This window comes from Natronocella acetinitrilica (assembly GCF_024170285.1).
In the GTDB taxonomy this organism is placed as follows: domain Bacteria; phylum Pseudomonadota; class Gammaproteobacteria; order Nitrococcales; family Aquisalimonadaceae; genus Natronocella; species Natronocella acetinitrilica.
This window is the reverse complement of sequence record NZ_JALJXV010000003.1, coordinates 327,543-434,230: the sequence shown is the minus strand read 5'-3', so window position 1 is coordinate 434,230 and position 106,688 is coordinate 327,543. Positions and strand designations below refer to the sequence as shown.

The 106,688-nt window shown below is 67.5% G+C and carries 117 protein-coding genes, 35 tRNA genes and 1 other RNA gene (2 of these 153 cut by a window edge); 59 read left to right on the top strand and 94 right to left on the bottom strand.

The features are described 5' to 3' along the window. The 3 genes from J2T57_RS08415 to J2T57_RS08405 form a co-directional block, all read right to left on the bottom strand. A protein-coding gene (locus tag J2T57_RS08415) for a fibronectin type III domain-containing protein (protein WP_253476666.1) crosses the window boundary here: on the bottom strand, positions 1-372 show its 5' portion. 4,257 nt of this gene lie to the left of the window's left edge; 372 of the gene's 4,629 nt are visible here — the first part of the coding sequence; the start codon lies at positions 370-372; its stop codon lies beyond the left edge, outside the window. Positions 373-428: 56 nt separating this feature from the next. Next, positions 429-5,321, bottom strand: a complete 4,893-nt coding sequence (locus J2T57_RS08410) for a fibronectin type III domain-containing protein (protein ID WP_253476664.1) — start codon at positions 5,319-5,321, stop codon at positions 429-431. 84 nt (positions 5,322-5,405) lie between these two features. After that, complete coding sequence (locus tag J2T57_RS08405) at positions 5,406-6,161, bottom strand: hypothetical protein (protein WP_253476662.1); 756 nt, start codon at positions 6,159-6,161, stop codon at positions 5,406-5,408. A 131-nt stretch (positions 6,162-6,292) separates the two neighbouring features. On the opposite strand from J2T57_RS08405, the gene J2T57_RS08400 reads away from it, so the two are divergent. From J2T57_RS08400 to J2T57_RS08370, 7 genes are all read left to right on the top strand, one after another. Further along, complete coding sequence (locus J2T57_RS08400) at positions 6,293-6,586, top strand: hypothetical protein (RefSeq protein WP_253476660.1); 294 nt, start codon at positions 6,293-6,295, stop codon at positions 6,584-6,586. 81 nt (positions 6,587-6,667) lie between these two features. Then, positions 6,668-7,945, top strand: a complete 1,278-nt coding sequence (locus J2T57_RS08395; RefSeq protein ID WP_253476658.1) for a hypothetical protein — start codon at positions 6,668-6,670, stop codon at positions 7,943-7,945. A gap of 126 nt (positions 7,946-8,071) precedes the next feature. After that, complete coding sequence (locus J2T57_RS08390) at positions 8,072-8,557, top strand: GspH/FimT family pseudopilin (protein ID WP_253476656.1); 486 nt, start codon at positions 8,072-8,074, stop codon at positions 8,555-8,557. After that, entirely contained in the window at positions 8,550-9,038 is a 489-nt protein-coding gene (gene pilV, locus J2T57_RS08385; RefSeq protein ID WP_253476653.1) for a type IV pilus modification protein PilV, read from the top strand. The genes J2T57_RS08390 and pilV overlap by 8 nt, the downstream gene beginning before the upstream one ends. A 1-nt stretch (position 9,039) precedes the next feature. Continuing rightward, positions 9,040-9,714 carry a prepilin-type N-terminal cleavage/methylation domain-containing protein gene (locus tag J2T57_RS08380; protein WP_253476651.1) on the top strand — a complete coding sequence of 225 codons (675 nt, stop codon included), beginning with the start codon at positions 9,040-9,042 and terminating at the stop codon, positions 9,712-9,714. Between the two features lie 3 nt (positions 9,715-9,717). After that, positions 9,718-11,091 (top strand): pilus assembly PilX family protein, encoded by a 1,374-nt coding sequence (locus tag J2T57_RS08375; protein ID WP_253476649.1) that lies wholly within the window; start codon positions 9,718-9,720, stop codon positions 11,089-11,091. A 55-nt stretch (positions 11,092-11,146) separates the two neighbouring features. Further along, positions 11,147-11,539: a hypothetical protein gene (locus tag J2T57_RS08370; RefSeq protein ID WP_253476647.1), complete on the top strand. Its 393-nt coding sequence runs from the start codon at positions 11,147-11,149 to the stop codon at positions 11,537-11,539. 14 nt (positions 11,540-11,553) lie between these two features. On the opposite strand, the gene J2T57_RS08365 is transcribed toward J2T57_RS08370, so the two are convergent. Beyond that, positions 11,554-12,027, bottom strand: coding sequence for a hypothetical protein (locus J2T57_RS08365; RefSeq protein WP_253476645.1), 474 nt, complete (start codon positions 12,025-12,027; stop codon positions 11,554-11,556). 109 nt (positions 12,028-12,136) lie between these two features. Here J2T57_RS08365 and J2T57_RS08360 point away from each other — a divergent pair, with 109 nt between their 5' ends. From J2T57_RS08360 to J2T57_RS08350, 3 genes are all read left to right on the top strand, one after another. Further along, a complete protein-coding gene (locus J2T57_RS08360; protein WP_253476643.1) occupies positions 12,137-12,400 on the top strand; it encodes a hypothetical protein in 264 nt (87 codons plus the stop codon). Positions 12,401-12,520: 120 nt separating this feature from the next. Continuing rightward, entirely contained in the window at positions 12,521-12,931 is a 411-nt protein-coding gene (locus J2T57_RS08355) for a hypothetical protein (protein ID WP_253476641.1), read from the top strand. A gap of 107 nt (positions 12,932-13,038) precedes the next feature. Beyond that, complete coding sequence (locus tag J2T57_RS08350) at positions 13,039-13,566, top strand: hypothetical protein (protein ID WP_253476639.1); 528 nt, start codon at positions 13,039-13,041, stop codon at positions 13,564-13,566. On the opposite strand, the gene J2T57_RS08345 is transcribed toward J2T57_RS08350, so the two are convergent. Continuing rightward, entirely contained in the window at positions 13,559-14,098 is a 540-nt protein-coding gene (locus J2T57_RS08345) for a PH domain-containing protein (protein ID WP_253476637.1), read from the bottom strand. The genes J2T57_RS08350 and J2T57_RS08345 overlap by 8 nt on opposite strands. Positions 14,099-14,241: 143 nt before the next feature. On the opposite strand from J2T57_RS08345, the gene J2T57_RS08340 reads away from it, so the two are divergent. After that, complete coding sequence (locus tag J2T57_RS08340) at positions 14,242-16,650, top strand: hypothetical protein (protein ID WP_253476635.1); 2,409 nt, start codon at positions 14,242-14,244, stop codon at positions 16,648-16,650. 26 nt (positions 16,651-16,676) lie between these two features. Here J2T57_RS08340 and J2T57_RS08335 read toward each other — a convergent pair whose 3' ends face one another. Further along, positions 16,677-17,630 carry a hypothetical protein gene (locus J2T57_RS08335; protein ID WP_253476634.1) on the bottom strand — a complete coding sequence of 318 codons (954 nt, stop codon included), beginning with the start codon at positions 17,628-17,630 and terminating at the stop codon, positions 16,677-16,679. A gap of 115 nt (positions 17,631-17,745) precedes the next feature. Between J2T57_RS08335 and J2T57_RS08330 the strand changes: the two genes are divergently transcribed. From J2T57_RS08330 to J2T57_RS22185, 10 genes are all read left to right on the top strand, one after another. After that, positions 17,746-18,441, top strand: a complete 696-nt coding sequence (locus J2T57_RS08330) for a hypothetical protein (protein WP_253476632.1) — start codon at positions 17,746-17,748, stop codon at positions 18,439-18,441. An 85-nt stretch (positions 18,442-18,526) separates the two neighbouring features. After that, positions 18,527-21,052: an ATP-binding protein gene (locus J2T57_RS08325; protein WP_253476629.1), complete on the top strand. Its 2,526-nt coding sequence runs from the start codon at positions 18,527-18,529 to the stop codon at positions 21,050-21,052. A gap of 204 nt (positions 21,053-21,256) precedes the next feature. Further along, a complete protein-coding gene (locus J2T57_RS08320) occupies positions 21,257-22,471 on the top strand; it encodes a hypothetical protein (protein ID WP_253476628.1) in 1,215 nt (404 codons plus the stop codon). Between the two features lie 85 nt (positions 22,472-22,556). After that, the gene (locus tag J2T57_RS08315; RefSeq protein WP_253476626.1) at positions 22,557-22,802 is read left to right on the top strand and encodes a hypothetical protein; all 246 of its coding nucleotides are present in this window, start codon (positions 22,557-22,559) and stop codon (positions 22,800-22,802) included. 376 nt (positions 22,803-23,178) lie between these two features. Then, positions 23,179-23,409, top strand: a complete 231-nt coding sequence (locus tag J2T57_RS08310) for a hypothetical protein (protein ID WP_253476624.1) — start codon at positions 23,179-23,181, stop codon at positions 23,407-23,409. Between the two features lie 139 nt (positions 23,410-23,548). Further along, positions 23,549-24,871 carry a DEAD/DEAH box helicase gene (locus tag J2T57_RS08305; RefSeq protein ID WP_253476622.1) on the top strand — a complete coding sequence of 441 codons (1,323 nt, stop codon included), beginning with the start codon at positions 23,549-23,551 and terminating at the stop codon, positions 24,869-24,871. A 109-nt stretch (positions 24,872-24,980) separates the two neighbouring features. Next, a complete protein-coding gene (locus J2T57_RS08300; RefSeq protein WP_253476620.1) occupies positions 24,981-26,171 on the top strand; it encodes a hypothetical protein in 1,191 nt (396 codons plus the stop codon). Positions 26,172-26,294: 123 nt separating this feature from the next. Then, the gene (locus tag J2T57_RS08295; protein ID WP_253476618.1) at positions 26,295-27,371 is read left to right on the top strand and encodes a hypothetical protein; all 1,077 of its coding nucleotides are present in this window, start codon (positions 26,295-26,297) and stop codon (positions 27,369-27,371) included. Between the two features lie 58 nt (positions 27,372-27,429). Continuing rightward, complete coding sequence (locus tag J2T57_RS08290) at positions 27,430-28,143, top strand: hypothetical protein (protein WP_253476616.1); 714 nt, start codon at positions 27,430-27,432, stop codon at positions 28,141-28,143. A gap of 307 nt (positions 28,144-28,450) precedes the next feature. Further along, positions 28,451-28,585, top strand: a complete 135-nt coding sequence (locus J2T57_RS22185) for a hypothetical protein (protein ID WP_301289227.1) — start codon at positions 28,451-28,453, stop codon at positions 28,583-28,585. 114 nt (positions 28,586-28,699) lie between these two features. Here the strand turns inward: J2T57_RS22185 and J2T57_RS08285 are convergent, their stop codons facing one another. Further along, positions 28,700-29,083: a hypothetical protein gene (locus J2T57_RS08285; RefSeq protein WP_253476614.1), complete on the bottom strand. Its 384-nt coding sequence runs from the start codon at positions 29,081-29,083 to the stop codon at positions 28,700-28,702. 145 nt (positions 29,084-29,228) lie between these two features. Between J2T57_RS08285 and J2T57_RS08280 the strand changes: the two genes are divergently transcribed. After that, positions 29,229-29,489, top strand: a complete 261-nt coding sequence (locus tag J2T57_RS08280) for a hypothetical protein (RefSeq protein ID WP_253476612.1) — start codon at positions 29,229-29,231, stop codon at positions 29,487-29,489. Here J2T57_RS08280 and J2T57_RS08275 read toward each other — a convergent pair whose 3' ends face one another. Further along, positions 29,490-30,917, bottom strand: coding sequence for a tetratricopeptide repeat protein (locus J2T57_RS08275; RefSeq protein WP_253476611.1), 1,428 nt, complete (start codon positions 30,915-30,917; stop codon positions 29,490-29,492). It lies immediately after the preceding gene. 203 nt (positions 30,918-31,120) lie between these two features. On the opposite strand from J2T57_RS08275, the gene J2T57_RS08270 reads away from it, so the two are divergent. Together J2T57_RS08270 and J2T57_RS08265 are read left to right on the top strand one after the other, a co-directional pair. Further along, complete coding sequence (locus J2T57_RS08270) at positions 31,121-31,573, top strand: winged helix-turn-helix domain-containing protein (RefSeq protein WP_253476609.1); 453 nt, start codon at positions 31,121-31,123, stop codon at positions 31,571-31,573. Positions 31,574-31,706: 133 nt separating this feature from the next. Beyond that, complete coding sequence (locus J2T57_RS08265; RefSeq protein ID WP_253476607.1) at positions 31,707-32,564, top strand: DNA adenine methylase; 858 nt, start codon at positions 31,707-31,709, stop codon at positions 32,562-32,564. 14 nt (positions 32,565-32,578) lie between these two features. On the opposite strand, the gene J2T57_RS08260 is transcribed toward J2T57_RS08265, so the two are convergent. Beyond that, the gene (locus J2T57_RS08260) at positions 32,579-33,328 is read right to left on the bottom strand and encodes a hypothetical protein (protein ID WP_253476605.1); all 750 of its coding nucleotides are present in this window, start codon (positions 33,326-33,328) and stop codon (positions 32,579-32,581) included. A 106-nt stretch (positions 33,329-33,434) separates the two neighbouring features. Here J2T57_RS08260 and J2T57_RS08255 point away from each other — a divergent pair, with 106 nt between their 5' ends. After that, complete coding sequence (locus tag J2T57_RS08255; RefSeq protein ID WP_253476603.1) at positions 33,435-34,631, top strand: hypothetical protein; 1,197 nt, start codon at positions 33,435-33,437, stop codon at positions 34,629-34,631. Here J2T57_RS08255 and J2T57_RS08250 read toward each other — a convergent pair. The 10 genes from J2T57_RS08250 to J2T57_RS08205 form a co-directional block, all read right to left on the bottom strand. Continuing rightward, positions 34,615-35,481, bottom strand: a complete 867-nt coding sequence (locus tag J2T57_RS08250) for a TonB family protein (RefSeq protein ID WP_253476601.1) — start codon at positions 35,479-35,481, stop codon at positions 34,615-34,617. The genes J2T57_RS08255 and J2T57_RS08250 overlap by 17 nt on opposite strands. 32 nt (positions 35,482-35,513) lie before the next feature. Continuing rightward, a complete protein-coding gene (locus J2T57_RS08245; RefSeq protein ID WP_253476599.1) occupies positions 35,514-36,575 on the bottom strand; it encodes an SEL1-like repeat protein in 1,062 nt (353 codons plus the stop codon). Between the two features lie 179 nt (positions 36,576-36,754). After that, positions 36,755-36,839, bottom strand: a tRNA-Leu gene (locus tag J2T57_RS08240). A 27-nt stretch (positions 36,840-36,866) separates the two neighbouring features. Further along, on the bottom strand, positions 36,867-37,106 hold the full coding sequence (locus J2T57_RS08235; protein WP_253476597.1) for a hypothetical protein: 240 nt from the start codon (positions 37,104-37,106) through the stop codon (positions 36,867-36,869). A 57-nt stretch (positions 37,107-37,163) separates the two neighbouring features. Continuing rightward, the gene (locus J2T57_RS08230) at positions 37,164-37,391 is read right to left on the bottom strand and encodes a DUF1289 domain-containing protein (RefSeq protein WP_253476595.1); all 228 of its coding nucleotides are present in this window, start codon (positions 37,389-37,391) and stop codon (positions 37,164-37,166) included. Then, a complete protein-coding gene (locus J2T57_RS08225) occupies positions 37,381-37,533 on the bottom strand; it encodes a hypothetical protein (protein WP_253476593.1) in 153 nt (50 codons plus the stop codon). The genes J2T57_RS08230 and J2T57_RS08225 overlap by 11 nt, the downstream gene beginning before the upstream one ends. 125 nt (positions 37,534-37,658) lie before the next feature. After that, positions 37,659-38,339 carry a hypothetical protein gene (locus tag J2T57_RS08220; RefSeq protein ID WP_253476591.1) on the bottom strand — a complete coding sequence of 227 codons (681 nt, stop codon included), beginning with the start codon at positions 38,337-38,339 and terminating at the stop codon, positions 37,659-37,661. Between the two features lie 57 nt (positions 38,340-38,396). Continuing rightward, complete coding sequence (locus J2T57_RS08215) at positions 38,397-39,134, bottom strand: DUF1804 family protein (protein WP_253476589.1); 738 nt, start codon at positions 39,132-39,134, stop codon at positions 38,397-38,399. A gap of 146 nt (positions 39,135-39,280) precedes the next feature. Next, positions 39,281-39,682 carry a hypothetical protein gene (locus J2T57_RS08210; protein ID WP_253476588.1) on the bottom strand — a complete coding sequence of 134 codons (402 nt, stop codon included), beginning with the start codon at positions 39,680-39,682 and terminating at the stop codon, positions 39,281-39,283. A 19-nt stretch (positions 39,683-39,701) separates the two neighbouring features. Continuing rightward, entirely contained in the window at positions 39,702-40,403 is a 702-nt protein-coding gene (locus tag J2T57_RS08205; protein ID WP_253476586.1) for a type IIL restriction-modification enzyme MmeI, read from the bottom strand. A gap of 152 nt (positions 40,404-40,555) precedes the next feature. Here J2T57_RS08205 and J2T57_RS08200 point away from each other — a divergent pair, with 152 nt between their 5' ends. Beyond that, a complete protein-coding gene (locus tag J2T57_RS08200; protein WP_253476585.1) occupies positions 40,556-40,765 on the top strand; it encodes a hypothetical protein in 210 nt (69 codons plus the stop codon). Positions 40,766-40,790: 25 nt separating this feature from the next. Here the strand turns inward: J2T57_RS08200 and J2T57_RS08195 are convergent, their stop codons facing one another. The 38 genes from J2T57_RS08195 to J2T57_RS08010 all read right to left on the bottom strand — a co-directional run bounded on the left by J2T57_RS08195 (position 40,791) and on the right by J2T57_RS08010 (position 49,543). Beyond that, the gene (locus J2T57_RS08195; RefSeq protein ID WP_253476583.1) at positions 40,791-41,204 is read right to left on the bottom strand and encodes a hypothetical protein; all 414 of its coding nucleotides are present in this window, start codon (positions 41,202-41,204) and stop codon (positions 40,791-40,793) included. Positions 41,205-41,421: 217 nt separating this feature from the next. Then, positions 41,422-42,123, bottom strand: coding sequence for an RES family NAD+ phosphorylase (locus J2T57_RS08190; protein WP_253476581.1), 702 nt, complete (start codon positions 42,121-42,123; stop codon positions 41,422-41,424). Next, positions 42,124-42,510, bottom strand: coding sequence for an MbcA/ParS/Xre antitoxin family protein (locus J2T57_RS08185; protein ID WP_253476579.1), 387 nt, complete (start codon positions 42,508-42,510; stop codon positions 42,124-42,126). Between the two features lie 301 nt (positions 42,511-42,811). Next, complete coding sequence (locus J2T57_RS08180; protein WP_253476577.1) at positions 42,812-43,390, bottom strand: HNH endonuclease; 579 nt, start codon at positions 43,388-43,390, stop codon at positions 42,812-42,814. Between the two features lie 36 nt (positions 43,391-43,426). Next, entirely contained in the window at positions 43,427-43,645 is a 219-nt protein-coding gene (locus tag J2T57_RS08175) for a hypothetical protein (protein WP_253476576.1), read from the bottom strand. Between the two features lie 36 nt (positions 43,646-43,681). Continuing rightward, positions 43,682-43,757, bottom strand: a tRNA-Lys gene (locus tag J2T57_RS08170). Between the two features lie 6 nt (positions 43,758-43,763). Further along, positions 43,764-43,840 (bottom strand) — tRNA-Ile (locus J2T57_RS08165). Positions 43,841-43,864: 24 nt separating this feature from the next. After that, positions 43,865-43,941 (bottom strand) — tRNA-Arg (locus J2T57_RS08160). A 21-nt stretch (positions 43,942-43,962) separates the two neighbouring features. After that, a tRNA-Arg gene (locus J2T57_RS08155) sits at positions 43,963-44,039 on the bottom strand. A gap of 7 nt (positions 44,040-44,046) precedes the next feature. Next, a tRNA-Leu gene (locus J2T57_RS08150) sits at positions 44,047-44,132 on the bottom strand. An 11-nt stretch (positions 44,133-44,143) separates the two neighbouring features. Further along, positions 44,144-44,917, bottom strand: coding sequence for an ATP-grasp domain-containing protein (locus J2T57_RS08145; RefSeq protein WP_253476574.1), 774 nt, complete (start codon positions 44,915-44,917; stop codon positions 44,144-44,146). Between the two features lie 52 nt (positions 44,918-44,969). Further along, positions 44,970-45,046: transfer RNA gene (locus J2T57_RS08140), tRNA-Arg, on the bottom strand. Positions 45,047-45,053: 7 nt separating this feature from the next. Continuing rightward, positions 45,054-45,147: transfer RNA gene (locus tag J2T57_RS08135), tRNA-Ser, on the bottom strand. Positions 45,148-45,152: 5 nt separating this feature from the next. Then, positions 45,153-45,243 (bottom strand) — tRNA-Ser (locus J2T57_RS08130). 44 nt (positions 45,244-45,287) lie between these two features. Then, a tRNA-Lys gene (locus tag J2T57_RS08125) sits at positions 45,288-45,363 on the bottom strand. Between the two features lie 8 nt (positions 45,364-45,371). After that, a tRNA-Pro gene (locus J2T57_RS08120) sits at positions 45,372-45,448 on the bottom strand. A 171-nt stretch (positions 45,449-45,619) separates the two neighbouring features. Next, positions 45,620-45,695 (bottom strand) — tRNA-Arg (locus J2T57_RS08115). Between the two features lie 6 nt (positions 45,696-45,701). Then, a tRNA-Asn gene (locus tag J2T57_RS08110) sits at positions 45,702-45,777 on the bottom strand. 7 nt (positions 45,778-45,784) lie between these two features. Then, positions 45,785-45,860, bottom strand: a tRNA-Phe gene (locus J2T57_RS08105). Between the two features lie 8 nt (positions 45,861-45,868). Continuing rightward, positions 45,869-45,960: transfer RNA gene (locus tag J2T57_RS08100), tRNA-Ser, on the bottom strand. Between the two features lie 11 nt (positions 45,961-45,971). Then, a tRNA-Leu gene (locus J2T57_RS08095) sits at positions 45,972-46,056 on the bottom strand. A gap of 10 nt (positions 46,057-46,066) precedes the next feature. Beyond that, positions 46,067-46,141, bottom strand: a tRNA-Gln gene (locus tag J2T57_RS08090). 13 nt (positions 46,142-46,154) lie between these two features. Further along, positions 46,155-46,228 (bottom strand) — tRNA-Cys (locus tag J2T57_RS08085). A gap of 44 nt (positions 46,229-46,272) precedes the next feature. Continuing rightward, a complete protein-coding gene (locus J2T57_RS08080) occupies positions 46,273-46,440 on the bottom strand; it encodes a hypothetical protein (RefSeq protein ID WP_253476572.1) in 168 nt (55 codons plus the stop codon). A gap of 20 nt (positions 46,441-46,460) precedes the next feature. Continuing rightward, positions 46,461-46,535 (bottom strand) — tRNA-Ile (locus J2T57_RS08075). Between the two features lie 9 nt (positions 46,536-46,544). Next, positions 46,545-46,618: transfer RNA gene (locus tag J2T57_RS08070), tRNA-Trp, on the bottom strand. Positions 46,619-46,634: 16 nt separating this feature from the next. Then, positions 46,635-46,725 (bottom strand) — tRNA-Ser (locus tag J2T57_RS08065). A 5-nt stretch (positions 46,726-46,730) separates the two neighbouring features. Next, positions 46,731-46,806 (bottom strand) — tRNA-His (locus J2T57_RS08060). Positions 46,807-46,813: 7 nt separating this feature from the next. Continuing rightward, positions 46,814-46,890: transfer RNA gene (locus tag J2T57_RS08055), tRNA-Pro, on the bottom strand. A gap of 4 nt (positions 46,891-46,894) precedes the next feature. Beyond that, positions 46,895-46,971, bottom strand: a tRNA-Asp gene (locus J2T57_RS08050). A gap of 70 nt (positions 46,972-47,041) precedes the next feature. After that, a tRNA-Gly gene (locus J2T57_RS08045) sits at positions 47,042-47,117 on the bottom strand. An 8-nt stretch (positions 47,118-47,125) separates the two neighbouring features. After that, positions 47,126-47,202 (bottom strand) — tRNA-Pro (locus J2T57_RS08040). Between the two features lie 67 nt (positions 47,203-47,269). After that, on the bottom strand, positions 47,270-48,511 hold the full coding sequence (locus J2T57_RS08035; protein ID WP_253476571.1) for an RNA-guided endonuclease InsQ/TnpB family protein: 1,242 nt from the start codon (positions 48,509-48,511) through the stop codon (positions 47,270-47,272). Positions 48,512-48,923: 412 nt separating this feature from the next. Continuing rightward, a tRNA-Thr gene (locus tag J2T57_RS08030) sits at positions 48,924-48,999 on the bottom strand. Between the two features lie 107 nt (positions 49,000-49,106). Beyond that, positions 49,107-49,181: transfer RNA gene (locus J2T57_RS08025), tRNA-Glu, on the bottom strand. Positions 49,182-49,187: 6 nt separating this feature from the next. Further along, positions 49,188-49,263: transfer RNA gene (locus J2T57_RS08020), tRNA-Val, on the bottom strand. A gap of 7 nt (positions 49,264-49,270) precedes the next feature. Then, a tRNA-Gly gene (locus J2T57_RS08015) sits at positions 49,271-49,346 on the bottom strand. Between the two features lie 121 nt (positions 49,347-49,467). Then, a tRNA-Met gene (locus tag J2T57_RS08010) sits at positions 49,468-49,543 on the bottom strand. Between the two features lie 54 nt (positions 49,544-49,597). Between J2T57_RS08010 and J2T57_RS08005 the strand changes: the two genes are divergently transcribed. Then, positions 49,598-49,837, top strand: coding sequence for a hypothetical protein (locus J2T57_RS08005; protein WP_253476569.1), 240 nt, complete (start codon positions 49,598-49,600; stop codon positions 49,835-49,837). 149 nt (positions 49,838-49,986) lie between these two features. On the opposite strand, the gene J2T57_RS08000 is transcribed toward J2T57_RS08005, so the two are convergent. From J2T57_RS08000 to J2T57_RS07975, 6 genes are all read right to left on the bottom strand, one after another. Further along, positions 49,987-50,062: transfer RNA gene (locus J2T57_RS08000), tRNA-Ala, on the bottom strand. A 19-nt stretch (positions 50,063-50,081) separates the two neighbouring features. Further along, positions 50,082-50,441, bottom strand: a transfer-messenger RNA (tmRNA) gene (gene ssrA / locus J2T57_RS07995). A gap of 55 nt (positions 50,442-50,496) precedes the next feature. Then, positions 50,497-50,572 (bottom strand) — tRNA-Ala (locus J2T57_RS07990). Between the two features lie 4 nt (positions 50,573-50,576). Beyond that, positions 50,577-50,651, bottom strand: a tRNA-Glu gene (locus J2T57_RS07985). Between the two features lie 115 nt (positions 50,652-50,766). After that, a tRNA-Tyr gene (locus J2T57_RS07980) sits at positions 50,767-50,852 on the bottom strand. 439 nt (positions 50,853-51,291) lie between these two features. After that, positions 51,292-51,903: a hypothetical protein gene (locus J2T57_RS07975; protein ID WP_253476568.1), complete on the bottom strand. Its 612-nt coding sequence runs from the start codon at positions 51,901-51,903 to the stop codon at positions 51,292-51,294. Between the two features lie 227 nt (positions 51,904-52,130). On the opposite strand from J2T57_RS07975, the gene J2T57_RS07970 reads away from it, so the two are divergent. Further along, complete coding sequence (locus J2T57_RS07970) at positions 52,131-52,511, top strand: hypothetical protein (protein WP_253476567.1); 381 nt, start codon at positions 52,131-52,133, stop codon at positions 52,509-52,511. On the opposite strand, the gene J2T57_RS07965 is transcribed toward J2T57_RS07970, so the two are convergent. Further along, positions 52,469-53,095, bottom strand: a complete 627-nt coding sequence (locus tag J2T57_RS07965; protein ID WP_253476565.1) for a hypothetical protein — start codon at positions 53,093-53,095, stop codon at positions 52,469-52,471. The two genes, J2T57_RS07970 and J2T57_RS07965, sit on opposite strands and share 43 nt — an antisense overlap. A 102-nt stretch (positions 53,096-53,197) precedes the next feature. Continuing rightward, complete coding sequence (locus tag J2T57_RS07960) at positions 53,198-53,662, bottom strand: DUF411 domain-containing protein (RefSeq protein ID WP_253476563.1); 465 nt, start codon at positions 53,660-53,662, stop codon at positions 53,198-53,200. A 384-nt stretch (positions 53,663-54,046) separates the two neighbouring features. Between J2T57_RS07960 and J2T57_RS07955 the strand changes: the two genes are divergently transcribed. Together J2T57_RS07955 and J2T57_RS07950 are read left to right on the top strand one after the other, a co-directional pair. Beyond that, a complete protein-coding gene (locus J2T57_RS07955; RefSeq protein WP_253476561.1) occupies positions 54,047-55,255 on the top strand; it encodes an AcrVA2 family anti-CRISPR protein in 1,209 nt (402 codons plus the stop codon). Positions 55,256-55,501: 246 nt separating this feature from the next. Continuing rightward, entirely contained in the window at positions 55,502-55,837 is a 336-nt protein-coding gene (locus J2T57_RS07950; protein ID WP_253476560.1) for a hypothetical protein, read from the top strand. On the opposite strand, the gene J2T57_RS07945 is transcribed toward J2T57_RS07950, so the two are convergent. Then, positions 55,830-56,306 carry a hypothetical protein gene (locus J2T57_RS07945; RefSeq protein WP_253476558.1) on the bottom strand — a complete coding sequence of 159 codons (477 nt, stop codon included), beginning with the start codon at positions 56,304-56,306 and terminating at the stop codon, positions 55,830-55,832. The two genes, J2T57_RS07950 and J2T57_RS07945, sit on opposite strands and share 8 nt — an antisense overlap. A gap of 164 nt (positions 56,307-56,470) precedes the next feature. On the opposite strand from J2T57_RS07945, the gene J2T57_RS07940 reads away from it, so the two are divergent. From J2T57_RS07940 to xseB, 3 genes are all read left to right on the top strand, one after another. Further along, a complete protein-coding gene (locus J2T57_RS07940) occupies positions 56,471-58,438 on the top strand; it encodes an ATP-binding protein (protein WP_253476556.1) in 1,968 nt (655 codons plus the stop codon). Positions 58,439-58,538: 100 nt separating this feature from the next. Then, the gene (xseA, locus tag J2T57_RS07935) at positions 58,539-60,110 is read left to right on the top strand and encodes an exodeoxyribonuclease VII large subunit (protein WP_253476554.1); all 1,572 of its coding nucleotides are present in this window, start codon (positions 58,539-58,541) and stop codon (positions 60,108-60,110) included. After that, positions 60,103-60,366 carry an exodeoxyribonuclease VII small subunit gene (gene xseB, locus J2T57_RS07930; protein ID WP_253476552.1) on the top strand — a complete coding sequence of 88 codons (264 nt, stop codon included), beginning with the start codon at positions 60,103-60,105 and terminating at the stop codon, positions 60,364-60,366. Before xseA ends, xseB begins: the two co-directional genes overlap by 8 nt. A gap of 30 nt (positions 60,367-60,396) precedes the next feature. On the opposite strand, the gene J2T57_RS07925 is transcribed toward xseB, so the two are convergent. Both J2T57_RS07925 and J2T57_RS07920 read right to left on the bottom strand, forming a co-directional pair. Continuing rightward, a complete protein-coding gene (locus J2T57_RS07925; RefSeq protein ID WP_253476550.1) occupies positions 60,397-61,110 on the bottom strand; it encodes a hypothetical protein in 714 nt (237 codons plus the stop codon). Beyond that, positions 61,110-61,967 (bottom strand): nucleotidyl transferase AbiEii/AbiGii toxin family protein, encoded by an 858-nt coding sequence (locus J2T57_RS07920; protein WP_253476548.1) that lies wholly within the window; start codon positions 61,965-61,967, stop codon positions 61,110-61,112. Before J2T57_RS07920 ends, J2T57_RS07925 begins: the two co-directional genes overlap by 1 nt. 142 nt (positions 61,968-62,109) lie before the next feature. Between J2T57_RS07920 and J2T57_RS07915 the strand changes: the two genes are divergently transcribed. The 5 genes from J2T57_RS07915 to J2T57_RS07895 all read left to right on the top strand — a co-directional run bounded on the left by J2T57_RS07915 (position 62,110) and on the right by J2T57_RS07895 (position 63,558). Then, positions 62,110-62,385: a hypothetical protein gene (locus J2T57_RS07915; RefSeq protein ID WP_253476546.1), complete on the top strand. Its 276-nt coding sequence runs from the start codon at positions 62,110-62,112 to the stop codon at positions 62,383-62,385. 45 nt (positions 62,386-62,430) lie between these two features. Next, positions 62,431-62,613 carry a hypothetical protein gene (locus J2T57_RS07910; RefSeq protein WP_253476544.1) on the top strand — a complete coding sequence of 61 codons (183 nt, stop codon included), beginning with the start codon at positions 62,431-62,433 and terminating at the stop codon, positions 62,611-62,613. Positions 62,614-62,660: 47 nt separating this feature from the next. Then, positions 62,661-62,891: a hypothetical protein gene (locus tag J2T57_RS07905; RefSeq protein ID WP_253476542.1), complete on the top strand. Its 231-nt coding sequence runs from the start codon at positions 62,661-62,663 to the stop codon at positions 62,889-62,891. Between the two features lie 48 nt (positions 62,892-62,939). Next, positions 62,940-63,284 (top strand): hypothetical protein, encoded by a 345-nt coding sequence (locus tag J2T57_RS07900; protein WP_253476540.1) that lies wholly within the window; start codon positions 62,940-62,942, stop codon positions 63,282-63,284. Between the two features lie 70 nt (positions 63,285-63,354). Next, the gene (locus J2T57_RS07895; RefSeq protein ID WP_253476538.1) at positions 63,355-63,558 is read left to right on the top strand and encodes a hypothetical protein; all 204 of its coding nucleotides are present in this window, start codon (positions 63,355-63,357) and stop codon (positions 63,556-63,558) included. A gap of 105 nt (positions 63,559-63,663) precedes the next feature. Here the strand turns inward: J2T57_RS07895 and J2T57_RS07890 are convergent, their stop codons facing one another. The 3 genes from J2T57_RS07890 to J2T57_RS07880 all read right to left on the bottom strand — a co-directional run bounded on the left by J2T57_RS07890 (position 63,664) and on the right by J2T57_RS07880 (position 64,991). After that, on the bottom strand, positions 63,664-64,041 hold the full coding sequence (locus J2T57_RS07890; RefSeq protein WP_253476536.1) for a hypothetical protein: 378 nt from the start codon (positions 64,039-64,041) through the stop codon (positions 63,664-63,666). Positions 64,042-64,221: 180 nt separating this feature from the next. Next, positions 64,222-64,620 (bottom strand): DUF805 domain-containing protein, encoded by a 399-nt coding sequence (locus J2T57_RS07885; protein WP_253476534.1) that lies wholly within the window; start codon positions 64,618-64,620, stop codon positions 64,222-64,224. Then, positions 64,620-64,991 carry a DUF805 domain-containing protein gene (locus tag J2T57_RS07880; protein WP_301289255.1) on the bottom strand — a complete coding sequence of 124 codons (372 nt, stop codon included), beginning with the start codon at positions 64,989-64,991 and terminating at the stop codon, positions 64,620-64,622. Before J2T57_RS07880 ends, J2T57_RS07885 begins: the two co-directional genes overlap by 1 nt. Positions 64,992-65,164: 173 nt before the next feature. Here J2T57_RS07880 and J2T57_RS07875 point away from each other — a divergent pair, with 173 nt between their 5' ends. After that, positions 65,165-65,353, top strand: coding sequence for a hypothetical protein (locus J2T57_RS07875; protein ID WP_253476531.1), 189 nt, complete (start codon positions 65,165-65,167; stop codon positions 65,351-65,353). A 62-nt stretch (positions 65,354-65,415) separates the two neighbouring features. Here J2T57_RS07875 and J2T57_RS07870 read toward each other — a convergent pair whose 3' ends face one another. The 4 genes from J2T57_RS07870 to J2T57_RS07855 all read right to left on the bottom strand — a co-directional run bounded on the left by J2T57_RS07870 (position 65,416) and on the right by J2T57_RS07855 (position 68,077). After that, the gene (locus tag J2T57_RS07870) at positions 65,416-66,021 is read right to left on the bottom strand and encodes a hypothetical protein (RefSeq protein WP_253476529.1); all 606 of its coding nucleotides are present in this window, start codon (positions 66,019-66,021) and stop codon (positions 65,416-65,418) included. Continuing rightward, the gene (locus J2T57_RS07865) at positions 66,018-66,251 is read right to left on the bottom strand and encodes a hypothetical protein (protein WP_253476527.1); all 234 of its coding nucleotides are present in this window, start codon (positions 66,249-66,251) and stop codon (positions 66,018-66,020) included. Before J2T57_RS07865 ends, J2T57_RS07870 begins: the two co-directional genes overlap by 4 nt. A gap of 52 nt (positions 66,252-66,303) precedes the next feature. Next, positions 66,304-66,891, bottom strand: a complete 588-nt coding sequence (locus J2T57_RS07860) for a hypothetical protein (protein WP_253476525.1) — start codon at positions 66,889-66,891, stop codon at positions 66,304-66,306. 91 nt (positions 66,892-66,982) lie between these two features. Continuing rightward, positions 66,983-68,077 (bottom strand): endonuclease/exonuclease/phosphatase family protein, encoded by a 1,095-nt coding sequence (locus tag J2T57_RS07855; protein WP_253476523.1) that lies wholly within the window; start codon positions 68,075-68,077, stop codon positions 66,983-66,985. Positions 68,078-68,188: 111 nt separating this feature from the next. Here J2T57_RS07855 and J2T57_RS07850 point away from each other — a divergent pair, with 111 nt between their 5' ends. Next, complete coding sequence (locus tag J2T57_RS07850) at positions 68,189-70,342, top strand: hypothetical protein (protein WP_253476521.1); 2,154 nt, start codon at positions 68,189-68,191, stop codon at positions 70,340-70,342. Between the two features lie 168 nt (positions 70,343-70,510). Next, on the top strand, positions 70,511-71,050 hold the full coding sequence (locus J2T57_RS07845) for a hypothetical protein (RefSeq protein ID WP_253476519.1): 540 nt from the start codon (positions 70,511-70,513) through the stop codon (positions 71,048-71,050). A 9-nt stretch (positions 71,051-71,059) separates the two neighbouring features. On the opposite strand, the gene J2T57_RS07840 is transcribed toward J2T57_RS07845, so the two are convergent. Then, positions 71,060-71,644, bottom strand: a complete 585-nt coding sequence (locus J2T57_RS07840) for a hypothetical protein (RefSeq protein WP_253476517.1) — start codon at positions 71,642-71,644, stop codon at positions 71,060-71,062. 128 nt (positions 71,645-71,772) lie between these two features. Here J2T57_RS07840 and J2T57_RS07835 point away from each other — a divergent pair, with 128 nt between their 5' ends. The 4 genes from J2T57_RS07835 (at position 71,773) to J2T57_RS07820 (ending at position 75,062) form a co-directional block, all read left to right on the top strand. Next, entirely contained in the window at positions 71,773-71,949 is a 177-nt protein-coding gene (locus J2T57_RS07835; RefSeq protein WP_253476515.1) for a hypothetical protein, read from the top strand. Between the two features lie 57 nt (positions 71,950-72,006). Next, positions 72,007-72,384, top strand: a complete 378-nt coding sequence (locus J2T57_RS07830) for a hypothetical protein (protein ID WP_253476513.1) — start codon at positions 72,007-72,009, stop codon at positions 72,382-72,384. A 139-nt stretch (positions 72,385-72,523) separates the two neighbouring features. Then, entirely contained in the window at positions 72,524-72,829 is a 306-nt protein-coding gene (locus J2T57_RS07825) for a DUF6694 family lipoprotein (protein WP_253476511.1), read from the top strand. Between the two features lie 298 nt (positions 72,830-73,127). Next, positions 73,128-75,062, top strand: a complete 1,935-nt coding sequence (locus tag J2T57_RS07820) for a bifunctional diguanylate cyclase/phosphodiesterase (protein ID WP_253476509.1) — start codon at positions 73,128-73,130, stop codon at positions 75,060-75,062. On the opposite strand, the gene J2T57_RS07815 is transcribed toward J2T57_RS07820, so the two are convergent. Further along, positions 75,059-75,415, bottom strand: coding sequence for a hypothetical protein (locus J2T57_RS07815; RefSeq protein WP_253476507.1), 357 nt, complete (start codon positions 75,413-75,415; stop codon positions 75,059-75,061). The genes J2T57_RS07820 and J2T57_RS07815 overlap by 4 nt on opposite strands. A 93-nt stretch (positions 75,416-75,508) precedes the next feature. On the opposite strand from J2T57_RS07815, the gene J2T57_RS07810 reads away from it, so the two are divergent. From J2T57_RS07810 to J2T57_RS07800, 3 genes are all read left to right on the top strand, one after another. Beyond that, positions 75,509-76,051: a hypothetical protein gene (locus J2T57_RS07810; RefSeq protein WP_253476505.1), complete on the top strand. Its 543-nt coding sequence runs from the start codon at positions 75,509-75,511 to the stop codon at positions 76,049-76,051. A 72-nt stretch (positions 76,052-76,123) separates the two neighbouring features. After that, positions 76,124-76,708, top strand: coding sequence for a restriction endonuclease subunit S domain-containing protein (locus tag J2T57_RS07805; RefSeq protein WP_253476503.1), 585 nt, complete (start codon positions 76,124-76,126; stop codon positions 76,706-76,708). Beyond that, positions 76,680-78,113, top strand: coding sequence for an N-6 DNA methylase (locus J2T57_RS07800; RefSeq protein WP_253476501.1), 1,434 nt, complete (start codon positions 76,680-76,682; stop codon positions 78,111-78,113). Before J2T57_RS07805 ends, J2T57_RS07800 begins: the two co-directional genes overlap by 29 nt. Here the strand turns inward: J2T57_RS07800 and J2T57_RS07795 are convergent. Continuing rightward, complete coding sequence (locus J2T57_RS07795; protein ID WP_253476499.1) at positions 78,110-78,802, bottom strand: TorF family putative porin; 693 nt, start codon at positions 78,800-78,802, stop codon at positions 78,110-78,112. The genes J2T57_RS07800 and J2T57_RS07795 overlap by 4 nt on opposite strands. Positions 78,803-79,116: 314 nt before the next feature. Here J2T57_RS07795 and J2T57_RS22395 point away from each other — a divergent pair, with 314 nt between their 5' ends. Together J2T57_RS22395 and J2T57_RS07785 are read left to right on the top strand one after the other, a co-directional pair. Continuing rightward, entirely contained in the window at positions 79,117-79,722 is a 606-nt protein-coding gene (locus J2T57_RS22395) for an Xre family toxin-antitoxin system antitoxin (protein ID WP_253476497.1), read from the top strand. 2 nt (positions 79,723-79,724) lie between these two features. Continuing rightward, positions 79,725-80,183 carry an RES family NAD+ phosphorylase gene (locus J2T57_RS07785; RefSeq protein ID WP_253476495.1) on the top strand — a complete coding sequence of 153 codons (459 nt, stop codon included), beginning with the start codon at positions 79,725-79,727 and terminating at the stop codon, positions 80,181-80,183. A 57-nt stretch (positions 80,184-80,240) separates the two neighbouring features. Here the strand turns inward: J2T57_RS07785 and J2T57_RS07780 are convergent, their stop codons facing one another. From J2T57_RS07780 to bcsA, 4 genes are read right to left on the bottom strand one after another with little or no spacing between them, the layout of a single operon-like run. Continuing rightward, positions 80,241-82,184 (bottom strand): hypothetical protein, encoded by a 1,944-nt coding sequence (locus J2T57_RS07780; protein ID WP_253476492.1) that lies wholly within the window; start codon positions 82,182-82,184, stop codon positions 80,241-80,243. After that, positions 82,175-83,218: a family 8 glycosyl hydrolase gene (locus J2T57_RS07775; RefSeq protein WP_253476490.1), complete on the bottom strand. Its 1,044-nt coding sequence runs from the start codon at positions 83,216-83,218 to the stop codon at positions 82,175-82,177. Before J2T57_RS07775 ends, J2T57_RS07780 begins: the two co-directional genes overlap by 10 nt. Then, positions 83,211-85,472: a cellulose biosynthesis cyclic di-GMP-binding regulatory protein BcsB gene (locus J2T57_RS07770; RefSeq protein ID WP_253476488.1), complete on the bottom strand. Its 2,262-nt coding sequence runs from the start codon at positions 85,470-85,472 to the stop codon at positions 83,211-83,213. Before J2T57_RS07770 ends, J2T57_RS07775 begins: the two co-directional genes overlap by 8 nt. A gap of 2 nt (positions 85,473-85,474) precedes the next feature. After that, on the bottom strand, positions 85,475-87,664 hold the full coding sequence (bcsA, locus tag J2T57_RS07765; RefSeq protein WP_253476486.1) for a UDP-forming cellulose synthase catalytic subunit: 2,190 nt from the start codon (positions 87,662-87,664) through the stop codon (positions 85,475-85,477). Between the two features lie 480 nt (positions 87,665-88,144). Between bcsA and J2T57_RS07760 the strand changes: the two genes are divergently transcribed. The 4 genes from J2T57_RS07760 to J2T57_RS07745 are packed head-to-tail and all read left to right on the top strand — an operon-like array spanning position 88,145 to position 92,212. Continuing rightward, on the top strand, positions 88,145-88,576 hold the full coding sequence (locus J2T57_RS07760; protein WP_253476484.1) for a hypothetical protein: 432 nt from the start codon (positions 88,145-88,147) through the stop codon (positions 88,574-88,576). A 56-nt stretch (positions 88,577-88,632) separates the two neighbouring features. Then, on the top strand, positions 88,633-89,025 hold the full coding sequence (locus tag J2T57_RS07755) for a hypothetical protein (protein ID WP_253476482.1): 393 nt from the start codon (positions 88,633-88,635) through the stop codon (positions 89,023-89,025). Between the two features lie 50 nt (positions 89,026-89,075). Continuing rightward, positions 89,076-90,101: a hypothetical protein gene (locus J2T57_RS07750; protein WP_253476480.1), complete on the top strand. Its 1,026-nt coding sequence runs from the start codon at positions 89,076-89,078 to the stop codon at positions 90,099-90,101. Positions 90,102-90,133: 32 nt separating this feature from the next. Further along, a complete protein-coding gene (locus tag J2T57_RS07745) occupies positions 90,134-92,212 on the top strand; it encodes a hypothetical protein (RefSeq protein WP_253476478.1) in 2,079 nt (692 codons plus the stop codon). Positions 92,213-92,318: 106 nt separating this feature from the next. Here J2T57_RS07745 and J2T57_RS07740 read toward each other — a convergent pair whose 3' ends face one another. The 4 genes from J2T57_RS07740 to J2T57_RS07725 form a co-directional block, all read right to left on the bottom strand. Next, positions 92,319-92,852, bottom strand: coding sequence for a hypothetical protein (locus J2T57_RS07740; protein WP_253476476.1), 534 nt, complete (start codon positions 92,850-92,852; stop codon positions 92,319-92,321). Positions 92,853-93,008: 156 nt separating this feature from the next. Beyond that, positions 93,009-93,584, bottom strand: a complete 576-nt coding sequence (locus J2T57_RS07735) for a hypothetical protein (protein WP_253476474.1) — start codon at positions 93,582-93,584, stop codon at positions 93,009-93,011. 33 nt (positions 93,585-93,617) lie between these two features. Then, on the bottom strand, positions 93,618-94,124 hold the full coding sequence (locus J2T57_RS07730) for a hypothetical protein (RefSeq protein ID WP_253476472.1): 507 nt from the start codon (positions 94,122-94,124) through the stop codon (positions 93,618-93,620). 87 nt (positions 94,125-94,211) lie between these two features. Then, complete coding sequence (locus J2T57_RS07725; RefSeq protein WP_253476470.1) at positions 94,212-95,087, bottom strand: hypothetical protein; 876 nt, start codon at positions 95,085-95,087, stop codon at positions 94,212-94,214. Between the two features lie 174 nt (positions 95,088-95,261). On the opposite strand from J2T57_RS07725, the gene J2T57_RS07720 reads away from it, so the two are divergent. Further along, the gene (locus J2T57_RS07720) at positions 95,262-96,191 is read left to right on the top strand and encodes an LPD29 domain-containing protein (protein ID WP_253476468.1); all 930 of its coding nucleotides are present in this window, start codon (positions 95,262-95,264) and stop codon (positions 96,189-96,191) included. Positions 96,192-96,270: 79 nt separating this feature from the next. On the opposite strand, the gene J2T57_RS07715 is transcribed toward J2T57_RS07720, so the two are convergent. Further along, complete coding sequence (locus J2T57_RS07715; RefSeq protein WP_253476465.1) at positions 96,271-97,221, bottom strand: hypothetical protein; 951 nt, start codon at positions 97,219-97,221, stop codon at positions 96,271-96,273. 94 nt (positions 97,222-97,315) lie between these two features. On the opposite strand from J2T57_RS07715, the gene J2T57_RS07710 reads away from it, so the two are divergent. Then, positions 97,316-97,777 (top strand): DUF4168 domain-containing protein, encoded by a 462-nt coding sequence (locus J2T57_RS07710; RefSeq protein ID WP_253476463.1) that lies wholly within the window; start codon positions 97,316-97,318, stop codon positions 97,775-97,777. A gap of 74 nt (positions 97,778-97,851) precedes the next feature. Here the strand turns inward: J2T57_RS07710 and J2T57_RS07705 are convergent, their stop codons facing one another. From J2T57_RS07705 to J2T57_RS07690, 4 genes are all read right to left on the bottom strand, one after another. Beyond that, entirely contained in the window at positions 97,852-98,424 is a 573-nt protein-coding gene (locus J2T57_RS07705; RefSeq protein ID WP_253476461.1) for a thermonuclease family protein, read from the bottom strand. A 35-nt stretch (positions 98,425-98,459) separates the two neighbouring features. Then, positions 98,460-98,960, bottom strand: coding sequence for a hypothetical protein (locus J2T57_RS07700; protein ID WP_253476459.1), 501 nt, complete (start codon positions 98,958-98,960; stop codon positions 98,460-98,462). A 21-nt stretch (positions 98,961-98,981) separates the two neighbouring features. Further along, positions 98,982-99,803, bottom strand: a complete 822-nt coding sequence (locus J2T57_RS07695; RefSeq protein WP_253476457.1) for a Mom family adenine methylcarbamoylation protein — start codon at positions 99,801-99,803, stop codon at positions 98,982-98,984. A gap of 115 nt (positions 99,804-99,918) precedes the next feature. Then, a complete protein-coding gene (locus J2T57_RS07690; protein ID WP_253476455.1) occupies positions 99,919-100,713 on the bottom strand; it encodes a PEP-CTERM/exosortase system-associated acyltransferase in 795 nt (264 codons plus the stop codon). Positions 100,714-100,888: 175 nt separating this feature from the next. Here J2T57_RS07690 and J2T57_RS07685 point away from each other — a divergent pair, with 175 nt between their 5' ends. Then, positions 100,889-102,175, top strand: coding sequence for a HipA domain-containing protein (locus J2T57_RS07685; RefSeq protein ID WP_253476453.1), 1,287 nt, complete (start codon positions 100,889-100,891; stop codon positions 102,173-102,175). Positions 102,176-102,296: 121 nt separating this feature from the next. Here the strand turns inward: J2T57_RS07685 and J2T57_RS07680 are convergent, their stop codons facing one another. Together J2T57_RS07680 and J2T57_RS07675 are read right to left on the bottom strand one after the other, a co-directional pair. Then, a complete protein-coding gene (locus J2T57_RS07680) occupies positions 102,297-103,154 on the bottom strand; it encodes a hypothetical protein (protein ID WP_253476451.1) in 858 nt (285 codons plus the stop codon). Between the two features lie 86 nt (positions 103,155-103,240). After that, positions 103,241-103,462 (bottom strand): hypothetical protein, encoded by a 222-nt coding sequence (locus tag J2T57_RS07675; RefSeq protein ID WP_253476449.1) that lies wholly within the window; start codon positions 103,460-103,462, stop codon positions 103,241-103,243. Between the two features lie 152 nt (positions 103,463-103,614). On the opposite strand from J2T57_RS07675, the gene J2T57_RS07670 reads away from it, so the two are divergent. Both J2T57_RS07670 and J2T57_RS07665 read left to right on the top strand, forming a co-directional pair. Beyond that, the gene (locus J2T57_RS07670; RefSeq protein WP_253476447.1) at positions 103,615-104,199 is read left to right on the top strand and encodes a hypothetical protein; all 585 of its coding nucleotides are present in this window, start codon (positions 103,615-103,617) and stop codon (positions 104,197-104,199) included. Between the two features lie 187 nt (positions 104,200-104,386). Further along, positions 104,387-105,568 carry an ATP-binding protein gene (locus J2T57_RS07665; RefSeq protein WP_253476445.1) on the top strand — a complete coding sequence of 394 codons (1,182 nt, stop codon included), beginning with the start codon at positions 104,387-104,389 and terminating at the stop codon, positions 105,566-105,568. A 201-nt stretch (positions 105,569-105,769) separates the two neighbouring features. Here the strand turns inward: J2T57_RS07665 and J2T57_RS07660 are convergent, their stop codons facing one another. After that, positions 105,770-106,688, bottom strand: partial view of an SNF2-related protein gene (locus J2T57_RS07660; protein ID WP_253476443.1) — the 3' portion only. The gene runs 752 nt beyond the window's last position; 919 of the gene's 1,671 nt are visible here — the last part of the coding sequence; its start codon lies beyond the right edge, outside the window — the gene reads right to left on this strand; the stop codon is at positions 105,770-105,772.

The following is a 106,688-nucleotide window of genomic DNA, read 5'->3' as shown; positions in this document are numbered from 1 at the left end:
CGTTGGGAAGGGCCAGTAATCGCTGTCAGTGTCCCGATTGCTCCAACTGCCTCCCATGATGCCACGGCGCTGGAGGCGATAGCGGTACCAGCCTGGTCCCGTCTCCAGAACAAAAACCCTCGGATTCCTGTCCGATGCCGTCCATGATTGGAATACCTCGCCGGTATCCATGTTGACGATCCTAAAGCTTGCGAGGTCATTGTTTCGGGATGTCGCAGTGATCCGCACGAGCTCTTTGTTGTCGAATCCATAGCTTGGGAAGTAGCGGACCTCGATGCTGCCGGCGCTTGCCGCCTGTGCCCCGAGGAGGGTCGTGAGCAGCAGGAGTATCGCTGCGACAAGGCGACGGAGGTAGCGCTGATCACTGTGCATGGTGGTCTCTCTCTTCTATGGTCCCAATGGCATCAACAAAAAGGGCCGGGCGGGGTCTAGCGCGACCCCATCCCCGAGCGGAACTGGAAGCCGCCGGCGGCGCGCTGGCCCGTGGCGCCTGCACTCGCCTGGCTTGCGCCGGCGGCGTTGACCGCCCGCACGCTGTAGCTGGCCGACTCACCGGGCGCGAGGTCGGTGTCGAGATAGGTGGTGTCGATCAGCGCGGTCAGGAATTCGCCGTTGCGATACAGGTCGTAGCGCCCCGCCCAGCTGGTCTCACTCCAGCTGACCGCAATGCCGTCGAGGCGGCTTGTGGTGGCGCTGATCGTCTGCGGCTGCTCGGGGGCGATCAGGCGAAGGCCGCTCACAGTGGCGGAGGGCTCGCTCGTCCCCGCGGCGTTCACCGAAGCGACGGTGTAGCTGTGCGAGACGCCCGCACTCGCCCCCGTGTCCTGGTAGCCACTCTGCGAGACGGTCGCGATCACGCTGCCATCGCGGCGGATCTCGTAGCTCGCGGCGAGCGCAACCGCACTCCAGCTGAGGGCGACGTAATCGGCCGACTCGCCGTTCGCTGCGGCGAGGTCAGCCGGTGGCGCCACCACGCCCAGGCGCATGCCGGTGGCCAGCACGGAGGGCTCGCTGATACCCGCTGCATTCACCGCACGCACCCGGTAGCTGTGCGCCACCAGGGGGTCGACCGCGCTGTCCTGGTAGCTCGTGGTGCCAACCGTGGCGATCACAACACCGTCTCGCTCAAGCGTGTAGGTGTCTGCGTAGGCGCTCGCCTGCCAGCTCACGGTGATTCGCGCCGGATGGGTTGCCTGGCTGGCGCTGACCCCGGTCGGGGGCTGCGCGACGCCAAGACGCAGTCCCTCTGCATGCGATGAGTAGGCGCTGGTGCCGGCGGCGTTGACGGCGCGCACCCGGTAACGGTGGGTGGTGTTCGCCACAGCCGTGGTGTCCTGATAGCCAGGCGTGCTAACCGTGGCGATCACGCTGCCGTCACGCTCGATTTCGTAGCTCTCGGCAAAGTCCATGGGCTGCCAGCTGAGCGCGACGTGCGTGGTGTGGCTGCCATCGCTCGCGCTAAGCCCCTGCGGTGCGGCGGCCGGTGCCAGGCGATAGCCCTGCGCGGGGGCGCTTGCCGCAGAGCTCCCTGCGGCGTTCTCGGCCACCACGCGGTAGCTGTGGATGGTGTTCGGCTCGATCGCCGCATCCAGATAGGCGGTGGCGCTCACCGTTGCGATCAGCACGCCATCGCGCAACACCTGGTAGGTGTTGGCGAACTCGACGGCCTGCCAGCTGAGCGCGACATGCTCCGTGGAGGTGCCCTCGCCTGCCGAGAGACCCGTGGGAGTCGCTGGCACGGGCAGGCTGTAGCCCTCAACCACGCTGCTGCGCGGCGAGTCACCGGCCGCGTTCTCGGCGACGACGTGGTAGCTGTAGCGCTGCCCCGGCACGACCTCGGTGTCGGTGTAGGTGAGCGCGCTCGTGGTGCTCGCAATCAGCACCTCGTCCCGGTAGACGCGGTAGCCGTCCGCCTGCGCCGATGCCGACCAGCTGAGTTCCACGCGGTCGCTGAGGTCCGCCTGCGTGACGCTCAGCCCAGCGGGTGCTGGCGGTGTCGCCAGCCGCTCGCCGCTGACAGCCTCGGAGTAGGCGCCGAGGCCTGCGGCGTTCTCCGCGCGCACCCAGTAGGTGTAGTGCGTGCCGGGGGTTGCGCTGGTGTCGTTGTACCCCGTGGCACTGACCCCGCTTGCGATCTGCTCGCGCCCCGCTGTCTCGGCGCTGGTGTTGCGGTAGACACGGTAGCTTGCGGCGAACTCGACCGCCCCCCAGTTGAGGGCGACGCGATCGGCATGCTCGCGGACACTCGCCGTCAGCCCCTCCACGCCGCCCGGTGCGGGCAGCGCAAGGCCGCTCGCGGCCTGGCTGTAGGCGGAGTGGCCGGCTGCGTTCTCCGCGCGCACGCGGTAGCTGTAGGTCGTGCCCGCAGCCACGTCGGTGTCGCTGTACTCGGGGCTCGTCGTGGTCGCGATCACCGTGGCGTTGCGGGTAATCCGGTAGGTGCTCGCCGTGGCAACCCCCTCCCAGGAGAGCGTGATGCGATCGGCGTGCGTCGCCTGGCTTGCCGAGAGCCCGGTTGGCACCATTGGTGCAGCGAGCCGCTCGCCGCTTGCCGAGGCGCTGAAGCCTGAGAGCCCGGCCGCATTCTCCGCGCGCACCCAGTAGTGGTAGCGCGTGCCGGCGATCGCACCGGTGTCGTTGTAGGCACTTGCGCCGATCCCGCTTGCAATCTCCACCCGGCCGGTCGCGCTGTCCTCGGTGTTGCGGTAGACGCGATAGCTTGCCGCATGGGCGACCGCCGCCCAGGAGAGCGCCACGTGCTCGGTGTGGGTGCGCGTGGTGGCGGCGACGCCTTGCGGCGCGCCCGGCACCCCGAGGCGGACTCCGCTGACCGGGCCGGCCAGCGCGCTCGAGCCGGCCGCATTGGTCGACGCGACCCAGTAGTAGTAGGTGGCGTCGGCAACCGCCGTGGTGTCCTCAAAGAGCGTCCCGGGGAGATTGCTCGTAAGCACTCCGCGGTCGCTGCCATTGGGCTGCGTGCCGCGGTAGACGCGGTAGGCGGCTGCGGCCTCGGCGTGGTTCCAGGTCACGCGGATGTGATCGGCGGAGCTCCGCGTGCCCGCGGCAAGGCCGCCCGGTGTCGCTGGCGGGGCGAGCGCGTAGCCCTGCGCCGTGGCGGAGAGTGCCGAGTTGCCTGCGACGTTCTCGGCGCGCACGCGGTAGTCATGCACGACGCCCGGTGTGGCGGTGGCGTCGTCGAAGGCGGGCTCGGTGGTGGTACCAATCGGTGCGCCGTCGCGGAAGATGCGATAGAGGTCGGTCCGGGCACTCGCACCCCAGGAGAGCTCGACGCGGTCTGTGAAATCGCCCTGCGAGGCAAAGAGTCCGGCCGGTGTCGGCGGCACCGCCAGGCGCTCACCGCCGACGGCCTGTCCGTAGGCGGAGTTCGCGTCCACATTCTCGGCGCGCACGCGATACTCATAGGCGGTGCCGGCGATCGCGCTGGTGTCGAGGTGGGTGGTGTTCGCGCTGCTGGCAATGGCCGACCAGCTCCCGCCGCTCGTGCGCCGCTGGATCCGGTAGCCCGTCGCACCGCTCGCCGCGGACCAGGCGAGCGCCACATGATCGGGGTGGGTCGTGGTCGCGGTCAGCCCGCCCGGCACCGCCGGGGCGAGGAGCGGGAAGCGCACGTCAGCTGCGCTGCGATAGGCGCTCACGGCATCGACGTTCTCGGCGCGCACGCGGTAGGTGTAGTTGTTGCCGCGATCGATGGCGCTGTCGCTCAGGCTCGTCGTGGACTGGATCGAGCGGGTCTCCCATCCGCCGCCGTTGACCCGGCGCTCGAGGCGGTAGCTGCTTGCGTTGGCGGCGGCCGACCAGCTGACGTCCACGCTGGCGCCGGAGAGCGTGGCCTCGATCGCGCCGGGCACGGCCGGGGTTGCCAGCGGAAAGCGCACCTCGAGCCCCGTACGATAGCCGCTCTGGGAGTCGGCGTTCTCGGCGCGCACGCGGTAGCGGTAGTCATTGCCGCGAACAATACTGCTGTCACTCCAGCTGGTGGCGCTCTGGGTGCGCACAACCTCCCACGCCCCGCCGTTGGCCTGGCGCTCGACGCGGTAGTTGCTAGCGTTATTGGCAGCGCTCCAGCTGACCGCCATCGCCGTGCCCGAGAGGCTCGTGCTAATCGAGCCCGGCACGGCTGCGTCGGCGAACGGGTAGCGCACGGTGTCACCGGTCCGATAGCCCCCGGGTTCATCCGGGTTCACGCCACGCACGCGGTAGCGGTAATCGTTGCCAGGTGAGATGCTACTGTCGGTCCAGGACGTCCCGCTCTGGGTGCGCACGGTGCTGTACCCGCCGCCATTGACGCTGCGCTGCACCTCGTAGCTTGTCGCATTCGCTGCACTGCCCCAGGAGAGACTCATGGCGCCGGCGTTCACGCTGTAGCCAATCGAGCCGGGTGTGCCCGGGACGGGGTAGCGCGCGCTCACCGTCGGGCCGGTCCGATAGCTCCCGTTTCGATCCGTGTTCTCACCGCGTACGCGGTAGACATAGGTGTTGCCGTGGCTCACGTTCGTGTCGGTCCAGCTGCGCGTGCTCGAGGCCGACTGGGTGCGCACGGTCACGTACCCGCCGCCATTGACGCTGCGCTGGATGCGGAAGGTGGTGGCGTTGCTCGACGCCCCCCAGGTGATGGGGATGCTGTTGCTGGTGGTGTTGCTGTAGCTGATCGAGCCTGGCTGCGCGGGGGTGGGCAGGACGCGATAGCCACTCGCCGTGCCGCGCCAGCTGGAGTCGCCGGCGGCATTGGAGGCGCGCACCCGATACTCGTAGGAGACGCCCGGCGTTGCGCCGGTGTCGGTCCAGGAGGTGCCGCTTTGTGTGCGCACGGTGGCGTAGCTCCCGCCCACCGCACGGCGCTGGAGCGTGTAGCTGGTCGCGCGAGCCGCCGAGCCCCAGCTGATCTGGATATCGGACTGGCGGGTGTTCGTGGCCGAAATGGACCCGGGCACCGCTGGCGCCTGGAGCAGGCTGCCGCTCCCTGATGCAATAATATCCCACGTCCAGCACCCCTCATTTATGCACGGTCTCTCCAGGCGGTAGGTGTGCGAGCCTGTCGCGCCGGTATCGTGGTGGGTGATGTTGCCGCTTCCCGACCAGCTGCGAATGATCGTGGTGTCGCGGCGCAGGCGCCAAGAGTTGGTGCCGGCATTCTGAATGGTCACCGTGATCTGATTGGCCTGGTTGTCGGACGCCGACAGGGAGGGTGGGGGCACAAACTGCGCTGATGCGCCCGGCGCAAAGCCAAGTAGCAGGGCGAGTAGCAGCGTTGCCACGGCGGACGCGCAGAAACGGCGAGCAAACTTGCAAAGAGCAGGCATGAGAATCCCCTGGCGTTTTTATTTAACTTTAAAATAAATGTGAAGCAGACGCAACGCCTGCCTCGTCGGTGATGCGGGGCCTTGCTAAACCTGCCGCGGGTGGTCCTCGAGCCAGCGCGCGGCCACTGCGCGCACGGCCGCGCTCGGCTCGCCGACGACCATGTTGCGCTCGCGGGCCTCGCCGGCCCACTGTGCCGCGCGCAGGCGCTGATCGGCATTGAGCCTCGGCGCGCGCTGCCACTGCTCAAGCGCCCAGAGCTTGTTGTGGCCGCGCAGGCTCGCGATCATGCCCCCCTGCTCGATGTCGCGCAGGGAATCGGCGAGTATGAGCTCAATGAGAGAGAGCCGGGCGCGGGCGCCCTGCTCGACCCGCGCGAAGGCTGCAAGCACCCGAGGGAGTCTGCGCTCGCGAAGGGCAATGAGGTTTGAGTGGATGAGTGTCAGCACGGCGCCAAGGCCGAGAATCTTCACCGCGCGCAGCAGCCCGTCGGTGCCCGCGAACCAGGGCGCTGCGGCAAAAAGCACGCCGACGGCGAGAAAGACACCGCTCATCCAGAGCAGCTCGGAGGCGGCCGCCGAGCCACGTCGCACGGTCAGTGTCTCGAGCGCGCGCAGCCCCTTGAAACCGAGTGCTGTGGTGAGCAGCAGCAGGCCGAGCGGCAGCACCCACAGCATGCCAAGCAGCCCGTGACGCTCGAGTATGCCGACGGCCGCCATGGCAAGGCAGCCAGCCGGGATCAGCGCACAGACGAGGCGGCTCGCCCGCTGGGCCTGGCGAAAGCCGATCAATCGTGCACGCGCCGGGGCGGCGAGCGTGGTGAGTTCATCAAGGGCAGTCACGGTGCGTCCTCCACGGTTTAGGCTGTCGATGGTAGTCGATCCTGACAGGGGTATCAATAATAAATAGAAAACAAATTTGACGTTGCCGGCGCAGACGCTAGTCTCTGGGTAGCCCACACGAGGAGTGACCCATGCACCACGACCTGCAGGCCATGATCTGCGCACACCTTGCCGCCGAGGCGCTGCCGGAGGTCACCGGCGCACTCAAGGCGCGACTCGATGACGTCCTTGCCGCCAGCGCCCGTGGCGATGTCCGCGGCCTCTCGACTGCGGCCGCTGGACTCATGCGCGCCATTGAGGCGCTGCTCCTCGCCGAGGGCGGCGAGACGCTGCTTGCCGCGGCGAGGCGATCGCGCGCGGCACCCGCCCAGCCCAGCCTGCCCCCCGACCATTACGCGGCGCCTGCGCCCGCCCGCGCTGCCTGAGGGGTCTGGTTCAGTGTTTAATAATTGACATATTAAAGGTTTCAGGTATAATGGGGGAACAGTCATCGTGAGGATGTTCCCATGGCGCAAGAAGGTTGGTTTCTGATTCGCGGCTCGTCGTTGGCCGTGGGGTTCCCCGGTCGGAGCGTGCCGACCACCATTCCCGCCTCGCACCCGAGCTACTCCGAGATCCTGCTCGCACTGGAGGTCGAGGACTATGCGCGGGTCGAGCAGTTGGTCGATCCCGTGCGCTCGCTCAGCGTTGAGTTCGGCGAGGGCTCGCGGGTGGTGATCCGCGAGGGTCAGCTCTATTTTGATGGCGCGCGAGTCAATAGCCGCCTCACCAAGGCGATCATGCGCATGGTGCTCCGCGGCGAGTCGGTGGCGAAGTTCGTGCGGCTGCTCGAGAACATCATGGAGAATCCCGATTCGCGCGCGATCGGCGAGCTCTACGGCTTTATCGAGGCGAATCAGCTGCCGGTCACCGCCGACGGCCAGGTGCTCGCCTACAAGGTGACCCGCAGTGACGGCTACGATCTCCACTCCGGGACCGTGCACTACCCGCTTGGCGCGGTGGTGGAGATGCCCCGCGATGAGGTCGATCCCGACCCGGAGCGGACCTGTTCGCGCGGGCTCCACGCCTGCAGCATGCGCTACCTCGCCGACAGCGGCTTTGGCGGGCAGCAGGCGCGCTGCGTGCTGGTGAAGATTCATCCGCGCGATTTCGTCGCCGTGCCCCGGGACTACAACGAGTCCAAGGCGCGCGTCTGCCGCATGCAGGTGGTGGGTGAGTTCATCGAGGGTGAGCGTGGCGAGCTGGCGCGCTTTGACGAGCGCATCCGCAAGTCGCTCGAGGCCTTCGGCGAGTCGGTGCGGCTGATGGGTGACGCGGACATGCGCGAGTTCCTCGGCTTCGAGCGGAAGGCCGGCCTTGATTTCTCCCACCTGCCGGGCGTCGGCGCCGAGGTCATGTTTGCCCGCGAGGGGCGGGCGCGCCGGGGTCTTGTCTGTGGCCATGTGGCGCCGGATGAGTCCATTGCCGGGGCGCTTCGCCGCTGCCGGCAGAGCGTGGCGAGTGCCGTCGCTGACGCCGCCGAGGCGCTCGGTATCGACCCCGAAGATGACTACGTCGCCTACGCCGCTGACCCGGTCGATGGCCGGGAGCGCTCGGTGAAAAGCCGCCTGCTGGTGCTCGACCGCGTCTGCCGGCATGGCGATGCGTTCGATGGCGAGGAGCAGGCCGGCCTGATTCCGCTCGATGAGGACAGCGACGATCCTGACGCCTTCCTCGGCTGCCCCTGGTACCAGGGCGTGGTCCATGTGGTGGACGCTGAGATGGTCGATGTCCTGGACGACTAGCTTCTTCAGGCGCCCCCCGCTCCTGCGGCGGGGCGGCGCCTGGCGTCAGCCTCCTTATTTAAATTGACACCTATTAAATATTTCTGCATGCTTCACGCTATCGCACACCGCCCTGGAGGGTCCATCATGCGCGCTCGCGCCCACCACCACCTGCACCGCTCGCGGGGCTTTAGCCTTGCAGAGCTGCTGGTCGCCACGGCCATTGTCTCGGTGCTCGCCGGCATCGGCGTGCCGACCTTCCAGCACCTCTCCACCCAGAGCCGCCTGACCGGCACCGCCAACGAGTTGCTGGTGGCGCTCGCCACGGCGCGCGCCGAGGCGGTCTCATTGCGTGTGCCGACCACCCTTGCGCTTGACTCCGATGCCGCAACGGGCGCGGTCTCCGCCTGGTCGCTTGGCGAGCGCGACTGGCTGGCAGCGCGCGATGTGCGCGTCTACTCGGCGCGAAGCGAGGTCGGCTTTGCCACCGATGGCACGGCGACGCCGGCTGAGTTCATCATCTGCTTTCGTGACCGGCCCCATCACCGCCTGGTGCGCGTCTCGCTGATCGGCCGCGCCGAGGTTGATCCGCGCGGCGAAGGACCCTGCCCGGTGGGGGGCTCCGATGTCTGAGCGGCGCGCGCGGGGCTTTACGCTGATCGAGGTGCTGGTCGCGCTTGTCATTGTCAGCATCGCGCTGCTCGGGCTTGCAAGCCTCCAGCTGCGCACCACGCAGCATGCGTACGCGAGCTATCAGGCGAGCATGGCGAGTGTGCTTGCCCGTGACATCGAGGTGCGGGTGCGCCTGAACGCAGCCGCCGGTGGTCACTACGCGATCACCGCAATCGAGACGCGCGCCGGCCAGGGAGAGCCCGGCTGTCTTGCCGAGGGCTGCCCGCCCGCAGCGCTTGCCCGGCATGACCTCGCCGTCTGGGCGCGCGCCCTGACCGAGGCCCTGGGTCGTGGCGCGAGCGCCTCGCTTGCGCGCAGCGAGGAGGTGATCGGTGGCCGCTCGCTCGCCCGCTACACGCTTGAGATCAGCTGGCCCGAGCGCCTTCAGGACGGCGCGCCGGTCACCTTTCGCTACCAATTCGCAACACCCTGGAGAGATTGAGATGAGCAAGCGCCGCATGCATGGCTTTACCCTGGTCGAGCTGATGGTCGCTCTCCTGCTCGCGACCCTGGTCGTTGCCGCCGCCGCCTCGCTCTTCATGGTGGTCAGCCGCGCCGACACCGACCAGCGCTTTCTCCAGAACCGCTCGGAGGCCGCGCTGTTCATCGGCACGTTCCTCACCGAGCGCCTGATGCCGTTTGGTGCCGCGGGCGAGGCGTGTGGTGCCGAGGGGCTCGTCGTCTCCGCCGAGGGCGCCGAGCGCCTTCGCGTGGACCTTCAGTACTGCGTGCCTGGCGAAAGCGCCCCGGAGACGCGCAGCGTGTCGCTGCCAACACACGGAGCAAGTGGCCCGATCCGCTATCATGGCAGCGAGGCGTCCCTTGCCGGCGCTGGCGAGGCGAACGATCCTGGCAGCTGGCCGGTGCTGTTTGACAGCGTGGACGGCCCGGAGTTGAGCGTGCTCGTTCGAAGCGCCAATGGCGGGCTGCGCGAGCGCGTGCTCGCTGCCGGGCACAGCCTCAATGATCCGGCAGTGGTCGCGCTTCGGCTTCGCTACGGCGTCAATGACCGGGGCCGTCTCGCCGATGCGGGCGCCCGCACGCTTGTCATCACACAAACCTTTCCGCTTGCCCCGGGCGCTATCGCCCGCCACGCCGATCCTGAGAGCGAGGACTAGTCCATGGTGCAGCCAAAGTCCTGTTCGATACCCCGGTGCGAGCGCGGTGCCGCACTCCTGGTGTCGCTGATGCTCCTCGCCGTGCTGAGCCTCATCGTCACCACGGCCGCCAGCCGGGCGATTCACCAGGAGCGGATGGCCGGTCAGTTCCGCTTCCAGATCGAGGCGGCGATGGCGGCCGACGCCGCGCTGCTCGAGGCCGCCTGGCGGCTGCACGGCATCGGTGCCGCGGGGCTCGATGGCGAGGTCTGCGGGGCGCTGATCGATGGACCAATCGGTAACGGCGCCACCCACGCCCGCGCCCGCTACCTGGCAACCACACTTGCTGGCAATGCAGCGGCGCTCAGCGCCTGCCTCGATGCCACGGACCCGAGCTTTGCCGGTGCCGACAGTGCAGCCAGGGAGGTCGCTCGCGAGGCGGTTGCCGTGCGCATCCGCCAGGCAGCAGACGCCTGCAATGGGGCAAGCCGCTGCTACCTGCTCCTCGCCGAGGGGCGCGTGCATGCCGGGCGCAGCAGCGAGGGGGATCTGCTCGCCCGCGCGCTCGCCGAGCTTGTGGTGAGTGCCGAGGACGCCGCCCCCTCGCTTGCCTCGGCGGTGACCTGCTTTGGCATGTCCGGCGGTGCCTGCTCGGTCTACGTCGGCGGCTCGCCGGACTCCGTTGATGGCCGTGACTATCATCTGCCCGACGCCTTTGATTGCAGAGGCAGCGGCTGTCGCACCGCGGTGCGTGAGGGCGGTGCGCACGCGCCCGGCGTGCAGATCGTCGGCGAGGGTGGCGTCTACGGTGAGGGCGAGAGCGGTGGTGGTGGGGGCGATGGCTGTGTTGCCGGCCACCATGTCACGGGCTGTCCGCAGGCGGTGAGCCACATCGATGGCGCCGCCGCCGAGGCGCTCTTTGGCGACTACCAGGCGTTCTGGGGCGATCTCCAGGGCGCCATGGGCGAGGCGGTCTATCGCGACAGCGCGCTCAGGACGGGTGATTTCGGCACCCGCGACAACCCGCAGTTCACGGTGCTCGGCGATGGGGCGACGATCAACGGCAATGCCTCCGGCGCCGGCGTGCTGGTGGTGGGCCCTGGCGTGCGCTTCTCCGGCACCATGAGCTTTGAGGGCATCGTCCTCGTGCTGCCCTGGGCGAGTCTGTCCACCGGCAACTCGACCATCTACGGCAGCGTGATCGGCCTTGGCGGCGAGGTGGACACCTCGGTGACCGTCGAGGGCAACGGCGAGCTTCGCTACAGTGTCGAGGCGATCGAGCGCGCACTGGAGGCCTTCGGGGTTGATCGCGCCGACACCCCCTTCGCCGATCCTGCCACGCCCGAGGGGAGCGGCAGCGGCCTGACGCCAGTCTTCTGGTCGGGCAACGGCGGCTAGTGCGCTTGACTTCATTGGTGGTTTATTATATTATTCAATCAATAAATCACAAGGCATGCCCGATGCAGATCGCACCGACAGGGGTGGCACCATGACGGATTACATCGCGCAGTACGAGAACCCTCGGTTTCGCTTTGAGCGCGAGGAGTCCGAGCGGCTCGCGGCGTCGCTCGCTGATGGCGCCTGCATCGAGGACGGCGTCATGCGCTGGGAGAGCAACAATAACGTGGTGCCGGAGGATGTGGCGCGCTTTGCCGCCTATCTCGGCCACCCCATCGACCTCGACGCGAGCCGTGCCGCGCGCGATGCTGATCTCAAGGTGCTGCTCGAGGCCTATCGTCGCGCAGCGCCGCACGACAGCGCCGAGGCGCGCTTTGAGCGCCGGGCCGCCTTCGGGCCGGGTGTCGAGGTGGTCGATGTGCTAAGCGGCAGGCGCTACCGGACCTAGCGCCTGCCCTGCCCTCAGGGCTCCAGAGCGTCCGGCTTCTCGAATCCGCCGCGCGCGAAGGCGGGCAAGCCCGGCTCAAAGGGCTTCCAGCCGCGCTTCGCCGCACGCTCGAAGGCCGCCAGGAACTCGCCGATCTCGCGCGCAGCCTTGCGATCATCGGGGCTGACAGCCTCGGCGTCGATCGCCTCCAGGCAGGAGAACTCGTGCCAGCTGTGGTCATCGTCGCTCACCACATACTTGCCAGGCCCCAGGTCGTCGGGGAAGGTCTCCTCGTCGTCAGGATCGTAGTCGGCCTCCGCGCTCCAGAGAAAGACCTCGGGCACGCCGACCTGCGAGGCGATGAAATACTCGCCGTCATCGAGCGTCTTCCTGAGCCGCTCCTCGATCGCCTCGACATCGGCATCGCCCTGGGCGCGCAGCAGCACCTCGCCGGCGTTCTTGTAGTTGCTTGCATCGCGATACAGGTAGCTGAAGCGCAGCAGTGCCATGACAGATCCTCTTGTTGCAGGGAAAGGCATTCCAGCCTTGACAATTAATATAGCGTTTATATAATAACACAAACAGACAACATTAGGGGGTCCCGAGATGATACTCGGCATGTCGCGTCCGTTTTTCGCCTTCACCATCGCAACGCTTGCCTGGGTGGCCATGCTTGAGGTCATCGTGCGCTTCTCGATCGAAGCGCACCCCGTGCCGGCGGCTCTTGCCTGGCCCGGGCTTGTCGCCGCAGCGCTCCTCCTCGCCAGGGCGACTCGCCCGCGCACGGTGGCGGACCCGGCGCAGGTCGCACTCGCAGCACTCCCCGCCAGTGATGGTGAGGAGGAGATCGATGAGGCCGCGTTCGATGAGGGCGGATCCTGAGCCTGGCCAGGGCATGGCCAGGGCATAGCCAGAGCGCCGGGGTGTGCGCTGCGTCGCACCTCGGCTGCGTCTCCCACGCTAGACTCACGCCTCTGACACCGGCTTTTGAGGAGAGACCCCATGCGAGCACTGATGACACGTCCTGCCCTGGCCCTCGCCCTTGGCGCTGCCCTGCTGGCCCCCCAGGCGGCGTCTGCCGCGGTCTTTGAGGTGGGCTGCAACGCGGTGCTTGAGATGCACACCGTCAAGCAGGCAAGCGCTCCGCATGTGGCAAACCTCTACGCCGAGCACCCCCGGGGCTGCGCCGGGGAGATCGCCCTTGAATCGCTCCCCAACGAGCGGCGCGCAAGCTTCGTCGATGCGGTGATCGATGCGATCGAGCCGCCTGCCTGCCCGGCCGGCAGCCGTGCGCTTGGCGTTCGCACCGGCGGGGTCGAGGACATCAGCGAGGTGGTCAGCAGTGTCAACTTCCGCCGCGCCTACACGCTCAGCATCCGCCAGCTCTGCGCACTCGAGGGCGCGGCCGACTAGGCGGCGCCTGCGCATCGATGGCGGCGGCAGCGCCGCCGCGCTGCCCTGTGCTGACCCGGCAGGCGCCGTTTCCTATATAATAGGGAAAATAAAGCGAGGACACCGACATGCTGCCTGCTACACCCGCCCTGCCCGCCGCCGATGCGTCCAGTCCGGCGCTCGCCGCCTTTGCCGGGATCCGTGCGCGCGGCGAGGACTTCCTTCATGGGCGCTGCCATGTGCTCGCCATTGCCCTTGCCGGCATGACCCGCCGGCCGATCCGTGCCATGGTCGACATCGACATCGCCTCTGGCGTGCCGGTGCTGACCCATGCCTATATCGCCTGGGATGAGGAGCGCGGGCTTGATGCCGGAGGGCTTCGTCCGATCAGCGAGATCGAGGCGGAGTTCGCCTCCGCCGCACTCGACCCGGAGACCATCGAGGCCAACCCTGCGGTGCTGCGCGAGTTCGGCGAGGGCTCGAGTGCCGCGGTGATCGACCCCCGGGACTGGGCGCGGGCCTGCGCGCTTGGCAATGCGCTGATCAGCGTCATTCGCGATCATGGCCTTGATGGCCGCGGCCCTGGCGTGCCGGCGACCCTGGCGCCGGTTCGCCTCCGCACGCTTGCAAGCGCAGGCGAACCCTCTCCTAGCTGACGTCGATCTCCCGAACGCCCCGGCGGTTGCGGTTGTGCTCAACGAGCCGGCGCAGCGCATCGGCGAGGCGCTCGGGGTCCCTTATCGCCACAAAGCGCACCACCGGGCGGTTGCGATCCGAGGTCTCAACGCTGAGCGTGCCAAGCCCCACCAGGCGCAGCAACAGCGGGCGCTCGACGCGATAATCCTTCACCCGGTAGAGCTCCACCTGGTTGTGGATGATGTTGAGCACCCCGGTGCGCTTCTGGATGCGCTCGGTGGTGAGCGCATAGCGCGTCATCGCGACCACCAGATACTGCCAGATGGCGAGAAACACCGGCGCGGTCGCCGCTGCCGTGATGAGCGCGTAGTAGGCGACCCCCTGCGGGTCGAGCAGCACATCAAGCACCCGCGTGCCCATTGTGATCGCGAGCGTGAAGATCGGCAGCACCACCAGGTAGTGCATCAGGTTGATCCACTGCGAGGGCGTCGCCTGCCAGATGAACCGCTCGCCTCGCCTCCCCGCCTGAGCCCTCTCCTGTCGTGCCGCCATGTAACTCTCCGCGAATGTTTTCTATAGAATACCAGTAATTAATGAAGAAGTCGGCTTGACTTCTTTTATATAAAACATATAATAAATAATATTGTGCCGGGCGCGGCTTCTGCCCGGATTGCTCGCCCAGAGGGAGTCTCCCCATGCGTCTTGATGCCGCCACCGAAGAATTCGTCAGCTCCCGCGCGCTCAACGGCGCGCAGTACTCCATCCACTGGAACGCGAAGGCCGCCACGGTGCTCTCGCACCTGATCTACTCCGATCACCGCATCATCGAGGCGGTCATTCGCGAGATTACCTGCAATGCGGCGGACGCGCACGTGGCGGCCGGCCGGGGCGATCAGCCGGTCACCGTGGAGCTCCCCACAGCGCTCTCGCCGGCGTTTGTCGTGCGCGACCAGGGCGTTGGCCTTGATCATGCGAGCGCGCTTGCCCTTTTCAGCGGCTATTTCGCCTCGCTGAGCGAGCAGAGCACTGCGGCCACCGGGCACTTCGGCCTTGGTGCCAAGTCGCCCTATGCCTACCAGGATCAGTTCACCATCCGCACGGTGAAGGACGCCGAGGCCTGCACCTTCCACGCCTACAAGGACGCGGAGAATCGGCCCTGCCTTGAGACGCTCAGCCGCGAGGCGGTAGACGAGCCCGACGGCGTCTGTGTGAGCATCCCGGTCGATCACGACGACATCGAGCGCTTTCGCCGTGTCGCCGCCGCGGTCTTTCTCTCCTTTCGCGTGCGCCCAATGGTGAGCGACCCCGAGGTGGCCGAGCAGATCGCGCAGTGGGATGCCGCCCACGCCAGCGCATCGCAGCTTGCCGGCGCGGGCTGGCGGATCGCGCCGCTCGCCCGCAAGATCGGTGGCGAGACGCTCACGCCGCCCGCGAGTGAGCAGGGCAACCGCGTGGTGCTTGGCGATGTCAGCTACCCGCTCGACCTGGAGGCGCTGGCCGCGGTTGCCGGCGTGTCCTTCACCCGCCTGCGCCTTGATCCCGCGCGGGTGCGCGACCTGACCCTGGTGCTTGATATCGGCCGCGAGGCGATCGCGCTCCACCCCTCCCGGGAGAGTATTCAGTACACCGAGGCAACCTGCCGTCTCCTGGTCTCGCGCCTTCGCGCCATGCTCGATGAGATCCGCGCGGGCGTGCGCGATCGGCTTGGCCCTGGCGCAAGCGCCTGGCAGATCCGCTGCCACCTCGGCGGATCGCTCGCGTACCCATCCTGGCTGCTCGAGGCGTTCGGCGTCCGCTGGGATCGGCAGATCGCGCTCGGTGCTGATGCCGCCCGCGCGCTGCTCGACCTTGCCCGCCTCTACGTGGCCGACTCCGGCGATGACGGCAAGACCACCCTGGTCTGGCCGCGACGGCTCAGCGGCCGCCAACCCAAGCTGTCCGACTCCCTTGGCGTCAGCTACCATCCTGGCGTGCGTCTCTTCGTCGTCGATGCGGGTGCGGCCCCGCGGGCTGCCATCGGCGCGTACCTGCGCGAGGAGGCAAGGCGCACTGGCGTGCCGACCCGCGGGATCGTGATGCGCCTGTCGGTCGGGCAGGATGACCCGGGCTTTGCCGCGGCGGTGCATCAGCTGCGCCGTGCCCTTGGCAAGCCCGAGGTGATTCGCACCAGCACGCTCAGTGCGCCCGGAGCGGCGACAGAGCGTCCGGCGGACTGCCTCGATCAGCTCTCGGTGGTCCGCGATGACGACCCAGGCTTCGACTGGCGTGGCAGCCTGCGCGGTGATCTCGCCCCGGTGTGCGGCACGCTCGCGCCAGAGGCGCTCGCCGCCGGCGCCCCGGCGCTGCCGCTCTTTGAGTGCAACCGCTGGCACCTGGCCCACCTCCCCGGCAGCGCCGAGGCGCTGCCTGGCATTGAGCCCGCGCAGTGCGCGCGGATCATCGCCGCCCTCTTTCCCGACACCCCGGTGGTGACCGTGCGCCCCGCATCACGCGCTCTCGTGCACGACCACCCGGTGCTCGTGCCTGCCGCCCGCTGGCTTGCCGAGCGCCTTGCGTCCATGGGCTCATCGGGGGCGGCGTGTCGGGCACTCCAGAAGCGGCTTTATCGCCGCTGTCGTGCCGAGATCATCAATGACGCGCTCGTGCCGCGCCTCGAGGCGCTCATCCCCCGGCAGGCGGATGGCGATGCGCTCTCGGCGGGCGCCCTTGCCCTGCTGGGCGACCCCGAGGGGGTGCCGGCCCCGCTTCGCGCGCTCCTTGCCGCCCTGCCGCGGCTCTCTGCCTATTACGCGCGCTACTGCGGCAGCGCTCGCGGCTATCAGTATGGCTATGGGTCGCGGGCCGAAGGGCGGGTGGCACAGGCGCTCTCCGACGCCCTGGTGGCGGTGCTTTCGCTGCCCGCCCACGCGCGGTTGCGCGCGCAGACACTCGCTCCGGGCGAGCGGTGCGCGGCGCGACTTCGCACGCGCCTGCTTGGCGCACTCGATGCCTTCGAGGCTGCCTACCCGCTTCTTGCCGGCAACCCCGGTCTGCTCCGCTGGCTTGAGCGCGACCCGGGTGCTGTGCGCGAGTACCTGGCGCTCAAGAACACGACCCCGGCGTAGGCCGGGGTCGCAGCACGCGGCAGCACTCAGGGCGCGGGGGTGGCGTCCATTGCCCGGACCCTGGCGGCGATCTCCTTGATCCGCCCTGCAAGGGCCGTGGCATAGGCGTCGGTGCGCTCCAGGCTCTCCTCGCCAGGGCCTCGGCTGTAGCGGCGGCGCGCGATGGTGACCGCGTCCTCGCCAATGCGCCCAGCCGTCTCTGCGGCGCTGAAGTTGCCAAGGGCGTGGTGCTTCAGGTGGTAGTCGATCATGCCGCCAAAAAGGCGTGCCGCCCGGGCGCTGTCCGAGGCCACGAGCTTCTCGCGGAAGAGCGGCATCAAAATGGCCTCCGAGGCCTCGAAATCAAGCCCCTCGGCGCGGTGCGCGGCACGCGTCGCCTTGTGCTCGGCGTTGATTGTATCGGCCTGCCCGGCCTTCGCCGCTGCCTCCCCGGCCACGCGATCGGCCTCGGCGTGGAGCTCGGCGAGTGCCGGGTCGATGTCGCTTGCCGAGACCTCCAGGCGCTTGGCGTCATCGCCCGCTGCCTCCCGGCTCAGGACGTTGAGCAGCGCATTGGGGCTGCCGCTTGCGAAGGCGGAGAGGATCTTGCGGTCGCGATCGCTTGCCACCGGCAGCAGATCGGCGTCGAGGCGCAGCGCGCGCTGGTTGGTCGTCGCACCGAGCTCGGCACAGAGACTGGCGTAGAGCTCAACGGGTGCGAGCGAGTACGGCGTAAAAGTCCCATAGTCGGGATCAAGCGAGGGGGTGGGCAGGAGGCTTGCCAGGCGCATGAAGCGCGTCGGTGAGGGGCGCTTGTCGACCCAGATGGCGCCGGCGCGCTCGGCGCGCTCGATCAGCCCCTCGGGTGTTCTCTCCGGGTTGCGCTCATCAATGCTCCCCTCGATGCGCCGCGACGCGCTGCGGTCCGGCGTCATCAGGTACTCGGTGAAGGTCTGTCCGTGGGGATGGATGACGAGGAGATACGGACGGTCGGCCGCCATGACTGCCTCCAGGGCGTGATGTTCAGATAATAAATATTTTACCATAAAATAATACAACGGCTGCCCCTCGGTGCTATCATGGAGGCTCGCCCGCACACCCGACGGAGTCCCTCGCATGATCGCCTACCACGGCTCCCCAAGGCGCTTCGCGCGCTTCGACCCGGCCTTCATCGGCAGTGGCGACGGGCTTGCCTGTCGCGGCCACGGCTTTAACGTGACGCTTGATTTCGCGGTCGCCGCCTACTACGCCACCCAGGCCCGGGATGAGGCCTTTGTCTACCAGGTGAGCGTGCCGGAAAAAGACGAGCTGCTCTGCCTCGATGCGCCGATCGACAGCGCGCCGGCGCTCGTCGCCGCACTGCACCGCGCCCTTGGCATTGACCCCGAGGCGGTCTTCGACGCTGCCGCCGAGGACGAGGCGATCTCCATGAGCTATCCCGATGAGCGCGCGCTCGCGATGCTTGGGCGCGTGCTTGTCAGCCGCACCGATGAGAGCGCCTGGGGGGAGCTTGCCGAGTGGTCGCCTGGTTACGACTGGGCGGCGCTTCGCGCAACACTCGAGCGCCACGCGATCGACTTCGACGCCGAGTGCAACACACTCGGTGAACTCTGCGCGGCGGCGCTTGAGCGCCTCGGCTCACCGGGTGCCGTCAACGCCTGGCTCGGCGCGGCCGGCTACCGCGGTACCTACGGCGATGAGCCGCTCAGCGAGGACCCCGATCGGGCAGTCAGTGCGGTCATCTTCGACGCCGGCGACATCACCATCGTCCGGCGCCATGCGGCCAGCGCAGAGGCCGCGCTCTCGCCCTGATCCCCACGCCTCGGGCCTCCCGAAAGCGATTGACTTTTATTATATAACACGTATAATAAATGTTAATTCATCGGGAGATCACGGCATGCGTATAGCGAAGGATCTGGGCGAGATTCGCCACTCCGGCAACATCCACGGCGAGGAGTACACCATCGCGGTCAATGCCGATTCGGTCGCCGTGCTCTCCTCGAAGATCTACTCCCAGCATCGCATCCCGGAGGCCGTGTTGCGGGAGGTTGCCTGCAACGCTATGGACTCCCACATTGCCGCGGGCAAGGCGGATCAGCCGATCTTTGTACAGCTGCCAAGCCCCTTCTCCCCGGTGCTGCGGGTGCGCGATGAGGGCCTCGGCCTTGGCGCCGAGGAGGCGCGTGCGCTCTTTGGCAGCTACTTCGTCTCGCTGACGCGCGAGAGCGAGGCGGGCACCGGGCACTTCGGCCTTGGCTCGAAGTCACCGTTCGCCTACGCCGCTCAGTTCACCGTGATTGCCGTCAAGGACGGCGTCGAGGTGACCTTCCAGGCCTATCTCAATGAGCGCGGCGTGCCGGCGATCACCGAGGTGGGGCGGAGCGCCTCGCCAGCGGCGAACGGCGTCACGGTGGAGATCCCGGTGCAGGTCGAGGATATGGAGTCCTTCGTGCGGGCGGCGGTGCGGGTCTTCCAGCCCTTCGCCGTGCGCCCTGAGATCGATCACGAGGCCTACCAGACGCTCATGGCGGAGGCGGATGCGCACGCCGCTCGCGTGCTGATCGCAGACGGTCCGGGCTACCGCTTGTCGCGCGCGCGCCCGCAGGTCACGGTCGGTGGCGAGAGGCAGCACTACCTCAATCACGACGGTGGCAACACCGTGGTGCTCGGCAATGTGAGCTATCCGCTTGATTTCGAGGTGCTCGCAGAGAAGCGCCCGGACCTCGCGCAGGCAATCGGCTTCCCGCCCGCCAACATTCACAACATGCGCCTCGATCTCGAGATCACTGCGGAGGCGGTGGAGATGGACCCCGCGCGGGAGAACCTCCAGTACTCGCCGCGCACCTGCGAGGTGCTGGTGCGCCGGGTGATCGCCGTGCTCGATGACTACCGCAAGCGCAACCGCCAGCGCTTTGCCACCATGAGCGACTGGGATCGCACGGTGGCGGCGAACGACACCTTCCGCGAGGCGCTCTCCTGGCACGCCCGCGTGCTCGACCTGCCTCGTGATGGCTCGATCGCCGTGGATCGCGGCGTGCTCGCAGACCGGGTTCGGGCCGGCGGCTCGATTCGCCTCTACGGCGTGGGCGTCGATGAGCGCAACAGCAATACCTTTGGCATGACCCGGGTGGCGCCTGGTGGGTCGGGGAAGAACAGGCTTCGCCATGTCCATCCGGACACCCGCACGCTGGTCGTATTGGATAATGGTGGGGGTGCCGTGCGCCGCGCCGTGCGCCATGCGCTCAGGGAGCGGTCGGTGGCAGGCGGGGGCGATCCGAGGCACTACCGTGCGCTGGTGCTGCGCCCGGAGGTCGGTGTCAGCGATCCGCGCTTCGAGGATCTGGCTCGCGAGATGATCACGGCACTTGGCAGCCCCGAGGTCGTGCGCTCGCGCGATCTCTGCAAGGCGCTGCCCGAGGAGTCCCGCGCGTCGGTCGCCCCCCGCAACGAGCGCTTGCGCGCGGCGCTGCGCGTCTTCGCGCCAGGCGCAAGCGCGCCCAGGTCGCTCTATGGCAGGCGGGAGCAGGCGTCGGAGTCCCTTGATGCGCTTCTCAGCGGCGAGAAGCAGATGGCGCTCTTCCACCTCTCGCGCAGGACGCTTGTCTTTGCCGGTGCGCCTGGGAGTGAAGTGGCGCAAGTGCTCGGCGCGCTCGATGCCGAGGCAGTGTACGATCTCCTGGTTCGGCTTGGTCACCGCGATAATATCGTCTGCGTGAACGTCTCCGACGCCGCGCTTGCGAGCCAGGCGGCGGGGCTTATCGACGCGCGGGAGTTTCTCGCCAACGCCTTGCGCAAGATTGGCGGGCTCGATGACGCCGAGCGCGGCGCACTGACGCGCCTCGCCTTGCGCGCGATCCGCCGGCGCGATGCCCAGTCGGTCTGCCGCACAAGGGCCGCAGCCTGCCCCTGGGTCGACTTCACGCGCCCCAGCCATGCCCGCGGCTGGGCGCACGTCGAGGCGGTCTACCGCAGCGCCTTCGGTGCCCTGCCAGAGCCGCTGGCAGGCAATGTCGCGCGGGCAAGTGCCAGCGGCGCTGCTGCGTCGCGTGCGGAGGCCGCACTTGATCGTGCCCGCCGCGGGGCAGCACCGCAGGTACGCGTGCTGGCAGGCCCGCTGGTGCGCGCGCTTGAATTGGTGGCGCAGGGCGCTGATGGGGTTGCGGACACCGAGGCCCTGGTCGCACTCTGCCCGGCCGTGATCGGCCCGATTGCAGCGCGTGCGGCGCGGTGCAGCGTCGCTGCCGGGCCGGGGGTCGACCTCGCCGAGGCCCTCCCCTCCCTCACCCTGGAGAGCTTTCGCGCACTCCTCACCTCTGCGCCCGAGCGACTCGCGCGACTCCTCTACATGGAGGCCTTGATCGGGGCCGAGGTGGATCAGGAGATCGCCGCGGCCGGGGATCGGATCAGCATTCTGCCGAATTAATTGACTTTAATTTAATAGATCGTTATACTTGTAAAGTCAAGGCCCCGTTCGCGCGCGTCGCGCCGGGGCCGGATACGCCACCAGGCAACAGCCCGGGTGGTGATGCCGGCGGATAGCGCCGGTCGCGCCGGCGCAGGGACTGCGAACGCGCAATGATTGCGGGCTGTGGCGATGTCGCCGCCGCTCAATTGGAGACAACCGGAGATGAGTCAGTCCAACCCGAGTACCAATTTCACCAGCTGGTGCGTGCGCACCAGCGAGTCCACCTTCTGGGAGATCAGTGGTGGTGCGCGGGAGGGTGCCGGGGGGTCGATCCTGGCCGCCCACGCCGTCCTCGTCGAGGGCGTCTACCCGGCCGAGGCGGCGCGCAACCATGGGGTCAGTCGCCAGGCGGTGGATATCGCCCTGGGGCGCTTTCTTGATCGTGCGGCCCGCGAGGGCGTCTTGGTTGACTACACGCTGCGCCTTGGCGGGCGTGCCCCGGCCGCGCTCGCCCGTGCCTTCGGGGTGTCGCTTGCCGCCTGCCGCCATCTGCCAACCGAACACCTGCCCGAGACGCTGGTTGCCCTGCATGATCTTGAGGCCTGTCGCGGTGCGATCTGCGACGCCGAGTCGCTGCTGCTCGCGATGCCCCGCGCCCATGAGCGCCTGGATCTTGTCGCCGATGCGCTCGGCGGGCTCGATGTGGGCGCGCTTGCCGTGCGCCAGCATGCGCTGCTTGCCGAGATGGCGCTGGTGAGCCGCGTTGGCTACATCAGCTTCCGCGCCCCGGCGATGACCGCGGCCGACATCAAGCTTCGGCTTCGCGGCGTGCCGGCACGCGCGATCAAGGTGCGCGGGCCGCGCCGGCATAGTCCCGGCACCCGTATTGTCATGCGCTATGACATCCGCCTCGGCGAGGCGGTGGTGGCCGAGTATGCGCAGCTGATGGGGCTCTCGCGCTTTGGCGTCGAGGCGCTCTGCGGCGCGCTCGGTGATGAGGAGTCCGGGCCGACCGCCGATCTTTGGCGGGCGCGCACGCTGCTTCGCCGCTACGCCTGCGTGGACCCTTCCCGGGTGTCGCAGACCGTGCGGGTCGCCCCTGCTGATGCCGATGCCTTCGTCGCGGCCGAGACGGCTGCGGGCAGTGTTGTCTTCAGTCACCGCTATGGCGGCGAGGTGTACGATCCGAAGACTGTGCTGAGCGCGCTGAAGACGCTACCCAAGCGCGGCGGCAAGATGCCCCGCTCGGCGGCCCCGGCGGTGGATGTGCTCGCCGGCGGCCACGCCTACAGCGAGGCGGGAGAGACCCACGGGGTGATGCGCCGGGCGATCGAGATGTTTGTCGATCGGCTGCGGGCCACGCTCGAGGAGCGCGGCGCGCCCACCTACCGGCTCTTCGAGGTGCGCCGGGCGCAACCACTGAGGGAGGCTGCCTGAGGGCAGCCCCTGTCACCAGACGCCGGCGCGCCTTGCGCCGGCGCTTTGCCTTGTGGGCACGCCCCGCAAGAGAGGGTGCAAGACCATGAACGATGACCAGGATCCAGGTGCCGTGCGCCTGCGTGAGGATAGCGCGCAGGATGCGCAGGACACGCAGCTCATTGCCAATGTGCTACGCAACATGCCGATTGCCTGTCCCGCCGCGCCAGGTGACACCAGGCCGTTCTGGTGGCGAGTGAGCCGGCTCTTTGCGATTGGCTCAACCCGCACCCAGGCGCTTTGCCTGCGTTTTGGCATCGATCCGGAGACAGGCCGTCCCCGCGAGGGCTGATCCTCGCGTGGGGCAGCGCCCTGTCCGCTTCGATGTCCGCTTGATTCTGCCCCGCCAGGTGGCCTGGAGATTCGCGCTTGGCGTTTTGCCGCCGACCTGGTGGCCACTACCATGGCCGCCTCCTCGCGCCTGCCTGGAGGGCCTCTGCCCGCGGAGCGCCCGGCGTGTCCGGCAGGCTTCTTATTATTTTATGGCATATAAAATAAGCGTCATTCAAGGCACGCCCTGCCCGCGCCGCCTGGCGCCGTCGCTGCCGCGATCCCGGGTGCAGAAATAAATGTTGACAATTAATTGAAGCGTTATTATATTGTCGCCTGACCTGACAAGCCCGGCCGTGGGGTCGGGATGATCAATGACCCGTTATGAGGAGTGCAACATGAGAAGCATCGACGATCACGCCAGTGAGCTTGAGCAGTTTGACCGCGACCTGGCGCTGTCCCGGCGCAAGCCCGAGGGCCCGAAGGCGATGGGTGCCTGCCTGTACTGCCTGGAGCCGCTTGATACCGAGCGTCGCTGGTGCGATGCCGACTGCCGCGATCACTGGGAGTGCGAGGAGCAGGAGAGCGCGCAGCGCGAGCGCATGCGCCGCGCCTCCATGGTGGCCTGAGTCCCACCACGGGCTGCCACCCGCCGTCTCGCCGTCAAAAGCGCCCGGGTATCGTGCCCGGGTGCGGCATCCGTTGCTTGACTTTTTAAATAATTCATGGCATAATAAAGGCTCAATCAGACAGTCGGAGTCACTGCCCATGTCGAGCCTTGCGCTGATCGAGTCTGCCGGTGAGAAGACCCCCCGCGACTACCAGGAGCGATCCGTCGAGGCGGTCTGTCGCTACCTGCGCGAGGGCTTTCGCCGCATTCTGGTGAAGCAGCCGACCGGCACCGGCAAGACCTTTACCTCCAAGCTCCTGATGCTCTCGGTGGGGCTTCGCGAGGCGCTCGGCATCGAGGCCTCGGCGGAGCGTCGGCTGCGGGTGCTGTTCATCTCCCACCGCGCCCGGCTGAACCGCCAGGCCGCCGCCGAGTACGCCGGTCTTGCCTCGGTTGAGCTCATTACGCAGAGCGCTTTCGCCGATATCCCCCCCGCCGTGCTTGAGGCGGGATGGGACGTGACGCTGATCGATGAGGCGCATCACGAGGCGATGATGTCGATGCAGCTTTTGCTCGACCGCCTGGTGCACACGCCGATCATCGGCCTGACCGCCGATGATGACCGGGGTGATGGCTTCCTCGTGAAATTCGAGCGGGTGGTGGTGCCGATCAGCGAGCGTGAGGCCGCGCGCCGTGGCTTTATTGAGCGCGCCGGTGTCAACACCGTGCTCGACCATGGCGGCAGCGACAAGAGTGCCCTTGCCATCGCGCTGGTGCGCGAATACCACCGGCACATGGGCAACACCATTGTCTTTTTCCGCACCGAGGCGGAGTGTCAGCGCCTTGCCGGGGAAATGCGCTCGCTTGGCCTGAGCCATGCGGTGCTGACCAGCGAGGTCGACGAGGCGGGCATGGACGCAGCGCTTGAGCGGCTTGCGAGCGGCGAGATCCAGTTCCTGCTGAACTGCATGCGTATCGGCGAGGGCATCGACTGTCGCAACGTCACCGACGTGTTGCTGATGCGCCAGTTCGCAAGCCGTGCCGAGAAAAAGCAGTTCATCGGGCGGGCGATCCGTAACGACAGTCCCTGCGCGGCCTGGGAGCTTCAGAACCCCATCATCGACTCGGTTGCCGCCAAGGACTGTGTCGGGATGACCAAATACGAGCGGCTGATCTACCTGCGCGACGGGCGCTGGCACGAGACGCTTCTGAGCGGCGAGGATGCCACCTGGGGGCAGATGGCGCATCTTCGTGAGCGCCCGGATCAGCCGCGCCCCGAGGCCTGCGACGACGTGCCCTGCCGCTTGCGCAGGATCGGTGGTGGTGCGCTCAGCGCCACGGCGGCAGGCATCAACACCAATACCGACCCGATGGAGAGCGTCATCCGTGCCGCGCGCAGCCTCGAGCGCGCCGACCAACTCTCGCTCTTCGGCGAGGCGGACACCGACACCGACCACCAGGGCGGGCGGATCGCCGCCTGAGCACCTTGCGCCAACTCCCCGGCAGGCGAGCAACCCTGCCTGCCGGGATTGACTTCTAATTCATTTCCTGTATAATAAAAGACATTCCCCGGCAGTGGAGTCAGCCCCCATGCTCGTCTTCGATCTCTCTTTGATGCGCGCCGTTCACGTCTTTATCACCAAGGTCACGCAGGACTTCGTCTATGTGACCAGTGCCGCCGATGGCGCGCCCTATGCCCCTGCCGGCAGCGAGCCGGGGAGCCACCATGGCCTGCCGGTGAGCCGGGTGCGGATTCCCCCAACGGTGGCCCAGGACTTCTCGCGCTATAACCCGGTGCGTGAGTTCGTTGCGCCGCGTCTTGCCTCGCTCAACTACTACGGCGATCACATCGTCTCGCTGGAGTTGCAGCACTTCGATCTGGAGGCGCAGTGCTTTGCGCCGCCCGAGTCCTGGCAGGGCATGTACGAGAGCCGCATCAATACGCTTGGCGCACTGATCGGCAGCCACACGGCCTACATCAACGGCCTTGAGATCATCTGGCAGGATGAGCGCGATGACGGCGAGGGCTACGCGCTCGGTGGCTCCGGTCGCCTCTCGCTGGTCCCGGTGCGCGGGGTTCGCCTCGATCACCTGGCGACCACGGCGCGCCAGCGTTACTTCGCCAAGATGGTATCCCGCCGCATGACGGGTGCGCGGGGCGCAGGCGCTCGCAGGCGCAGCGCGGGTGCGCCTGCGAGCGAGCGCGCCACCCAGGTCTCCGCCATCGAGGCGGAGGTCGTGCCGCTTGAGCATGGCCGGGTGCTTGCCTATACGGCGGCACCGGGGATCACCGTCTTCTCCCCGCTCCTCCAGCGCTCGAAGTCTGAGATCGCTGGCGGCAATCCGGCCTCGGGCACCGACCAGGTGAAGGCCGTCTTCGCGCTCTCATCAGGCGACGACCCCTGCTACCCCAACATCGAGTTCGTGCTCCACGCCGCACGCACCGTGGGCGCGCTCTACGGCCACGAGGCGGCGGACTTTCTCGACATCCCACGGGTGATCGAGCAGACCGGCGAGGTCAACCTGAAGTCGATTGCCCGCAGCAGTCGCCTGTCGGTGCCGGTCGCCCATCTGCCGATGCTCGACTGCCTTGCGTGGGTGTTCGGCCACGTCCACCGCGAGCGCGACCTTGACGCGCAGCGGGCGCTCTCGCGGATGTTCCGCTTCATCCTGCGACAGGGCATGGTCCGCGCCTCGCAGGTCGCCGCTCCGCGCCGTGCCGGGGCCGAGGATGCCGCGCTGCCGATGGTGCGCTACCAGGCGCGCCCGGTTGCGGCCTGAGCCGTCGCGAAGTGCCTGCCGCAGGTCGCGGCAGGCACGCGAGAAAGACAGAAAGTGATTGACTTTTTATTTATAACCAGTATAATAATAACTGTTCCCCGTCGCGAAAAGAGAGCCACCCCCATGCGCTTTGAACTGATTCGCAAGGCCCGTGTCAGCGCCTCCCGTGTCCTCGCCGAGTCCGGCGAGCCGTGCCTGCACATCGTCATCGATGGTCGCATCGAGCACACCTTCGGTGAGCGCTCGCGGGAGACCGCACGGCTCTACGCGATGGACCTTGCCACCATTGAGCGGGTGTTCACCGGTGGTACCTACTTCATCTACGAGGGTGCGCTGGTGGACTACCAGCTTGGCGACTATCGCGGCTTCATCCACAGCGAGGAGGCCATCGACACGCTGGCAGGCCTCATTGGTGTCGAGACGCCCGGCAGGGGCGCACGGCGCGCCGTGAACGGGCTTGTGAACCGCACCTTCTCGCGGCACACCAACGGCTTTTTCCTTGGTGGTCCGGCTGACGAGTTCGCGCTCGACATCCCCGCGCTTGGCGGTGATGCGGGTCGCTTCAGCAATCGCCTGTACCTGCGCTGGTCGCCGTTTTCCGAGCGGGTGCAGACCGCGCTGCACGTCGAGCGCCTGATCTGCCTGAACGGCATGGTGGGCATGGCCGAGGCGATCAGCTACGAGACGCCGATTGTCAGCGGCTGGCAGGAAAATCTCGATGTCGCGATGACGCGGCTCAAGCCGCAGATCAACGAGACGCTGGAGTCGCGTTTCCTTGAAATGAACGAGGTTCGCGCCTCGGTCCGCGATGTGCTCGCCGCCGATGATCTGCTCGCGCGGCGCATCCGCGAGGCGAGCGCGAGCGATGACCTCGCCGCCGCCGATCTGCTGGTGCGCCTGCGCGATCACGTCGACCCGCGCCGCCACCTGGCTGCCTATTATGGCGAGTCGGTCTTCAGCGACCGCAGGCTTGCCGAGAAGGCCCCGGCCCACACCAGCCTCTACGATGTCTTCAACATCGTCACCGAGGCGGTGAGCCACAGTGTCGATGCCGGTGGCGAGAACGCCAACGATGCGGCGTTGAACGCCCTTGCCAACCGGCTGGTGTTTGACTCCATGAACGCCAAGCACGTGAGCGCCTCGGTGCCGCGCTCGCAGGACTCCGACCCCGAGCGTGCCTTCTTCGGCAAGCGCGACTAGACGACCAGATAGGCGCACGGCATCCCGCCGTGCGCCCCGACCGACGGAGATGCGCCCCATGGATAACCTGCCCCGCAAGCTTGAGTCGCTGAGTGCGCTGTCCGTCGCGCTCGACGCTGGCATCGTCTGCCTGGTGGACGACACCGGGGAGGGGGTGCGCTACGCGAACCTGACCCGCGCGCCTGCGCTCCTCCAGGGCCTCGCCGGCGTCAGCGCTGATGGCCTTTCGCCTGTCGATGAGCACACCTCGCCGGCGAGCGCGATCCACGCCTATGATCTCGTGCGCGGTGACGTGGTGGCGCTTGAGGCGACCCTCTTTCACGGCCTTGCCGTCGCCGTCGCGCGCGTTGGCGAGCGCCCCGAGGAGGTCATGCCGCGCAAGCTCGGCGATGCGGATGCGACCGTGGTCTCGGTCGATGGGGGTCATCCGGCGCGGCTTTTGATCGACACCGGTCACGCCGAGCGCCCCTATCTCTACCTGATCGAGCACGGTGACATGGTGCGCACCGTGCAGGTCGATGCCGAAGGCCGCGATGGCGCTGGCATCCGCCAGGTGCGCGTGGTGCAGACCACCCCCGACAAGGTGGTGGGCCATGGCCTGCTCTACCTCTGCGAGCAGGCCGCGCCGATTTTCGTCGCCGAGGATGTCGCCGCAGGACTTGGCAGGGTCGAGGGCGAGATAAAGGCGGTCTGCCTGCCCGTCTCCCACGTGGTCTGCTTTGGGGGCGAGCGCTCCATTATCGTTGATGAAACCCTGGGAGGTGGCGCATGAGCGCGGTCGCAATCGAGTTCGGTATTGAGGAGCAGGGCGAGGGCGTGAAGAGCGTGGTGGCGCGCCTTGAAAACCCGCTCGGCGTGCCCGAGTCCCACGCCGCCATGCGCTTTGCGCGCCTGGGTGTGCGGCTCTGCCAGGAGCTTCTTGACGCAATGGCCCTCGATGGCCCGGTTCACCGGGACTGCCAGGGGCGTCCATCGGCTTCTACCCGCAGGGCGTCAGCCCGCTCGATGACGAAGCGGATGATGAGACGGACACTTGCGCCGCCGAGCCGACCCTGGATGACTACGAACGCGCCCCGCGTGTGCTCTCGCTCTCGCTTGATGTGCGCGGCGCGGATCGGCGCATCGGCGGACTTGCAAGCCCAGGCGTGGTGCTCGCCCAGGAGGTCTACGCCCTCCTTGAGGAGGCGATCAGGCGCTCAACGCTGCCCGCTTGAGCGCGGCAGCGGACAAGCCCCGCAAGCATCGACTGCGGGGGTTGATCCCGAGACGACGACAGCAACATCGGCCCTTAATCCTGCATCACTGGAGCGCGCAGGGCATGGTGCGGGTCACGACTCCGCTGTCGGGGTCATCAGGCGCAGGGTCTCGCGGAGTGCCCCCGGGGCGTTGGCGCGCACGCCAACCCCGAGCAGGTAGCCGAGCTCGACCAGCGTGACCAGGGTGCCGATCGGATCCTCGGACTCCCGGGCCTTATCGGGCAGCGCGCCGGGGCGCAGGTAGTCTGGCAGCGTCACGCCGGAGCGCTCGATCTCCCCTCGCATTGCCTGCATGAGCTCGTCGCGGAATGTAACGCGCTTTAGCTCCATCGCGAGAAGCTTGTCGATGGTAGCGAGGCAACTCGGGCTGCCGTGGCGCTCGGGGTTGACCCCCGGTGCGCTTCTCTCCGCCAGGCGCTCACGCAGCCGTGCACTTGCTTCGACGTTCATCTCCATGGGGCGAGAGCCTCCTGTTGCGGGCAGCCGACAGCATCTGCCACCCGGGTTTTGAGTATGGTATATTAATTACCACTTAATTAAAACAAACCCTGTGGGACATGCTGATGGCTGACGACCAGGACGGGAGCGGACATCGCGCACCGTGGGGGGTGCGTCAGCGTCTCGACCAGTTGCCCGACATCACCCAGGGGGAGGCCGCGGAGGTTATCCAGGCGGCGGTGACCTGGTTGGCGAGGTCAACGATCTGCTTGCGCTACTTGAGATGCTCGAGGACGCCGGGCTCGCGATCCCCAGCCTGGGCGATCGCGCCGCGATTGCGGCGAAGAAGGCCCGCGTCGAGCGTTTCCTGCGCTACTCCGCGGAGCTCGGCCGGCTGTCGCCGGCCGCACCCCGGGACGCCTGATCAGTCCTCTTCGGCGTCGTCCCCAGCAAGGTAGGCGCGCGCACGGGCCTGCGCCTCGGCGATCTCCTCTGGCGTCATGGCGATGAGCAACTGGTCGCGCAGCGTAGCTGCGCCGTCCTCCTCGCTCGCCGCGGCGAGGTTCGCCCACTTGTGCGCCATCACCAGGCTCTGCTCCACGCCCGCGCCCAGTTTGTAGAACTGTGCCAGCAAATACTGCGCTCTCGCATCCTCCGCCTTTGCTGCCCGCCGTAGCCACCGCGTGGCCTCGCCGAAATCCTGCAGGACACCCTCCCCCCGCACGTAGTAGTGTGCGAGATCGTGCATGGCTTGCCGATGGCCGCGCTCGGCCGCTTCGCGCAGCAGTGCAAGCCCACGCGGCATATCACGCTCGACGCCGATGCCATCAGTGTGGAGGGTCGCAAACTCCCGCACGAGATCAAGGGGCGCGCCGGGGGCCTCGGCGAATGGCGCGATGAGGTCTGCCATCTCCGCCGGATCCTGCCCGATATCCTCCCCCCTCTTCAGCAGCGCCACCAGTCTGAACGCGCCCCATCCGCTGCCCTGCTCAACGGCAAGACGCAGCCAGTGCGCCGCACGCACATTGTCGATGGAAAGCCCCGGGGCGTCGGCGAACATGTAAAGATCGGCGATCTCATCGAGGAGGATGAGCCGGCTTCGCAACGGCAGGATGTTGCCCTCGGCCGCGCGCTCAAGCCAGCCGAGCGCCTCCTGCGCCTCGTCTGCGCCTTGCGCCTCCTCGAGCAGCCGGCTGCCAAGGGCCCAGGCGCAGAGCGCACTTCCAAGTGCCGCCGACTCTCTCCAGTAGCCATACCCGCGCTCAGCGTCCATCTCGACATACTCGCCCTCAAGGTAGAGCGCGCCCAGACGGCGCAGCGCGGCTCGCTCCCCGGCAGCCGCTGCGCGCTCAAGCAGGCGAAGCCCGGACGCGATCTCCTCGTCGCCCGGCGCACTCGCACCGGCCCCAAGGCGCCTCAGGCCGGGGCGAGGTGGCAGATAGTGGTAGTGCAGGAAATACGCGGCGAAGGCACGCTCCTCGTCGGCCGCCTCGCGCAGCCAGGCGACCAGCGCCTGCGGATCATCCCGCGAGCGCCCCATCTCCTGGCGCACCCGCGGATCATCTCTCTCGCGCGGCATCCAAAGCCCCCCTGAGAGAATGCTCTCCGCCTGCACATACCCGGCCGCATAGGCCCTGGCAAGCCAGCCAAGCCCCGTGTAGACGTCTCCCGGGCCTTCCGCGGAACGAAACATCCGCCGGTGCACGCCCACCATCGCCTCGACATCCCCGGCCTCGGCGCGCTCAATGGCCTCACCCATCGACCCCTGCGCCGCAGCGCTCCCGAGACCGGCGCCAAGCGCCAGGGCCGCAAGTGCCACCGTATGCTGCCACCGCCATCCACCCTGTTTCATTGCCCACCCCCGTCATTATCATTCATCCGATGCTGAGCTTACACCATCCTGCCAACGCCGCCACCACCGGCCCGCAGCTTGACAAGGACGCATCATGGTTTTATAATCATTAAATTAAATTATACCCTCACCAACAGCGCCTTCTCGCGCCCGGGTGGATCTGGATGAAGCAGGCCGAGCAGCGCTCGCTCTTTGAGCACGCCGTGATTGAGGGGATCGCGGCGAGTGGCACCACGGCGGGCACCCACTCGCACGTGGCGGATGCGCTCGCACTCCCCGAGGGCGAGGTGTCGCGCCGCGTCGAGGCAGGCGAGAGCGGGCCTGTCAACGCGTTCAAGCGCCGCGTGCGCTGGATGCAGCAGACCCTGAAGCAGCACGGGCTGGTGCGAAACACCCGGCGCGGGCACTGGGAGCTGACCGGGCGCGGGCGCAGGAGCCTGGCGCTGATCCGTGGCGGTCACATGCGCATTGCCTGCATGAGCTCGTCGCGGAAGGTAACCCTCTTTATCTCCATCGCGAGGAGCTTGTCGATGGCGGCGAGGCAACTCGGGCTGGGGCCGACCCCCGGTGCGCTTCTCTCCGCCAGGCGCTCACGCAGCAGGGCACTTGCTTCGACGTTCATTTCCATGGGGGAGCGGGCCTCCTGTTGCGGGTAGCCGACAGCATCTGCCACCCGGGTTTTGCATGTGGTATATTAATTAACACTTAATTAAAGAAAACCCTGTGGGACATGATGATGGCTGACGACCAGGACGGGAGCGGACACCGTGCGCCGTGGGTGGGGCACCCATGATCACGCGACCGGTGCTGCGCTACCACGGCGGCAAGTGGCGTCTTGCGCCGTGGATCATCGATCATCTCCCGCCCCACCGCGCGTACGTCGAGCCCTACGGCGGTGCTGCCTCCGTGCTGCTGCGAAAGGAACGGAGCTATGCGGAGGTCTATAACGACCTTGCAGGCGGCATTGTCAATGTGTTCCGGGTGCTAAGGGACGCCGATCTCGCCGCTTCGCTTGAGCGTGCCCTGCGGCTGACGCCTTTCTCCAGGCGGGAGTTCGAGGACACCTACGGGCCGACGCCCGCAGATCCGGTGGAGTGGGCGCGGCAGACCATCTTCCGCTCCATGGCGGGCTTCGGGAGCGCGGCCGCCACCGAGGGCTACAGAACCGGATTCCGGAGCAACAGCAGCAGGAGCGGCACGACGCCGGCCCATGACTGGCAGAGATACCCCGAGAAGGTGGCTGCGTTCACCGAGCGGCTGCGCGGGGTTGTGATCGAGAGCCGCCCGGCGATTGAGGTCATGCAGCAGCACGATGGCATCGACACGCTGCACTACGTTGACCCGCCTTACCCGCACGGTACCCGCAGGTCCGCGAATCGCTACAATCATGCCTACGAGCACGAGATGTGCGACGACGCGCACCGCGCGCTGGGAGAGGCGCTGCGTGGGCTCAAGGGCATGATTGTGCTCTCTGGCTACCCCTGCGATCTTTACGACCAGGAACTCTTCCCTGACTGGAGGCGGATCACGCGCCGCGCGCTGGCCGACGGCGCGCGCGAGCGCACCGAGGTGCTCTGGCTGAACGCGCCGGCTGCGGCCCACATCCGCCAGCAGGATCTCTTCCGCGCCCTGCCCCGCCCCGCCTGAGCGGTCAATCGCGCTCAGGGCGCGGGCGCAGCCTCGGGCTGAGCGAAGCGTCGCTCCGCCCCCTGCTCGATGTTCGCCGCCAACACGGGCCTGCCCGTCAGCACGCTGATCACCTGGCGGGAATCAAAGACACGGTACTCGGTGTCCAGCGCGGTCACGCCATTGCCGCCATGAATGGCGCCGTCGCAGCCGACCGCTGCGAGTGCACGAACGGCCTCCCCATCATCGAGCACCACATAGGCGTCGAGGTAGAGCTCGTCGATCGCCTGCGGGCGCAGGGCAAGGAGCTCCTCGACGCTGCCGAAGGCACTGTCGAAATTCTCAAGCCAGTTGCCGGTGTCGATGATGTGCTCGGCATGGCGCAGTGCGATCTCGATCGTCGCAGCCTGGCCCAGCGCCCGGCGCACCAGCACCAGGTCGAGGTAGGGGTCGTCGGGGTCGTTCATGATCGGATTTTTGATCGACAGGAACGCCGGCAGCACCCGCGCTGCACCCACCCGGTCGTTGCGATTGTTCGGCTGGCACGCATAGACGCCTGCCGCCTCGCGCGAGCCAAAGCTGATCGAGGGCAGGCGCGTCTCAAGCCAGGCGCCGCTCGCCCCGTGCTCGCCACGGTAGGCGATCACCGGCAGGCCGTCCGGGTGGGTGGCCTTCGTGCCGGCGAGCATTACGCGCGCGGCATGCGTCAGTCGCGCGAGCGCCTTGCCGCGCTCAATGCCCGGGTGGTGGTGTGTTCGCTCGCGCAGTGCCTCAATCGACGCCATGCCGGCTCCAGTCAGTCGTTAATATGATAATAATTATATCATGGCAGTTCGGGGTCGCCGTGCGCGGTGATGGCTCTCACGACCGGCTGTCGCCTATACTGTCGCCATGACAAGTCTCACCCTTCATCTCCAACCGGACGACTTCAGCGGCCTGCTCGCGCGCTACCGCGAGGGCGGGATCAGCGAGGGCGTCGCCGAGGCGATCGAGGCGGCCTTTACGCGCCAGCTCCGGGGCGCGTTCGGCGCGGTGCTGATCGACAGCCGACTGACGCTCTGGCCGGACCCCCATGCGACTGTGCGCGGGATCGTCTTTGACGGGCCGATGCACGTCTCCGCGCTGGATCTCACGATTGATCTTGCCCGCGGCACCCCGCCGATCGATGCGGTGCGCTTTGCCCCGCCCCTGGTGAGCGGCTACGCCCGCAATGGCGCTGTCCAGAGCGTGGAGCCGCGCCTTCGCAGCCAGTCCATGGCGCGGCGTGAGCGCTACCGTGTGCGCCAGGGCTCGCTGCTCATCCCGCACACGGCCTTTGGCTTCCGGGCGGCCGACGTGCGCGAGTGCACCTGCCCGGTGCACTACCTGCGCCCGGATCTCAGCCAGGGCGAGACGCTCAGGCGCTACCTGTGCTGGATCTGCTCGTGTTGCGCCAGGCGCTATCGCTGCAGCTGCGCCGAGGGGGCGGCCGAGTACTATGCAGCGAGGCTTCACCGCGCACCGGCGGTGGATCCCGCCTCGATCACCCCTCGCGACGGGATCTGTCACCTGTGTCGGGAGATTCCCTCGACCAGGACATATATCTCGCCGATGTACGGCGGCCCGGTGCGCCAGCACTACATGCCCTATATCAGCGAGCAGGCCTATCGCGACGGCGTCGACTTGCGCGAAGCGGAGAACCGGGTGCGCGAGCGACTCGGGGTGCCGCGGATTGGTGAGGCCTGGGTCAGCGAGACAGCGCTCTACTGGCTGTTGCGCGCGATCTACCCCGATGAGGTGATCGAGCGCGAGGCAAGTCCCGCGTGGCTTGGCCGCCAGCGCCTGGATATCTACTTCCCCGAGCTCGGCGTGGCGGTGGAGTACCAGGGCGAGCAGCACACGCGGGCGGTCGAGCGCTTTGGGGGCGAGGCGGGGTTTGCTCGCACGCGCGAGCGCGATCGGGAGAAGCGGCGCAAGGCCCGGGCAGCAGGGGTGGTTCTGGTCGAGTTCCGCCACGACGAGACGCTCACCGAGGCGCGTGTGGAGCGCCGCCTTGCGCGCGCCTTCAGCGCGGCGAGGCGGGCGCGCAGGACTAGCCGTCGGGATTGAAGCGGAAGGTGGTGCGCGCAAGGCCCGAGCGGTCGAACTCGGCGCGATCTTCGGGCACCGGCAACGGGCTTGCACGACGGATCGCCTGCTCGACCGAGCGGTCGAATGCCGCATCGCCGCTGCCACCGACCACCTCGACCGAGACAACGCTGCCAGTTGGCATGACGTTGACCCGCACATCGCTGCTCAACCCCGTTATATCCCCCGGCGGTCGGGTCCAGGCGTTGCGCACCCGCTCGGCCCAGAGGCTTACGTAGCGAGCCCGAAGCGCAGCCACGTCAGCATCCGGCGTGCCCGCCGCCTCCCGCGCCCAGTGCTCTTCAAGGTTGCAGGCCTCGACCACCTCTGCAATGGCGACCGCCGAGCCGGCCAGGGTGAACTCCGAGACATAGCGCCCGAGCGGGGTGCTTATCTCGACGCGCACCCGCTCGGCCCTGGCAAGGCCGCGCAGCAACTCCTCCTCCGGCCCGATGGTGGCGCCGCGCCCGTCTCGTGCGCCGTAGGACGACCAGGCGACGGCCGGCTCATCATCGAGGCGGATGCGCACGTTCGTGCGCGGCTCACCGATGAACTGCGGGTATCGGATCTGGACGTTGGAATAGGCGCCGCAGCTCACCCAGAGCATGGGGCGCACCCAGTCAGCGGTTGGCCCCATGGCCTCGCGCGCCTGGATGCGCGCGGCGACGACCTCGGTGTCGTCCATGAGGTCGGTTGTGCGCTCCACCACCCAGCGGCTGTCGGCTGCCGCCGCGCTGCCTGGGGCGAGCAGCAGCGCCGCAAGGGCGATCGCCGCCCGAACGCCGAACCGCGGTCCACCCGGGGTGTTGGTTATTGTCTTGTCATGCCCCATGACCGAAGCATAGGGGCAAGTGTCGGCAAAGGCTAGTCCCCGGCCTCGGCCCAGGCCTCGGCCTCGGTGATCTGCGCCTCGGTGAGTGTCGCGCCGAGCGCCTCGCGCTCGGCACTCGCCTCACTCGCCCCGCCCGCAATCGCCCGGGTCATCCAGCCGTAGGCGCGCACGGGATCGGCGCCCACGCCGCGCCCCTCGGCGTAGAGCTTGGCGAGATCGAGTGCGGCATAGGCGTCCCCCTGCTCGGCGGCCTGGCGAAACCAGTGCGCTGCGGCGGTGAAGTCCTGTTCGACGCCCTCGCCCTCCTCGTAGAGCACGGCGAGGTTGTACATGGCATCGAGAATACCGCCCTCGGCCGCCTTCCGATACCAGCGTGCGGCCTCTACAAGGTCCTGCTCGACGCCCTCGCCGAAGTCGTACTGCGCGGCGAGATTGTACTGTGCCTCGTGGTGGCCGGCAGCGGCGGCCTGGTGATAGAGCGCGTGGGCACGCCCCGGATCGGCCTCCCCATTGAGGCCCTCGGCGTAGGCGATGGCGAGGTTGTAGAGACCCATCGGCTCGCCCTGCTCGGCGGCGGCACGGAAGAGCGAGAGACCGCCCTCGATGTCCGGCTCGCCACCGTAGCCATAGGCAAGTAGATAGCCAAGCTGGGCCTTCGCCGCCGCATCGCCCTGCTCGGCTGCGAGCGAGAAGTAGTGGCGCGCCGCCACGTGGTCCTGCTCGACCGCCTCGCCGACGCCATAGAGCCAGCCGAGGGTCTCCTGAGCGGGGGCATTGCCGGCGCGCGCGGCGCGCTCAAGCCAGTGGACGGCCTGCTCGGGATCGGGATCGATGCCCATCCCGTCGAGGAAGATGAACCCGAGCACGAGCTTGGCACGCTCATGGCCCTGGCCTGCGGCCGCCTCGAAGAGGGCGACGGCGCGCTCTGCATCGCTTTCCACATCGCGGCCACTATGGTAGTGCGCGCCAAGCCGGAACTGCGCCTCGGCATCGCCCTCGGCGGCCCGGTCCGTGAGTGACTCGATGTCGGTCGGCTCGGCGATGAGCGTGGTGGCAATGAACAGCAGTCCAGCGGCTAGCAAGCGAACGGTCATGGTCTTCCCCCTTGTGTATTATCCCCGAGTCTGCCCCATCCGACAGCCGGCGTCGTGGAAGTGGTCACAAAACCGCAGCCTCGCCATGCTCAAGCATGGCGTGATCCCCCACCCCAGGCTGTTTGCGCCAGATAAGTCAACGCCCGCGACTCTTCAAGGCCGCGGGCGTTGTCCGGTGTTGGTGCGCTCGGCGAGACTCGAACTCGCACAGCTTTCGCCACTGCCCCCTCAAGACAGCGTGTCTACCAGTTCCACCACGAGCGCGTGGTTTTGCTCTCTCCGCCCGCTGCCTTACGGCGCGGGTGTTGGTTCAGGCTCGGGCTTGCCTCCGGTGCCGCCGAAGTGGCGCTCCGCCACGAGATACTCGCGCAGAATCGGCGTGATCAGGCGCTGGATCCCATCGGTACGCCGGCCGCTCATGAAATAGGCGGCCACGTCACCGCTGGCAATGCCCTTCTCGCGCTGGATGCGCCCGATCATCGCGTCGATGCCATCATCAATGGCGGCTCGAATCAGCGCTTCATCGTTCATGGGGCCTCCAGCATGTTGAGGCTTGCATTATACGGACCTAATATATATTGTCAATATTTAATTGAATCTCGCCGGGCCGTCAAAGATGCGGTCAAGCACGCGCTCCCGGTCCTGTGCAGACATCCTGCCCCAACGCATGATCTCATCCGTCGTGCGCTTGCAGGCGATGCAGATTCCGCCGCCAAGCGCGCAGACCTGCACGCAGGGGGAGTTCGCCTGGGGCGTGACCGGGTCGTTGTCACTGGCTGCGGGCGCGCCGCCGTCGACCCCGCGCCTAGCGTCCACGCCTGCCCTCATAGGCCTGCACGCTTAATAGCGACACGCCGCGGGCGCGGCGGCCCATGCGGGCGAGCGTGCTTTCGACTGCCGCCGCAAGCGCCTGCCTGATCGCCGGGCGGCGTGCCTGGAACTCTGACTCTGTCATCATGGTGTTCGTCCTCCATCCAGGGTTCTATTCGGTAACCGCAGTAAAGGGGCATTCGGCACCGAAGAAGAGCGCATGGCGCACCCGGACAGTGAGCCCGGGGGTGGTCGTCGCGCCGAATGCCGCCGTCACGACGGCGAGAGCCCCTGCGGGGCGGGTGGCGCAGGCGGTGGCGCGGAGACTGCGATCGCGTGCCTGGCGCGAAGCTCGCTCTCGGCGTAGTCGCCGCCGATGTGCCCCCAGACCGCATCGGTGTCGATGTTGCGGAACTCGCCCCGCTCATCGCGCTCGAAGGTCTCGACCACAACGGCGTAGACCTCGCCATTGCGCCACTTCGAGTACTCGCTCAGGCGCTGATTGGCGTAGGTGCGCAGCACGTACTCGTTGTTGCGGCCAAGCGTGAAGGCGGCCTGCTCGTCATCCGGCGGGATGTAGATCGCGCATTGCGCCACATCCCACTGCCGATCCGGATAGTTGCGCGTGCCGGCGACGCTGTAGTGCACATTGCCGTGGGCGTAGCGCTCGACCAGGAACACCAGGGTGCCGTCGCGCTGGAGCTCAAGCAGACGCTCATCACGCGCCTGCGCCGAGCGAAACTCCTCGAAGCGCCCCTGGCAGGCGCGATCCCATTCATAGTCCATCGGGTCGTCGTCGTGGGCGAGATAGGAGAGCACGACGCGCCCGTCTGGCGTGACGCCAAGATGCTCGTCCATGTGATCCAATGCATCGTGGCTCCGCGTGAGCGTGATGTCCTTCAGGCCAAGCGCACGATTCGCCTCGCTCCCGGAATAGGTGACCTCTTCCGCCATGGGATGCCTCTCCTTAATTAATTTCCCGTATTTTAACATGGATACCCCAATGGCTGCTCAGTCGTTCCTGCGGCGGATGCGCCTCCCGTCTTTTTCCGGCAGTCCCTCTTCAGTCGCCCAGCGCCGCACGGTATCGACCCCGATGCCGAGGCTCGCCGCGATGTCGCGCAGGGAGAGCGCCGGATCCGCCCAGAGCGCTCGCATGCGCGCGCGCACCTCTGGCGGGTGGGCGCGGGAGTCAACCGGACGCTGCCAGCCGAGCGCCCTGGCGGCGTCGTTCAGGCGGTTCTTGGTGAGCCGCGGGCGGCCTTTCCCGTCGGTACCGAACAGCGATCGGATGTGGCCTGCATTGACCCCATCCTCCCAGAGTGCGCGCGCCTGCGCCCACTCCTGCGCGGTCAGTTTTCGCGTGTTGCGAAGCTCGCGGATCGGACGGAAGCGCTCAGGCCCCTCGCCGGGTGCGGTCAGGCGCTCGCCGACGAGTGCCTCGGCACGCAGGGCATCAGGATCAAGGCTCCAGTAGCGTGCGTAGACCGGCAGGAAGCCTGCCAGGGCCTCCTCGATCGAGAGGCTGCTCATGTAGGCCTCGCCGGCAAGCTCCGCGTAGCTGTCGCAGGCCGACTCGAAGGCGACCCGCAGGCCGAACTGGAGGATCGAAAAGGGCTGGCGATGGAGTGTGTCGCCCTCCCGGTAGCTCGCCAGAAAGGCGTCCCTCACCCGTGGCTTGCGGGCCTTATGCCACGAGACGCCGCGCACGCCGGTGACCCCCAGTGGTCGGCGCCGTTCATCACGCATCGGGACGGTGTATCCTGATGCCGCGATCTGAAAGCGAAAGTCCCCGACTCATTGCCCCTCCTCGTGTGCTCCTGATCAGGCACAGCCTAGCAGCCTGGTGGCGGATGGCATCGAGTTTGGACACATCGCCGGGCGATTGCGAGCGCTCAGGGCTCAGGGCGCGCTCTGTCGCAGCGCTCCCCGTCGCCAAGGTGTGCGGGCCAGTGGCCGGTTGTGTGGGCGCGGAGCATCTCCAGGGTGACGGGACCGCGAAAGCCCTTGTCGCGGAGCGCCTCCGCCGGCCAGGGTTCGCCCTCGATCATCTCGGTGTTTGGCGCGAGGTAGCGCAGCAGCGCCTCGGCGCTCGGGAAGGTGTGCGAGCACCGGTAGCCAAGCCGCTGGGAGAGCCGGACTGCGTGGATGGCGTAGCGCTCGCGCGGTGGGATTGCCTGCAGGAGCCTGATCAGGGGTGAGTCCGGACTTGTTGTGGCCGGGAGCTTCCCGGTTGCCTGGTAGCGCATCATGTCGCGGGGGCGACGGGCCAGGTGGCGCATCATCCTGCTGTTCATGGCATCTCCCGCCCTTCATTCACCGAAGTATTTCCCGGGTTAGACTCCTGTTGCAAGTCTGGCGGCTCATTCCGGCTCCCCGCGATACTGCCGCCCCTTTTTCACGAGCCGCCCGGTGACCGTGTCGAGCCTGTAGTGGTGAGATGTCGGTGTCTTCTGCGAAGAGGCAGAACAGAACCCGGGTCAGGAAGACGTTCAGGGCATGCAGGTCTTCCGGCGTGTCGAGTGCGTTGTCCCGGCGGAGCGTGTCGCAGAGCTTCCCCATCTGCTCGGCCGCCCTGACGTCGGCGTCTCGCTCCGAGTGTGTGCGCGCCGTCTCATACCCTGCGAGCGGCAGGAAGAAGTTGTATTGGCGAGGAAGGTCCTCCAACTGACAGTCCAGGGTCTTGCCCGCCTTCAGGTCAATGGCAAGGACGTCCTGGTAGTTCGTCACCAGGATAAAGCGGATCTGATGCCGCCTGATTGCCTCTGAGTGACGAAGGGCCTCCATCTCCCGAAACGGATCCGCGTCCGCGTCAAGCGGGCGAAAGTAGAGCTTTCGCCGCACGCCGACATCGCCCTCGCGCGTCCCGACATTGTCATTGCCGCCATTGCGAACCCGTGTCAGGGTCGCGCTTGGCGTCTGGTAGGCGGCAAGCAACCCGAAGATGAAGTCATCCCGATCGGCGCCCTGAATAACCGCCTCCAGCGCCTGCATGAGCTTCCCGTGATTGAGCGCCATTCACCCTCCCGATTGAGCGCAGCGGTCTGACCCCGGCGGCCGGCGCACTGTGCTCGCGCCCGTCAGGCCCTCCCGTCGCACGGTTCCGATCACAGAGGATAGCGCCCCACGCCGGCCTTGCTCCAGCCTGCGGCAGACCCAAGGGGCCCGAAATGACCGGGTGGATCGCACGCCCCGTGGAACTGGCTCGACGAAATGGCCTTGACCACAACAAGGGGGAGATCGCGCTCATACAGGCCGAGGCCTCCTACGCGCAGGCCCGGTACGGGATAGCAGTGGCCACTGTGACGGTCAAACCCGCCTATCGGGTAGCGCGTGACGCGAGGGCCGAGCACTCTCCGGATGCTGGCCCCGAGCTCTAGGGCGGGGGCCTGATGCAGCCCGCATCTACCGACGCCGGAGCCGCTCCGCGGGTGTCCAGCCTGCGTCGGACGGGCGGAGCACCTCCGTGAAGCGCCAGGCATTGTTCTGGGTATTGTTTCGCATGGCATTCACCGCCCTGTTGACGGTGGAATACCGCTCGCCCTCGTAGACGATGTGGTCGCTAACAACATCTGCGTACTTGTACACCCTCCGGTGCCTGGTCCGCAGCCGGGTCTTCTCGGGGAGGAAAAGGCCGTCCCAGGTCACCCCCTCGGCCGCGGGTGACACCACCGGATCGCCCTCAGTGCGCTCCAGAAAGGCCTCCACCTGGTCCTCGACGACGGCGTTGGCGGCCTGCCCGTGCCGGCGCATGAGCTCCTGGTAGAGGTCGAGGCGAATCGGTACCGCGACGAACGCGTTGCTCGGGAGAGTGGCCATGGCTGACTCCTGTCTGATCAGAGTGCGTTAAAGCACTCTAAAGCACTTTGATGTGCAGCGAAAGCCCGGCCTGTCGGCGGCGCCTCTGGGCGCAAAGCACACTCATTACGCTACGCGGGGTCTCTTGAGCCAGGCCCTTCCGCGCGAGGGCGAGTTGGTCACGGTGGACGACGTTAGAGCAGTGGCCTGTTGCCCATGACCGGGGTATGACGACGATTCAGGCAACCACCATCCAGGCATTCCCGATCTCGCGCTCGACCACAACACCGCGCTCAGTGGTGGTGTATGTGAGGTAGCAGGCCGTCATTGGGTCAGAGAGGACCTGTTGGTTGAAGATCGCGCAAATATCACCCGCACAGCGTGCCGAGCGACTGAGCAGGCCTGGGTGCCCCTCGCGCTGCAACCTCGCTCCGAGCGCTTGCGTAAACGTGTAATCCGCTTTATCTACAAGGGCGGGGTTTTGCTCGACGAAGGGGCGCAGGTCGACGAGTGCGGCTTCGCAGTGCACGTGGTAGACACGCCGATTGGCGATGATGCCCGGGCGAAGAAACCCCTCAGCATCCGTGAGCAGGCGATTTCGCCAGTGGTGGACGGTCTCGTAGACCGTGGTCTCGATCTTCGGCGCGCCATACCAGACGCCGAAGCCCCCCGCGGAGAAGCGTGAGTGGGCCCAGTTCTCGAACGGAAACGCGACGGCATTGAACCAGGCTGATTCCTCGAACGGGCGATCAATGATGGGCTGGTTCGATCGGTACTCCTCGGGCTTGATTGCCATCTCATGGTCAATGGCGATCCGCTGCTCAACCGGGTCGTCCGAGAGGTCGTCAAACACGTCCTGCGACTCCCGCAGCGAGACGATGTTGCGGACCATCTCCTCATCCGCAACAAACAGACTGGCGTCGTTCAGGATGTCACCCATTCAGTGCGCCCGCGCCCGGTCCAGGTAGGCGCGAACCATGAGCAGCCCCTCGAAGCCGCGCTGCTGGATCAGCTCGGCCGGCGTCCGATTGTCAAAGGCGCGGTTTCGTGTGCGCATCCACTGGTAGGCCAGGTCGCGATTGTGCGGGAACAGGATCCGCAGCGACTTGTGTATCGCGAGAATGTGGCCGGCACGCTCGAGCATGTCCCGACTTGCCGCAAGCGGCGCCCCCTTGCGGTAGCGGTGGATGGCCGCACGGTTGCCGGGGGCGAGGCCGAGCATCGCTGTCTGCTCGACAGAGCTCAGGTGCCAGTTCTCGAATGCCTTGGTCACCATTTTCGCCAGGGCGCTCCGGCTCTGTTCGCGTGCCGCTGATTCGGCGTGCATGACACTCTCCCGTGATCTTGCTTGTGTTGCAAATGTAACATTTAATGTAACAGAAGTCATCTGGACACAAGAGATCCAGTCGCTGATCCCGGCCTGGGTGGCCCCCATGGAGCCCCGTGTGCGGCAACCTCCGCCCCGGTTGTCGTATGGTCCGACCCTGGCCGAAGATCACGAATCCGGCATGCGCCGCGGCATGACCAGGTGCGTGGCCAGGGATCGGCGCCAGTCCCTGCCTGGGAAGGCTGTGGTTCTCCAGACAAAGAAAGGGCCGGTACCCGAGTTCGGTACCGGCCCTGTTGCACTATCGCCGCTTCGGCAGAAACGCCTCAAGAAACTCCATCTGGTCGGCGAGAATGCGCCGGTTCTGGAAGACGAGCGACTCGGCATGCGATGGCGCATAGGGCAGCGCGATCAGACGAAGCCCCGCCTCCTCCGGCGTCCGGCAGCCCTTGGCCCCGTTGCAGCCCATGCAGGCCGTCACACAGTTCTCCCAGGTGTCCGGGCCGCCGCGTGCGCGCGGATGCACATGGTCGCGCGTGAGCCCGGCGGCGGCGAAGCGCTCCCCGCAGTAAAGACAGAGCCGGCGGTCTCGCTCGAAGAGTCCGCGGTTTGTGAGCCGCGGTACCCGCGCGATCGTCTCACCGCGATCAAGCCCGAGGAGCGCGAGCACCGCCGGTACCGCCACCTCGCTCCTGCGCCCGCCACGATCACCACCCCGGGCGACGATCACCGGCGCACCGGCCGACCAGAGCACGCGCTCGCCAACGATGGCGCGCACGCCATCCTGCCAGCTGATCCAGGCAAGCGGCCGCCCGCCCGCGTCGAGCGCGAGCACCGGGGTGTTGCAAGTCGGGATCATCGTTACGTTCGCTGCGCTCACGGCCCTCTCTCCCTCAAAGTGGCCGCGAGGCGTGTGCTACGCGGCCTTTCGCTGCGCTCGCCGGATCTCGACGACCGTGTTCTCGCGGATCAGGTGCTGCGATCCGTCGTTGCGGGCAACGGCGTAGAAGTCCACGCCACCGACTGCCCGATCGCCCAGGAACTGACGGGGCTTTGCCTCGACCTCCCCGCTGCGCGGGTCCTTGACGATAAATGAGTAGTGCTCACCGGCCGTGAGCATTGCGTTCTTGGACATGATGTTAGCCTTGTATTTTAAGAAGATGGGTGAATTTGGTAGGCCTCCAGGGAGTCGAACCCTGAACCTGATGATTAAGAGTCACCTGCTCTGCCAGTTGAGCTAGAGGCCTGTCGTATGGTGGCTAGGGCAGGACTTGAACCTGCGACCTCCGGGTTATGAGTCCGGTGCTGCTTCCAGCTGAGCTACCTAGCCGTTGGTGTGTCCTGCACGGGGTGTTGGCGCGCCAGGCAGGAGTCGAACCTGCGGCCTTCCCCTTAGGAGGGGGACGCTCTATCCAGCTGAGCTACTGGCGCACGGGTCTTGGCGGCCGACTCTGGCGCCCCGGGCAGGACTCGAACCTGCGACCCCTGGCTTCGGAGGCCAGTGCTCTGCTCCGCTGAGCTACCGGGGCGTTGTGGTGGTGCGCGGAGAGAGACTCGAACTCTCACACCTTGCGGCACCGGAACCTAAATCCGGCGTGTCTACCTGATTCCACCATCCGCGCGCAAATCATTGTCAGGACGCAGCTTCTTCGCGCCCGCCCGTGAGCTGCGCCCAGCGTGCGTGGAGCAGCGCCGTATAGTCGGCATCGGTGATGCCCGGGTACTTGCCGATGGCCCAGCCGTCGTTGTTTTCAACAAGCACCGTCTCGCCAGTGGCAAGAAGGCCCCAGTCGAAGGCATAGCCGGCGCGCGTGTCGCCGGCCTCGGCGAGGGCGGCCACCGCGTCTTCGACCGTGCGCATGCAAATCACCGGCGGGGCGTCATCGAGCGCATCGTCGCCTTCGTAGACGCAGGCCGCCAGGATCTCCCCGCCGAGCACATAGACACGGTATTCGGCGACGAAGCGCACCGACTCGGCGACCCAGACCGGCATCTCCGCAGGCCGGACGAGAAGACTCGCCCCCGCCCCATCCTCCGGCGTACTGCCCTTGATAACGCAGCCCGTCAGCACCTTCCAGTCGTGCGATTTCACAAAGACCCGTGTCTTTTTCGCCCGCTGGATCGCTTCACCAAGGGTTGTCTTTTCCACCTGCCGCCCGAGCTTGTTGCGGAGAGCGCTCGGGTAGTAATCCGGCTCAGGTGCCGTCACGCCCAGGCGCTCGAGGACGGTGACAAGCGTTGCCACGCCGCCGACAACAAGCGCCCCGCGATCGATCGAAAGGTGGCCCGCAGCCAGCTGCTCGCGCCGGAAGCCGCGGACGACTTTCCCCGTCACGAGGCCGTGACGGTAGACCGCCGCACTCTCGACACCCATGCCGTACTGATCCGACTCGACCATGGCCCACATGACGTCTCTCCAGCATGCTGATCGCCGGGAGTCTCCCCGCGATGATTGGAAGTGGTGCCCCGTGAAGGATTTGAACCTCCGACCTCCCGGTTCGTAGCCGAGCGCTCTATCCAGCTGAGCTAACGGGGCGTGATCATGGAGGTGAGAGAGGGATTCGAACCCCCGGGCCCTGTCTCCAGGGCCTCCCGCTTTCGAGGCGGGCGCAATCAGCCAGGCTCTGCCATCTCACCGAAACTGGCAGTGGGGGCAGGATTCGAACCCGCGTGTCCCGCCAGGGGACCATCGCCTTTCCAGGACGCGCCGTTAAGCCGCTCCGTCACCCCACTATTTCTAATCCTGTTTATCACCCTAATATAATAAATAGTTGATTTGGTGGGCCGTGCTGGACTCGAACCAGCGCTAGGCGTATTAAAAGTACGCAGCTCTACCAACTGAGCTAACGGCCCGTAGAAAGTGGTCGGGATGGCAGGATTTGAACCTGCGACCTCTCGCCCCCCAGGCGAGCGCTCTGCCAGACTGAGCTACACCCCGATTTTGTGGATCTGTGCGTGCCCTTGCCCGGCTCTCGCGCGCGGAGGGGCCCCACCAAAAGCCTGGACCTGGAAGAAGTAACCCCCCGGGGTGCGCATCATTGAGAGGCGTGGAGGGTGTTGTTGATCGGCTGGGAGGCCCTGGTCGCCTCAGGCGGGCAGTGCGGCGCTTTGGCGCGCCCACCAGGACTCGAACCTGGAGCCCACGGCTTAGAAGGCCGTCGCTCTATCCCATTAGCTATGGGCGCAAATTATGGCTCCCCGGGACGGGCTCGAACCGCCGACACCCTGATTAACAGTCAGGCGCTCTACCAACTGAGCTACCGGGGAATGGGACTGGTGGCCAGGGGTGGAGTCGAACCACCGACACGCGGATTTTCAATCCGCTGCTCTACCGTCTGAGCTACCGGGCCTCTGAAAGTGGCGGAGAGGGAGGGATTCGAACCCTCGGCGGACGTCTGTGCCCGCTCTCCCTTAGCAGGGGAGTGCTTTAAGCCACTCAGCCACCTCTCCGGGATGAACATTGGTGCCGTCCCCCGGAGTCGAACCGGGATGAGTTGCCTCACTGGGGTTTGAAGCCAGCGCGTCTGCCAGTTCCGCCAGGACGGCGCGGGTGTGTTGGCTGGGGTGCCAGGATTCGAACCTGGGAGTGCGGGGATCAAAACCCCGTGCCTTACCGCTTGGCGACACCCCAAAAGGTGCGTGTCTGGAGGACATGAAGGGAATCGAACCCCCGTGGGCGGATTTGCAGTCCACTGCCTGACCACTCGGCCACATGTCCGGAAAAAGAGATCCCGCCCCAGGGCGCCCTCGCCCTGGCTCTGGTCAGATCCTTGCGAGCGCGCGCAGCGTCTCGCCCTCGCTCGCCAGCGTCTCGGCGAGTGCCGCCTCGACAAGTGCGGCATGCCTGCCCGCGATCGGCCGCGGGGTGACCACCTCGTCGCGGCCCCGCGGCCTGAGGGGCAATCGGACTGCATTCCTGCTCGCCGCCATCGCTCGACTCCTCCTGGTGTTGGTAGCCAATTCCGGATTTGAACCAGAGACCTCCCGGTTATCAGCCGGGTGCTCTACCGCTGAGCTAATTGGCTATTGAAAACTGGCGACCCGAGAGAGATTCGAACTCCCATTCCCGGTTTTGGAGACCGGTGCTCTACCGTTGAACTATCGGGCCTGAAAACGCCTGCATCTGGTGGAGAGCGTGGGATTCGAACCCACGGGCCGCACAAGGCGGCCAGCAGTGTTCAAGACTGCCGCAATCAACCGCTCTGCCAGCTCTCCGAAAATGGGGCGAATGACGGGAGTCGAACCCGCGACCACCGGAATCACAATCCAGGGCTCTACCAACTGAGCTACATCCGCCATCGATTGGTCGGAACAGCAGGGCTCGAACCTGCGACCTCCTCGTCCCGAACGAGGCGCGCTACCAGACTGCGCTATGCTCCGAAAATGGCGCCCCCGACCCGGCTCGAACGGGCGACCTCCGGCGTGACAGGCCGGCGCTCTGACCAACTGAGCTACGGGGGCGTGGTGCCTGGCAGCGCGGAGCCTCACCAGGTCTTGAATGCCGGATGCCTGGTCGGGCAGAGCCGGAACATGGAGCGGGAGACGAGGTTCGAACTCGCGACCTCAACCTTGGGAGGGTTGCGCTCTGCCAACTGAGCTACTCCCGCCTGATAATTGGTCCGGGTTGAGAGATTCGAACTCCCGACCCCCTGCTCCCAAAGCAGGTGCGCTACCAGACTACGCTAAACCCGGAAAAGACAACATGGAGCCCCCTCGCGGAATCAAACCGCGGGCCTGCGCGTTACGTTGGAATCCTTCGCTAAGCCACCGCGCCCTGTTCCGGACAGGGCTTGATGGCTTGCCAGGTTCGCGCTTCAACGGATGCCCGCCGGTGGCGGCCGCACGCGGCCGCTCCCAGACGGGGGGTGTCACCCTCCACGCGCATGACCTCCCCGCTCCCCGCGGGTAGGAGCTCGTTTAATCCCAGCTCAAGGATGTTCTTCGCCGCGTTGATGTCGCGGTCGTGCTCGGCACCACACGCCTCACAGGTCCAGGCGCGCACCGAGAGGCTTCGCTTCGCCCCGATGGCCGTGCACGCCGAGCACCGCCGGGTGCTCGGCGCGAAGCGATCGATGGCGATCACCTCCCGCCCGGCCCAGGCGGCCTTGTAGCGGAGCTGGCGCAGCAGCTCCCCCCAGCCCGCGTCATGGACGCTCGCCGCGAGCTTGCTTTTGGCAAGCCCGGTGATGCACAGGCTCTCGACGCAGACGACTTGGTTCTCGTCGATCAGGCGTCGAGTGAGCTTGTGCAGGGCATCACGCCGGGTGTTCGCCACCCGGGCATTGAGTCTTGCGATACGCTGCTTCTGCCGGCGGTAGCGCTGGCTGCCCTTGCGCTGTCTTGATAAGGCGCGCTGCGCGCGCCTCAAGCGCCGGCGCGCAGTTCGGTACGGCCGTCCGTTGGTGATTTTCTCGCCGCTTGAGAGCGTTGCCAGATGGGCGAGACCGAGATCGATGCCGACAGCGCCGCGGGCGGCCTTCGCCGCCGGTGCCACTTCCTCGACCATCACCGAGGCAAAGTAGCGCCCGGCACCGTCGCGGCGCAGCGTCACCATCTTCGGGAAGGCCCTGGGGTGCGTGCCGCGGGCCTTCACCACGCCAAGCCCCGGCACCATAACCTCACCGGCAAGCCAGTAGGCGCGGGGCTTTGTGTGGCGCTGATCGAGCTGCAGGCGGATGCTCTGGCCCTGGTGTCGCTTCTTGAAGCGCGGGTAGTCGGCGTCTCCCTTGAAGAACGCGGCAAACGCCTTGTCCTGGTCGCGCAGGCGCTGGGTGACCACCGAGCTCGGGATCGCCTTCAGCCAGGCGTAGCGCCTTGTCTTTTTCAGTGCCGTGATGGCGCGCGAGACGTCCACGCCGCTCACCGACTCCTTGCGTCGCCGATAGGCCTTCTGGCGGCGCTCAAGGGCATGATTCCAGGCCCAGCGCCCTGCCCCCAGCCAGCGCTCGATGAGCTTCTGCTGTGCGCCGCTCGGGTAGATCCGCAGCTTGTAGGCGCGCATGACGGTGGTGGGAGTCTCCATAGTTACACTGTATGGATATACAGTATCCGCGTCAACCCCCGAAAAGACTGGCCGCGAAGGATGGGGGGCGATCTCCGCCGGACGTCGGCCTCGCTACCCGGCAACGGCGGAATGCCTGGCCGGGCTCACCGCTCCGCAAGACTCCAGGGCCGGCGGGGTCTTCGCCGTCCGTGGCTCGTCCAATGCGCCGCTCTGCCAGCTGAGCTAAAGGGGCTTTGCAAAATGGACACTGGCTAACACGTTCAACGCCATCAACTGGCTCCGGTGCGTCGCCTGACGGGGTGCCCTCCGGTCCGCTCCAGGACCCGGCCTTTTTGATGCCGCTGCCACACGGCTTCCCTTCATCCGGGGTCGGTCCCGGACTAGCCGTCGGCGAGACGGCACGTCGTTCTGGAGCTGGCGACAGGCCTCGAACCTGCGACCCGCTGCTTACAAGGCAGCCGCTCTACCAACTGAGCTACACCAGCATGATCAGTCCCCCGACAACCCGCCTTGTGGCTTTTCGCTGGCGCTCGGGAGCACGCGCCGGCGAGCCTGGCTTTTCTGTGGCGCCCCATGCTGGCGCGCCGGTCACTGGTGCTCCCGCGGGGGCTCGAACCCCGGTGGCCGCCTTGAAAGGGCGGAATCCTGGCCGCTAGATGACAGGAGCGTTTGGTGGTCGGTGCTGAGAGGGTCGAACTCCCGACATCCGCCTTGTAAGGGCGGCGCTCTACCGGCTGAGCTAAGCACCGAAGAGACTGGAGCGGGAGACGAGGCTCGAACTCGCGACCTCAACCTTGGCAAGGTTGCGCTCTACCAACTGAGCTACTCCCGCGGCCACGGTTGCTTTGCTCACGCTGGCGCAACCGCGAAGGCCTCGATGGCACCCCCGCCGCTCGGCGGGAGTGTCCGGCAGGCGCCCTTGCCCCTGCCCCGGGGCGCGCTGCCCCGCGCTTTGGAAGCGGATGATGGATTCGAACCACCGACCTCCAGGATATGAACCTGGCGAGCTGGCCTCTGCTCTAATCCGCTGTGATGCTCTATCCTTAAACTGGCTTCCGAAACGATGCTGGAGGCATGAAGCCCATGAAGGCCAAGCTCCTGCTTCTATGCGTTGCGACATGCCTGGCGCCAGGTTGCCAACAAGATCCCGGGGGTGAAGTCGACGCCTACACGATTTCTCGATCGGGAGTCATGTTCCAGGACGAGCAATTTGACGTTGTCGATGTCTACGGCTTTTCCGATAACCAGGCAATGGCCCGAGAGATCGCCGAGTATCTGAATCGCCAGGAACCCAACACCTATCGCTACCGAAAGAAGGAGTGAGCGGATGCGGCTCCCGCCGCGCCGCCTCGCCTTGGGCATTGTCTGTGCCGGTTCCGCCCCGGCGGCGCCTTTTCGTATCGCCCGGTCGACTAAACGCCCCGGCCCTGCCCGGGGGGCGTGGCCGTGCGGCAGGCCGCACGACCTTGGAATGGTGGAGCCAGTCGGGATCGAACCGACGACCCCCTGCTTGCAAAGCAGGTGCTCTCCCAGCTGAGCTATGGCCCCATTGACTGCTTGATAATAATGGTGGAGCTGGCGGGAGTCGAACCCGCGTCCAGCGACGCTCCATCGTGCACTCTACAGGCTTAGTACGGCTGCTTCTATCCGGTTGGCCTGCGCCGCGCAGCCGCCAGGCGGGCAGGACCGGCACCCTGACAGTCTGAACCGCGCCCCTGGGTGAGAGGGCAGCGGTCGAGCGGACTTTGATTGACACCCCCCGACAAGGCAGCCGCAGCCTTCGTCAGGGCGTGGATCACGCTACCAGGGCGTGATCGTAGTTGTCGTCGTTGGCAACTATTTCGGTCCAGGGATTTTTTGAGGAAGCACCCTGGTGCTCCCGCCTGCAGCACGGCTTCGCCATCACTGTCGAAACCAATACAGCCCCTTCGAACTACCGGGCGGCGTGCCGCCCGCACTGCACTCACCCTCCCGGGTGTGTCTGGTGGAGCCAGGCGGGATCGAACCGCCGACCTCCTGCATGCCATGCAGGCGCTCTCCCAGCTGAGCTATGGCCCCGAAATGGTGCACCTACGGGGGTTCGAACCCCGGTTCCCGGCGTGAGAGGCCGGTGTCCTGACCGCTAGACGATAGGTGCGTGGTGCTCCGCTCGCAGCACATCCCCCTGGGAGGTGCGCGTCGCGGCGATGCCTGTCGGCAGTCTCCTGCCTGGACCCGGTGCGATAAAACCGCTCGCACCAGGCCCGCTTGTCTGGTGGGGAGTGAGAGATTCGAACTCCCAAAGCCATTGGCGCCAGATTTACAGTCTGGTGCGACTCACCGTCGTCGCCGACTCCCCGATGTGCGATTGCGCGGCCAGCCAGACGCCTCGTCCGTCTGCGCCTGGCAGGCGGAGTAATCCCCTGGCCGACCGCGCCATCGCTTGATGATCCCGACTTGTTAAAGAGCCGACCCCTTCGGGTCGCTGCGGGAGCATCAAAAAAGCCCCGCGCATCTTGCCGGGGCTCCTTTCGGAAGGCACTTGATGCTTGACCCCGGTTGCCCGGGTCAAGCCCGAGCCTGTCAGCCTTCCACACTCTCCTGCCGCCAGCTAATGCCGGGGGCCGGGCGTGATTGTCCTGTGCGACCACAATCAGCGGCTGAGACGGACAACGACAGTTTGTGTGGATAGTTTTTCATCATGCCTTCAGTATACCGAGGGACGCAGCGCATTGCAAGCATTATTTTCCCGTCAATTATTCAAGGGCGGCCTGAGGTGCCCAGCCCCGGCAGTTCTGCTACCGGAGGTAGGGGTATCGCGCGACTATCGACTGCGTCACTCGCTCTCGCAACAGCGCATACCCCTCCTCTCGGCCGATCTGGCCGAAGAGCCTGTCGAGCTGGCGCTCATAGCTCGTGTAGGAATGACGGAGCATGTTCATTGCGATCCGCCTCAAAAAAGCCTCGTCGTCCTCGAGGCTCGCCACCCGGTCGTACTCGCCGCGCCGCTCCCAGAGTGTGTTGTAGTGCTTAACGGCCATCCTGAAGACTGTGCGCTTGTCGCCGAGGTCAGGCACCTTGATTCGGAGGTTCGCGATATGCTCGCGAAGCGCCGCCCTGGCCTCTTCTGCCCGTCGACTGGCGGCGATCGAGAGCTTCTCGCGCTGCTCACGGGTGGCTGCCTGCCAGGCGATAAACCCGCTTGTGCTCTCCGCGGCCACGACCCGGCCCCGCGCAAAAAGCTGCATTTTCGGCCCTGTCGACCGGTAGGGGTTGGGCTTTTGGCGGTCAGCCTCGCCAAGGAAGCGCCGTATGGCGCCGTCGGTCCAGCCGCGCTCCCTGAGCTGGCTCTTCGTGAGCCACGCGTCCTGTTGCCACTCGCCGAACTGCCCCGATGACTCTTTGCCCATGCCCACCCTCGCCCACCAGCTTCGCTAGCGCCGAGTATAGGCGGTGTCTGTGCTGCTGCGCGCCGCGCGCGCTTTGCCAACTGTGCGGCATGTCACAAACCCCATCTATTTTTTAATTTGACGAAAACTAAAAGTGCGTTATGATGGCGGCCGCATGGAGGTGCACGCCGCGAGGCGGTGCGCCACGAACGCACACAGACAATGAAGGTGACACCATGGCCGACTACATGACTGCCAACGCGCTCTCCTCGGAGCAGCTTGCCATTATCGATCGGATGACCGCGAACCTGCCCCAGGGGCTGCACGTGGACTACCGCGGCAGCGCCCGGCACTTCCACGGCGTGCTGACCAATCTCGAGAGCAATGGGCGGATGATCCAGGTGACCGTCGCCGAGCGCGATGCCACCAAGCCCGGGATGATGGTGATCAGCCCCGTGGTGCTCCCCGCCATGGGCCGCGCGGTGCTGACCATCGTGCGCGAGAACGGCACCCGGGACCAGGTGGTCGGCGAGATCGACGCCTCCCGGCCCGGCCGCCGGCCGGAGGACCGTCAGGGTGAGCCGCGCTACTTCTCCGAGTTCCGCGTCGCGCGTCGTTGCGCCGCCTGAGCACGCGCCTTCTCGCCAGCCGCTGCTCGCCCTGGTGATCCCAGCAGGGTGTGGGCGCGCTCGGTGAGCGTCCGGGAGAGCGCGCGTGCGCCCCACGGCAGCGCGAGTAGCGGGCCATTGAGTAGCCCGGCACAGCCTGACCCGCCACAGGGGCCAATCGCCGCCGACCATGGACCGAACCCGGTGACTTGCCCTGCTGCGTCCCGCTCGATGCGGTAGCCCTGGTCGATCACGCCGCCACCGGCGATCTCGAGCGTTGCAAACAGCACCTCGCGCTCGCGCCCGGACTCCCCGCTCCAGGCGCAGAGCATCAGCGCGGCCGCCTCGCACGATACCGCCCTGGCGCAGGCCCTGGCCGCGGCGAGTTGCAGGCGCACGCGGCCATCGCGCCGCGCAGGCGGAAGCGTGAGGTCAGCGCTGGCGCCCCCTCGATAGAGCCGGAGTCTGGGGCCCGGGAGGTCTCCCGCGTCGCGCAGGACGCGCCTGCCCTCGGCAAGGAGGCTGTTGAGCGCCATTTCGCAGTGCTGTGCGGACCAGTGCGCCGGACACGGCCCATCGCCGAGTTGTGCCGCTTCCCTCTGCATGCCGATCGCCCTCCCTGGAGCCACTTTCAGTGCCTTGATACCGGCAAGGTAGTCGCGACCAGACGGCCTCGCAAGGGCAGGCTCGGCGGCGAGCGTCTCGCGCTAGTACTGCGCAAACACCGTGCGCTCACCCTCGGCGCCGAAAGCGATCACGGCATAGGCCTCGCGCAGCCCGAGCGGGTGCTCCATTCCGGGGGCGCCAAGCGGCATGCCCGGCACAGCAATGCCGGCGACATTCGGGCGCTCGGCCACGAGCCGCCTGATGGCACTCGCCGGCACATGGCCCTCCACCAGGTAGCCATCGACATAGGCGCTGTGACAGGAGAGCAGGTCCGCCGGCAGCCCATACTGCGCGCGGAGCTCGCCGAGCTGACGCTGGGAGACGTCAAAACTTCGAACAGTCAGCCCCTCGCGCTCCAGGTGGCGGATCGCGCCGACGCAACAGCCACAGGTCGGCGTCTTGTAGACGAAGACCTCCGTCGCCTCGCCTGCCGCCGCGCCCTGGATGCTCGCGCCCGTGAGTAGCGCCGCCATGGCCGCTGCGACCAGCCCCAATGATTTTTTCATGCCTGGTTGCTCCCGCTTGCTGCCCGGGCGCCGTGCGCGCCGCGGGTCTGTGACAGTCTCGGCCAGCATACCTGATTTATTTCAAGAGAAATTGATCCTGCGCAAGTCTGCCCTTCGACCGTCTTGCGCGGGTCACGCCAGCCATTGTCGGGAGCGCGCCCACGCTTTGTGAGCGATCCGAGGATCTGTCGGCGCTGCTCGGCGCCCCACCCGCCCGGATGGAGGCCAGGGCGTGTGCGGTCAATGCGACCGACCGCCCTGGTCGAGAGGCTCCGCAAATACGCCCGCATCGCAAGGGCCCTGATGGCAGCGCCGCGTGGGGGAGACAGGGCGGTGCCCCGGCGCTAGAATCGCCGGATCAATCGACGACCGAGGACGACACCCATGAGCCTGCCGCCGACCTACTACGAGTTCCTCCAGCGCGTGCGCCCGGCCGTGGTCACGTTCGCCGAGCAGGACGCAGCCGAGCTTGCCGGACAGGCGGAGCCGCCTGAAGTCATCAAATCGATCGATGACTACCCGAGCCGCTTCAGCGCCTGCTGCGACGCGCTCATCGAAGAGGTGCTTGAGAACGCAGCCACGCAGCAGGGCGTGGACAAGGAGACATTACGGCCCCACATCGAGATGGCCCGCAAGCACGACCCCATGCTGGGACAGATGCTGCTCTCGGCAAACTACGAGTACCACGCCTACCTTAACTTCGCCCTCTCCGGCAAGAAGACCTTCTATGTGAGTGACAACCTCTCCGAGCACCTCGCCAACACCGAGGTGAACATGCGCGCTGAGCTGATCCAGGTGCCCTACCCGTCTTTTCAGATGGTCTTCACCTCCCCGGCTGCGATCGACGCCCTGCACAACCTCCAGGGGCGCGAGGGGCGGCGCGCCATGCACTTCAGGGAGCTCGACTACAGCGCCCCGGTCACCGCCGAGCTCACCATGCTGCCAGGCACGGCGGATCTGCCCGGCAGAAGCCTCATGATTCTCGCCTGGCATGCCAGACCCCCGTCCAAGGGTTACATGATGGCCAAGCGCCAGATCTACCTCCCGGACGACTGGACGCTCGAGCAGTCGCTTCGCACCGAGTGGGACAAGATTGGCCGGACAGCACCCCACGGCGGTTACAGCCTCGACGACGAGCTGAATGTCGAGCCTTACACGGATGATTCGCTCTTCTACACCGACGGACTGCTCTTCTTTCGCATGGTCATGAATACCCTGCTCTACCTCTCCTCCGAGGAGGCGGAGCTCACGCCGCGGCGCGCTCAGCGCCAGGCGCTCGAGGAGAAGGCCGCGGCCGCGACCTCCGGGCGCAAGAAGCGCCTCTATCGCAAGGAGGCGAGTCGTCACACGGCACTCGACTACAGTGAGATCGGCGCGTCGGTCAGCCCGATCGTCATCGAGCGCGGCGCGGCGAGTGGGGATGGCAAAAGAGCCTCCGGCAGCGCGCCGACCACTCGATTCATGGTCCGGGGGCACTGGCGCAACCAGGCCCACGGCGCCGGAAGGGCCGACCGGAAGCTGATCTGGATACGCCCCTACATGAAGGGGCCAGATGTTGCCGAGGTTGTGAACAAACCCTACCTGGTGCGCTAGCCGGGGGGGGTGGCCTCTGAACAGCGCGAGAGCTGTCGCGCTGGCGGGGCCGGCTGCTACGGCCCGGTGGGTTGCGCGGCCGCCCCACGGCGCAGAAGGCATTCTCGGGGTCGCGCAACAACTCGCGCAAGCCCCCGGTCGAGCGTGCGAAGGCGAGCGCCGCGCGGATTTCTGGGACGGCAGCCTTTTAATTGACTTTATATTAATTTAATGTATAATGAAAGGCAGTCAACGGGAGGGAATGCCATGGGTGCCATCGGTGCGGTTGTGCGCGAGAACGCGAAGCAGGGCGGGGCTCGAGAGTCCGTTCGCTATCGCCAGGAATTCCAGCTGCGGGCGATTGCCCACCGGAGCTACCCGGCATTCTGCGAGCGCATCGACTCGGGCTGGATGCCGTTACCCGCGCGCGGCGTCTCGCCGGCCACTGTGGAGCGTCTGCTCGCCGCTGCCAGGGGCTGGCCGCGGCGCATCGAGGCGGTGCGCGCACTGGCGCTCTCGGTCTCACTGCCCGATCCCTATGTCCATGCCGAGCGCGCGCTGGCGCGCCTGCCCGAGGATTCCGGACAAGCGTCACTCAGCTAGGGCGAAGTGCCTCCTGGCGTCGCGTCCAGATCCGTAGTGCTGCGCGCATGATGCTAACACGCCGGGGGCGTGGCGGTGGTGCTTTTGCCAGCGCCTCTGCGGCCCTGGCCGCGACGGCCTCGCGCAGGCGCTCAAGGCGCCAGGCGGGCAGCACGGCCTCGATCGCGGCAACCGCGTCTCCACCCGCCTCGGCGAGGATGTCGAGGAGCATCTCGTCGCGCGAGAGGCCGGCGAGAAAGCGCATGTTGCCGGCATCGAGTCCGATGACAAGTCCCACCTGCGTGCGGGTATCAAGTCGCAGGTAGCCGGCGGCGGCCGCCGAGAGGGGTAGCGCGCGGAAGGCGCGGGCGCGATCCTCGACCGGCACCTGGGCCAGAAAGCGGGCAACGGCGTCAGGTCCGCGATCGGTGAGATCGGCAGGAATATGCAGGCGGCCTCGGCGATAGGCGACACCCTGGGCGGCGGTCATGGTCGGGCTCTCTCCAGTGGGTAGGGGGCACGGGTTGTGTGCCAGTGCGCGGAGTATTCCACCTCCGGGCAGCCACGGTCAAATTAATTTATGAGAAATGTATCACAGGACTGACCCGGCGCAGCGCACGAGCGCCAACCAGGGTAGAATGAAGGGTAGGAATCATGTCCAACAATCAGGAGAACCCCATGGGCAAGCATGCCAGCGAGGAGCGCGAGATCAGCGCAGGCTCGATGCTGATCTACCACTCGATCTACTCCCAGGCCGGTACGCTTGGCAAGGCGCTGCTTGAGTACATCATGAACTCCGTTGACGCCGGTGCCGAATCGGTGGAGATCGACCTCGCCACCGACGGCTTCACCGTGCGCGACAACGGCATGGGCTTCTCGCGCATCGAGGAGATCATGGAGTGGTTCGAGAAGCTCGGCTTCGATCACGGGCCGAGTGAGGAGGATCATCGCACCTACGGCAAGTTCGGCCTTGGCCGCGCCCAGGCCTGGGCGTTCGCCTCCACGGTCTGGCGCACGGCCGCTTTCGAGATGGATGTCGACATCAAGCGCCGCGGCCTCAAGTACACGCTAAAGCGCGACCTGCCCGTTCAGGCCGGCTGCCGGATCGACGGCACGCTCTACGAGCCGATGCTCCCCTCCCAGCGCGAGGAGGTGCTGCGCGAGTTGCGCGCCCTCTGCACCTACGTGCGCATCCCCGTGGTGCTAAACGGCGAGACCGTGAGCAAGAGTCCGGCGGACGAGAAGTGGGACTTCGAGACCGACGACGCCTACATCCGTCTGCGCGACTCGGGTGATCTTGCCGTTTACCACCTGGGCGTGCTGGTGCGCAAGTACTCAAGCTGGAGCTACGGCACCGGTGGCGTGGTGGTGAGCAAGGTGCCGCTTCAGGTCAACGTGGCGCGAAACGACATCCTGGTGAGCCGCTGCGAGGCGTGGAAGCGCATCCAGGCCGTGGTGCGCTCGGCAAGCACCGAGCGCACGAAGACCAAGCAGGCGCCGCTCACCGATAGCGAGCGCGGCTATGTCGCCTCGCGCCTGGTCGATGGCGAGTTGAGCTGGTCGGACGCCGCCGATCAGAAGATCATCACCGATGTCACCGGCCGTCACCACAAGCTTGAGAGCTTCGCACGCAGGAGCATCTTCACCGTCGCCCCGGAGGCAGGCTCGCGGCGCGGCGAGCGCGTACACAAGGACAAGCTCGCCTTCGTGCTCTGCCCGACCACGCTCGAGCGCTTCCATGTCGAGAGCGGCGAGGAGCTCCAGGCGCTGCTGGCGCGGGTCTCCACGTACACGGACGATCGTTACGGCAGCACCTATGCCCGGTTTCGCGGCAGTTACACGCCCTTCGAGCACTACGCGGATCTTGTGAGCGATCACTCCCGGATCATCCCGGTCAGCAAGCTCGGCAAGCAGGAGCGTGTTGCGCTCCACGCGCTTCGCAAGGCCTCACAGCGCTTCCCCTCCCTGTTCTGGCGGGTGCACGATGAGCGCATCCCCCAGCGGCGCATCGAGCCCGGCGAGTCGGAGTGCAACAACGCCTGGACCGACGGTCGGCGCTATATCGCGATCAACCGCGAGCAGCTGGCGCTCGCCGGCCGTGGCTATGACGGCATGTGCGCGCTGATCACCCTGCTTGCCCACGAGTACTGCCACCGCGAGAGCGATCTCGACTCCCACCGCCACGGCGTCGAGTTCTACGAGGCCTACCACGACGTGACCCGCTACAACGGCGCCTCGAGCATCGGCGCGCTCACCATGCAGGCGCTCAACATCTACCTGCGCGAGTGCGAGAACGCCGGCGTGAGCGTCAGCAAGCGCGCCTTTGAGTTCGCCGACGCGCTTGAGCGCGGCGCACGCCTTGGCGAGGATGACGGGGTCGACCATGGGGGTGATCATGACGCCGGGGCGGACACCCCCGCCGAGCCTCCGGCAGGCGCCCCGGTGCGCGAGGCGGCACCTGCGGCCCCCGCGGCCCCCGCGGCCCCCGCGGCCCCCGCGGCCGGCAGCAAGGCCGACAAGGACGCCCCGACGGCGAGCGCCAGGCCTTCGCCTGCCGGGGCGCAGGCGGGGAAGGACGACCGGGCCAGGGCGTCCTGCGTGCAGATGAGCTTCCTCGACTAGGCCTGCCTGCCAGGCATCCGTCACGGTGGTGCCTGGCTTTATTTAAATTGACATTTATTAATTATCCCGCTATGATTGTCCTCAAATTGATGAGGTGATCATGGCATCCCCAACCTATCTCAACGTGCCCTTCGCGGAGAAGGACGCTGCCAAGGCACTCGGTGCGCGCTTTGATGGCAGCAGAAAGAGCTGGTTCGTCCCCCCGGAGATCGATGCGGCGGCTTTCTCCCGCTGGCTGCCCGGCGGCTCCTCGGCTGCTGCGGTAGCGCCTTCCTTCGCACGGCACGATGAGCGGCCCGCCTCCGACGCACCGGGTGCTGATCAGGAGCCTGCCCCCGGCGTCTCGCTCTCCGATCTGCTTGATGCCGTCTCGGGCACGGTGCGCGCCGCCCACGGCGCCCCGGTCTGGGTGCGTGCCGAGGTCACGGCGGTGAGCGAGGCCCGTGGTGGCCATACCTATCTCGAGCTCGTCGACTATGGCGCTGATGGGCGGGAGGCCGCCAAGGCGCGGGCCTCGGTGTGGCGCTCGCGCGCTGGCATCATCAGCGCCTTCGCCAAAGCCACCGGGCAGGCGATCGCAGCCGGTGTGAAGCTCCTGGTGCACGCCCGGGTCGAGATCCACCCCCGCTTTGGCCTGTCGCTCTCGATCGAGGACATCGACCCGCGCTTCACGCTGGGCGACATGGAGGCGAAGCTCGCCGCCATCCGCGCGAGCCTGAAGGCCGAGGGGCTGCTTGAGGCGAACCGCTCCCAGGTGGCGCCGCAGGACTTCCTGCGCGTGGCGGTGATCGCCCCGGGGGGTGCTGCCGGCCTCGGCGACTTTCGCACCCAGGCTGACCAGCTCGCCGCCCACGGGCTTTGCCAGTTCACCTACCTCGATGCGCAGTTCCAGGGCGACCAGGCGAGCGTGTCGGTCTCGGCGGCACTCGAGCAGGTGCGCACCGCGCTCACGACCGGGCGCGCGAAGCTCGATGCCGTGGTGCTGATTCGCGGTGGCGGTGACAAGGCCGGGCTCTATGCGCTGAACGACTACGCCATCGCCCGCGCACTCTGCCGCATGCCGGTGCCGGTGATCGTTGGCATCGGCCATGAGCGCGACGTGACGCTACTCGATGAGCTTGCCTGCGTGCGCCTGCCCACCCCCTCGATGGTGGCAAGCCATATCGCCGGGTGCATCATCGGCAATGCCCGCGAGGCACGCCAGGCGGCCCTTCTGCTCGAGCGCCTTGCCCGCGGCCAGGTGGTGGCCGCTCAGGCCGCCGCCGAGAAGGCGGTCACGGCACTCAGGCAGACGGCTGTGGGCCACGCCCACACGGCCCGGATCGTGATCGATCAGTCCCGTAGCGCCCTTCGGGAGCAGGCACTGCGTCATGCTGCCGGCGCCCGCGAGGCGGTCAACGCCGAGCAGGCCGCGCTTCGCACGCTCCCGGCGCAGCTCCTCGAGCGCGCCCGCGCCGATGCGAAAGGCCACATGCAGACCCTTTTTGCCTACAACCCGCACCGCATTCTCGGCCAGGGCTACGCCATCGCCCGGGGCGAGGACGGGAGAGTCGTGCGGAGTGCGACAGCTGTTCGATCCGATCAACCCCTTGCGCTTCGCGTCACCGATGGCGTCATCCACGCCCGGGTCGAGCGCATCGAACCCCTTGAGGAGGAGTGTCACCATGACTGAGCAGACCCCTGTCGAGCAGATCCCCGGCCCGGCCGATGCCTACGTGCAGCACCTCGGGCGGCTGAAGGGCGCCGTGCAGGCGATGCGCGAGATGCGCGAGCCCGATGTCGATCAGCTGCTACCGCTGGTGAAGGCCGGCACCGAGGCCTACGAGGCCTGTGTGGCGCGGATCGAGCAGGTGACCCGGGCGCTGGAGGGACTTGGGATCGAGGGTGCCGATGCAGCACCGTCGGCTGGCGAGGAGCCGGGCGTCTAGCGCCCTGCCCCGCTCCACCCTCCCCCGCGGCTAGAGTCCGAAGCGAAGCTCCTCGGTGTCATCAAGATCGCGGCGGCTGCCGCGGCGGATGAGTGCCTCAAGCGCACCGGTGACACCCACCGCCTCGGCGAGCCGCGCCAATCGGGCGTGATCGAGATCCTCGAGGTCGTGGTCCCAGGGCAGGGGCGTGATTGCCGGCGTCTCGCCGCCTGAGAGATACAGCCAGTCGACCAGCGCCCGCTCGGGCGTTGCGCACGCGTAGGGGCGGTCGTCAATGCGGCTATCCGCCGGGCTCCCTGCCGCAAGCAGGGCGGCAGGCATCGTCCAGAGATCGACCCGGGCCACCGGCAGCTCAAGGCGCACCTCCGGGCCCGGGCGCGTGCGCTCACCAGACGGCGTGCCAGGTACGATGGCACTCACCACCAGCGAGGGGTTATTGAGCACCCCGAACTCACCGAGCACCCGCCCGAGGCTCACGACCGCTTCCGGGCGGTGGGCGGCGAGCACCTCCTCTGCGCGCACCGCCGGCCTTGCGTGGGCGTTGATGCAGTGCCTGCCATCGCCTGGCAGCAGATCGCCACGCCGGATCAGTGTTGCCAGCAGTGCCGAGAGGCGCGGCACCCGGGGCGCAGTGGCGGTCTCGAGCAGGCCCGCGAGGCGCTCGGCATCGACAAGCCGCGGCGCGTCCTCGGCCTTGAGCCGCTCGCGCGCCGCCGCATGGTCCCGGTCCTGACGCCCTGCCATTACCCTGCCCCCAACTGCGCGCCATCTGCCTTCGGTGAGTCTACCGCCCCTGCCGCGCGCTGCAAGCGCTCTCCCCTCGCGCGCAGCGCCGCAGCACCCAGCCAGCCCTCAAGCGCCTCGCCAACGGCAAGGCGCATGCCCTCGAAGCGCTCCTCGTCAAAGCGTGCCGCCGTCTCCCGCGGCAGGAAGTCGAGCACCTCGGCGCAAAAGCGCGGGTAGTCCATGCCCTCGAGCTTCTGCCAGAGGTTGGCCTGCATGCGCGAGAGCGCCTCGACGCCGGCGTTCGCAAGGAGCGCGACCGGCGGGTCGACGCGAAGCTCGACCAGGAGCGCAAGGTCGTAGAGATCGCGGGGTGCGGAGCGGTTCTCCGAGAGCAGCGCGGCGGTCTTCGCCGCGGCCATGGCGATCGCGTCATAGCTCTCGACCAGTGTCGGCGTCGCCCCGGCACCAACCGGCGGCAGGTACTGCCTGCGGATAATGTGCCCCTCGGGCAGCGGATGTCGCTTCATCTCGATGGTGAGCTGCACATGCGAGCCCGCTGCGCGGCCGTTGATCTTCCAGCGGTTGGTGGTGTCGGTCTGCTTCGGCGCGGTGACCCGCACATCCTCGAGCAGCCCGGATGAAAGCGCCTCACTGATGCCCCGCTCGACCGCCCGGCGCACCCGCTCGGGCGGCGCGCCCTCGGCGTGGGCGAAATCGATGTCCTTGGTGGTGCGCTCGCTGCCAAGCACGGCGTGCATCGCCATCCCGCCCTTTAGCGCCAGGTCGCCTGCAACCGCGTGGTCGAAGATCGCACAAAGCAGCCGGGACTGCAGCAGCCCGCGCTCCACCGACCCCACACTCTCGCCTCCAGCCATGCGACCCCCTTTTTGTTTCCACTATTTTAACATGGTGGAGGATATATCGGACTCGACAGCCAGCCGAAAAGTGATAATATTCATTCAATGAATAACACGCTACCTCATCCGGCACGGACGAGGGTTTCAGCAGGAGGATGACATGGCGACTCTGGCGCACCTGGTGATCGAGGACGCGCAGCGCGCGGCCTTCGTACTGCACGTCGGCCAGGAGGGTGAGTCGCTGCGCTACCGCCTGGGCCTGCATCCGGAGTGGTCCGACTGCCCGCTCGAGGCGCTCGCGGCAGCCGCCCGCGAGGCACTGCCCCGGCGTAGCGGCAGCCCGCTCGGCGCGGCACTCCGGGCTGCACTGGAGCAGGCCGGATACCGGGTCACCGCGGCGATTCCCGGTGCGGGCACGGAATTGCTTGACTTCTAGTTTAATAAACGTATAATTAATTAAAGATTGCAGAGGAGAGCGCCCATGACCGTTATCGCCGTTCGCCCGAAGTGGGTCGAGGAGCTGGATCGCGAGCTTGATGCGCTCGCCGCGGAGATCGGCCTTGCCGCCGAGGAGGCGCGGATCGACGAGCTGCTCGCCGCCGGTCTTGCCATCGGCGAGGCGTCACTTTCGCCGGTTGAGAACCAGGTCGCGGCAAGCGCCTGAGCGCCGCCCTAGACTGCCCCTATTGGACGCCCAGGAGAGGCCTGCCCATGTTGAATACACATCCACCCAGCGCGCCTTCGGGCGCTGACCGCCTGGCGGTGTTCGAAGCACTTGCCGGCATGACCCTTGAGGGCGGGCTGCGCCGCGTCGCTGGCGAGATCCTGCGCGAGATCGAGTCAACCGGCCTGCCCTCGGTGGCGCGCCTGGTCGCTCACTGGCGCGAGGTGCCGGGGCTTGAGGGCTTTGCGAGCGCCACGGAGTCGCGGCTCTTCGGCTAGTCGTGTTTTGATTGCTGTTGCCGGCGTCCGCCGGCGAGGAGTCTGCGCATGTCCAGAACCCTGTATGTTGCTGTCATTGCCCGTTTGGCTGATGAGAGGCTCGACGCTGACGATGTTGGCGCACAGGGCGTCTACGTGGTCAACGGCATCGACCCGGGACTTTCAGACGGCGATGCTGCGGACACGGCGCTCGCCTCCTTCCATGCCCACCAGGGGATTGGCGTGCTCGATGACTTCGAGATCCTGGTGCTTGACCGAAGCCGTGGTGTGGTGCTTGAGCCTGATCATGGCGAGGAGCGCGACGAGCACGACTGCGAGAAGGTCTCCACACTCTTCGAGCCCTGGGCGCACGACGTGCTGGAGGGCTGGCTGTCGCGGCAAGATCCGCAGTAAGCCGGTTTCGCAGGCAATTGCCCGGCCGCGAGGGGCGCGCCAGGCAGGGACAATCGTCGGAGGGTGCACCATGACAGCGATTCGAGCAAAGACCGTGGAGGCGATCCGCGCCGAGGGTGGCGTGATGGTGGTGTTCACCGCCGCGGAGCTCGCTGGTCTTAGCGCCAGCCAGCGCCGGGATCTTGCCGACCTGCTGGTTGAGCAGGGCAACAGCGCGATCGACGAAATGCGTGAGGCGAGCGCCTCACAGGATGGAGCCCCCGGGCAAGGCTAGGCCCGGGCAGCGCAACCACGGCAGGGGTCGCCCCAGGCCGTCGGGGCAGGCATCAGGTGGCGTGGCGGCGAGAGTGCCGCCACCGAAGCCCGATCCGGAAAGGCCTCAGGGCGCCCGCCATAGCCAGGGAACCAATGACACCGCATAGTCCATGTTTTGATGGGATTGCATGGAGCCACTGCGGGAGTCGCGTGAAAACTCCCTGCTTGGACCGGGCCCGATACAGTGAATTCTGTTGATCGGACTGCCCCCCGCATGACTTTGCGCCAGGTAGGCGCGGTAGCTATCCGCCATGCGATGATAGTCCGGGTCGACAGTGGCCAGGAAAATACCGGAGACATACACGATCTCCTCAGCGTCATCGTATCCCAGGCAGTACCAGTAAGCGGGGGTGTCGCTTTTGGCGGTCGATGTCATCGCCAGGATCGCGGCAGCCGCGATGATTGCGCTGGCGGCTATGCGCTGTAAAGGCTTCAGGGTCATCGTTTGATCGCTCCCGCATTGAGCAAAAGAAACGGCGCCTTGAGCCCGGCTCGCTCGCTGTCGCCGCAGCCCCGTCCAGAAGACTACGGCAGACCCGATGGCCTCGACCACCCCCATTTGGGGGTAATGTTCCGTGCCGAGCCATCGGGTAGGCCGATAGCCTGGGCGCATGCCGTCCGCTCAGCCCCCGTCTGCTGGCGCAGCTCGCGGCGACTCGCCGTAGCGGTTCGCCCCGCGCCGCCCGGGCAACAGCATGACAAGCAGTGTGAGCGGCGGCCCCACAAAGGGGATCAACGCCACCAGGTGCCACCAGCCCGACAGGCCGATGTCGTGCAGCCGCCGTACACCCACGCCCACCAGCGGCGGCACGATCACCATGAGCCAGACAATCGACACGGCGTAGCCTGCCAGGGGGCTCAGGCCGAAGGCCCCGTCAAGCAATACCAGGATAATGGAAATGGCCACGCTCAGGCAGGCGCTCACGAACTGGAAGGACCAGTACTCAGCCCAGCTCGCGCGGCCCACGAGCAACTCGTCGCGGTCCCAGGCCCGGGCGAAGTGCCTGAGAATCGCGCGCATCAGCCAGCCTGCGCCAGCGGATGGTCGCCAAACCGGTTCTCCCCCGGATTGCTGCGCAGCGCGAAGAGCACGCAGAGGATCGTCACACCGAGCAGTGGCACGACGAGAAGAACCTGCCACCAGCCGCGGAAGTTGATGTCATGCAGGCGCCGCGCGCCGACGGCAAAGGAGGGAAAAACCGAGGCGACGGAGTAGAGCGCGGAGAACGCGCCGAGGCCGACCTCCATGACAAAGGTGCCGGTGAAGACATCGAATATGATCAGGCCGAAGCCGATCAGGACATGGATCAGCATGAACCACCAGAACGCCTGGCGCGTCGATCGACCGCTAAACACAAATCCCTGTCTCCATGCATCAATGTAGTGTCCCATGCGCGAGGCTCCTTTGTCGGTAAGGGCCACAGTCTACGGCATCCCGGCGCTGCAAAGAGTGAACGGGCGCACAGTCTCGTGACCTGCGGAGTCAATTGATAAGGATTATATTAATTGACATCGGCACAATGGCCGTCTAATCTTGCCGCTCGTTTAACCAATAGGGGTGTGCCATGTCATCAATCGGTGCAATGACCGTCGATTCGATCCGCGAGCACGGCGGTCTTGTTGTGGTTTTCACGGCCGCTGAGCTCGGGGATCTGGCCGAGTGGCAAAAGCGATCGATCGCCAACGCCCTGGTGCAGATCGGCAACGAGGAAATCGAGCACCATCAAGGCGTCAATGCCCGGGAAGCGGGCTAGGTGCCCGGCACGACATCGCCCACAGCCCGGTGGCTCCCTGCGCCGGGGTGTGGGGCGTGCGCTCAGGGCGTCGGGCAGTTCGGGGCCCGCATGCCCATCGCGGCGGCCTGGCGCTCGATACCGGCCTCGAGCAGCGCGGCGTCCAGCCGCTCACGACCACCGGGGAGCCAGGTGAGCGCCTCGCGCCGGGCAATCATCTCGATCAGCTGCGGGGCGTTGATCTCATCGAGGTAGCCGCCGCGTGCGGTGCCCGGAAGCGCATCGGCGCCTATCTCATAGCGAGCGATCGGCACCGCGCGCCGGGGATCGAACACCACCCACACGCTGTCCTCGTCGAGGAGCCGCTCGGTGATGATGCCATCATGGCCGGCCTGGGAGAGTGTTTGGCGCGTCCAGCGATCAAGGGCGGCAAAGCGCCGCGCGCACGATTCGCGATAGGGGTTGTCCATGCGGGCAAGACAGATCAGCACGCCAGGCGCGCCGGCGTCGCGCCTGCGCCCGACGGCCTCGGCGTAGTGCGCCGCGAACGCCTCCCCTTGCGCGAAGTGGGTGCCGATTGTCGCGCGCTCACCGCCGGCGGTATCGCCCTCCCGGAATGCCGTGAACGCGTATGCCGTGCCGTGGAAGAGCAGCGCAAGGGAGCCTGCGCCGGGGAGTCGGGCGCTCATGCCGCCTCTTCCCGGACCACTCGATAGCCCTCGTCGGTGTCCTCGACGGCAAGCTCCTGTCCGTCGGCCAGGCGCACGAACTCGCGCTCAAGCAGGCAGTCGTCGTGGTCATCTGGCAGGTCCGCGCAGAGGGCGATGTCGCTCACCGCGCCCGTGCGCATGTCCACCGTGCAGCTCGACGCATACTCGCTGCCAGACCAGATCGAGACAAATTCAGCCAGCTCGCGCATGGATAATCTCCTGTCATGGGATTACTTTATTATAGTGTTTTTATAATACCTGTCAAGCGGCAGGCGCTGCCATGTCATCCCCCGGCGCGCTTTCGAGCCCCGCGTTCTGGCGCTGCGAGAGGCGGGCCATGCCGGCGATGCGAAGCGCGGCCAGCACGCCGGCGCGCGCGCACGCCGTGAGTGCCTCGACCAGGGCCGTGTCGAGGTCGGGCGTGCCGGGCAGATCGCCCTCGAGCGTGACCACCATCCCCTCGAGGACATCGTTTCGCACACTGAGTGCGGCGCCGCGCAGCAGCCGCGCACCGGCCATCTCCTCTGGCTGGAGGAGCACATTGCGCTCGAGGGTCTCGTCGCCCTCACGCGTCGTGACGGTGAGCGCAATGATAGCCCCCTCGCCGATCGGGGCGTGCAGGCGAAGTGCCTGGATGCCCAGTGCGGCGAAGCCGTGCGCTGCTCCCTGGGTCGCCGTGAGCCGCGCCCCGAGGGCAAGTTCCAGTGTCCGCCGCGGTGTGTGCGCCCATGGCGAGCCTTCGAGCAACACGGCCGCCTCCACCGCCCCCAGGAACTCCTCGTCGCTGCGTGTCATGATCCGATCCTCGATAGGCCGCGCGGCTCCGGCCCCATGCCAGGTTCGCGTCATCCTGGCATTGTATTTTAATTGCACGCAATTAAAAGGACTCCGGTCACAAAAATGCGCCCGGGCAGCGCCCCCGCCTGGGGGCTGCGCCTCGCTACGGGCAGTTGCCGGCCAGGCGGTAGCCTGCGCTCAGCGCTGCCGCGGCGCTCTCGAAGTGGACCCGATTGGCCTCGCCCACGCGGGAGTAGCTTGGGCAGTCGGGGCGGTGGAAGACGCGCGAGTTGCGGTTGCCGCGCACCGCGCCTCCCGACCCCGGCGCGCGGTGATCCGGGGCGTGCTCGGCATCGTTGTCCGCCTGGCGCCCCGGATCGACGCCATCGGCCCGGGCGATTGGCCCGATCGCGGGCGCGCCCGTGAGCCGGGCGTAGACCGGGACATGGTCGGAGACCTGGGCGCGCATCATGGCGTTGGTGATCCCAAGCGCCTCGTGGACCATCACGATCCCGGCACTGGCGAGTGGTGGCGGGTTGCTGCGCGGCACGAATATGTTGTCGTAGAGGTTCGCCATCCGCCCCTCGATGGTGCTGACAGTGGTCGCCCCCTCGGTGATCAGCGGCTCCATGACCGCGGTGAGCTCCGCCCAGGCGGGGTTTCGTGGCGGCAGATTGAAGTCGCCGAGAATCACCAGCGGGTCGCCCTCGGCGAAGCGCTCGATGACAAAGTCATGGAGCGCGCGCAGCGCACGCGCCTCGCCCTGGCGCTCGGCCACGGTGTTGCCGTAGATCGCGTGGAGCGTTGCCAGCACCAGGCGCTCGCCGCTGCGCTCGGAGACAAAGCGCGCCACCATGGGCGGGCGCACGAACACATCCTGCGGATCGAGCGCGGTGAAGGCCTCGCCGGTAAAGCGCGCAGCGCTCTCGCGCCAGTAGTAGGCGTACTTCTCCTGGTAGCGCGTGCGCCCCTGGCGATCGGAGTAGACAAGCCCCCAGCGCTCGCCGCTGGTCGCCTCGAGCTTGCCGTGCAATCGGTAGGCGGCCTCGGCATTCATGACCTCCTGAACCGCGACCAGGTCAAAGGCATCCATCACCTCGGCGAGAAGATCAAAGCGCTTGTGCTCGCCCCAGCCCATGTTCTGGATATTCCAGCTCGCGATGCGAAGCTCCGCAGAGGCAACCCCGGGGAGTGCGCTCGCGAGGAGCACCAACCCGATCAGCACTGCCTTCAATCCCTGCCACCTGCCTCTATCCATGCCCCTGCCTTCCTCTTTTTTGTTTTGCCTCGACAAAGTCTAGCACCACCGGCCAGGCGCTGTCCCGCGTACCCTGCCGGACGCGCGCATGATATAATAGAAGTCAAATTAATGAAGGAGACTGTCCCCATGGCCGTGACCCCGGAATCCCTGCTCGAGAGCGCCCATGGCGCGCTGACCGTCGACATCCCGTCGCACCGTAAGAATGATGCCGACTGGCGCTCGCACCTCTCCGTGGTCGCCGACCTCTTTGCCCTTGGTGCTGCGAGCGCGCTCGCGCTTCGCAGGGACAGCGTCGAGATCAATGATGGCATCCACGTCGAGGGCTACTCGCTTGCCGTGCTGCACCTGCCGGAGGGCGCGCGGCGCGGTGACCGCGCCATCCTCACCCGGCGCTTTGTCGGGATCAGGGACCACTCGGTCAGCATTCAGGCGAAGGCCATCCCCTTCACCATCGGTGACCCCGATGCCTGCCAGGACCTGCTGGAGCGGCTCATTGATCAGCGCTTTGAGCACGACCCGGCGGTCGCGGTCGATGAGACCGATAGTGGGATTGGCAAGGCGATCCTGCGGAGCATCGCGGGCGAGGCGGATGCCACCAGGCGCAGCCCGGACATCGACGAAAAAGACCCCCTCGTGATTCACCGCCACCTTTCCTACGACCCGCTGGTCGCGCCCTGCGCCGGTTCACCGGCGGAGCTTCTCCTGGCTGATTTCTACGCCGACAGACGGGACCAGTACGCCGGCGCCGACCCCTGGCTCGGGCTGGACCGGCAGTTCACCAGCCTGCCGAAGATCGCCCGGATGATCGGCAGCCCCATTACCCAGGCCCTTGGGGTCGCAGTGTCGGCGACCACCGAGCGCATGTCCCGCAGGCTCCACCCCTTCGTGACGCGCAACCCCGATGGCTCGCCGCGCGCGGGTGCCGGGGCGTCATCCACGGCGTCGCATGTGACGCCGCTCATGATCGACTTCCTGCACCGTTCGGGGAGCCACGAGAACCTGATGCGGCGCGTCCAGGTGCTCGCCCAGTACCCGGAGCTCCCCTGGATGGACCTTCTGATTAACCAACGCTCTCATGACGGGTTCTTCCGGGCAATCGACGCCGGGGAGGCGGAGCCCGTCTTCGCGCTGGAAGAGAGCACCGGCCTTGGCAGGCGGCAGATCGAGGCGCTGATGGCGCTCGGTGACGAGGCGCTCCTTCGGGTGCTCGCCGCTCGCCGGGAGGCGCCGGCAGCACGGCTTCTGGCGAACACCCGCCCGTCCTTCCTGATGCGCCTGCCGGGCGACAAGCCCCTTACCGGGCGCACCTCCAGCACGCTGCTCGAGCTTGCCCAGGGGGTTGTGCGGGCGCCGGGCAGTTTCACCGCGTCGCTGATCGATCCCGGCGCGCTGATCGACCGGCCCCTTGCCGATCTGCTCGATGCCTTCCGGCGCGCCCCTGGCGCAGTCCGCCAGGGGCGTGGAGACCTCACCGGTCCGGCGCAGATCGACCACTACCTCGACTGCCTTGATGAGATCGCCGTGCGCACCGGGGCGACGGTGCCTGGCATGTCCGCACCGAACGCCCTCTCGCTGCTCGCCCAGGCGCGCGAGTGGGAGCGGCGCACCGACCTCGCGCTGCTACCGCGCCTGCACGACTGGGAGGCGGGCGTGCGCGAGCAAGGCGCTCGCGAGGCCGCCTGGGAGCCGCTGCTCGAGGGGGGCGAGCGCATCATCGACACCAGCGCCGGCGCGGTGGTGGTGCGCGAGCTGACCACCGCCTCGGCGCTCCACGCCGATGGGCTCGCCCTCAACCACTGCGTCGATGGGCTTGAGGATGGCTGCTGGGGTGGTCGCTATCGGGTCTTCTCCCTGACCGGGCCGGGCGGCATGCGCTCGGCGCTTGGCGTGCGCCTCGAGCACGCAGACCCGGAGATCGAGGCGCCCGATGCGCTCACCCTCACGCTCGAGATCCATGAGAGCGCTGACGCGAGCAAGCCCGAGGCGCGGCTCGAGGAGGCCGCCACGCTGCTCCTCGAGTTCCTCGCCGATGACCCTGCCCACAACGCGGTGGCGACAGAGATCGTCTACGGCGCCACCGTGCCGCCGGCCGGGCACCCGGGCGCGCAGACGCTGTTTGAGAGCCTCAATCTCGGCGAGATCAATGACATCTTCGGCGGTCTCCTTCCGCACGGACTTCGCCGTGCCCTCGATGAGACCCTGAAGGCGGCCGCCGAAGAGCGCGACGCCGAGCCTGCGCAGGACACGCGCCGACTCGGCTGACTGCTCGCCCCTACGCCGCCCGCCGTGCGCGGGCGGCGCTCAATGGTCTCGCAGGACGGCGCCTGCGCGCCGCGCTTGTCATGATCACCCGGCTGTTTTAATATATACCGTATAAATTAAATCAGTGCGGCCGGAGCCGGTCGTCAAACAGCCAGGGAGACCGGCGTCATGTCCGCTGCCGAGCACCACCAGCTTTCCTTCTTCCGACTGCCCTATGGGCTCCTGTCCGATCTCGACCAGGCGCTTTTTGGCTCTGTGGCCATGCGTAAGATCGATCTCGGCGAGGGGCTCTTCGACGTCCACTTCAGCTCCCCCGGGGCCCTCTCCCTTGACATCGAGATCGAGGTCGCGCGGTTCATGCGAAGTGCTGATGAGATGATGGCCGCAGCACCGCTTGCCGGCGTCTACCAGCAGCACCTGAAAGGGCTGATGCGCTATGTCGGCAAGCAGTGCGTGATCGAGGTCTGCGGGGCGGCCGGCGTGATCGGCCTGGTGCAGGCGGCACTCGCCCGGGCCGTCGCAGAGGGGCTGCTCGCCGCGGACGCCGAGGTCTTCGCCCGCGAGGTACTGGCTGTCGATCGCGGACCGACGCCGACGGTGATCCACTACCGCATCACCCGCGATGCGCTCCAGGCGGTCGACTCCGAGGCGCTTTTTGCCGCCTTTCGCGCCCACCCCGAGCGCCACCAGATCGCCCTGCCTGGCTGACGCCCGGGCCTAGCGCCCGAGCGCCTGGCTCGCCGCCTGCTGGCGCCCGGCCGGGGCGCTGATCGCTGCCTCGTCCACAGGCCCGCTATCGCCAGGGCGAAGCTCCCCGCTCAGATAGGCGAGCGGGTCGGACTGGATGTGCTCATGGCGCACCACATGGGCAAGGTCGGCGGCGCCCCCGTAGGCAAGGCGTCGCGGCAGCGTCCTTGCCGCGTTAAAGTGCAGATACTCCTGGAGCCACACGCAGGTCGCCGCCGGATAGAGTGTTTTCAGGACCGGGCCGTTTTGCACCAGAATCATCGGCGCGCCCGCCCCCCGGTAGCCGGGCACGTACAGACACTGCCTTTGATCCCGCGCGTTTCGAAGCAGCTGGTGGATATAGCCCTTGTGGCAGGCCTGCGGCAGCACGATGGCGCTATCGAGTGCGAGCACGATGGCAAGGCCCTCGCAAAGCCAGGGTGCGCGCTCGGCGGCACGCGCCAGAAAATGGCCGTCGACCTCCGGGAACGCCGGCAGGGGGCGCGCCTCGGCGAGGCGTCTCGCCATCCCGTGCTCCGTTCGGTGCCTGATCAGGTGTTCGCGTACGACATCCATGGTGGTCTCCTCCTCTATTTATTTTAACATCAAAGAAATATACCGGGCAGGGAAAAGACGCATTCGGAAGGTTGACTTTAATTAATATGCGCTATATACTCACCCTGTCGATTGCAAGGAGTCTCGCCATGACCGAGCCCCAGCAGTACCTGAACCAGTATGAGTGCCCGGAGTGCCAGAACCTGTGGGACGACGTCTGGGACAGCGCTTGCGACGACGACTGCGGTGAGTGCGGGCTGCGTCATATCAGCCCCTACGAGAGCACGGACCTGCCGTGCGAGGCCAGCCGGTCAGCGACCGGTTGAACTTTAGATACGGGTCAATATAATCGGACCTGTGAGCCCAACATGAGGATGACGCGCATGGTAGCCGTCGCGAAAACCGAACGTAACCTCTCCATCGGCGAGAACGCCGTATTCATGCGCCGCGATGCCGAGCTGACCGGTGTGGTGGTGGGACTGCTGGACGCCGGTGAGAGCGCCGGTGAGTTCTATGCCCGCAGCCGCGAGATGCTCCACGGCCTGGTCGGCGAGATCGCCGGCGGCGTCGAGCGACTCGGCGATGTCGACCTGCGGCTTGTCTCCGACGAGTCCGCAGACGACGCCGAGCCCCGCGTGCTGGTTGTCGCGAGCGCCTCGGTGCGCTGCGAGCCCGTCGTGGTCGACGGCGAGGCGGCCACCGACATCCACGCCTTCGTCTACGAGGTGCCCCACAGCCTGATCTGCACCCACTGGCACTAGCCCGCCCGCCGCCGGGTACCGACAGCCACCCGCGCCAGGACTGCCTGGTGCGGGTTTTTATAGGGGCGAAATTACCAGCTTGACAAGACTAATTAGATGCGCTATAATTAAAGGCGTCAACACAATGGAGATGTCACCCATGAAGAACGTGATCCGGCTCGGCCTGCTTGCCCTGACTCTCGCCCTGCTGGTTGGCTGTGGTGCCGACAAGATCGATGGCACCAACAGTGCGACCCTGAACGAGTCCCTGGACCGCATGGTCTCACAGATGGATCGCGCCGAGGCAACACGCTTTCGCCGCGCCGTCCAGGTGGCGGGGCTAAACGGCGAGAGCCTGTTCCAGGTGGCCTCCTCGGGGCGGGCGATCGACGAAGTTCTCGCCGATAACCTGCACGGCATGACCGCCAAGCAGATTTTCGAGCGCGCCGAGGCGCTCCAGCGCTAGACGCTCAAGCTGTCCCCGACAGCCCCGCTCCGGCGGGGCTTTTTTGTGATGGAGTTCAGATAAACAGCAAAATAATGATTGACCTTCTCCGTCATTTTCCGTAAACTAATGCAATCGTGGTACCGGACGTACCCCGTAGCTGAAGATACTTTCCTCCTTTTGTGTCAGGTGATGATGCTCGGCGGCCCTCTGGGCCGCCTTTTTTTGTGCCTGTGGGGGTCTGGCGAGCGACACGCAACAACGCACGGCGCGCGGAGCCCGCGCCCTGTGGTAGGCTCAGGGGCTGGAGGTGATGAGCATGGCAATACAGGGCATTCCGGGCGATGAAGGTGCACGCCTCGCACTCCTCGAGGAGCTGCGGCTGCTGGAGGGCGGGGCCGATCGGCTCTTCGAGGGCCTGACCGCGCTTGCGCGCAGCGTTGCCGGCTGCGAGCACGCCTTTGTCTCGCTGGTCGGCGCCGATCAGCAGCATCTGGTGGCAAGCCTTGGCATCGCCGGTGGTGCGAGCAGCCGGGCGCAGAGTTTCTGCACCCACGTGATCGATGCCCGCGCACCGCTTGTGATCGAGGACACGCTCGCCGATCCGCGCTTTTGTGATAACCCGGCGGTCACCGGTGCGCCGCACCTGCGCTTCTACGTTGGCCTCCCCCTGGTGCTCGATGTGACTGTCAGCCCGCTGGCAACGCTTTGTGTGAGCGACACCGCACCGCGCCCCGGCGGGCTCTCGGACGAGGCGATGGCGCAGCTCCGGCTGATCGCACGCCTCGCCGAGGAGCGGCTTCGCACGCGGCGTTCGGCGTTGCGCGCTGCCAGGCTCCAGGAGACGCTCACCGGGCGTGACCGGATGCTTGAGGTCATCCAGCGCCTCTCCGGCGCGGGCTTCATGGTGCTCGACGCCGCGCTTGTGATCCGCGAGTGCAATGCGGCCATGGCGACACTGCTTGAGTGCGAGCCGGCTTCGCTCGCAGGTGAGAGCGTGCTCACCATTACCCATGCCCCGCTTCGCGCGCGCGCCGAGGCGACGCTTCAGGGCGTGCTGCGCGGTGGCATCAGGGCCCGCGGCGAGTGGGCGATGCTCGATGCCAGTGGCGCGATCCGCGGTGCCGAGGTGCGGGTCGAGCGCCTGGTGCTCGAGGGCGCGCCCTGCCTCGTCTGTGTCGCCGGCGACAGCACCGCGGCGCGGCGCTCCGCCCTCCTTAACGCGGCGGAAACCCGCACCCTCTCGGCGCTCGGCGCCCAGGCGAGCGCCGCCGAGGTGGCCGCCCCGGTGGTCGATCTCCTGCGCGAGCACCGCCCGGGGGCGGGCGTTGTCTTCAGTGTGCTACGCGAGGGGGCGCTTGAAGTGGTCGCAGCGCGCGGTGTTGATGCGCACGCGCTCACCACGGCGCTTTGTGCAGCCTCGGACACGCCGGCGCGCGAGGTGCTGCTCCACGACGCACCGGTCCTGCTGCTCGGGCTTGATGACCACCCGCGCTGGCCGCAGGCGTTGCACCCGGTCTTCGAGGCCGGCTTCTGTGCGCTCTGGTGCCTGCCCGTGCACGATGAGGATCGCACCATGCGCGGCGTGCTGACACTCGCGCTGCCAGGCGGCGTGCTGCCGGCGACCCGCGAGCTCGGCTTTCTGGAGGCGATGGCCGCGGCCGCCGGTACCGCACTCGCCCGCCTTGAGCTTCTCCAGGCGCTCGATCAGCGCGCCCACCAGGATTCGCTGACCGGCCTTGGCAACCGCCACATGCTCCGCGACGCGCTCCCCCAGGCGCTCTACCGCGGCGCCCGCGAGGCGAGCCCGACGGCGCTCATGCTGCTCGATCTCGACCGCTTCAAGCAGATCAACGACACCCACGGCCATGCCGCAGGCGATGCCCTGCTCGTTGAGGTCGCAAGGCGCCTGCGCGCGGTGGTGCGCGAGCGCGACCACGTGGTGCGCCTCGGCGGGGATGAGTTCGTGCTGGTGCTCCAGGGCTGTGACCGGGCGCTCTGCGAGTGGGTGGCGCGGCGGATCGCCGCACGCTTCGAGGAGGCGGTTGCCGTCGGCGCGCTCTCGCTCAGGAGCCGCCCGAGCATCGGCATTGCGCTCGCCGAGCCAGGCGACGTCGACGCCGAGGCACTCCTTGCCGCGGCCGACCGCGCCATGTACGCGGCCAAGGCCGCCGGGCGTGGCACCCACCGCTTTGCCGGCGATGCCAGCGCCGAGCACCCCGCGAGCGCAGGGCGCGGCGGCCCGGGAGGTTAGGGCGCGGGGGTCGCGGCCTGGTCCCTGCGCGGTGCACGGAAGCAGTCGAGTGGACAGCTGACGAAGCTGACCGCAACCGCCCCCTCGCGCTCGGCGAGCTCGCGGCTCACCTGCGCGCGCAACACGCTGCCCGCAGCCTGCGGGGTGAAGACCTGTGCCTGCGGCCCGCTCCTGCCGCTGGCAAGGCTGTAGGGGTGGTTACTCGCAGTCACACGCCCCGCCTGTCGCGCGGCACTGATCTGCTCCCGGTACTGCATCATCTGCTCGACGTTCATCGCTCCCCCTGCCATCAGGGCGGCCCGCACGCCACGCGCGAGCACAAAACGCCCGACCCCCCAAGTATCCCGCCGCAACGCGGCGCTGTCAACGCGTCCCGGGCGAGGAAGCTGGCCTTGCGGGGCATTTCGACTTATTATAGCGGTTACAAATTAGACAGGAGGTCCGTCATGGCGGAAATCATGCTTGAGCCGACGGCAATCGCCGCCTGGCAGCGCCTGGTGCAGGGTGCGGCGCGGCGCTGCGCGCTGTCGCTCGACGAGACCTGCGAGGCGCATCTGGTCTTCACCCTGGCTCGGGGGCTGCGCGATGCGCCGATGACCGGCCAGGCGATGGCGCTGCCCTATCTCGCCGCGATGCAGGTAACCGGTGGCGAGCGCCGCGTGCAACTTGAGATGGTGGGTGATGGCTGTCTTGTCATCGCAGGGCTCTTCCCGGGGATCGCGCGGCGCCGACGCCTGCGCGCTACCTACTACATCGACCTCGGGCGCTCGGCCTACCAGGAGGCGGCGGTCGGTGCGCGCGAGGGGCAGGCCGCACTGCTGAGCCACCTGGTGGCCGAGTTCCCGCGCATGGTCTCGGTCCTCGGCGCGGTGCGCGAGTGCCTCCCGGGCGGGCTCTGGGAGCGCGCGGCGCGCGCCATCGGCGAGGACGCCGGGAGCCTGCCGCTCGACGCGGGACTCGCCACGGCTCGCGGCCAGCGCCCCCACTAGCCCCGCAGCCGCCTGCCACACGCCCTGCGGTGTGGCATACTGCCGCCTTCGTGATTGGAGGGAGGGCGTGCGGTGCAGCTGTCAGACTATGTCGACATCTCGGCGGGGTACTCGTTTCGCGAGCGCATCATCGATGACCCCGCGGGTGACGCCCTGGTGCTCCAGGCGGGCGATCTCGATGGCACCGGGGGCATCAACTGGGCCGGCGCGCACAAGGTCCGGCTGCCCCGGCGCGGGCGCGCCAACTGGCTGCAAGAGGGCGATGTGCTGATCGCCTCCAAGGGCGCGAGAAACACCCTCGCGGTGGTCGACGCGCCCCCGGGGGATGCGATCTGTGCGAGCAACCTCTTCGTGATCCGCCCCGACCAGACGCGCCTGCTCCCCGCCTACCTCGCCGCCTTCATGCGCGCAGGCCCCGGCCGGGCCTTTCTCGAGCAGGCCGCCGAGGGCTCGAAGGTCGCGCACCTGCGAAAGAGCGCGCTTGCCGCGATGCCGCTCAACCCGCCGCCGATCGAGCGCCAGCGCGAGCTCCTCACCCTCGAGGAGGCCATCGACGCGGAGCTCGCCGTGCTCGATCGGCTGCGCGAGAACCGCGCGCAGACCCTTTCAGCGCTCTTGGGCGAGGGGCTTGAGGCGCAGGAGGTGGCCCATGGATAGCCTGCTCACGTTCAGCCTCTCGCGCTTTCGCGATGTGCCGGCGAAGGATGCCTGCTACTGCGTGCTCGCCCTCTTCACGCTGCGCTGTCTCAGCGATGACGCAGCTGCGGGCTCTGTGATCAGCGTGCCCGAGGACGCCGACTTCCGTACCCTGTATGCCGCGCGCGGCGAGAGCGGACTTGCCGAGCGCATCGACGCGGCACTCGCCGCACTCGGCCACGCCAACCCGCAGGCCGTCGGCGCGCTCTTTACCGCCTTCTCCTTTGCCCGTGACCTCGAGATGCCGGCGACGCGCCGGGACCGCGCGCTGCGCGAGGTGCTCGGCGATCTCGCACCGGGGATCTTCATGGCGCATCCCGAGGAGCAAAGCAGCGCGGCGCGCGAGTCGGTGGTCAATGCGCTGATCGAGCACATCGCCGCCGATGCCGGGCGCGACCCGGATGTGGCAAGCGCCCCGGCAGGCCTGGTGGGGCTGATGGCCGCCCTCGCCAGCCCGCAGGCCGGCGAGCGCATCTACGACCCGGCCTGCCGCTTCGGCGAACTCCTCGCCGCCGCCGGCCTTGCCACCGGGGAGGCGGATGGGTCCGCCGCGACGCACTTCTTCGGCGAGACCGATGATCCGGTGCTTGCCGCGGTGGGCGCAATGCGCCTGCTCATCGCGCGCCGCGCCGAGCAGAACATCCGCTGCAATGCGCCACTGCTCCAGCCCGCCTTCGCCGAGGGCCCGGGCGCGCTCGCGCGCTTCGACGTGGTGCTCTCCACCCTGCCGCCGCGCATCCATCCGGCCACGGTGCCCTCCCAGCGCCACTACGTCCAGGACCCCTACCGGCGCTTTCGCCGCGGCACGCCGGCAAAGCAGCACCCGGAGATGGGCTTTCTCCAGCACATGGTCGAGTGCCTCGCCCCGGGCACGGGACGACTTGTCGGGCTCTTCAGCCGTGGGGTGCTCGTGCGCGGCAGTGATGAGCAGGAGGTGCGCCGGCTGCTGCTCGAGGAGGGGCTGGTGGAGACGGTCATCGCTCTGCCCGAGAAACTCCTCTTCGAGCACCGCGCAGCCCCGGTGCTGTTGGTGCTGCGCGCTGGTCGCACGGACGACGACGTGCTGCTACTCGACGCCAGTGATCAGTACAAGGCGCGGCGCCACCAGAACGTCCTCGAAGACAGCCACATTGCCCGCATCCTCGAGCTGGTTGCCGCGCGGCGCGATGTGCCGGGCGTCGCCCGCCGCGTGGCGCTCGATGCGATCCGCGCCGAGGACTTCAGCCTGCACCTGCCGCGCTACATCCGCCAGGACTCCGGCGCACCGCGCTCCCAGGCCGCGCTGCGCGCCGAGCACGCGGCACTCCTTGGCGAGTTGCGCGAGCGCGCCGCCGAGGTCGACGCGCTACTCGACGAGGGGCCCTAGAAGCGCGCGCCGATCGATCCGACCACCTGACCGCTGCCGCCGCCCTTGCCCCGCGAGAGCGTGCTCGCATGGTAGCCAAGGCGAAGATCAAGCCCGGCGAGGGCGTGGCCCACACCCAGCGCGCCAAAGCCACGGCCGTTGCGCGGGTCCGATGAGTCGAGGCTGGCCGCGCCGAGCTCGGCGAAGACGTAGCTATCAAGACCCAGCGCGTAGTCGCCGTGTAGCAGCAACTCGGTGTAGCGGCCGCGGGAGACCTCGCTCTCGATGCGCGCGCCGGCCCGCCAGCCAATCGCCGCATAGACAAGCCCCGCGTAGGCGGCCGTCTGACTGCCCCGCGCCGGCGCCCCGGGGTAGCGCGACTGAATGAGCCCCAGATCCAGGGCGATCGCCTCGCCAAGCGGTGCGCGATAGCCGCCGTAGAAGGCCATCTCCAGGTACTGGCCGTCGGTGTTGCGCAGGCTCACGTTGCGGTTGCCAAGATACGCCCCGCTGTCATGATCAAGCCGCAGGCCACCGGAGAGCGCCGGGCGCCCGCCGGTCGTGCTCTCCCCCCAGTGCGTGTCGTTGCTGGCAAGGGTGAGCTCGCCACTCCAGCGAAGCCCCGCACCGAGATAGGTGTCGGCGAACGCCGGCTGGCAGCTTGCGAGCGCGAGCGCCGCGGCAAGCGCAATGGCAGGCTTGGTCATCATCAAACGATCCTCATGTCGTCCAGTCGCGCGCAGGGCGCGGTGCGGGAGGTGTCCCGCGAACCCGATTAGTCTATGCGAATTTAATTATTTTGTCATTTATTAAATACCTCCTCGATTGCCCCTACCGGTCTGCGGCAATCGATCAAGGCGGCGCTGGCTGATCGACCGTGTTGCGAGAGATCGCAGGCTCCCTGGTTGGTGATACGGCGTTGCCGGAGCGCTGCCCTGAGGAGACCGACCACGGCGCGCTCTCCCCGGCGGGCTCAAGGCGTAGTGCTATACTTCCCCGTGCCTAGCAATCTGGAGCATTTGCCGTGAATCATGCCATCGACAAGGGGGAAGCCAAGGGAAGTCTGCGTGGGCACCCGTACACGGCCATCCTTGCGTTCGAGTCCCGATCCTACGTTGGTTTTCCGCCCCTCAGTGATTTCACCCTGTCGTCCGCGGCCAGGGGCCAGGCTGATCTCGACCTCGATGCGCTTCGCCAGGCGTTTGATAGTCAGGTGCTCAAAGTGTCGGCCCGCGACATCGAAGCGTTTATCAACGAAACCCAAAAGTTTGCCCGAGCCCTTGATGTGGCCGCAAAGGGTGCTGATTTGCGAAGCCTTGATGTGCTGCTCGCGACAAGCTGGGTCCGTCTCGCCGACATCAAGCACATCCTCCCACCGAGAAAGCTCAGATCTCGCGCCGAAAAGGGGGCGCGCCTGACGACGGAGGAGTCTGAGAAGGTGCTGCGCATTGCGCGCGTGGCCGAAGCTGCGACCGACTTTTTCGGCGACAAGGGCAAGGCGGATAAGTGGATGCGATCGCCAAAGCGATTCCTCGACGGCAAGGCCCCTGCCGACATCATGCACATGGAGTCCGGCGCGTGGTTGATCGAGAACCACCTGCTGCAATCAGAACATGGCTTCGCTGCGTGATCGTGCACCGACTGAGCGCGCCAGCCCACAAAGCGCTGGATGGGGCGGGCGGGCTTGTCGCCGCAGGGCGTTGGCACAGCCTCCGGCGCCCCGTCTTCTACGCGGCGAGTTCCATCGCGCTGTCTGTTCTTGAGCGGCTTGTGCACCTCGAGATCGAGGCTGGCGACCTACCGCCCGATCAGTGGCTGATCAGCCTGGAACTCGATGATGCTTGCATCGAAGCTGCCGCGGGCGTTGCATTCGATGACATTGCGGCAACGCAGGCCCATGGCGATGCGTGGCTCGCGTCGGCGCGAAGCGTCGCTCTCGCCGTTCCCTCCGCAGTGATCCCCGAAGAACACAACCTTGTCGTCAATCCAGCCCACCCGCAGTTCTCAAGGTGCTGCAAGGCCACCGCCGACAAGGCATACCCCCTTGACGAGCGACTGTTCAAGCTCCAGGGCCCGGCGGACAAGCCCTGAAACGTCGGGCGCGCACAATCCCCATCGGCACCGCGCGCTGAGTCATCACCCGGATTTTCAGCGGAAGATTGCGTTTCGCGTCACCCGCAGCCCCTCGCGGGTCTCGCTCGTTGACTCGGCGCGATCGAGCCGGGTGAAAAGCCCATGGGCGTCGCGGCGCTGCCCGAGGTGGTGCAGCGACCAGGCGCGCATGAGATCACGCTCGCGATTTGCCGGCAGCTCGGCAAGCAGGCTATTCGCCCGCTGGTAGTCACGCGCCTCGAAAGCGGCCACCGCGCGCTCGGCGCGCTCGATCTCCCGCAGGGGCGCAAGGTGCGCATCACGCACCCCGTGGCGCGCGGCGACGCGAAGCCCGGCGCTCGCGCCATCGCGCTCGGCTGCGACAAGGGCAAGCCCAAGGCCCGCGTCGGCGCGCTCCTCGCCTTCAGCCCCAGCGCCAAGCGCCCGGGTGAAATAGTCCTCGGCCACCTCAGCCCGCCCGGCGGCCTTCTCGCACCAGCCACCCAGGAGCAGGAGTCCGGGGCGCTCGCCATCGGCAAGTCCTGCACGCACCTCGCGCAGGCAGCTGGCATGCTCCCCCGCCTCGAGCGCCTGGGCGGCGCGCTGCCCATGGCCACCATCGGCACCAAGCAGCGGGGTGAGTGCCGCATCGTGGGCGGCGGAGCGCGGTGCGTACTCGGCGACCACCGCCTCGACACGGCGCTCCTCGCCGAGCGCCCGGTGGGCAAGCGCGAGCCCCTCTGCCGCCTCAACATCAGCCTTGTTTGCGAGCGCGGCGCTGAAAAGGCGCTGGGCGTGGGCGGCGGCACCCTGCTCGAGCTCGTGCCAGGCGAGTGCGAGCGTCACCGCGCGACTTTGTCCAGCAGCCGCGCGGGCGGCCTCGCGCTGCGCGTGGGTGAGCGCGTCACCGGCCTCCGCCGACTGCCCCAGCAGCGCGACCAGCGCATCCTCATGGGCGGCCCTGACAGACTGCCACTGGCCGCGCCACGGCCGCGCGATGGCCTCGCCGCGCGCCGGCTCACCGGTTGCAATGGCAACGCGGGCAAGGCCCTGGATCGCATTGGCGTTGACCCCCCAGGCGCGGGAGCGCTCGAACCACTCGGCCGCGTTTGCGTGCTCGCCGCGGCGGTAATAGTGCCAGGCGAGGATATTGGCCTTGGCCCGTGAGCGCTCCTCCATGATCTCGGCGGCGAAGTCCGCTTCCAGCGCCTCGCCAAGCGGGCGGTCGGCACCGGCAAAGCGCGCGTCAAGACCGCTGCCGGCATCACCTTGCTCTGCGAGCAGCGCCTCGATGGCCTCTACCGTCGGCCGATCGGGCGCGTGTTTCTCAAGATGGGCGCGGGCGAGCGCTCGCATCGCCACCTCCCCCTGCTCGGCGCGGTGCTTCTCAAGCGTTGCCCGTGCGACGTCGGCACCCGGGCAGCGCGCCAGGGTCTCGGCGTGGTTGGCCCGCGCCGCCTCGAAGCGCTCAAGCCGGCTCAGTGACTCTGCGGTGCGCCAGCGAAGATCAAGCCGCTCGCAGCCAAGCACCTCGGGTGTCGCTTTTGCCGCCGCGACCACGGCGTTGTCATCACCGGCCTTCGAGGCGACGAGCAGCGCGGCGGCCGCCGGCTCGACGCGCAGCGCCGTTGCGAGCTCCTCGCCGGGTGTGAAGTGCGGATGCGCGGACCTGAGGCCCGCCAGGGCGCGCTCGGCGGCGTCGAAATCCCCCGCGGCGATCGCCCGCCAGACCGGCGTCGTGTCGGCGTCGGTCTCGGCCTGGCTGAAGAGATCCCGCGGCACCTGCCAGTCGGGGTCAGCGGCCTGCAGCCGCCGGATCTCCACGGCCAGTCGTTCGCGCTCACCGCTTCGGGCGTAGTGGCGCAGTGCCCGCTCGCGCTCAAGCGCGGCGGGGCCGTCCACCCCCTCGATGCTGAGTTCGATCACAAGCTCGCTGGTGCCCGCCGAGGCGAGCCCCGCGGCCAGCAGCAGGGCACAGACACCCCAGGTCTTCACGGACATTGCGTCTGCTCCTCTTCGTGGGCGACGAGCGCAAGCAGCTCGAGCACCGCGGGGTAGTAGTCGGTGGCAGGTCTTGCCGGGCGCGGATCAAGCCCGCGTGTGAGGCGGTCGATGGCGCGGTAGCCCGCATGCTCGCCCGCCATGGTGGTCTGCCCGCTGTCGAGGTCGACATCGAGCGCGTAGCCCTCGGGCGCTGGCAGTGCGCGGCGGTGGGCTTCGAGCGCCGGGTGCGCGCGCTCACAGCCCCAGATGAGGTAGAGCGGGATGCGCACGGCGTCAAATGCCGAGCGCGCATCAAAGACGCCGCTTTGGGCGATGGCGCCATCCGCATCGAGCGCAAACCAGTCCGGCAGACGCTTCGTTCTGGCATCGATGGCGCGTGTGATGAGCGCGTGGGCATCGGCTGCGAGCGCCTCCCAGCCACCCGCGGGGTCGGCGCGCCCGAGTGCCGAGAAAGCGGGGGTAATCCAGTAGGAGGGGTTTAGCGTCAGCACCCCGTCGTGGACGAACCCCTCCGGCCCGGGGACGAGCAGCCGCAGGCCGGCCTGCTCACGCACCAGGTGGGTGGTAATGGCATCGATGAGCGCCTCGGCCTCGCGGGCAAGTGCGGGCTCGCCGAAGCGCTCAGCCGCCCGCAGCAGCGCCCAGGCGATCAGAAGATCGCCGTCTGCCGCCGCGTTCGCATCACTCACCGCCTCGCTCGCCGGGCTCCACGACCAGGCATGCAGGCGGTCGTCCGGGCGTACGGCGAGCGCCTCACGGGTGAAGCGGTGGAGTGCGGCGAACGCCGCCTGGTCATTGAAGTGCACGGCGAGCAGCATGGCGTAGCCCTGCCCCTCGCTGTGGCTGATCATTGCGTTCTCGGTATCGACCACCCGCCCCTGGCTTGTGACAAAGCGCTCCTTGAAGCGCTCCCAGAGCGCTGCATCGCTGCCTGATCCGGCCATGGTGCTGGCAGGCAGGAGTAGTGCGAGGGCGAGTGCCACCCCGGCAAGCACCCCCAGTCGTGCCGGATCCACACGCCGACTAGTCATCGAGATCCTCCAGGCGTCGCCTGCGGTCGCGCACCAGCAGCAGGTGCAGCAGCGCTGCGAGCAGGAGCACGACCAGCGCGCCGAGGCCGAGCATGAGCCCGACGTTGTTCTCGGCAAAGGCACTGATTCGGGCGGCAAGCCCGCGGGCGCCGCTGCCGCTCACCTGCACCCTTGAGGCGGCGATGCTCTGGTGTGCGCCGGCCTGGTCGATGAAGAGCGCGCCGCCTGCAAAGGCCTCCGCTGGCAGCGCGGCAATGCCCCGCGCGCCGCTATCGAGTGCCCCGGTGGTGCCGGCGGTGAGGATGAGCCGCGAGGGCGCCCCCGATGCCCCGCCCGCCACCTCGATCAGCGCCGCGTGCTGCTCGCTGCCTGGGAGTGCCTGTGCCTCGCGCAGAAAGCCCGCATCGGCAAGGCTGCCGCGGGCCCGGCGCCACCAGCCCGGATCCTCGCCTGGTGCCCCTGCGGCGTCTGCGAGCGGATCAATGATGCCAAGGCGCTCACGAAAGCGCTCGCGCTCATCACTCGCCGTGCGCCCGGCCTGTGCGCCCTCGGGCGCCTCGCGCGCGGGCAGCAGCCGTGAGAGCGCACCCCGTGGGGTGTCGGAGTCGGCGAGGAGCGCCTCCGGGAGCTCGTGCACCGTGCCGGCTGCGAGCATGGGCGTCGCGCCGGGCGGCGGCAGGCGGATATGGCCAGCCACCGGCACCAGATGGCCGCGGGCATGGGCGAGCCGCGCGGCGAGATTGAGCACCGCCGCCTGGGCGGCGTTGCCACCACCAATGGCGACAAGATCAAGGCGCCTTGCGCCATCGCCGGGGTAGCCGAGGTGCAGCGCGCTCGCGAGATCCGGATGGCGCGGCAGCGCACTGAAGGCGGGCATGTGCAGGGTCGAGTCGCCGTAGAGCATGAAGCGGGTTTCGACCTCGCTCGGGTCGCTGAGCGGGCAGGCGACTCCTGGCTCCCGCGGCAGTGCGGCGCGCAGCTCGATGGTGTTCTCACCGGCGCGGAAGTGCCGCCAGGGCAGCTCGATGCGGGCGCTCTCGGTGACCCGCCCGGCCGGGTCGTGCAGCCGCTCGCGGCTCACCCACCGGCCGTTGACGAAGAGATCCAGGTCGGCGTCCACATTGGCGGCGACGGCGTAGGCGAGTGTCACCGCCGGGCTCGCCCCGCGGCGCGCCTCCGGGGCGAAGCCCGCCGGCAGCAAAAAGCGCAGGCTGCTCACCTTCTCGCGGGCATAGCCCGGGTGGAAGCTGTGGCCGAGCTGATCGAAGCGGTAGCGCCCGGCGCGCTCGATGCGCGGCGTGCGTGCGCGAAGCGGTGCGCGCTCTGCAAGCGCGCGGATCGCCTCGCGCACCTCCGCCTCGTCACGCCCGCTGACAATGAGGCTCAGTCCGGCGCCGTCGCGCTGCTGCCAGATCCGGGTGTAGGGCCCGCGGATCTCGGCATGCAGGGACTGCTCAAGGTGTGGGCGCAGCGCCTCGCGGGTGCCGATCAGCACCTGGTCGCGACCACCCCCGGCGGGTATCAGTGGGTCGAACCCGGTGTCCTGGCGCTGGCCGAGGGCGAGCACGTCGATCGCCGGTGTTGCGCCCCGGGCAAGGCGAAGGGAGAGCGCCTGCACCAGCTCGCCGGCCTGGGCGAGGAAGGCACTGACCGGCACCGCCTCGGGGCGGATCACGGTGAGGCTGTTGCCGCCAAGGCGCGCTGCAAGGAGAAGCTCAAGCCCGCCCTGGGAGGGGGTTGTACCCTCCAGGTAGACCGGGGTCAGGCGCGCGCCGGCGAGGTCGATGGCGCTCCAGAGCTCGTGGGTGGCCTCGAGCGAGCAGTCAACGCGGTGGTGGTGGATCGCCTCGAGTGTGAGCAGGTTCTCGCCGGCGGTGAACGCCTCCGGGCGCAGGCGAAGGCGCAGCGTGCGCTGCTCGCCAAACGCTGCCAGCGGCACGCGCGAGAGCGCCTCGCCGTTGACCGCCAGGGTGAGCACGGATGCCTCGCCGAGCACGTCGACGGCGCTCTGGAGCGGTAGCGCGAGCGCCACCTCGGCAAGCCGCTCGGGGTCGGGGATCATGAGCGCGAGATCGGCGCGGGCATACTCCCCGGCGAGGCGAAGCGCTGCCGTGCCGGGCTCGGCCAGTAGCATGCCGTCTGCGAGCACGCCGCGGCGCGGCTCCTCGGCATGGGCCAGGGCGGGCGCGAGCAGGAGCGCGGCGGTGGCGAGTAGTGCGCCGAGCAGCGCGCGTGGGGTGGCGATGCGGGCCATGATCAGAGGGTCTCCGTCTGTGGCGAGCGCCGTGTGGCGCGCTCCCGGCGGCGCTCCTCGAGCCCGCGCAGGGTGAGCACGCGCAGCAGCGCGTAGAGCCCGGTCAGGGCGAGGCCCAGGAACTGGAGCGTGCCGATGAAGGCACTGCGGTAGCGGCGCTTGCTGTCGAGATAGCGCTTGATGTGGGTGTTGCTGCCATACATGAGCGAGGACCAGGCGGCGAGCTCGCGCTCGCAATCGGTATCCACCTCGCCGCGAAGCCGTGTGCCGCCGCGCACCGGGGTGCGATCGATCAGGCGCACCGGCACGCTCGCCTCATTGATCTCGATCTGCACGTGGCTCTCGCCCACCCGCGCGATCTCCTCATCCACCACCAGGTTGACGCCGGTCACCGAGATGTCGCGCACCTCGGCGTCGAGTGTGCGGCCATCGAGTCTCGCGCGAACGGCGATGGCAACCGGCAGGCGCGGGTAGCGGCGGCGCTGGCGGCGCTCGCACATCACCCCAAGCGCTGCCAGGGCGAGCACCAGGTTGAAGGCATTGAAGGCGCAGACGAGGAGCAGCACCGGTGCGGTGTCGGGGTTGGTGATGGCGCTGATCAGTGCCGCGACCATGCCGCCGATCAGCAGCACGGGCAGCACGACGAAGGTGCGGATGAGCGGCGAGAGGTCATCGCGCGCGAGCGTCTCGCCCTTGTCGGTGACGTTGAAGTGCGGCGCCCAGGGCCGGAGCAGCACGCCGCCGAGCGCGCGCAGCAGGTAGACCGACTGCACCGCCTCGTAGAGATCGGAGATAAACGGCCTGCGCAGGTGGCCGTAGCTTGCGTGGGCGAGCGTGATCACCGCCACCAGGTAGGGCAGCGCGTAGGCGATGAACTCCTCGATCGAGGCCATGTAGATCGACACGCCGAAGAAGAGGAAGACCAGCGGCGCGGCGAAGAACACCAGGCGCGGCAGCGGGAAGAGCCAGTAGAGCTGGATCGCGAGATAGCAGAGGCGCTGCGCGAAGGTGAGCCCCCGGGTGAGAATCGGGTTTTTGTAGATGAAGATCTGGATCATGCCCTGCAGCCAGCGCGAGCGCTGGCCGACAAAGCCAGAGAAGGTCTCCGGCTGCAGCCCGGTGATGAGCGGCTCATCGACATAGCACGAGCGCCAGCCCCGGGCGTGGAGCGTGATCGCGGTCTCCGCGTCCTCGGTCACCGACTTGCCGCAAAAGCCGCCGCTGTCGTTCAGCGCCGCGCGCGAGAGCACCGCCGCCGAGCCGCAGAAAAAGCTCGCCCCCCAGCGATCCAGTCCGTTTTGCACCAGCGAGTAGAACATCTCGTTCTCCCCGGGCGATCTCCCGGCGAGGCCGAGGTTTCGCTCCAGCGGATCGGGGGTGATGAAGGCGTGCGGGGTCTGCACCAGGAAGCATTTCGGGTCACGCACGAAATGCCCCACGGTCTTCAGCAGAAACTCCCGGGTCGGCACGTGGTCGCAGTCGAACACCGCGATCAGATCGCCTGTCGTGTGCATAAAGGCAGCGTTCAGGTTGCCCGCCTTCGCCTGGGTGTTGCGCTCGCGACTCAGGTAGGTGGCGCCGGTGCGCGCGCACAGTGCCCGAAGCGCCCGGGCGCGCTCGGCGGCCTGCTCGGCGCGCGCGGGGTCGGCATCCGTGAGCTTCTGCGTCGTGCCGCCGTCATCGAGCAGGTACACGCGGAGCTTCTCGGCAGGGTAATCGAGGGCTGCCGCCGCGCGCAGCGTGTGACTGACAAGCTCGGGGCTCTCGTTGTAGGTCGGGATGTAGACATCCACACTCGGCCAGTCCGCGCAGCGCTCGGGCAGCGCCGGGGTCTTGCGCCGGATGGGGTCAGAGATGACGAAGAAGTTCAGCGCCAGCATGAGGATGGTGTAGGCCTCGGCAAGATAGAGCGTGAGGCCGAGAGCGAGTGCCAGCGGATCCTCGGACGGGGGCAGGGTGTGGGTGGTGCGCCAGACCAGGTAGCGCCCGACCACCAGGGTCACCACCAGCAGCATCACCACGCGCAGAAAGCCGCGCGGGCGCACCAGGTAGAGGACGCCGACCACGCCAAGGGCGCTTGCAGCGAAGACCGACTGCGCGGCAAGCGAGAGCGGCTGCGCCATGAAGAGTGCCAGCACGCCGGCAAGCACGAGCGCCCCGAGTGCGATCAGCGCACGGCTCAAAAGGCGCATGTCTGCCCCTGCTCACAGCCCCTGGTCAAGTTGTCCGCCACGCGGCCCTCTCCTGCGGGATTGGCCCGCGATCATGACAGTGGCAGGCCGCAACGGCTTGCCACAACTGCTTCGGACTATATATTAAGCATTCAATTAAATCAACCTGGTAGGCGGCCCGCAAGCCGACAGCCTGCGCGAGCGCCCGCAGCCTTGTCAGCCCCGCCGGGTCGCGCATCACCACTTGCAGGAATTTCTGGTGCCGGCGACAGCACTTGCAGCTTTTCGGCTTTTTGCCTGCAGTACTTGCAGTTATTCCCGATCGCGCCGGCAGTACTGGCAGTTATTCCTGTCCTGACTCGCCCGTGCTTGCAGCTTTTCCTTGCCGGGCAGCCCCGGGGCTCCCTGCGGTGCGCTCTGCGCATGCCCCGCTGGCCAGGGCTGCCTTGACAGGGGCCGCAGCGCCGCTATCCTCGTCGCACCTGATGCCTGGAGGCCTTCATGCCTGCGATCACCGAGCTGCTGCCCGCCTTTGTCCGCCTTGGCAACCGTGTTGCGCTCGAGCGCCCGAGTGGGCTGCGCGCCTTTGCCGTGGTCGGCTACCTGGATTGCGGGGTTGAGGCGCTCGCGCTGGATGACGCCGGGCATGCGGCGATCTGCCGGTATCTTGCCGATTTCGCCGACATCCGCCTGGAGTGGGTCGAACAGGTGCAGATCCGCTTCGAGGAGGCCGAGGCGGATATCGAGCGCGAGCGGGTGCTGCTGCTTGATCTTGAGTCGCTCGACTTCCGCGCAGGCCGCATCCCCGAGGATGACGGCGAGGCATCGGCCCGCCAGCATGGCGCCCTGCGCGCCACCCTGCGCACCCTGGAGCTCGATGCCCTGATCCGTGCGACCGCCGGCCCGCGGCTTGCCGAGTGGCCGCGCCGCTAGCCAGGGCAGCGGATCTGCCTGTCGCCCCGCCTTCATCAACCGCCGGAGGATCTCGCATGCAGCAGCTCACCCACGACGCCTTCTCGATCGCCATCCCCGATGGGGCGCTCACCGCGCTCACCGGCGAGGACTGCCGGTTTCGCCCCGCCGGACGCCCGGGGATGGCGCACACCCGCATCCTCGGCTCGCTCACCTTGTCGGCGCGCGGCACGCCAGAGCGGCTGCTCTGTCTCGAGGGCATTGCGGTGGCGCCTGGCGAGGACGGCCGGATCGCCCTCGACCCGACACTCCAGCCCCGGCTTGATGCCGCGCTCGCGCTCCTTGGCAGCGCACCCCATGCCCTTTTTACCTGGCAGGGGCAGCGCTACGCGCTCTTCGCGCCACCACTCGCGCCCCTGGGAGATTTTCTGGCGGATGCCGAGGATCCCGCAACCGATCCATTTATTTAAAAAGTGTTAAAATAAGGAAACAGTTACGCAGATCATGGAAGGGGGCGGGCATGCGTCAGGGACGCTGGTATCATCCGGCACGGGTGTGGGTGCGGGCGGAGGCCTTTGGTGGCCGAAGCGACTTGGAGAGTGCGTCGCACAGCTTCGAGCTGGTCGAGGACTTCCAGATCGAGAGCGTGCTCGGGCCCGGGTGTTTCGCCGAGGAGCTCTACCGCGAGGCGCGGCGGCTTGGCCAGGACTTCATGCCGACCATCACCTCGGAGAGGCCCATTGTCGCAGGCGTCGGGGTGATCAATGCGCTGCCGCAGGCGCTGCGCGAGCGCCTCGCCTCGTGCGTGCGCCTTGATACCCACGGGCTCTCGGGGCTCGGCCAGGTGGGGCTTTCGATTGGCGTGTGGCAGACGCCTGGCTACGGCTTTGCGCTCAACGTGCCGCATCTGCGCGCCGATGGCGCGCTGCGCCCGCTGGTTAGCGATCAGCACTTCCTCGGCGGGGTTGGCGCCATGCGCCGGGCCGGTGAGATTGAGACAAGCCTTGATCTGCTCGCCCGCGGTGCGGCGCGCGAGCTCGCCCGTGACGCCTGTGAGATCGCGCCTGCGCAGGCGGCCTTCGAGCGCGGTGCGGCGATCGCACTTGCCGGCAGTCTCTATGCCAACTGGGCTGATGAGGCGCGCCCGGGGAGCCTTGGCAACATGGATGTCTGCACGCTTTTCAGCGACAGCATCCCGGTCTGTGCGGCCACTCATGCGCGCGCCTTTCGCCGCGCCATCGAGGGGCTCAATGGACGGCACATGGGCTATCTCCAGAACCGTCTCTACGGCTACCCGGATGATGGGGTGAGTGCGGTCTGTGTCGAGCGCGCCGCAGCGCTTGAGCGATTTGGCGGCGATGCGATCCTCGCCGCGATGGGCCATGGGGTGATTCCCGAAGATGCCATGGGCAACGCGGTCGCGATCGCGATTCCAACCAGCTGGGAGGGGCTGGATCAGAGACCCGATCTCCAGGCCTCGGTGGCCTTTCATGTGCACGGGGCAGCGGCCGCGCGCAAGCCCGAAGCCGCCTCGCTCTCACTCTGAGCGGACACTTGCAGGGGCACGGAGAGCCTGTCATGTCGAGAAAACCATCCGCCTACCTTGAGCGCGCCGCATCGCTGATCGATGCACCATCCGATGGCGCGCTCGCGCTCGCACCGCGCGCAGCACTTCGCCGCGACATCGTCGCGCTGTACCTCGCCGCGACCGACGCGATTCGCACGGAAGTAGTGGATCGTGAGGACGGCGGGCGACTTGAGGGGTTTTCCTGCTGCGTGCCGATCGGGCTCGCCGAGGGCGGCGGCACCAATCACCTCGGCCTTCTTCGCATTCGCCTGCTGCTGGGGGACCCTGGATTCGATCTCTCGGCTTACGTGGTGAGCGCCCCCGAGCAGGATCGCGATGCGCGCCACGGGCTTCTTCACGCCATCCTGCGTACCGACTTCGACTCGGGGCGCACGAGCGATGCGCTCGCCACGTACCTCCGCGCCAGTGACTTCTTCGCGAGCGTATGCCACGCGGATCAGGGCAAGGTGCTCCAGCACTTGCCCGACGGCGGGGGCTTCCTGCCGACATCTCTCTTCATACCCCAGGGTGACCTCGGTTGCAGTTGGCGCCGGATGGGCTCCGGCGATTGGGCTTTCCCCTCAATCGGCGAGGCGCTTGCGTCAGCCATCAACACTCGGGCTGCACCCCTGCATGAGGCCCTTCAGTCCCGGGTCATCGGCGCCCGTGACGGGCTCGGCCTCGCTGACGCGGTCGCGCTTCAGGCCATGTCGACGACGACGCTCGTCTACCTCCAGTCTGCACCAGACAGGGTGTCGCAGCGCAACCGCCTGCAGGCGGTTGCGAGTTATCCGGGCATGTGCTGGGACGACGCATATCTGTCGAGCAACGATGATCCCCTCTACGCATGGTCCCCCCTTCTGGGCGCGGCCGGCGAGGTTCTCGAGCGGATCGAGCGCGGCGCCGCCCAACCGCTTGCCCCGCTTGCGAAGCCCCTTTGTGCTCCAGCTGGATTCATTGAGCGCCTGGCAAGGGATGACTCGGGAGTCGGAAGTGAACTGCTTGGCGAAAATCCAGGCTACCTGGATGGGGTCGCCCAGATCCAGGCACACATCCTCTTTGACCCCTCGCTTGATGACGCTGGCAGAACAGCACTGCTGAGATTCGTTTCGAGCGTTATCGATGACGCAACCCCCTCTGACGACGGGGATGGGGAATTCGACCAGCCCCTCATTGAGTGCCCGTACAGCGCGTCACTGCTGCCGCCTCGCACCCCTGGTACGTTGCTGGACCGCCCCTGGGGGGAGATCGACCGGCTTTCAAGGCGCCTCCTGGGGCTGCCGGCTGAAGAGGGCTACACGGCCTATGTCCGCGACTACTGGGATGCGCTCAACATCATCGTCGACCGGCTGCCCCCTGTCCGCCCCGACCATCCGGAGGGTCCGCCGAGCCCGATCAGCCTGACCGGTTGGATGAAGCGTGCGCGCGCCTTCCACACCCGGCTTCGTGTCGCGCAACGCGACGTGGTCGCGCAGTGGTCGGGCACGGAGACGGTGGCGTCGGAATGGCCCAGGCTTGCCGCCGAGGCCGCATACGATCTCCGGGAGGGTGGCGCATGCGTTCGGATCGAGGAAATCACGGACCCCCTGTCACTCGCCGAGGAAGGTATCCGCATGAACCACTGTGTCGGCTCCTTCGCCGCGGCCTGCTATGCCGGGCGGTATCGGGTCTTTCGGGTGAGCGGTCCAGGTGATGAATGCTCGACGCTCGGCGTCAATCTGCGTGGGCACCCCGTGAAGATCGATCAGCACTTTGGCGACGGGAACAGTGCGGTCAGCGCACCGTCAGCTGCCCTTGCCCGGAGGTTCGTCGCCAATCTCTGCAGGGAGGAGGGCTTTGCGGCGCGCCACACCCTGGTGCGAAGAGGCATGGAGGCGCCCAGGGACCTGCCACAACTCGGACTGCACGACATGATGGGCGCCCCCGTCGAGGAGCTTCTCTCGAGGTTCGGCTCGACGATCCCGCCGCGCCTTCGAGAGGCGCTTGTGCAATACGAAACGGAGCTTGCGGGCTTGCCTCCGAGAGCCGATCGCTTCATTTGCGAGCCCCTGGACGTGGAAGCTGTGGAGCCTGATTTCGTTCCGTTCTAGGGGTGCGGCTCGCGATCGACTTGGCCGCCGCCGCACGGCAGCCTAGCGGCCGCGGCGCCCGTTTTTTCTGGAGCCTTTCCGGGGACAACCTATTGAGACTCCACACCTAGCGCCCTGTCATGGCGCGCTTGCGAAGGCGGATGTACTCGGCCTCGGCCCGCTGGCGATCACCCTTGGCGCGCTCGAAGGCCTTGACCCAGGTGCCGCGATCGAGCCGCCCGCTGTCGATCTCATCGGCGATCCGGGCATAGGCATCGCGCTCCTGCACCGCCCGCTCGTGCTGCCGGCGCTCACCCTCGTCGGCGACAACGGCGATCGCCTGGGCCCCGCCCCGAAGCCACCGGGGCACGCTCGCAACGAGCCAGACGGCGAATCCAAGGGTAAAGCCTGAGAGCGCTGCCACCAGGGTGATCCCCGCTGCCTCGAACCAGTCGAGCGCGCCGTCTGCGCCTGGGTTGAGCGCCTCGCCTGGTGACACGAAGTAAAAGAAATAGGACCAGTTGCCAAGCACAGCGGCAAAGGCGGCCTTGGTGGTCGAGTCAAAGAAGGTGTAGGGGCCTTCCAGTAACTTGGCGATCATCGAGAGACAGCCGAGTCCCAGCATGAGCACCGTAAAGCCAAAGCCTGCCGGATCATCCATTGTTCGCCCTGCCCCACCCTTTTTTCAGAAGCCTACCGCATGCGGGGAGGAAACCGAAGCGCCCGCGGCACAGGGCCGGCATGGCCTTCGCCATCCGGGGGCCCCTCCGGGGAGAAACCGCATGGCCTGCCCTCCTGGTGACTCGCCCCGGTGCGGCTAGCACTCCCGTCGCAGCTGCTCCTTGCGAAGCCGGATGTAGGCAGCCTCTGCGCGACCCTTCTCGCCCTCGCCCTGCTCGAAAGCCTGCACCCAGGTGGCGCGATCGAGCTCGTCATTTTCGATCTCGCTTGCGATCCGCAGATAGAGGTCCCGCTCTGCCTGCGCCTGCGCGCGCTCCCCTGCCGCCTGCTTGACGGCACGCCCGGCGCGGCGCTCGCGCACTGCGTCCGCCGTGCTGCGCGCGGATCTGCCGATCGCGGCTGCGCCGTCTCGCATCACCGCGCGCGTGGCGTTGACCTCCCGCATGCTTGAGAACGCCATCTCGACCACGATCCAGCCGGCAACGGCACCTGCGGCGCTGACAGCGAGCACGAAAAACCAGGGGCTGTCCTGCAGCGGGAGGCCCGACAGGTCACCGCTGCCAAGGGCGATGACGGCGATGAGGCACCAGGCGCCGAGCGCACCTGCCAGCGCCCCGGTTCGCCTGGCCGATGCTCTGCGCTCGAGCCGCGCGAAGGCGACGATGAGAAGCCCGATCGCGGCCACACCGGTGATAAGCGCCAGAGTCTCCATCTCACCCCCCTGTCGGCGTCGCCATCCCGGCGCTCAGCGCCGTAGCATCTGACCTTTTCGAAGCCGGATGTACTCCGCCTCGGCGCGGGCCTTGTCACCGCCTGCGCGCTCGAAGGCCTGTACCCAGGTGCCGCGTTCAAGCCGCCCGCTGTCGATCTCATCGGCAATCTGCGCATAGGCGCTTGCCTCCCGCGCCTTGTCCTCCCGGGCGCGCCGGCCGCCTTCGTCCGCGGCGACGGCGAGCGCACGGGTGCCCTTCCGGAAGTAGCCAGGGATACTTGCGATCAGCCACACGCAAACCCCCGCAACCGCGCCCCAGAAGGCGCCGATCAGCACCATCATGCCGATGACGAGACCCGTGTCGTCTGCGCGCACCAGGTTATGGGGGCCGTCATCGAACCACAGCATATAGAGCCCCATGGCGTAGGTGATTGCCGCGCCGGCCGTTGTGGCCAGGCCGACGCACCAGAGGAATTCACGACGGCAGATCAGTGCGTTGATGGCAAACGCCAGGCCGGCCACACCAATGATAGCCACCATGCCAACATCGCCCATTTGCCGCCCTGCCCTTCAACCCCCGCCTCGGTTGAGGCTACCCCATTGGGCAGGAGAGGTGAAGTCCTGACACTAGGCGCTCGCGCCTGCGACCAGGCGCAGTCCGCTCTGCCTGTAGTGGCGGGCCACGGCGTCACGCTCGCGCCAGGCCCCGATGCGCTCCCGCGCGGCCTCGATATCCTCAAGCGCCCAGCGCCGCCGCCACTGCCCCTGCATGTGCGTGACCCAGTAGTTCTCGATCAGATGTGGCAGCCGCCCGTCGGCATTCCAGCGCCGGATCTCATCAGGAGTCGCGCAGAGCATCTGCGAGACGGTGGTGGCATCGACCGCGGTGCGCCGAAGTGCTCTCGCGCGCGCCTGCTCGGCCTCGGTGAGCCAGGGATCGGTCTCGGAGTGCAGCAGGTTGCTCGAGGCCGCCACGCGGGCGGCGTCCCCACCTGCGGCACGCGCCTCGCGAATCGCAAGCCAGATGCTTCGGGCAAGCCCCGTGAGGCCTGGTGGCGCCACCGTCAACACCGCACCCGCATCACGCGCCACGGCGCGCTTCTGGCGCTCCGCCTCGCGCACGATCCGATCAACCGCCGCCTGTTCGGGCAGGTAGAGCGCCCCGCGCAGGGCCTCGCGGACGTTGCCAGTGAGGCTCGCCACGTAGATGTCGATTTCCGCGGTCTCGCCAAGCCGCCGGCAGGCGTCGATGAACTGCCGGTGCGCCGCCAGATCGTGGTCGGTGTCCCGCAGGGCGAGCGACGCCCCAAGGCCGATGCTGCGGCGCTCCTCGGTGCTCAGCACCCGCTCCAGCACATCGACACCGAGCCCCATCGAGGCCGCCGTGTCCGCCGCGCGCGCCGCCAGCCAGTCGGCCGGCCGGCGGCTTCGCCGCCAATACCCCACCTGGCGCACGAAGAGCGCCTCGGTGAGTAGCGCATCATCCCCATCAGACTCCCGCATGAAGCATCCTCCCGCGCTGCGCGGGGTCCTCGAGACCGGGCCGCGCTAATTATTAACTGCTTTATATATTATTTTGACCGCCGCCTCAACCATGCCGGTTGTCATGGTAAAATAAAGACACAATGAATAGAGACTGCCGGCATGCGTGTGTCCGGCAGCAGCGGGAGGCATCAGATGACTGATCGACGTGAGATTGCCCTTGGCCAGCGGGTGTACTGCATCCTCCACGGCGGGCGGGAAGGCACCGTGGTGAGCATCACCGGCCAGCAGAGCCCGCAGAGCGTGCGCCGCATCGGCGGCATCGGCACCATGGGCGGCAGCGCCGCCTTTGACATCGTCTGGGACGGTGGGGCGCGCAGCAACGCCATTCCCGAGTCGGTCATGCGCGGCGTGCAGTGGGACATCCTCGATGAGGTGGTCAGTGCCGAGGCGGTCGAGGCGGCCAAGGCGAGCGCTGCCGCCCATGAGGCCGAGGCGGCGATCGAGGGGGCGCGCCAGCGCGCGAACTTCGAGGCCGCGGTGCAGGCGCTTCGCGCCGACCCCGAGCTCGCCCACCTCGAGCAGGGTGATGACCGGCACAGCGGCAAGCTCGCCGCGGCCAACCTGCGCAAGGAACTTCGCCGCCAATTCCCCGGGGTCAAGTTCTCGGTGCGAAAGTCCGACTACGGCACCATCCGCGTTGACTGGACGGACGGCCCGACGCACCGCCAGGTGCGCGAGATCACCGATCGCCACGTGAGTGCGTCGTTTGACGGCATGCAGGATCTGGAGAGCCCGGTGCGCACGCCGTTTAACTGTGTTTTCGGCGGTGCGAAGTACATCTTCCCCCAGCGCAGCTACAGCGCCGAGCTGACCGAGCGGGCGATCGACGCGGTGTTTAAGACGTATGCGGCGAATCTCGACGGTATCGCACGGCCAAGCGCCGAGGAGAGCGTCGGGGGCGCGCTGCGCTCGGTCGCCGTGCCGGGGCTTGGTCATGAGACGCTGGGCGATCTTATCGTGACAGCGCGCGGGCAGATCGACGCCACACCGCCTGCCAGGCCTGCCCGCCCGGGGCGAGTCGCACGGCGCTCGGGCCCGAAGGCCGAAGGCCCCTCGCTCTAGGCCGTCCCAGTGCGAAGCGCGCCCCGCTGACAAGATCACCGGGGCGTGTTTTCTTGTGCCCCGGGGGGGCTTGAGGGCGCTAGCGCTCGAGTGTGCCCGGCGTGCGCGCGGCGGGTGTCTGGTCCGGGCCGCACTCGGCGATTCGCAGCGCGGCGAGCAGATGGTGGACGTCGCCAAGTGTTGCGGCAATGCCTGCGCGCCCCGGCGGCTGTGGCTTTGGCGCATCGGCGACGACGACGCGATAGCCCTGCGGCGCCACCGCGGTGACGTCCACCGTGCGCGGGTCGATCCCGCCGGTGAGGTGGCGGCCGATCGCCTGCGCGGTACGCTCGATCTGCGATCGCGGAACCACGCCATCGCGGCCCAGCAGATCCTCGATGAAGCCATCAAGCTCCATCGGGCAGCGCCTCGGCCAGAGTCCGTGCGTGCGGCCAAGCTCCGCCTCGAAGCGACGCATAAACGTCCGGGTCATCGGGGGGATGATGTGGTGGCCGGTAGACTCCACCACCTCGCCGACGTTGACCGCGAACGCACGCGCCTCGTCCGTGCCAACGACACGAAGCCCCAGCGTGAGCCCACAGCGCGAGACGCTGACCCGGCGCTCCAGCGCGCCGGCGAGAAGCACATCCTCGACGGCCGCCACCAGTGACTGGCCATCCACCGCGAGATTGAGCGCGCTGCCATCGGCGAGATCAAAGACAAGGCTCCCCTCGCAGGCATACACGCTGGCAGGATCCACCGCCAGGATGCTCTGCCGGGCGCGGCACTCGGCGAGCAGGCGCACGCGCCCATCGCGAAGGTCAAGAGGGGAGAGGCGCGCGGGGTCATCCTGGCCCTCGGCGTGGGCGGTGAAGTGCTTTGCCAACGCATCCAGGTAGTCTCGCCCGGTGATGCGAAGGCGAAGACTTACCTCACGCACGCCGAAAGGATCCGGCTCGGCGCTCTCGATCGTGACATCGCGCTCGATGACCGGAAGCTCCGCCACCGCCTCCAGCACTTCCTCACAGCCCCTGCCCAGTCTCACAGTCATCACGCCACCTCTGAATAAATATTTTATTTATTATAGCATTCAGCGGCCTTGCCCACAGAGGATGGGGCATCAGTTAATTTGCAAATAAATATTTATGGATGTTAGGGTGAAGGCTCATGTGAACAAAGAGGAGGCACTCATGCCCTTGAAAGCACGACTCCAACTCGCCGCCGCACTGGCGCTTCTTGTCGGTGCAACCACGCTCCACGCTGACATGCACGCAGCCCCCGAAGGCCACCAGGCGCCGCAGGACGGGCACGCGGCCGCGCAGGCCGAGTCCGCCCCGGGTGGCGAGCAGCGCGAGGTCACCGTCGAGGACCTGCACGCCTTTGTCGCGGCCGAGGCCGCCGTTGCCGAGATCCAGCACAACTACTCGGCGATGATCGAGGAGGCCGCGGGAGCCGAGGAAGCCGAGGTTCTCACCGATACCGCGCACGCGCTGATGGTCGAGGCGGTAGAGGACGCCGGGCTGCCGGTCGCGGTCTACAACACCATCGCCCATGCAGCGGCGAACAACCCCGAGGTGGCGACGTTCCTGGCCGACCTGCGGGACTGAGCCGGCGAGGCAACCACAAAAGCGGCCCGGGGACAGTCTCCCCCGGGCCGTTCTTGTCAGTGCACAGCAAGGCGCTAGCGGCTCACGGAGCGCTCCGCCGCCCGATAGCGCACATCATCGAAGGGGTGGCGCCCGAAGCGCGTATCATAGGGACTTGCCCCATTGGCGATCAGCCACTCGCCGACATCGGCACCGCCAAGCGACACCGAGCAGATCGCCCGCCCATAGAGCCCGAAGGTCCAGCAGCGAAAGCCAACCCGCTCGCCCTCGAGCACATCGCGCACGGCCTGGGAGATCGCCCGCCCCTCGGCGGTATTGCGGGCTTCATCCGGGTGCACCGACTCCGGTGTGTCGATGCCGAAAAGACGGATCCGGAACGACGCGAAGCGGTCGTTCAGGTGGCGCGCCTGCACCGGCTCGCGTGCGGCCGCGCGCAGCCGCTCGTAGAGCGCCCGGTCATCCATGTTGACGATGAAGGTGTCGCCATCGATCACCCGGTAGACGATGCCCGTCCCCTCGATCGGGGTGCGGACACTCATCTCCTCGGCGCCAAGCGGCGAGAGTGTTGCGAGCCAGGCAAGCCCGGCCACGATGGCCGCGATGAGCCCGGTCACGATGCGTCGTTCATGCAGGTAGCGTCTTGGCATGGAGCCTCCCGTGTTTTCTTTTATTATACGGTTTATTAAAAAGAAGTCAATCCAGACGGCTGGCTCGCGCCTGCCACCGTGGTGGCGCGGGCGTGGCCTCCCTTCTCGCGGGCGGCAAGGATCAGGAGGTCGCGCACCCGCTGCCCCCGGGCGCCGTGGTAGGGCTCGGAGAAGACGGACGAGATCCTTGCAGCACGCGCGGCATCAATCGCCTCGCCCTCGCGCAGCACCACCACCTGGTGGGGGTGGTAGCCCACCCAGTCCCGCAGGGTCGCAATCAGAAACCCGGCGCTGGCTGCGCCATGGTCGGCGGCGTAGGCCTCGAGTGCAGCGGCAATGGCCGCATGGCGCGCCTGATCCCGCGCCTCGTGTACCGTGCCGTAGCGAATGGCACTGCGCTGCATGGCCTCGCGGATCTCGGTGAGTGCCGCCTCCTCGCGGGCTGCCGCCACCTCGTCAGGCGAGAGCGGCTGGGTTGCCGCGCAGCCACTGAGGACAATTGCGAGGATGACGGGCATCAGTCGGCGCAGGTGCATGGATCACTCTCCCTGCCGCCCTCAGGCGGCCTGTTGCTGGTGCTTGGGATAGTCGGCGAGTGAGCGGAGCCGCGTGCGAAGCCGCTTCTCCAGGCCGAAGGCGTAGATGTGGTTGCCGCCGTGGCGAATGCGTTGCAGGACGCCGCATGCGCGAATTCGCCCGAGCCACGCGCAGGGGGCCTCGCCGTGACGGCGTGCCGGCGCGCCGGCGGCAAGCAGCGTGCGCTCGGCATAGGCGGCGCCGGACTCACCCCGGCGAAGTTTTGATAGCGTGCGCTCTGAGATCACCCGGCCGTCCGGACCGAGCAGGAGTGTCCGCGCACTGCCCCGGCCGAGATAGGCGGCGTTCAGCGCCTGGTAGACGGTGCCGACGTGGCCTGGCAGCACCAGTTCGCCGGCACTCGAGCGCCGCGGCACCGGATCGCAGTAGGAGACGACACCGATCACCGCCGGCTTCTCCTCGCGCAGCAGGCGGAAGGCGCGCGCCATGAACCAGGACTCGGCGTTGCCCGCCACCCGATCAAGCAGCACCAGGCGCGAGAGCTCGACACCGGCGAGCGGGTCAATGCCAAGGTGCGCGGGGATCACCTGCTGGTTCATCGGCACCCCGAAGACGGCAACGCCGACTAGCGCCTCGGGCGCACCACCGGCACCGGCCTCAAGGAGGCCCACCGACAGCCGTGCCGCCGGGAAGCTCCCCGCGTAGTGGTGGCGGATCACGAAGGCCCTGGCGAGCGCCTGCTCGATCACGACAACGCGGTAGCGCGCCGTGTCGATGACACCGCCGACCGGCAGGCGACGCTCGCGGCGCTCACACCAGCGCTGCACAAAGGGTAGCGACAACTGCGACTCTCCCGGCACGCTCCTCCACCCCCTCTCCCACGGGCTGCGGGCAGGTAACCCGCGGCAATGATCCATTTATTATACAATTAATATAATAAAAGTCAATGCCCGCGACTCAGGCGGCGTGACTCCCCGGTGCGCTCTCATCGGCCTTCGGCTGCGACTCGGGCGCGCCCAGGCTTGCCTGGATGTGGCGGTAGAGCGCCGGGAGCTCGCCGCGCAGACTCCTCTCGGCGATGCGCTGATCGATGTAGAAGCCGGCGCGCTCGCCGCGAAAATCAACCGTCCCGCCGATTTGCGTGAAGTCAAGGCCGGAGCGCTTGAGAAGCCGCGCGAGACGTGGCTGCATCATGGCGAAGACGTGCGGGCGGCCCGCCTCACCGACGAGCGCGGTGGCCGCGAGGAAGAGCGAGATCGGCAGCAGCGGGTAGGCGCTCGCCTCGGCCGGGGACGGTGCGAAGTCAGCGGGCAGCCCCGGGTGGGCGAGCACCTCGCCCGAGCGCCGGCGAAAGGCCGCGTGCACGGCGATGCGCGAGATCTCGCAGACCTGCTCGCGGGGCAGGCGATCGGGGCGCAGCTCCGGGTGGGTCAGGTGCGCGGCGTAGGTGCGCTCAAAGGGCATGGCCGCAAGCGCCCCGCCAGGCGCGCCCGGTCGTACCATGCGCACGCAGGCAACCGGCGTGCCGCTCAGGCGGTGGCGAACAACGCAGTGGCTTGCCGCCGCGTCAAAGGCGTCGGACTCAAAGCCTCCGGGGCAGTCGGCTTCCTGCTCATAGCCGTGCTCCTGGCAGTAGACGTGGTAGCGCACCCGAAACGCGGCGCGGCGTGCGCGCGCATCCCGTGCCTGTTCGAAGACAAAATGCTCGATGAGCGCGGCGGCTGCCGTGCCCGGTGTCATAACCCCATCCATGGGCTTCCCTCTCTCCTGCACCCACCCGGGTGAATATTTTAACCTGTATTATATCATGTCTGCTGCTCACGCCGCTAGCACATCGCGGCGAACCGGGCTATGCTTGAGCCCTGTCCCCGGACGGTGACACTGACTGCGACGAGAGAACAATGACACGACATCAGGATGGACGGCAGTGAGCGGGGGTGTGGGGGGACGCATTGCACTGGTGGCGAACGAGATGGTGGCGGGCTGGCTCACCGACGGGGGCGATGGCCCGAGCCTCACCTATCGCTCCGAGTATCTCGACGGCCCGCAGGCGACGCCGCTCTCGCTGAGCCTCCCGCTCGCCGAGGACGCCCACAGCGGTGAGGCGCTCGGTCGCTGGCTCTCGCACCTGCTGCCGAGCCGTCGTGGGGTCCGTGAGCAGCTTGCCAGCGAATGCGCGAGCGGTGACGCACGCCCTGTCGCGCTGATCGGCGCGCTGGGCGCAGACGCCCCGGGCGGGTTCTCCTGGCTGCCGGAGCGTGCGCTGCGCCTTGCCCGTCGCGGGCCAAGCCGCGAGGTGCTCGCGCTCGCCGCGATGCGCCAGCTCGCCGCCGCCCTGCCCCGGGATCCGCTCGGCGCGAGTCACCCCTGGCAGCGCCTGACGCTCGGCGGGCGGCAGCCGAAGACGGCGCTGCTTCGCGAGTCCGGCAGCTACGGCCGTGTCCTGCATGCGACAGCGAGCAGCCATATCCTCAAGCTCCCGGTGGATGTCGAGGGTGTGGAGCTCAGTGATGCTGCGCTCAACGAATGCTTCTGCCTGCTGCTCGCCGATGCGCTCGGGCTCGCCGTGGTCGACCCCGAGGTGCTTGGCTTCGATGCGGGGGCGGCGCTGCTCACGCCGCGCTTCGACCGGGTTGTCGACGAGGGGCTCCCCGGGGTACAGCGTCGCCACGTCGAGTCACTCGCCCAGGCGCTCGGTGCGGGCCCGGCCGGCGAGCCGGTGACGCTTGCCGCGGCACTGAGTCTCCTCGGCGCGGGCGGTGGTGGTCGTGATGACCAGCGGATGCTCCTTCGCGCCGTGGTGATCGCCTCCCTCCTCTGCCTGCCCGGGCTTGACGCAAGCAACTGTCCCCTGGCACTCGCAGCCGATGGCCGCTACCGCCTGCTCCCCTGCCATGGACTGCGCAGCCTCGCGCCCTCATTCGCGCTGCTTGGCAGTGGCGATTACCTGCCGCGCCTTGGCTTTGTGATCGATGATCGGCGCGTCGCGCTGGATGTCATCGACGCGACACTACTCGAGCGTGTGGCCCGCGAGGCGGGGCTTGAGGCGGGCAGCGGGCGTGCCCTGGTGCGCGAGGTCGCCGAGCGCGCCCCGCAGCTCCTCCAGCGGGTGCGCCGTGAGCTCCTCGGCAGCCACCGCCATCCCGCCATCGAGGCGATCATCACCCACGCACTCGCGCGCGCCGAGTCGCTCGCGGCAAGCCTCGGGCACTAGCGCACGGTGGCGCAGACGTGTTGGACTCAGGGCTCTCCCGGTCCTGCCGAGAGCATGGCCGCGAGGGCGAGCAGCGCCGCCCCGACCCCCACATGGGCCGCGAGCACCACCAGCAGGAGACTCATGGGCCGCCCTCGTGGTGAGGCGTCTGCCCGCGCGCCAACGCCTCGGCGCGCGCACCAACCCGGCGAATCGCCTCACGCAGACACTCCGGCTCCGGGAGGCGCGGCCAGCGCCTGCCATTGGCATCCGCCTCCAGGGGCAAAGACACCGGCGCCCGCGGATCGACCGCCGACCAGGCCTGCCAGAGGGTTGTCATGGCAGGCCCGATGATAAGCCCCGAGATCGCCTCCCAGCGCGCCTCGTTGGGGGCATTCAGGTAGGCGAGGATGGCCCGTTGCGTCTCCTGCGACAGTGGTCCGTGCAGGTTGTGGCAGCCGCGGAAAAGCCCAGGCGCCGCGAGCGCCTCGGCGCACTGCGCCTGCTGGGCGCGCTGATAGGCCTCACGCTCCGCTGCGTCCTGCGCGGCAAGCGCCGCCTGGTGCTCGGGGTCGCGTTTGAGTGCCGGGTCCTCATGCTGATACCAGACATCCTCGGCGACTACCCGGAAGATCTCGTTCTCGCAGGCCGCGCGCGAGGCGTGGAAGCGAGCGTAGGCGCTGACACCTGCGCCGCTTAGGACCATGTCGTTGGGGTCGATGCCGGCCGCCTGCGCCGTCTCGCACACCGCATTGGGGCCTTTCTCGCGGAGAATCGCCTTTAGCACCGGGTGGTCTTCGGCGTGCGGCACCCGCGCCGCGGGGGATGATGTGACAACCCGCCCGCTCGGGATCAGCTCGCAGAGAAAGTAGCGATCCCGCTCGCACTCGAGCACATTGAAGCGCCGCCCATTCGGCAGCGTGTAGTCAAACTCCCGCCCCTGCCCGGAGCCAGGTTCTGCGGGGGTGATGCGCGGCAGCAAAGAGAGAGTTCCGGCCATGGAAGTGTGCCCCGGGGTCTTGATTCCTGACGATTGGGATCAGTATACCACGGGGCGCTCGCTTGCCGGGCAGCCGCACGGGCGTCTCAGGCGGCGCGACGGGCCGCCTCGATGGCGCCAACGGGAATCACCCGCGCCGGGGTGAGCACCACCGCCGGGGCCGCGCGATCAACAGGGGTGCGGCGGGCAAAGGCGCGCCAGGCACGGATAGCCAGTGCGCGCAGGACCCGGGCCTGCTCGCGGCGGGCAGCGCGCATGATCGCGTCCATCTCGGCGTAGGTGGGGATGTTGCTGTCAGTGTTCTGCATGGCTGGATACTCTTGTGGTGATTTAATTTTAAACATTTTAACCATATTGCTGCTGCGCAACATCCGGTTGGGGGGATCAGCCGTTGTGCCGCCAAGGATTAAATTACGACTTATAATTACCCAGATGAGTCCGGGGTGTGTACGCTAGGCGTATGGACACACGATCCCCCTACGCGCTGCTCTTCCATGGCACGGCCCATGGTTTTGCGCAGTTTCGCCTAAGTGACAACGCCCGGGAGGCGAACAATGCCCTTGGCGTACACCTGGCCGAGTCGGAGCTCGCGGCGCGGACGTATGCCCAGTGCGCCTGCGCGGATGCCGGGGCGGCAAGCCCCCGGGTGCTGCTCTGCCTCGCCGAGATCGCCTCGCCGTGGATCTGCGAGATCGCGGAGGCGTTCTTCTCCCTGGGAGGTGCTGATCGTGCCCGGCTCCTTCGCGGCGGGTTCGACGGCATCATCACCGAACCGGTGATCGATGATTCGGTGTGGGTCGCTTTGCGGCCCCAGGCGGTCGTGATCCTCGGGGGCTATGCCCTTGGCCATGGCGATGCGCTTGCCATCGACGAGCCAGAGTCCGGAGGCTGGCTCGCCGACATCGACCCGGTAGGAGTCATCCGGCGGATTGCCGCGCGGCAGGATTTCGCCTGGCGCCCTGGTGGTGAGCAGCGTCTCGCCCAGGCACTCGCCCCCCGGGCGCGCAGAGTCGCGCAGACGCCCTCGCCCTCGCCATCGCCCTAGCCCTGCCCGCCAACCCCGGGTCAGCGCCTCACTGGACGTCGTGGCGCCTGTTGTGAGACAGGCGATAGACTGCAATAGACGACAATAGATTGGTAAGTTAGGATAAACTCTCTACAGTCTGGTCTCGCCGTTGCCGCATCGATGGGCAGGTTTGTACGAGGCCACCCGAGCCGAGGTCTTGACTGCGATGGACCCCATAAGAAATCCCTTCGCGCCTGGTGCTGGAACGCCTCCGCCAGCACTGGTCGGTCGCGACGACATCCTGTCTGCTGCGGACATCACCTTGCAGCGCATTCGCAGGGGGCGCCCTGACAAGAGCCTCATGCTGCTTGGACTTCGTGGCGTCGGGAAAACAGTGCTGCTGAACAGGATCGGAGAGATTGCCGAGGACATCGGGTACTACGTCGTAATCCTGGAGGCGCCGGAAGGGCAGCGTCTGGCGAGCTATCTCGCGCCAGCGCTGAAGGGCTTGCTGATCCGGTTAAGTCACACGGAAAAGGCCAGGGACCTGGCGAGGCAGGCGCTTGGTGCCCTGCAGGGGTTTGCCAGTGTCTTCAGGGTGTCCATCGGCGAGATCAGCGTTGAGGTTGTGGATCCGCATGTCGCAGACAGTGGGAATCTCGAAGTCGACTTGCCGGGATTGCTGGTGAGCGTCGGCAAGGCTGCGCGCGCGGCCGAAACGAGCGTTGCCCTTCTGATTGATGAGGTTCAGTACCTCGGCGAGGAGGATCTTCGTGCCCTGATCGTCGCATTCCATACGATCAGCCAGCGGGGCTTGCCTGTGGTGCTCTTTGGGGCCGGACTCCCCCAGGTTGCCGGACTCGCCGGAGATGCGAAATCGTATGCTGAAAGGTTGTTCGACTATCCATCTGTGGGGCCACTGAGTGTCCCCGCTGCTATGGATGCCATCAGGCAGCCCATCGAGGCTGAGGGCGCGGAGATTTGGGACAATGCGCTCGCCATGATCGTGGAGCAGACCGAAGGGTATCCCTATTTTCTTCAGGAGTGGGGAAAGCACGCATGGCGGGCCGCCGAAACATCACCGATTGATCCGGAAGATGTCGAAATCGCGCTCGTAGAAGCGATTGAGGCGCTGGACAGGAGCTTTTTCCGGGTTCGGTTTGATCGCCTCACCCCACGAGAGCAGGACTATCTCCGGGCGATGGCTGAGCTCGGGCCCGGCCCCCATCGCTCAGGTGAAATAGCAAGGATTCTGGGGAAACGGGTGGAGAACCTGGGGCCGCTTCGCAGCGGGCTCACGAAGAAGGGAATGATCTGGAGCCCGTCGCACGGGGAGACCGCATTCACGGTTCCCCTCTTCGATGAGTTCATGCTGCGTGAAGTGCCGAACTGGGGCCCACCCGCCTAGTCGGCTACCTCAGGAGGCGCGGCCTTGGTGGCCAATCGCTGCCTGAGGGCATTCTGCGCGCACACGGCGCCTGCGCTCGGCGCGCTAGGCCGGATCAAGCTGATCGCGGATCCGCGCCGCCAGTACACCTGCTCGCCACGCTCTTCCGATGTTAGCAGGGCCGGCGCCGCGGAAAAGCCGCCCGTCCCCGGGGCGGTTGGCTCAGGCGGCGGCAGCACCCCCCTCCCGGCCCGCCAGGTAGCGCTCGGCGAGCGCCTGGATGCGGCCCTTGTCGCTGTGCCGTCGGCGCACCGGGGCGTTGGGGTCAATGATGGCCGCTGACTGCGCGTCCTTCAGCCCCAGGAGCTCGACCATGGGCGGGTCTGAACCATCATCGGTGTTGAGATAGATGGCGTCGACCACCGTTGTCTGCCCCTCACGGTAGAGCCGCCCGACGAGCTGCTCATGGACCTTCGGTGACCAGTCGAGCTCGCCGGCGACCACGGTCGAGCAGCGGTACTGGATGCCATCGAGCCCAGCGGCGGAGCGCAGCGAGATGATCATGAGGTTGGTCTCCCCGCTCGCGAAAGCGCGCTTGGCCGCCTCCTTCTGCGCCGGTGACTCGCTGCCGGTGTACATCACGGGGTTGAACTCGGCGAGCGCCTCGAGCCAGATCCGGTAGACCTCGCGGTGCCAACCGGCGAGCAGCACCGGCACGCCCGCCTCAAGAAGGATGCGCACGAACTGCGCCACCGCCGGCGCCTTGCCAATGCCCGTCGCCTGGCGCAGCAGCAGGTCGAGCTCGCGCCCGGCCCGCCCGCGCTCCATGAAGCTCCCGGTGGTGGTTTTCTGCGCGAGCGCCCGGGCGAGCTCCTCCACCGCAGCGAGTGCGCCGGGGTCGGAGGAGACATGCTCGACCAGGGTGTTGACCGGCGGCATCTGCTGGCCGACGTCGGCCTTGGTGCGGCGCAGGAAGACGTGCTGCTCGCGCAGGTAGGTGCCAAGCGCATCGGGGTCGCGCACCACCTGATCGCCATTGGTCCACTCGCGCAGGAACTCCTCGTGGCTGCCAAGGAGCCCCGGCTCGAGGATGTCGTAGATGTTCCACATCTCGACCCCGTAGTTGTAGATCGGCGTCGCG

Coding starts and splice junctions, on each gene's coding strand:
- J2T57_RS07795 (WP_253476499.1), bottom strand. CDS start 78,802: ATGATGACCAAGCCTGCCATTGCGCTTGCCGCGGCGCTCGCGCTCGCA.
- J2T57_RS08235 (WP_253476597.1), bottom strand. CDS start 37,106: ATGAACGATGAAGCGCTGATTCGAGCCGCCATTGATGATGGCATCGAC.
- J2T57_RS08410 (WP_253476664.1), bottom strand. CDS start 5,321: ATGCCTGCTCTTTGCAAGTTTGCTCGCCGTTTCTGCGCGTCCGCCGTG.
- pilV (WP_253476653.1), top strand. CDS start 8,550: ATGTCTGAGCGGCGCGCGCGGGGCTTTACGCTGATCGAGGTGCTGGTC.
- J2T57_RS08345 (WP_253476637.1), bottom strand. CDS start 14,098: ATGGCGGCACGACAGGAGAGGGCTCAGGCGGGGAGGCGAGGCGAGCGG.
- J2T57_RS08295 (WP_253476618.1), top strand. CDS start 26,295: ATGCGCTTTGAACTGATTCGCAAGGCCCGTGTCAGCGCCTCCCGTGTC.
- J2T57_RS07675 (WP_253476449.1), bottom strand. CDS start 103,462: ATGCAGAACACTGACAGCAACATCCCCACCTACGCCGAGATGGACGCG.
- J2T57_RS08215 (WP_253476589.1), bottom strand. CDS start 39,134: ATGCGTGATGAACGGCGCCGACCACTGGGGGTCACCGGCGTGCGCGGC.
- xseA (WP_253476554.1), top strand. CDS start 58,539: ATGGCATCCCCAACCTATCTCAACGTGCCCTTCGCGGAGAAGGACGCT.
- J2T57_RS08360 (WP_253476643.1), top strand. CDS start 12,137: ATGTCGCGTCCGTTTTTCGCCTTCACCATCGCAACGCTTGCCTGGGTG.
- J2T57_RS07825 (WP_253476511.1), top strand. CDS start 72,524: ATGAAGAACGTGATCCGGCTCGGCCTGCTTGCCCTGACTCTCGCCCTG.
- J2T57_RS08185 (WP_253476579.1), bottom strand. CDS start 42,510: ATGCACGCCGAATCAGCGGCACGCGAACAGAGCCGGAGCGCCCTGGCG.
- J2T57_RS07775 (WP_253476490.1), bottom strand. CDS start 83,218: ATGACTAGTCGGCGTGTGGATCCGGCACGACTGGGGGTGCTTGCCGGG.
- J2T57_RS08390 (WP_253476656.1), top strand. CDS start 8,072: ATGCGCGCTCGCGCCCACCACCACCTGCACCGCTCGCGGGGCTTTAGC.
- J2T57_RS08175 (WP_253476576.1), bottom strand. CDS start 43,645: ATGTCCAAGAACGCAATGCTCACGGCCGGTGAGCACTACTCATTTATC.
- J2T57_RS07910 (WP_253476544.1), top strand. CDS start 62,431: ATGACCGTTATCGCCGTTCGCCCGAAGTGGGTCGAGGAGCTGGATCGC.
- J2T57_RS07810 (WP_253476505.1), top strand. CDS start 75,509: ATGGCGGAAATCATGCTTGAGCCGACGGCAATCGCCGCCTGGCAGCGC.
- J2T57_RS07855 (WP_253476523.1), bottom strand. CDS start 68,077: ATGGATAGAGGCAGGTGGCAGGGATTGAAGGCAGTGCTGATCGGGTTG.
- J2T57_RS08200 (WP_253476585.1), top strand. CDS start 40,556: ATGACCGGGTGGATCGCACGCCCCGTGGAACTGGCTCGACGAAATGGC.
- J2T57_RS07965 (WP_253476565.1), bottom strand. CDS start 53,095: ATGCAGAGGGAAGCGGCACAACTCGGCGATGGGCCGTGTCCGGCGCAC.
- J2T57_RS07840 (WP_253476517.1), bottom strand. CDS start 71,644: ATGGATGTCGTACGCGAACACCTGATCAGGCACCGAACGGAGCACGGG.
- J2T57_RS08275 (WP_253476611.1), bottom strand. CDS start 30,917: ATGAAACAGGGTGGATGGCGGTGGCAGCATACGGTGGCACTTGCGGCC.
- J2T57_RS08035 (WP_253476571.1), bottom strand. CDS start 48,511: ATGCGCGCCTACAAGCTGCGGATCTACCCGAGCGGCGCACAGCAGAAG.
- J2T57_RS07835 (WP_253476515.1), top strand. CDS start 71,773: ATGACCGAGCCCCAGCAGTACCTGAACCAGTATGAGTGCCCGGAGTGC.
- J2T57_RS08205 (WP_253476586.1), bottom strand. CDS start 40,403: ATGGCGCTCAATCACGGGAAGCTCATGCAGGCGCTGGAGGCGGTTATT.
- J2T57_RS07730 (WP_253476472.1), bottom strand. CDS start 94,124: ATGGTGGCTATCATTGGTGTGGCCGGCCTGGCGTTTGCCATCAACGCA.
- J2T57_RS08325 (WP_253476629.1), top strand. CDS start 18,527: ATGCGTATAGCGAAGGATCTGGGCGAGATTCGCCACTCCGGCAACATC.
- J2T57_RS08195 (WP_253476583.1), bottom strand. CDS start 41,204: ATGGCCACTCTCCCGAGCAACGCGTTCGTCGCGGTACCGATTCGCCTC.
- J2T57_RS08330 (WP_253476632.1), top strand. CDS start 17,746: ATGATCGCCTACCACGGCTCCCCAAGGCGCTTCGCGCGCTTCGACCCG.
- J2T57_RS07970 (WP_253476567.1), top strand. CDS start 52,131: ATGACTGCCAACGCGCTCTCCTCGGAGCAGCTTGCCATTATCGATCGG.
- J2T57_RS08335 (WP_253476634.1), bottom strand. CDS start 17,630: ATGGCGGCCGACCGTCCGTATCTCCTCGTCATCCATCCCCACGGACAG.
- J2T57_RS07890 (WP_253476536.1), bottom strand. CDS start 64,041: ATGACCCTGAAGCCTTTACAGCGCATAGCCGCCAGCGCAATCATCGCG.
- J2T57_RS07865 (WP_253476527.1), bottom strand. CDS start 66,251: ATGCGCGAGCTGGCTGAATTTGTCTCGATCTGGTCTGGCAGCGAGTAT.
- J2T57_RS07845 (WP_253476519.1), top strand. CDS start 70,511: ATGTCCGCTGCCGAGCACCACCAGCTTTCCTTCTTCCGACTGCCCTAT.
- J2T57_RS07745 (WP_253476478.1), top strand. CDS start 90,134: ATGTCGAGAAAACCATCCGCCTACCTTGAGCGCGCCGCATCGCTGATC.
- J2T57_RS07975 (WP_253476568.1), bottom strand. CDS start 51,903: ATGGGCAAAGAGTCATCGGGGCAGTTCGGCGAGTGGCAACAGGACGCG.
- J2T57_RS07720 (WP_253476468.1), top strand. CDS start 95,262: ATGACTGATCGACGTGAGATTGCCCTTGGCCAGCGGGTGTACTGCATC.
- J2T57_RS07850 (WP_253476521.1), top strand. CDS start 68,189: ATGAAGGAGACTGTCCCCATGGCCGTGACCCCGGAATCCCTGCTCGAG.
- J2T57_RS08260 (WP_253476605.1), bottom strand. CDS start 33,328: ATGGCGTCGATTGAGGCACTGCGCGAGCGAACACACCACCACCCGGGC.
- J2T57_RS08190 (WP_253476581.1), bottom strand. CDS start 42,123: ATGGGTGACATCCTGAACGACGCCAGTCTGTTTGTTGCGGATGAGGAG.
- J2T57_RS07820 (WP_253476509.1), top strand. CDS start 73,128: ATGGCAATACAGGGCATTCCGGGCGATGAAGGTGCACGCCTCGCACTC.
- J2T57_RS07665 (WP_253476445.1), top strand. CDS start 104,387: ATGGACCCCATAAGAAATCCCTTCGCGCCTGGTGCTGGAACGCCTCCG.
- J2T57_RS08225 (WP_253476593.1), bottom strand. CDS start 37,533: ATGATGACAGAGTCAGAGTTCCAGGCACGCCGCCCGGCGATCAGGCAG.
- J2T57_RS07770 (WP_253476488.1), bottom strand. CDS start 85,472: ATGGCCCGCATCGCCACCCCACGCGCGCTGCTCGGCGCACTACTCGCC.
- J2T57_RS08005 (WP_253476569.1), top strand. CDS start 49,598: ATGAAGGCCAAGCTCCTGCTTCTATGCGTTGCGACATGCCTGGCGCCA.
- J2T57_RS07925 (WP_253476550.1), bottom strand. CDS start 61,110: ATGGCAGGGCGTCAGGACCGGGACCATGCGGCGGCGCGCGAGCGGCTC.
- J2T57_RS07700 (WP_253476459.1), bottom strand. CDS start 98,960: ATGCACCTGCGCCGACTGATGCCCGTCATCCTCGCAATTGTCCTCAGT.
- J2T57_RS08300 (WP_253476620.1), top strand. CDS start 24,981: ATGCTCGTCTTCGATCTCTCTTTGATGCGCGCCGTTCACGTCTTTATC.
- J2T57_RS07885 (WP_253476534.1), bottom strand. CDS start 64,620: ATGCGCGCGATTCTCAGGCACTTCGCCCGGGCCTGGGACCGCGACGAG.
- J2T57_RS08080 (WP_253476572.1), bottom strand. CDS start 46,440: ATGGCGGCGAGCAGGAATGCAGTCCGATTGCCCCTCAGGCCGCGGGGC.
- J2T57_RS07875 (WP_253476531.1), top strand. CDS start 65,165: ATGTCATCAATCGGTGCAATGACCGTCGATTCGATCCGCGAGCACGGC.
- J2T57_RS07680 (WP_253476451.1), bottom strand. CDS start 103,154: ATGGCCGGAACTCTCTCTTTGCTGCCGCGCATCACCCCCGCAGAACCT.
- J2T57_RS07920 (WP_253476548.1), bottom strand. CDS start 61,967: ATGGCTGGAGGCGAGAGTGTGGGGTCGGTGGAGCGCGGGCTGCTGCAG.
- J2T57_RS08400 (WP_253476660.1), top strand. CDS start 6,293: ATGCACCACGACCTGCAGGCCATGATCTGCGCACACCTTGCCGCCGAG.
- J2T57_RS07710 (WP_253476463.1), top strand. CDS start 97,316: ATGGATGTTAGGGTGAAGGCTCATGTGAACAAAGAGGAGGCACTCATG.
- J2T57_RS07760 (WP_253476484.1), top strand. CDS start 88,145: ATGCCTGCGATCACCGAGCTGCTGCCCGCCTTTGTCCGCCTTGGCAAC.
- J2T57_RS07705 (WP_253476461.1), bottom strand. CDS start 98,424: ATGCCAAGACGCTACCTGCATGAACGACGCATCGTGACCGGGCTCATC.
- J2T57_RS07915 (WP_253476546.1), top strand. CDS start 62,110: ATGGCGACTCTGGCGCACCTGGTGATCGAGGACGCGCAGCGCGCGGCC.
- J2T57_RS08250 (WP_253476601.1), bottom strand. CDS start 35,481: ATGGGGCATGACAAGACAATAACCAACACCCCGGGTGGACCGCGGTTC.
- J2T57_RS07860 (WP_253476525.1), bottom strand. CDS start 66,891: ATGACGCGAACCTGGCATGGGGCCGGAGCCGCGCGGCCTATCGAGGAT.
- J2T57_RS07755 (WP_253476482.1), top strand. CDS start 88,633: ATGCAGCAGCTCACCCACGACGCCTTCTCGATCGCCATCCCCGATGGG.
- J2T57_RS07895 (WP_253476538.1), top strand. CDS start 63,355: ATGACAGCGATTCGAGCAAAGACCGTGGAGGCGATCCGCGCCGAGGGT.
- J2T57_RS08255 (WP_253476603.1), top strand. CDS start 33,435: ATGACAAGTCTCACCCTTCATCTCCAACCGGACGACTTCAGCGGCCTG.
- J2T57_RS08245 (WP_253476599.1), bottom strand. CDS start 36,575: ATGACCGTTCGCTTGCTAGCCGCTGGACTGCTGTTCATTGCCACCACG.
- J2T57_RS08380 (WP_253476651.1), top strand. CDS start 9,040: ATGAGCAAGCGCCGCATGCATGGCTTTACCCTGGTCGAGCTGATGGTC.
- J2T57_RS08375 (WP_253476649.1), top strand. CDS start 9,718: ATGGTGCAGCCAAAGTCCTGTTCGATACCCCGGTGCGAGCGCGGTGCC.
- J2T57_RS08285 (WP_253476614.1), bottom strand. CDS start 29,083: ATGGAGATGAACGTCGAAGCAAGTGCACGGCTGCGTGAGCGCCTGGCG.
- bcsA (WP_253476486.1), bottom strand. CDS start 87,664: ATGCGCCTTTTGAGCCGTGCGCTGATCGCACTCGGGGCGCTCGTGCTT.
- J2T57_RS07955 (WP_253476561.1), top strand. CDS start 54,047: ATGAGCCTGCCGCCGACCTACTACGAGTTCCTCCAGCGCGTGCGCCCG.
- J2T57_RS07750 (WP_253476480.1), top strand. CDS start 89,076: ATGCGTCAGGGACGCTGGTATCATCCGGCACGGGTGTGGGTGCGGGCG.
- J2T57_RS08315 (WP_253476626.1), top strand. CDS start 22,557: ATGAACGATGACCAGGATCCAGGTGCCGTGCGCCTGCGTGAGGATAGC.
- J2T57_RS08305 (WP_253476622.1), top strand. CDS start 23,549: ATGTCGAGCCTTGCGCTGATCGAGTCTGCCGGTGAGAAGACCCCCCGC.
- J2T57_RS08355 (WP_253476641.1), top strand. CDS start 12,521: ATGCGAGCACTGATGACACGTCCTGCCCTGGCCCTCGCCCTTGGCGCT.
- J2T57_RS08265 (WP_253476607.1), top strand. CDS start 31,707: ATGATCACGCGACCGGTGCTGCGCTACCACGGCGGCAAGTGGCGTCTT.
- J2T57_RS07740 (WP_253476476.1), bottom strand. CDS start 92,852: ATGGATGATCCGGCAGGCTTTGGCTTTACGGTGCTCATGCTGGGACTC.
- J2T57_RS08310 (WP_253476624.1), top strand. CDS start 23,179: ATGAGAAGCATCGACGATCACGCCAGTGAGCTTGAGCAGTTTGACCGC.
- J2T57_RS07780 (WP_253476492.1), bottom strand. CDS start 82,184: ATGTCCGTGAAGACCTGGGGTGTCTGTGCCCTGCTGCTGGCCGCGGGG.
- J2T57_RS07905 (WP_253476542.1), top strand. CDS start 62,661: ATGTTGAATACACATCCACCCAGCGCGCCTTCGGGCGCTGACCGCCTG.
- J2T57_RS07880 (WP_301289255.1), bottom strand. CDS start 64,991: ATGGGACACTACATTGATGCATGGAGACAGGGATTTGTGTTTAGCGGT.
- xseB (WP_253476552.1), top strand. CDS start 60,103: ATGACTGAGCAGACCCCTGTCGAGCAGATCCCCGGCCCGGCCGATGCC.
- J2T57_RS07715 (WP_253476465.1), bottom strand. CDS start 97,221: ATGACTGTGAGACTGGGCAGGGGCTGTGAGGAAGTGCTGGAGGCGGTG.
- J2T57_RS07725 (WP_253476470.1), bottom strand. CDS start 95,087: ATGCGGGAGTCTGATGGGGATGATGCGCTACTCACCGAGGCGCTCTTC.
- J2T57_RS07690 (WP_253476455.1), bottom strand. CDS start 100,713: ATGGATGGGGTTATGACACCGGGCACGGCAGCCGCCGCGCTCATCGAG.
- J2T57_RS08210 (WP_253476588.1), bottom strand. CDS start 39,682: ATGAACAGCAGGATGATGCGCCACCTGGCCCGTCGCCCCCGCGACATG.
- J2T57_RS08290 (WP_253476616.1), top strand. CDS start 27,430: ATGGATAACCTGCCCCGCAAGCTTGAGTCGCTGAGTGCGCTGTCCGTC.
- J2T57_RS07900 (WP_253476540.1), top strand. CDS start 62,940: ATGTCCAGAACCCTGTATGTTGCTGTCATTGCCCGTTTGGCTGATGAG.
- J2T57_RS07830 (WP_253476513.1), top strand. CDS start 72,007: ATGGTAGCCGTCGCGAAAACCGAACGTAACCTCTCCATCGGCGAGAAC.
- J2T57_RS08395 (WP_253476658.1), top strand. CDS start 6,668: ATGGCGCAAGAAGGTTGGTTTCTGATTCGCGGCTCGTCGTTGGCCGTG.
- J2T57_RS08370 (WP_253476647.1), top strand. CDS start 11,147: ATGCCCGATGCAGATCGCACCGACAGGGGTGGCACCATGACGGATTAC.
- J2T57_RS07945 (WP_253476558.1), bottom strand. CDS start 56,306: ATGACCGCCGCCCAGGGTGTCGCCTATCGCCGAGGCCGCCTGCATATT.
- J2T57_RS07940 (WP_253476556.1), top strand. CDS start 56,471: ATGTCCAACAATCAGGAGAACCCCATGGGCAAGCATGCCAGCGAGGAG.
- J2T57_RS08365 (WP_253476645.1), bottom strand. CDS start 12,027: ATGGCACTGCTGCGCTTCAGCTACCTGTATCGCGATGCAAGCAACTAC.
- J2T57_RS08340 (WP_253476635.1), top strand. CDS start 14,242: ATGCGTCTTGATGCCGCCACCGAAGAATTCGTCAGCTCCCGCGCGCTC.
- J2T57_RS08320 (WP_253476628.1), top strand. CDS start 21,257: ATGAGTCAGTCCAACCCGAGTACCAATTTCACCAGCTGGTGCGTGCGC.
- J2T57_RS07960 (WP_253476563.1), bottom strand. CDS start 53,662: ATGAAAAAATCATTGGGGCTGGTCGCAGCGGCCATGGCGGCGCTACTC.
- J2T57_RS07950 (WP_253476560.1), top strand. CDS start 55,502: ATGGGTGCCATCGGTGCGGTTGTGCGCGAGAACGCGAAGCAGGGCGGG.
- J2T57_RS08145 (WP_253476574.1), bottom strand. CDS start 44,917: ATGTGGGCCATGGTCGAGTCGGATCAGTACGGCATGGGTGTCGAGAGT.
- J2T57_RS08220 (WP_253476591.1), bottom strand. CDS start 38,339: ATGGCGGAAGAGGTCACCTATTCCGGGAGCGAGGCGAATCGTGCGCTT.
- J2T57_RS07670 (WP_253476447.1), top strand. CDS start 103,615: ATGGACACACGATCCCCCTACGCGCTGCTCTTCCATGGCACGGCCCAT.
- J2T57_RS07870 (WP_253476529.1), bottom strand. CDS start 66,021: ATGAGCGCCCGACTCCCCGGCGCAGGCTCCCTTGCGCTGCTCTTCCAC.
- J2T57_RS08350 (WP_253476639.1), top strand. CDS start 13,039: ATGCTGCCTGCTACACCCGCCCTGCCCGCCGCCGATGCGTCCAGTCCG.
- J2T57_RS07735 (WP_253476474.1), bottom strand. CDS start 93,584: ATGGAGACTCTGGCGCTTATCACCGGTGTGGCCGCGATCGGGCTTCTC.